Origin of the sequence: Henriciella sp. (assembly GCF_029937755.1) — a bacterium.
Taxonomy (GTDB): Bacteria; Pseudomonadota; Alphaproteobacteria; order Caulobacterales; family Hyphomonadaceae; genus Henriciella.
In genome coordinates this window covers 165,779-271,184 of sequence record NZ_JAPYPG010000006.1, presented here as the reverse complement: position 1 = coordinate 271,184, position 105,406 = coordinate 165,779, and the positions used below count along the sequence as shown (strand labels likewise).

General features: G+C 58.5%; 97 protein-coding genes, 1 tRNA gene and 4 pseudogenes (1 of these 102 only partly in view). 35 read left to right on the top strand and 67 right to left on the bottom strand.

Going from position 1 to position 105,406, the window contains the following annotated elements:
- Positions 1 to 92: 92 nt before the first annotated feature.
- The 3 genes and pseudogenes from Q1K29_RS14365 to Q1K29_RS14355 form a co-directional block, all read right to left on the bottom strand.
- Entirely contained in the window at positions 93 to 797 is a 705-nt protein-coding gene (locus Q1K29_RS14365; RefSeq protein WP_300395781.1) for an IS6 family transposase, read from the bottom strand.
- Between the two features lie 51 nt (positions 798 to 848).
- Positions 849 to 1,022: pseudogene (locus Q1K29_RS14360) on the bottom strand (IS6 family transposase); the annotation flags it as partial.
- 90 nt (positions 1,023 to 1,112) lie between these two features.
- Entirely contained in the window at positions 1,113 to 1,580 is a 468-nt protein-coding gene (locus Q1K29_RS14355) for a MarR family transcriptional regulator (RefSeq protein ID WP_300395780.1), read from the bottom strand.
- Positions 1,581 to 1,657: 77 nt separating this feature from the next.
- Between Q1K29_RS14355 and Q1K29_RS14350 the strand changes: the two genes are divergently transcribed.
- From Q1K29_RS14350 to Q1K29_RS14335, 4 genes are read left to right on the top strand one after another with little or no spacing between them, the layout of a single operon-like run.
- The gene (locus tag Q1K29_RS14350) at positions 1,658 to 2,536 is read left to right on the top strand and encodes an alpha/beta hydrolase (RefSeq protein WP_300395779.1); all 879 of its coding nucleotides are present in this window, start codon (positions 1,658 to 1,660) and stop codon (positions 2,534 to 2,536) included.
- Entirely contained in the window at positions 2,533 to 2,955 is a 423-nt protein-coding gene (locus Q1K29_RS14345; RefSeq protein ID WP_018147826.1) for a PaaI family thioesterase, read from the top strand. Before Q1K29_RS14350 ends, Q1K29_RS14345 begins: the two co-directional genes overlap by 4 nt.
- Positions 2,952 to 4,064 carry an efflux RND transporter periplasmic adaptor subunit gene (locus Q1K29_RS14340; RefSeq protein ID WP_300395778.1) on the top strand — a complete coding sequence of 371 codons (1,113 nt, stop codon included), beginning with the start codon at positions 2,952 to 2,954 and terminating at the stop codon, positions 4,062 to 4,064. The genes Q1K29_RS14345 and Q1K29_RS14340 overlap by 4 nt, the downstream gene beginning before the upstream one ends.
- Complete coding sequence (locus tag Q1K29_RS14335) at positions 4,061 to 7,204, top strand: efflux RND transporter permease subunit (RefSeq protein ID WP_300395777.1); 3,144 nt, start codon at positions 4,061 to 4,063, stop codon at positions 7,202 to 7,204. Before Q1K29_RS14340 ends, Q1K29_RS14335 begins: the two co-directional genes overlap by 4 nt.
- Positions 7,205 to 7,361: 157 nt before the next feature.
- Here Q1K29_RS14335 and Q1K29_RS14330 read toward each other — a convergent pair whose 3' ends face one another.
- From Q1K29_RS14330 to Q1K29_RS14320, 3 genes and pseudogenes are all read right to left on the bottom strand, one after another.
- Entirely contained in the window at positions 7,362 to 8,045 is a 684-nt protein-coding gene (locus tag Q1K29_RS14330; protein WP_300395776.1) for an IS6 family transposase, read from the bottom strand.
- A 127-nt stretch (positions 8,046 to 8,172) separates the two neighbouring features.
- Positions 8,173 to 8,322 (bottom strand): annotated as a pseudogene (locus tag Q1K29_RS14325) (IS6 family transposase); the annotation flags it as partial.
- 149 nt (positions 8,323 to 8,471) lie between these two features.
- Positions 8,472 to 11,393 (bottom strand): TonB-dependent receptor, encoded by a 2,922-nt coding sequence (locus tag Q1K29_RS14320; RefSeq protein ID WP_300395775.1) that lies wholly within the window; start codon positions 11,391 to 11,393, stop codon positions 8,472 to 8,474.
- Between the two features lie 419 nt (positions 11,394 to 11,812).
- Between Q1K29_RS14320 and Q1K29_RS14315 the strand changes: the two genes are divergently transcribed.
- Positions 11,813 to 12,334, top strand: a complete 522-nt coding sequence (locus Q1K29_RS14315) for a MarR family transcriptional regulator (protein WP_018147832.1) — start codon at positions 11,813 to 11,815, stop codon at positions 12,332 to 12,334.
- 193 nt (positions 12,335 to 12,527) lie between these two features.
- On the opposite strand, the gene Q1K29_RS14310 is transcribed toward Q1K29_RS14315, so the two are convergent.
- The 15 genes from Q1K29_RS14310 to Q1K29_RS14245 form a co-directional block, all read right to left on the bottom strand.
- Positions 12,528 to 14,987, bottom strand: coding sequence for a TonB-dependent receptor (locus tag Q1K29_RS14310; RefSeq protein ID WP_026180628.1), 2,460 nt, complete (start codon positions 14,985 to 14,987; stop codon positions 12,528 to 12,530).
- A gap of 319 nt (positions 14,988 to 15,306) precedes the next feature.
- Positions 15,307 to 15,747, bottom strand: coding sequence for a hypothetical protein (locus Q1K29_RS14305; RefSeq protein WP_018147834.1), 441 nt, complete (start codon positions 15,745 to 15,747; stop codon positions 15,307 to 15,309).
- A gap of 246 nt (positions 15,748 to 15,993) precedes the next feature.
- The gene (locus Q1K29_RS14300) at positions 15,994 to 16,416 is read right to left on the bottom strand and encodes a hotdog fold thioesterase (protein ID WP_119378439.1); all 423 of its coding nucleotides are present in this window, start codon (positions 16,414 to 16,416) and stop codon (positions 15,994 to 15,996) included.
- Positions 16,413 to 17,087 carry an alpha/beta hydrolase gene (locus Q1K29_RS14295; RefSeq protein ID WP_300395774.1) on the bottom strand — a complete coding sequence of 225 codons (675 nt, stop codon included), beginning with the start codon at positions 17,085 to 17,087 and terminating at the stop codon, positions 16,413 to 16,415. The genes Q1K29_RS14300 and Q1K29_RS14295 overlap by 4 nt, the downstream gene beginning before the upstream one ends.
- Positions 17,039 to 17,296, bottom strand: coding sequence for an alpha/beta fold hydrolase (locus Q1K29_RS18510; RefSeq protein ID WP_366524214.1), 258 nt, complete (start codon positions 17,294 to 17,296; stop codon positions 17,039 to 17,041). Before Q1K29_RS18510 ends, Q1K29_RS14295 begins: the two co-directional genes overlap by 49 nt.
- Positions 17,297 to 17,788: 492 nt before the next feature.
- Complete coding sequence (locus Q1K29_RS14290) at positions 17,789 to 18,760, bottom strand: alpha/beta hydrolase (RefSeq protein ID WP_018147836.1); 972 nt, start codon at positions 18,758 to 18,760, stop codon at positions 17,789 to 17,791.
- Positions 18,757 to 20,394, bottom strand: coding sequence for an NAD(P)/FAD-dependent oxidoreductase (locus tag Q1K29_RS14285; RefSeq protein WP_300395773.1), 1,638 nt, complete (start codon positions 20,392 to 20,394; stop codon positions 18,757 to 18,759). The genes Q1K29_RS14290 and Q1K29_RS14285 overlap by 4 nt, the downstream gene beginning before the upstream one ends.
- Positions 20,391 to 22,001 carry an acyl-CoA synthetase gene (locus Q1K29_RS14280; protein ID WP_018147838.1) on the bottom strand — a complete coding sequence of 537 codons (1,611 nt, stop codon included), beginning with the start codon at positions 21,999 to 22,001 and terminating at the stop codon, positions 20,391 to 20,393. The genes Q1K29_RS14285 and Q1K29_RS14280 overlap by 4 nt, the downstream gene beginning before the upstream one ends.
- A 59-nt stretch (positions 22,002 to 22,060) precedes the next feature.
- The gene (locus Q1K29_RS14275) at positions 22,061 to 23,152 is read right to left on the bottom strand and encodes an acyl-CoA dehydrogenase family protein (RefSeq protein ID WP_300395772.1); all 1,092 of its coding nucleotides are present in this window, start codon (positions 23,150 to 23,152) and stop codon (positions 22,061 to 22,063) included.
- Entirely contained in the window at positions 23,152 to 24,402 is a 1,251-nt protein-coding gene (locus Q1K29_RS14270; RefSeq protein WP_300395771.1) for an acyl-CoA dehydrogenase family protein, read from the bottom strand. The genes Q1K29_RS14275 and Q1K29_RS14270 overlap by 1 nt, the downstream gene beginning before the upstream one ends.
- A gap of 7 nt (positions 24,403 to 24,409) precedes the next feature.
- Positions 24,410 to 24,886, bottom strand: coding sequence for an OB-fold domain-containing protein (locus tag Q1K29_RS14265; RefSeq protein WP_018147841.1), 477 nt, complete (start codon positions 24,884 to 24,886; stop codon positions 24,410 to 24,412).
- On the bottom strand, positions 24,883 to 26,073 hold the full coding sequence (locus tag Q1K29_RS14260) for a transporter (RefSeq protein ID WP_300395770.1): 1,191 nt from the start codon (positions 26,071 to 26,073) through the stop codon (positions 24,883 to 24,885). Before Q1K29_RS14260 ends, Q1K29_RS14265 begins: the two co-directional genes overlap by 4 nt.
- Complete coding sequence (locus Q1K29_RS14255; RefSeq protein ID WP_300395769.1) at positions 26,070 to 26,849, bottom strand: Coq4 family protein; 780 nt, start codon at positions 26,847 to 26,849, stop codon at positions 26,070 to 26,072. The genes Q1K29_RS14260 and Q1K29_RS14255 overlap by 4 nt, the downstream gene beginning before the upstream one ends.
- Before the next feature lie 23 nt (positions 26,850 to 26,872).
- Positions 26,873 to 28,015 (bottom strand): nitronate monooxygenase, encoded by a 1,143-nt coding sequence (locus tag Q1K29_RS14250; protein ID WP_300395768.1) that lies wholly within the window; start codon positions 28,013 to 28,015, stop codon positions 26,873 to 26,875.
- Positions 28,016 to 28,060: 45 nt separating this feature from the next.
- Positions 28,061 to 28,801: an FCD domain-containing protein gene (locus tag Q1K29_RS14245; protein ID WP_018147845.1), complete on the bottom strand. Its 741-nt coding sequence runs from the start codon at positions 28,799 to 28,801 to the stop codon at positions 28,061 to 28,063.
- A gap of 178 nt (positions 28,802 to 28,979) precedes the next feature.
- On the opposite strand from Q1K29_RS14245, the gene Q1K29_RS14240 reads away from it, so the two are divergent.
- Positions 28,980 to 30,242 carry a cytochrome P450 gene (locus tag Q1K29_RS14240; protein ID WP_300395767.1) on the top strand — a complete coding sequence of 421 codons (1,263 nt, stop codon included), beginning with the start codon at positions 28,980 to 28,982 and terminating at the stop codon, positions 30,240 to 30,242.
- A gap of 57 nt (positions 30,243 to 30,299) precedes the next feature.
- Here the strand turns inward: Q1K29_RS14240 and Q1K29_RS18505 are convergent.
- Positions 30,300 to 30,416, bottom strand: a pseudogene (locus tag Q1K29_RS18505) (IS6 family transposase); the annotation flags it as partial.
- A gap of 124 nt (positions 30,417 to 30,540) precedes the next feature.
- Between Q1K29_RS18505 and Q1K29_RS14235 the strand changes: the two are divergent.
- Positions 30,541 to 31,155, top strand: a complete 615-nt coding sequence (locus Q1K29_RS14235) for a class I SAM-dependent methyltransferase (RefSeq protein WP_026180629.1) — start codon at positions 30,541 to 30,543, stop codon at positions 31,153 to 31,155.
- On the opposite strand, the gene Q1K29_RS14230 is transcribed toward Q1K29_RS14235, so the two are convergent.
- The 6 genes and pseudogenes from Q1K29_RS14230 to Q1K29_RS14205 all read right to left on the bottom strand — a co-directional run bounded on the left by Q1K29_RS14230 (position 31,147) and on the right by Q1K29_RS14205 (position 36,821).
- The gene (locus Q1K29_RS14230) at positions 31,147 to 32,010 is read right to left on the bottom strand and encodes a hypothetical protein (RefSeq protein ID WP_300395766.1); all 864 of its coding nucleotides are present in this window, start codon (positions 32,008 to 32,010) and stop codon (positions 31,147 to 31,149) included. The two genes, Q1K29_RS14235 and Q1K29_RS14230, sit on opposite strands and share 9 nt — an antisense overlap.
- A gap of 194 nt (positions 32,011 to 32,204) precedes the next feature.
- Positions 32,205 to 32,933: a class I SAM-dependent methyltransferase gene (locus tag Q1K29_RS14225; protein WP_018147850.1), complete on the bottom strand. Its 729-nt coding sequence runs from the start codon at positions 32,931 to 32,933 to the stop codon at positions 32,205 to 32,207.
- Positions 32,927 to 34,165: a glycosyltransferase family 4 protein gene (locus Q1K29_RS14220; RefSeq protein ID WP_300395765.1), complete on the bottom strand. Its 1,239-nt coding sequence runs from the start codon at positions 34,163 to 34,165 to the stop codon at positions 32,927 to 32,929. The genes Q1K29_RS14225 and Q1K29_RS14220 overlap by 7 nt, the downstream gene beginning before the upstream one ends.
- A 244-nt stretch (positions 34,166 to 34,409) precedes the next feature.
- A pseudogene (locus Q1K29_RS14215) lies at positions 34,410 to 35,042 on the bottom strand (IS3 family transposase); the annotation flags it as partial.
- Between the two features lie 35 nt (positions 35,043 to 35,077).
- A protein-coding gene (locus tag Q1K29_RS14210) for an IS3 family transposase (protein WP_300395764.1) occupies positions 35,078 to 36,180 on the bottom strand; the annotation gives its coding sequence in 2 pieces (ribosomal slippage) (positions 35,078 to 35,919 and positions 35,919 to 36,180; 1,104 coding nt in all).
- Between the two features lie 197 nt (positions 36,181 to 36,377).
- Positions 36,378 to 36,821, bottom strand: a complete 444-nt coding sequence (locus Q1K29_RS14205; protein ID WP_300395763.1) for a very short patch repair endonuclease — start codon at positions 36,819 to 36,821, stop codon at positions 36,378 to 36,380.
- A gap of 64 nt (positions 36,822 to 36,885) precedes the next feature.
- On the opposite strand from Q1K29_RS14205, the gene Q1K29_RS14200 reads away from it, so the two are divergent.
- Complete coding sequence (locus tag Q1K29_RS14200) at positions 36,886 to 38,400, top strand: DNA cytosine methyltransferase (protein ID WP_300395762.1); 1,515 nt, start codon at positions 36,886 to 36,888, stop codon at positions 38,398 to 38,400.
- Here the strand turns inward: Q1K29_RS14200 and Q1K29_RS14195 are convergent.
- The 6 genes from Q1K29_RS14195 to Q1K29_RS14170 form a co-directional block, all read right to left on the bottom strand.
- The gene (locus tag Q1K29_RS14195; RefSeq protein WP_300395761.1) at positions 38,372 to 39,370 is read right to left on the bottom strand and encodes an ATP-binding protein; all 999 of its coding nucleotides are present in this window, start codon (positions 39,368 to 39,370) and stop codon (positions 38,372 to 38,374) included. The genes Q1K29_RS14200 and Q1K29_RS14195 overlap by 29 nt on opposite strands.
- A 98-nt stretch (positions 39,371 to 39,468) precedes the next feature.
- On the bottom strand, positions 39,469 to 40,932 hold the full coding sequence (gene terL, locus Q1K29_RS14190) for a phage terminase large subunit (protein ID WP_300395760.1): 1,464 nt from the start codon (positions 40,930 to 40,932) through the stop codon (positions 39,469 to 39,471).
- Positions 40,929 to 41,318: a DUF5681 domain-containing protein gene (locus Q1K29_RS14185; RefSeq protein WP_300395759.1), complete on the bottom strand. Its 390-nt coding sequence runs from the start codon at positions 41,316 to 41,318 to the stop codon at positions 40,929 to 40,931. The genes terL and Q1K29_RS14185 overlap by 4 nt, the downstream gene beginning before the upstream one ends.
- Positions 41,319 to 41,320: 2 nt before the next feature.
- Positions 41,321 to 42,622: a DNA methyltransferase gene (locus Q1K29_RS14180; RefSeq protein ID WP_300395758.1), complete on the bottom strand. Its 1,302-nt coding sequence runs from the start codon at positions 42,620 to 42,622 to the stop codon at positions 41,321 to 41,323.
- 78 nt (positions 42,623 to 42,700) lie between these two features.
- Positions 42,701 to 43,156 (bottom strand): hypothetical protein, encoded by a 456-nt coding sequence (locus tag Q1K29_RS14175; RefSeq protein WP_300395757.1) that lies wholly within the window; start codon positions 43,154 to 43,156, stop codon positions 42,701 to 42,703.
- Positions 43,140 to 43,355, bottom strand: coding sequence for a helix-turn-helix transcriptional regulator (locus Q1K29_RS14170; protein WP_300395756.1), 216 nt, complete (start codon positions 43,353 to 43,355; stop codon positions 43,140 to 43,142). The genes Q1K29_RS14175 and Q1K29_RS14170 overlap by 17 nt, the downstream gene beginning before the upstream one ends.
- 114 nt (positions 43,356 to 43,469) lie before the next feature.
- Between Q1K29_RS14170 and Q1K29_RS14165 the strand changes: the two genes are divergently transcribed.
- Positions 43,470 to 43,964 carry a hypothetical protein gene (locus Q1K29_RS14165; protein ID WP_300395755.1) on the top strand — a complete coding sequence of 165 codons (495 nt, stop codon included), beginning with the start codon at positions 43,470 to 43,472 and terminating at the stop codon, positions 43,962 to 43,964.
- A 215-nt stretch (positions 43,965 to 44,179) separates the two neighbouring features.
- On the opposite strand, the gene Q1K29_RS14160 is transcribed toward Q1K29_RS14165, so the two are convergent.
- The 3 genes from Q1K29_RS14160 to Q1K29_RS14150 form a co-directional block, all read right to left on the bottom strand.
- Positions 44,180 to 44,941 (bottom strand): hypothetical protein, encoded by a 762-nt coding sequence (locus tag Q1K29_RS14160; RefSeq protein WP_300395754.1) that lies wholly within the window; start codon positions 44,939 to 44,941, stop codon positions 44,180 to 44,182.
- Between the two features lie 80 nt (positions 44,942 to 45,021).
- The gene (locus tag Q1K29_RS14155; RefSeq protein WP_300395753.1) at positions 45,022 to 45,738 is read right to left on the bottom strand and encodes a DUF4145 domain-containing protein; all 717 of its coding nucleotides are present in this window, start codon (positions 45,736 to 45,738) and stop codon (positions 45,022 to 45,024) included.
- A gap of 548 nt (positions 45,739 to 46,286) precedes the next feature.
- Positions 46,287 to 47,120, bottom strand: coding sequence for a hypothetical protein (locus Q1K29_RS14150; protein WP_300395752.1), 834 nt, complete (start codon positions 47,118 to 47,120; stop codon positions 46,287 to 46,289).
- 149 nt (positions 47,121 to 47,269) lie between these two features.
- Here Q1K29_RS14150 and Q1K29_RS14145 point away from each other — a divergent pair, with 149 nt between their 5' ends.
- Genes Q1K29_RS14145 through Q1K29_RS14135 form a run of 3 tightly spaced genes read left to right on the top strand, consistent with a single transcriptional unit; the run spans position 47,270 to position 50,630 of the window.
- Positions 47,270 to 48,373, top strand: coding sequence for a cyclic GMP-AMP synthase DncV-like nucleotidyltransferase (locus Q1K29_RS14145; protein ID WP_300395751.1), 1,104 nt, complete (start codon positions 47,270 to 47,272; stop codon positions 48,371 to 48,373).
- Positions 48,370 to 50,145, top strand: a complete 1,776-nt coding sequence (locus Q1K29_RS14140; RefSeq protein ID WP_300395750.1) for an E2/UBC family protein — start codon at positions 48,370 to 48,372, stop codon at positions 50,143 to 50,145. The genes Q1K29_RS14145 and Q1K29_RS14140 overlap by 4 nt, the downstream gene beginning before the upstream one ends.
- Positions 50,142 to 50,630, top strand: coding sequence for a Mov34/MPN/PAD-1 family protein (locus Q1K29_RS14135; protein WP_300395749.1), 489 nt, complete (start codon positions 50,142 to 50,144; stop codon positions 50,628 to 50,630). The genes Q1K29_RS14140 and Q1K29_RS14135 overlap by 4 nt, the downstream gene beginning before the upstream one ends.
- A 258-nt stretch (positions 50,631 to 50,888) precedes the next feature.
- Here Q1K29_RS14135 and Q1K29_RS14130 read toward each other — a convergent pair whose 3' ends face one another.
- The gene (locus Q1K29_RS14130) at positions 50,889 to 51,092 is read right to left on the bottom strand and encodes a hypothetical protein (protein WP_300395784.1); all 204 of its coding nucleotides are present in this window, start codon (positions 51,090 to 51,092) and stop codon (positions 50,889 to 50,891) included.
- A 179-nt stretch (positions 51,093 to 51,271) separates the two neighbouring features.
- On the opposite strand from Q1K29_RS14130, the gene Q1K29_RS14125 reads away from it, so the two are divergent.
- The 3 genes from Q1K29_RS14125 to Q1K29_RS14115 are packed head-to-tail and all read left to right on the top strand — an operon-like array spanning position 51,272 to position 53,396.
- On the top strand, positions 51,272 to 51,508 hold the full coding sequence (locus tag Q1K29_RS14125) for a DUF3489 domain-containing protein (RefSeq protein WP_300395748.1): 237 nt from the start codon (positions 51,272 to 51,274) through the stop codon (positions 51,506 to 51,508).
- Positions 51,505 to 51,894 carry a DUF2924 domain-containing protein gene (locus Q1K29_RS14120; RefSeq protein WP_300395747.1) on the top strand — a complete coding sequence of 130 codons (390 nt, stop codon included), beginning with the start codon at positions 51,505 to 51,507 and terminating at the stop codon, positions 51,892 to 51,894. The genes Q1K29_RS14125 and Q1K29_RS14120 overlap by 4 nt, the downstream gene beginning before the upstream one ends.
- A complete protein-coding gene (locus Q1K29_RS14115; RefSeq protein WP_300395746.1) occupies positions 51,891 to 53,396 on the top strand; it encodes a recombinase family protein in 1,506 nt (501 codons plus the stop codon). Before Q1K29_RS14120 ends, Q1K29_RS14115 begins: the two co-directional genes overlap by 4 nt.
- A 704-nt stretch (positions 53,397 to 54,100) precedes the next feature.
- Here Q1K29_RS14115 and Q1K29_RS14110 read toward each other — a convergent pair.
- Both Q1K29_RS14110 and Q1K29_RS14105 read right to left on the bottom strand, forming a co-directional pair.
- Positions 54,101 to 54,190, bottom strand: a tRNA-Ser gene (locus Q1K29_RS14110).
- Positions 54,191 to 54,261: 71 nt separating this feature from the next.
- Positions 54,262 to 56,250, bottom strand: coding sequence for an alkyl sulfatase dimerization domain-containing protein (locus Q1K29_RS14105; RefSeq protein WP_300395745.1), 1,989 nt, complete (start codon positions 56,248 to 56,250; stop codon positions 54,262 to 54,264).
- Positions 56,251 to 56,363: 113 nt separating this feature from the next.
- On the opposite strand from Q1K29_RS14105, the gene Q1K29_RS14100 reads away from it, so the two are divergent.
- Together Q1K29_RS14100 and Q1K29_RS14095 are read left to right on the top strand one after the other, a co-directional pair.
- Entirely contained in the window at positions 56,364 to 56,768 is a 405-nt protein-coding gene (locus tag Q1K29_RS14100) for a hypothetical protein (protein WP_300395744.1), read from the top strand.
- 14 nt (positions 56,769 to 56,782) lie between these two features.
- Complete coding sequence (locus Q1K29_RS14095; RefSeq protein ID WP_300395743.1) at positions 56,783 to 57,631, top strand: trypsin-like peptidase domain-containing protein; 849 nt, start codon at positions 56,783 to 56,785, stop codon at positions 57,629 to 57,631.
- Between the two features lie 182 nt (positions 57,632 to 57,813).
- On the opposite strand, the gene Q1K29_RS14090 is transcribed toward Q1K29_RS14095, so the two are convergent.
- The 9 genes from Q1K29_RS14090 to Q1K29_RS14050 all read right to left on the bottom strand — a co-directional run bounded on the left by Q1K29_RS14090 (position 57,814) and on the right by Q1K29_RS14050 (position 64,613).
- Positions 57,814 to 59,346 carry an acyl-CoA carboxylase subunit beta gene (locus tag Q1K29_RS14090; protein WP_300395742.1) on the bottom strand — a complete coding sequence of 511 codons (1,533 nt, stop codon included), beginning with the start codon at positions 59,344 to 59,346 and terminating at the stop codon, positions 57,814 to 57,816.
- A gap of 136 nt (positions 59,347 to 59,482) precedes the next feature.
- Positions 59,483 to 60,157, bottom strand: coding sequence for a hypothetical protein (locus Q1K29_RS14085; RefSeq protein WP_300395741.1), 675 nt, complete (start codon positions 60,155 to 60,157; stop codon positions 59,483 to 59,485).
- A 112-nt stretch (positions 60,158 to 60,269) separates the two neighbouring features.
- The gene (locus Q1K29_RS14080; protein ID WP_300395740.1) at positions 60,270 to 60,905 is read right to left on the bottom strand and encodes a hypothetical protein; all 636 of its coding nucleotides are present in this window, start codon (positions 60,903 to 60,905) and stop codon (positions 60,270 to 60,272) included.
- A gap of 33 nt (positions 60,906 to 60,938) precedes the next feature.
- The gene (locus Q1K29_RS14075) at positions 60,939 to 61,667 is read right to left on the bottom strand and encodes an ATP12 family protein (protein ID WP_300395739.1); all 729 of its coding nucleotides are present in this window, start codon (positions 61,665 to 61,667) and stop codon (positions 60,939 to 60,941) included.
- A 49-nt stretch (positions 61,668 to 61,716) separates the two neighbouring features.
- Positions 61,717 to 62,172, bottom strand: a complete 456-nt coding sequence (locus Q1K29_RS14070) for a hypothetical protein (RefSeq protein ID WP_300395738.1) — start codon at positions 62,170 to 62,172, stop codon at positions 61,717 to 61,719.
- A gap of 164 nt (positions 62,173 to 62,336) precedes the next feature.
- The gene (locus tag Q1K29_RS14065) at positions 62,337 to 62,486 is read right to left on the bottom strand and encodes a hypothetical protein (protein ID WP_300395737.1); all 150 of its coding nucleotides are present in this window, start codon (positions 62,484 to 62,486) and stop codon (positions 62,337 to 62,339) included.
- Between the two features lie 40 nt (positions 62,487 to 62,526).
- The gene (locus Q1K29_RS14060) at positions 62,527 to 63,222 is read right to left on the bottom strand and encodes an HAD-IA family hydrolase (RefSeq protein WP_300395736.1); all 696 of its coding nucleotides are present in this window, start codon (positions 63,220 to 63,222) and stop codon (positions 62,527 to 62,529) included.
- A gap of 9 nt (positions 63,223 to 63,231) precedes the next feature.
- Entirely contained in the window at positions 63,232 to 64,227 is a 996-nt protein-coding gene (locus Q1K29_RS14055) for an RluA family pseudouridine synthase (protein WP_300395735.1), read from the bottom strand.
- Complete coding sequence (locus Q1K29_RS14050) at positions 64,224 to 64,613, bottom strand: CrcB family protein (RefSeq protein ID WP_300395734.1); 390 nt, start codon at positions 64,611 to 64,613, stop codon at positions 64,224 to 64,226. The genes Q1K29_RS14055 and Q1K29_RS14050 overlap by 4 nt, the downstream gene beginning before the upstream one ends.
- 144 nt (positions 64,614 to 64,757) lie before the next feature.
- On the opposite strand from Q1K29_RS14050, the gene Q1K29_RS14045 reads away from it, so the two are divergent.
- The 4 genes from Q1K29_RS14045 (at position 64,758) to Q1K29_RS14030 (ending at position 68,728) form a co-directional block, all read left to right on the top strand.
- On the top strand, positions 64,758 to 65,987 hold the full coding sequence (locus tag Q1K29_RS14045) for an FAD-dependent monooxygenase (RefSeq protein ID WP_300395733.1): 1,230 nt from the start codon (positions 64,758 to 64,760) through the stop codon (positions 65,985 to 65,987).
- Positions 65,984 to 66,352 (top strand): nuclear transport factor 2 family protein, encoded by a 369-nt coding sequence (locus Q1K29_RS14040; protein WP_300395732.1) that lies wholly within the window; start codon positions 65,984 to 65,986, stop codon positions 66,350 to 66,352. The genes Q1K29_RS14045 and Q1K29_RS14040 overlap by 4 nt, the downstream gene beginning before the upstream one ends.
- Positions 66,352 to 67,422: a phosphotransferase gene (locus Q1K29_RS14035; protein WP_300395731.1), complete on the top strand. Its 1,071-nt coding sequence runs from the start codon at positions 66,352 to 66,354 to the stop codon at positions 67,420 to 67,422. The genes Q1K29_RS14040 and Q1K29_RS14035 overlap by 1 nt, the downstream gene beginning before the upstream one ends.
- 85 nt (positions 67,423 to 67,507) lie before the next feature.
- Positions 67,508 to 68,728, top strand: a complete 1,221-nt coding sequence (locus Q1K29_RS14030; RefSeq protein ID WP_300395730.1) for a PQQ-dependent sugar dehydrogenase — start codon at positions 67,508 to 67,510, stop codon at positions 68,726 to 68,728.
- On the opposite strand, the gene Q1K29_RS14025 is transcribed toward Q1K29_RS14030, so the two are convergent.
- The 4 genes from Q1K29_RS14025 to Q1K29_RS14010 form a co-directional block, all read right to left on the bottom strand.
- On the bottom strand, positions 68,725 to 69,456 hold the full coding sequence (locus tag Q1K29_RS14025; protein ID WP_300395729.1) for an RluA family pseudouridine synthase: 732 nt from the start codon (positions 69,454 to 69,456) through the stop codon (positions 68,725 to 68,727). The genes Q1K29_RS14030 and Q1K29_RS14025 overlap by 4 nt on opposite strands.
- Positions 69,457 to 69,569: 113 nt before the next feature.
- Positions 69,570 to 72,599 carry a TonB-dependent receptor gene (locus Q1K29_RS14020; protein ID WP_300395728.1) on the bottom strand — a complete coding sequence of 1,010 codons (3,030 nt, stop codon included), beginning with the start codon at positions 72,597 to 72,599 and terminating at the stop codon, positions 69,570 to 69,572.
- A 314-nt stretch (positions 72,600 to 72,913) separates the two neighbouring features.
- Positions 72,914 to 74,017: a DUF3667 domain-containing protein gene (locus tag Q1K29_RS14015; protein WP_300395727.1), complete on the bottom strand. Its 1,104-nt coding sequence runs from the start codon at positions 74,015 to 74,017 to the stop codon at positions 72,914 to 72,916.
- 28 nt (positions 74,018 to 74,045) lie between these two features.
- Complete coding sequence (locus tag Q1K29_RS14010) at positions 74,046 to 75,737, bottom strand: peptide ABC transporter substrate-binding protein (RefSeq protein WP_300395726.1); 1,692 nt, start codon at positions 75,735 to 75,737, stop codon at positions 74,046 to 74,048.
- Between the two features lie 65 nt (positions 75,738 to 75,802).
- On the opposite strand from Q1K29_RS14010, the gene Q1K29_RS14005 reads away from it, so the two are divergent.
- Positions 75,803 to 76,327, top strand: a complete 525-nt coding sequence (locus Q1K29_RS14005; protein ID WP_300395725.1) for a hypothetical protein — start codon at positions 75,803 to 75,805, stop codon at positions 76,325 to 76,327.
- Between the two features lie 64 nt (positions 76,328 to 76,391).
- Here Q1K29_RS14005 and Q1K29_RS14000 read toward each other — a convergent pair whose 3' ends face one another.
- The 3 genes from Q1K29_RS14000 to Q1K29_RS13990 all read right to left on the bottom strand — a co-directional run bounded on the left by Q1K29_RS14000 (position 76,392) and on the right by Q1K29_RS13990 (position 80,517).
- Positions 76,392 to 77,045 (bottom strand): redoxin family protein, encoded by a 654-nt coding sequence (locus tag Q1K29_RS14000; protein ID WP_300395724.1) that lies wholly within the window; start codon positions 77,043 to 77,045, stop codon positions 76,392 to 76,394.
- Between the two features lie 26 nt (positions 77,046 to 77,071).
- The gene (locus tag Q1K29_RS13995) at positions 77,072 to 79,198 is read right to left on the bottom strand and encodes a protein-disulfide reductase DsbD domain-containing protein (protein ID WP_300395723.1); all 2,127 of its coding nucleotides are present in this window, start codon (positions 79,196 to 79,198) and stop codon (positions 77,072 to 77,074) included.
- Positions 79,199 to 79,689: 491 nt separating this feature from the next.
- A complete protein-coding gene (locus Q1K29_RS13990; protein WP_300395722.1) occupies positions 79,690 to 80,517 on the bottom strand; it encodes a SapC family protein in 828 nt (275 codons plus the stop codon).
- Between the two features lie 130 nt (positions 80,518 to 80,647).
- Here Q1K29_RS13990 and Q1K29_RS13985 point away from each other — a divergent pair, with 130 nt between their 5' ends.
- The gene (locus Q1K29_RS13985) at positions 80,648 to 82,507 is read left to right on the top strand and encodes a DUF885 family protein (RefSeq protein ID WP_300395721.1); all 1,860 of its coding nucleotides are present in this window, start codon (positions 80,648 to 80,650) and stop codon (positions 82,505 to 82,507) included.
- Between the two features lie 17 nt (positions 82,508 to 82,524).
- Here the strand turns inward: Q1K29_RS13985 and Q1K29_RS13980 are convergent, their stop codons facing one another.
- Entirely contained in the window at positions 82,525 to 82,872 is a 348-nt protein-coding gene (locus Q1K29_RS13980) for a hypothetical protein (RefSeq protein ID WP_300395720.1), read from the bottom strand.
- 350 nt (positions 82,873 to 83,222) lie between these two features.
- On the opposite strand from Q1K29_RS13980, the gene nadA reads away from it, so the two are divergent.
- The 6 genes from nadA to Q1K29_RS13950 all read left to right on the top strand — a co-directional run bounded on the left by nadA (position 83,223) and on the right by Q1K29_RS13950 (position 88,643).
- Positions 83,223 to 84,371, top strand: a complete 1,149-nt coding sequence (gene nadA / locus Q1K29_RS13975) for a quinolinate synthase NadA (protein ID WP_300395719.1) — start codon at positions 83,223 to 83,225, stop codon at positions 84,369 to 84,371.
- A gap of 73 nt (positions 84,372 to 84,444) precedes the next feature.
- Positions 84,445 to 84,903 (top strand): hypothetical protein, encoded by a 459-nt coding sequence (locus Q1K29_RS13970; protein ID WP_300395718.1) that lies wholly within the window; start codon positions 84,445 to 84,447, stop codon positions 84,901 to 84,903.
- Positions 84,900 to 85,352 carry a hypothetical protein gene (locus Q1K29_RS13965; RefSeq protein ID WP_300395717.1) on the top strand — a complete coding sequence of 151 codons (453 nt, stop codon included), beginning with the start codon at positions 84,900 to 84,902 and terminating at the stop codon, positions 85,350 to 85,352. The genes Q1K29_RS13970 and Q1K29_RS13965 overlap by 4 nt, the downstream gene beginning before the upstream one ends.
- Positions 85,353 to 85,373: 21 nt before the next feature.
- Positions 85,374 to 86,921, top strand: coding sequence for an L-aspartate oxidase (locus tag Q1K29_RS13960; RefSeq protein ID WP_300395716.1), 1,548 nt, complete (start codon positions 85,374 to 85,376; stop codon positions 86,919 to 86,921).
- The gene (gene nadC / locus Q1K29_RS13955) at positions 86,918 to 87,769 is read left to right on the top strand and encodes a carboxylating nicotinate-nucleotide diphosphorylase (protein WP_300395715.1); all 852 of its coding nucleotides are present in this window, start codon (positions 86,918 to 86,920) and stop codon (positions 87,767 to 87,769) included. The genes Q1K29_RS13960 and nadC overlap by 4 nt, the downstream gene beginning before the upstream one ends.
- A 64-nt stretch (positions 87,770 to 87,833) precedes the next feature.
- The gene (locus Q1K29_RS13950) at positions 87,834 to 88,643 is read left to right on the top strand and encodes an SDR family oxidoreductase (protein ID WP_300395714.1); all 810 of its coding nucleotides are present in this window, start codon (positions 87,834 to 87,836) and stop codon (positions 88,641 to 88,643) included.
- A gap of 4 nt (positions 88,644 to 88,647) precedes the next feature.
- Here Q1K29_RS13950 and Q1K29_RS13945 read toward each other — a convergent pair whose 3' ends face one another.
- From Q1K29_RS13945 to Q1K29_RS13915, 7 genes are all read right to left on the bottom strand, one after another.
- Positions 88,648 to 89,310: an O-methyltransferase gene (locus tag Q1K29_RS13945; protein ID WP_300395713.1), complete on the bottom strand. Its 663-nt coding sequence runs from the start codon at positions 89,308 to 89,310 to the stop codon at positions 88,648 to 88,650.
- A gap of 8 nt (positions 89,311 to 89,318) precedes the next feature.
- Positions 89,319 to 90,317, bottom strand: coding sequence for a cell wall hydrolase (locus Q1K29_RS13940; RefSeq protein ID WP_300395712.1), 999 nt, complete (start codon positions 90,315 to 90,317; stop codon positions 89,319 to 89,321).
- A 366-nt stretch (positions 90,318 to 90,683) separates the two neighbouring features.
- Positions 90,684 to 93,377 carry a pyruvate, phosphate dikinase gene (gene ppdK / locus Q1K29_RS13935; RefSeq protein ID WP_300395711.1) on the bottom strand — a complete coding sequence of 898 codons (2,694 nt, stop codon included), beginning with the start codon at positions 93,375 to 93,377 and terminating at the stop codon, positions 90,684 to 90,686.
- Complete coding sequence (locus Q1K29_RS13930; protein ID WP_300395710.1) at positions 93,370 to 93,777, bottom strand: hypothetical protein; 408 nt, start codon at positions 93,775 to 93,777, stop codon at positions 93,370 to 93,372. Before Q1K29_RS13930 ends, ppdK begins: the two co-directional genes overlap by 8 nt.
- An 18-nt stretch (positions 93,778 to 93,795) precedes the next feature.
- Positions 93,796 to 96,018 (bottom strand): glycine--tRNA ligase subunit beta, encoded by a 2,223-nt coding sequence (gene glyS, locus Q1K29_RS13925; RefSeq protein ID WP_300395709.1) that lies wholly within the window; start codon positions 96,016 to 96,018, stop codon positions 93,796 to 93,798.
- A gap of 38 nt (positions 96,019 to 96,056) precedes the next feature.
- A complete protein-coding gene (locus Q1K29_RS13920) occupies positions 96,057 to 96,536 on the bottom strand; it encodes a hypothetical protein (RefSeq protein ID WP_300395708.1) in 480 nt (159 codons plus the stop codon).
- Positions 96,533 to 97,432 (bottom strand): glycine--tRNA ligase subunit alpha, encoded by a 900-nt coding sequence (locus tag Q1K29_RS13915; protein ID WP_300395707.1) that lies wholly within the window; start codon positions 97,430 to 97,432, stop codon positions 96,533 to 96,535. Before Q1K29_RS13915 ends, Q1K29_RS13920 begins: the two co-directional genes overlap by 4 nt.
- A gap of 216 nt (positions 97,433 to 97,648) precedes the next feature.
- Between Q1K29_RS13915 and Q1K29_RS13910 the strand changes: the two genes are divergently transcribed.
- The 3 genes from Q1K29_RS13910 to Q1K29_RS13900 all read left to right on the top strand — a co-directional run bounded on the left by Q1K29_RS13910 (position 97,649) and on the right by Q1K29_RS13900 (position 99,761).
- Positions 97,649 to 97,858, top strand: a complete 210-nt coding sequence (locus Q1K29_RS13910; protein WP_300395706.1) for a hypothetical protein — start codon at positions 97,649 to 97,651, stop codon at positions 97,856 to 97,858.
- A 619-nt stretch (positions 97,859 to 98,477) separates the two neighbouring features.
- Positions 98,478 to 99,008, top strand: a complete 531-nt coding sequence (locus Q1K29_RS13905; RefSeq protein ID WP_300395705.1) for a hypothetical protein — start codon at positions 98,478 to 98,480, stop codon at positions 99,006 to 99,008.
- A gap of 177 nt (positions 99,009 to 99,185) precedes the next feature.
- The gene (locus tag Q1K29_RS13900; RefSeq protein WP_300395704.1) at positions 99,186 to 99,761 is read left to right on the top strand and encodes a hypothetical protein; all 576 of its coding nucleotides are present in this window, start codon (positions 99,186 to 99,188) and stop codon (positions 99,759 to 99,761) included.
- A gap of 81 nt (positions 99,762 to 99,842) precedes the next feature.
- Here Q1K29_RS13900 and Q1K29_RS13895 read toward each other — a convergent pair whose 3' ends face one another.
- The 3 genes from Q1K29_RS13895 to Q1K29_RS13885 all read right to left on the bottom strand — a co-directional run bounded on the left by Q1K29_RS13895 (position 99,843) and on the right by Q1K29_RS13885 (position 101,057).
- Entirely contained in the window at positions 99,843 to 99,986 is a 144-nt protein-coding gene (locus tag Q1K29_RS13895; protein ID WP_300395703.1) for a hypothetical protein, read from the bottom strand.
- 125 nt (positions 99,987 to 100,111) lie between these two features.
- Positions 100,112 to 100,855, bottom strand: a complete 744-nt coding sequence (locus tag Q1K29_RS13890) for a methyltransferase domain-containing protein (RefSeq protein WP_300395702.1) — start codon at positions 100,853 to 100,855, stop codon at positions 100,112 to 100,114.
- Positions 100,848 to 101,057, bottom strand: a complete 210-nt coding sequence (locus tag Q1K29_RS13885) for a DUF2007 domain-containing protein (protein WP_300395701.1) — start codon at positions 101,055 to 101,057, stop codon at positions 100,848 to 100,850. Before Q1K29_RS13885 ends, Q1K29_RS13890 begins: the two co-directional genes overlap by 8 nt.
- 99 nt (positions 101,058 to 101,156) lie before the next feature.
- Here Q1K29_RS13885 and Q1K29_RS13880 point away from each other — a divergent pair, with 99 nt between their 5' ends.
- From Q1K29_RS13880 to Q1K29_RS13870, 3 genes are all read left to right on the top strand, one after another.
- Complete coding sequence (locus tag Q1K29_RS13880) at positions 101,157 to 102,170, top strand: polyprenyl synthetase family protein (protein WP_300395700.1); 1,014 nt, start codon at positions 101,157 to 101,159, stop codon at positions 102,168 to 102,170.
- Between the two features lie 130 nt (positions 102,171 to 102,300).
- Complete coding sequence (locus Q1K29_RS13875) at positions 102,301 to 104,250, top strand: tetratricopeptide repeat protein (RefSeq protein WP_300395699.1); 1,950 nt, start codon at positions 102,301 to 102,303, stop codon at positions 104,248 to 104,250.
- Positions 104,251 to 104,398: 148 nt separating this feature from the next.
- Positions 104,399 to 105,406, top strand: the 5' portion of a protein-coding gene (locus Q1K29_RS13870) for a tetratricopeptide repeat protein (protein WP_300395698.1). Its footprint extends 735 nt past the window's final position; only the first 1,008 of its 1,743 coding nucleotides appear in the window; it begins with the start codon at positions 104,399 to 104,401; the stop codon falls past the right edge of the window.

The following is a 105,406-nucleotide window of genomic DNA, read 5'->3' as shown; positions in this document are numbered from 1 at the left end:
CCAGCATGGCACATCACGATGCCGGTGGGAGGGGCCGTCCACCCCATCAGTCTAATGCGAACCCGTCTCCAGCAGCTTTAGGCGCGCCGTCCCTATCCAGCTAAAAGCTGACGCCATTCGAGGAGAGCGGCATCACGCTGGGATTTGAAAGTCTGGCGGCGGTTGATGTGGCGGTCTAGGTTGAAATGATTATAGAAAGAGGCGTGGGTCGAAGCGAATTTCTGCAGGTTCGACATTCGCCTGAACCTCAGCATCGCCCGCTCTCTTCGCCGGAACGGTAGATGCGAGTTTTCGGCCCGATTGTTCAGATGGCGACCGACCTCCTGGCGGTCGATATTACCGATGTCTTTCATGGCAGCGCCATAGGACCTGAGTCGGTCGGTGACGACAGTCCGCGGTGCGCCGTAGCGCTTCATCGCTTTTCTCAGGAACCGCAAGGCCGCTGTTTTATCACGGGTTTTTGTAACATAGCTTTCGAGAACCTCGCCCTCATGATCGACAGCGCGCCAGAGGTAATGGGTCTCGCCGTTGATCTTCACAAAGACCTCGTCCAGGTGCCACTGCCATTGCGGGATCTGGCGCATGTAGCTGGCTCGCTTCACTCTGATCTTGCCAGCGAACATCGGACCGAACCGGTCGACCCACTTCCTGACACTCTCGTGGCAGATATCGATTCCACGCTCGTGCAGGAGGTCTTCGACGTTCCGAAGCGAGAGCGGGAAACGGACGTACATCATCACCGCTAGCTGGATGATCTCAGGCGACGTCTTAAAGTAGCGAAAAGGCGAGTTGGTCATTCAACCCAGCTATCTAACTCCGGTTAAGGGCCGGTTCCCCTGACAATGCCTCGGACCGAACCGGTCGACCCAGAGCCGCACGCTCTCATGGCAGACGTCGATGCCGCGCTCATGCAGGAGGTCTTCGACATTCCGCAAAGAAAGCGGAAAGCGCACATACATCATCACCGCAAGCTGGATGATCTCGGGCGATGTTTTGAAATATCGGAACGGATCTCGGGACATCCCGAAACGCTAACCGACCTGCCCTACCCGCTCAATCGCTCGGTTGCGCTGACAATGCCGTCCGAATCACGGGCTGGGTCAGATCGAATGTCAGCTAGCCAGGTTTTGTCTAATGACCTGGATCACTGATGACGCTGCCTCTATTTGCTCTTGAGACAGACCGCCAAAGGCATTGTTAGCAACACTTTCGGCGAGGCGCGCGATCTCTTCTGATCTCGCCAACGCAAACTCTGTCGGCACCACTCGCCAAATACGACGATCCTGCGTGTCAGCCTCACGCGTTACGTAGCCGGATTTCTCCAACTGATCGATCAGTGTGCCAACAGATGGACGGGCAACTTCTAATGCCTCGGCAAGTTGGGTTTGAGACGCTGCCTTCAGCCTGAGTACGTAAATCAAGGCGTGCCACTGTGACCGCGTTAAGTCCAGCCGCTCCATTTCCTGATCAAAGGCCGCTCGCAACAAGCGAGTAACTTCTGCCAGCAAAAAGCTGAGATTCACTCGCTCATCATCCCCCATGCGTCCGACAAAGCTATTTTCGGCAATTGGAATTTTCAAAATATCATTCCGGTTTACTTTATTTGTGAGTTACCTTCCATTTAGGATTATAACAATAATATTTTAGGGAATTTATTATGGCTATGAATGACGGTTGCGAGCGAGAAATCCAAGCAAGTGGTCTGACACTGACCTATTCCGCTTACGGTCAGAACTCTGCGCCAACTGTAATATTTGCTCACGGAGGTGGTCAGACTCGCCATGCGTGGAAAGGCGCAGCCAGATCGCTTGGTCAGCAAGGATTTTATTCTATTGCCCTAGATCTTCGAGGGCACGGAGATAGCGAATGGGCTGAGGATGGCGACTATTCTCTGGAGGCCTTCGGGCGTGATCTGGTCGCTGTCGCGGAGCAGCTAAGCGACGAAGGGCGTGCACCTCACATTGTCGGCGCCTCGCTCGGCGGGCTCGGTGCCATGGTCGGTGCTGGCATGCTGCAACCAAAAGCTTTTGCTTCAATCACTTTGGTGGACATTACGCCAAACATGGAAGCTAGCGGCGTCGCAAAGATAATCGGCTTTATGGCCGAGCATAGCGTGGATGGATTTGCGACGCTGGAGGAGGCCGCAGATGTTATCGCGCAATATTTACCTCACAGGCCCCGACCGACAGATCTTGACGGCTTGCGCAAAAACCTTCGGCAAGGTCAGGACAAACGCTGGCGTTGGCATTGGGACCCGGCCTTCATTCAAGGGGTTATGAAGCGATCAGCCGTCGAGAGAGCTGGGGACCTTGAGCAATCGGTACGCAACATCACTGTTCCTGTTCATTTGGTGCGTGGACGCATGAGTGAGCTTGTCTCGGAGGCCTCAGTGCAAAAATTCCAGGCTTTATTGCCTCAAGCCCACTTCACAGATGTTGCTGGTGCGCGACACATGGTGGCTGGCGACAACAACGATGTATTCACCACGGCTGTCAGTAATTTTCTGCGCCAGCATTCGGAAGTTGTTGAAGCATGAGTGCAACTCTGCCTGATCTCGCTTTCGTTCAGCAGGCATTAGAAGCGGCTCCGTTTCATCGCTGGCTCGGACTCACCGTGACCGAAACAGGCGCGGATGAAATCAAACTGTCTATGCCTTGGCGCGACGAACTCGTATCAAACCCGAAGGTAGAGTCCGCGCATGGCGGTGTGCTCGCCGCGCTGATCGACCTGACGGGGTTTTACGCTTTGATTGCGACTGGAAATATGCCTCTAGCAACGGCAGATTTACGTGTTGACTATCATCAACTTGCAACGCCTGGCCCGCTTACAATTGTCGGAAAGGTGGTTCGCCTCGGAGCTACCCTATCCGTGGCGGAGGCCAGTGTTTACAGCAGTGACGGCGATTTGCTTTCGAGTGGCAGAGGGGCCTATCGGATGCTTAGGCCGTCAGCATGAGCCGGTATTTGTCTTTCCGCGCGCTTATCTTGGTTTTTCTTTTTGCGTCTTGCTCAAATGAGCCACCTCTGGAGCAAACGGCTGTTGCGGTAGATGAGAGGCCAAAAACTATTGCGCCGATTAAAGTGAGCACAACTAACGCTGAACGCATTGACCTTGCTCAGCCTCTAGTCGCGTCAGGAACAATTGCGGCAAAGCAAACGAGCAACATTGGCGTGCTATCGCAAGGCGTAGTCGAAAAAATTCATGTCGGAGTTGGTGACCGTGTGAAAAAAGGCCAGGCATTGTTTCAGACGCGACGTATCGACTATCAACAACGACTTTCTGAAGCTGAAGCCCAACTTGATATTGCAATTGCGGGGTCGGCAAATGCCGAAAGTGCGTTTAAAAGATATTCTGTTCTCGTCAATGATGGCTCAGTCTCGCGAGCTGCTTACGAAGATGTTCAAACAGCATTTCAGGTTGCGGCATCGCAGGTCACGCTTCGCCGCACTCAAGTAGCTACCGCGCGGCAGGCGCTAGATGATACGATTGTTCGCGCGCCCTTCAATGGTGCGGTGACAGCCCGCTACGTCGACGAAGGCGTTTTCATGGCAAATAGTTTCTCTGGAATGGGCAATTCGGCGGTCCTTCAAATACAAGAGTGCGAGATCGCAGCCGGGATCCTATTTGCGCCGGAATCTGAAGTTGGTCGGTTGCGTCTTGGCTTGAAGGGCAACCTCTACGTCGATGGCCGGAGTGCACCTATCCCATCAGACATCATTATTCTAAATGATCGAGTAGATCCGCAAGCAAGAACCGTCGAATTCAGAATGGCATTTTTGAATGAGGGATGCGCCGTGCGAGCGGGGCAATCAGTGCGGGCGGAAGTGAACGTTGACCCGCGTCCAGCACTTGTTTTGCCTAGGGCAGTGCTTCAGGGTTCGAGCACTTCTCCCTATGTTTTTAAAGTTGATGGTGATCGAGCCCGACGAGCATCGATTACGTTTCGAGATATTGATCCAGTTCGAATTGAAATTCTATCGGGCGTGAGTGAATCCGACTTAATTGTTGTCGACCCTCTAGATGCGATGCGTGACGGCACGGTAGTGGAGACCGACGTTTCATGATGGGGATCGTCAAGACCTCTATTCGACGTCCGGTTTTCGCTGTCATGATCATTGCCGCGCTCGTTGGGCTCGGGTGGATTTCCATTGGTCGACTGGGTGTCGATCTGTTTCCAAATGTCGAATTCCCGTATGTTTCTGTCACGACAACACTTGAGGGTGCTTCGCCTGAAACGATAGAATCTGAAGTGACGGATATTATCGAAGAAAACGTCAACACGATTGATGGGATCGAAAGCCTGCAATCGTTCAGTACCGAAGGCGTTTCGAGTATCTTAGTCGAGTTTGCGTTGACAACCGATATCAACGTAAAAGTACAAGACGTTCGCGATAAGGTTCAACTCGCATTGGCTGACCTGCCAAGCGACGTTGACCCACCGGTTGTCGATAAAGTTGACCCCGATGCCGCACCCATAATATCGGTTATGATTGCTGGTGATATCCCGATCCGGGAGATTACTGCTTTCGCCGATGATATCGCCAAAGACGAGATTCAACGCATCAAGGGTGTGGGGTCGGTGTCGATTGTTGGTGGACGAGACCGAGCTATCCGCGTTTGGCTTGACAACAACCGGATGCGATCATTCGGAGTGACTGCGGATGATGTTCGCATGGCTGTCCAGAGTGAGCATGCTGAGCTTCCAGGCGGGAGGCTAGAAGTTGCTGGTGGCACTCGCGAGTTCGGCGTCAAAACATTGGCTGAAGCAACGACGCCAGCAGATTTCGCAGATCTACCCGTGGCGTATCGAGAAAACGGCGTTGTAATTCATGTTGGCGATGTCGCAAGAGTGGAAGATGGTTTGGAAGACGAACGCTCTGCGGCCTTCCTCAACGGTCGGCGCGGTGTTTCGCTTGATGTCCGCAAGCAAGCCGGACGAAACACAGTTGAGGTTTCGCGTGCTGTAAAGTCTGTAGCTGAGCGTTTGCGGACACTCGCCCCGGACGGTGTGGAGATTGTCGTCACACGCGATATTTCGAAATTTGTAGAAAGTTCGATCAAGGACGTCGGACATGACTTGCAGATCGCCATGGGGCTGGTGGTCGGCGTAACATTTATCTTCCTTTTGAATGTTCGCGCGACCCTTATCGTTGCTATTGCGATCCCGACCTCTCTGGTGGCAACCTTTTTCGGCTTCTATCTGATGGGCTTCACGATCAACGTGCTGACCTTACTAGCGCTGACCGTTGCGATTGGGCTTCTGGTTGATGATGCCATAGTCGTTATTGAATCCGTCACCACGGAGATTGAGAACGGCAAGCCACCTATGCAGGCGGCTTATGACGGTACGAAAAAGGTAGGATTAGCGGTCTTGGCCGGGACGGCGGCCACGCTCGCAGTTTTCGTTCCCATCGCTTTTATGGGTGGTATCGTTGGACGATTTTTCTTCCAGTACGGCTTGGCCATCGTCTTCTCTGTAACCGTTTCCCTAATTGTAGCTTTGACTTTGACACCCATGCTGGCGTCGCGAATGCTTAAGCATCGAAAAACTACATTCTGGCTCCGCCCGATAGAATTGCTATGGGACCGTGTTGACGGTGTTTATGGGCACATCGTGTCATGGGCGGTGACCTTTCGATATCCTGTGCTGCTTTTGGCCGCCGGGTCGGTAATTGTCGGCGGATGGTATGCCGCGCGCGTGCCGTCTGGCTTCACCTCAAAAGCAGATAGAAGCGAGTTTCAAGGTACAATAGAGCTTCCATTAGGAATTGGAATTACTGCTTCTAGTGAAGTGGCAAGCAATGTTGCGAGAGCACTGCTAGACGTTGAGCATATTGAAAGTATCTTCATCACGATTGGCGCGGGCGCACAAAGCGATACGAATGTGTTGTCCCTTTATGCCTCTCTCACACCAAAGTCTGACCGCGCGAAATCTCAATTTTTGATTATGGACGAAGCTCGCGCTGTTATTGCATCGGTCGCGCCCGACGCAGTCAAAACATCGGTGCTTGAAGTGCCTTGGGTGAGTGGAACAGGTTCCGGTGGAACGGACATCGATCTAATTCTAAAAGGCCAAAATCTTGAAGAAATATCAGATTACGCAGACGAACTGGTACAGCGAATGCGGGCGCACGGTGCGTTTTCCGACCCACGAACCAGTTATCAATCGGGACGACCCGAAGCACAGATCCTATTCAACCGACAGCGCGCCGGAGATCAAGGTGTTTCAGCCCGCACGCTTGCGTCTACATCCCGCATTGCTCTGGGTGGTCTCAACGTCGCGAGCTTTGAAGATGGCGGGAAGCGTTATGATGTGCGCTTGAGATTGGACGACCTTCAGCGCGAAACCATTAGCGATCTATCGCGTATTCAAGTGCGCGGAGTCGACGGTCGTCTTGTAGATGTTGCATCAGTTGCAAAGATACAGTTTGCGTCCGGACCTGCGCAGATCGACAGAAAAGATCGCTCTCGGAAAGTGTCCGTATTGGCGATCACGGCAACAGGATCATCCTTGGGTGAAGCTTCTGGAGCACTGCTCCAGATGATTGACGATGTGCCTCCACCGCCGGGCATAACATTCGAAATGGGGGGCATGGCTAAGAACATGGCTGAGACTGCAGATGCAATCGGATTTGCGCTGTTATTTGCCTGTATTGTTCTCTACATGGTTCTGGCAAGCCAATTCAATTCTTTCGTACAGCCTTTAATCATTATGCTGACAGCACCGCTTAGTTTTTCCGGCGCGTTCGCAGGTCTTTACTACTTTGGATTGGAATCGTCTCTGTTTGCCCAGATCGGCCTAATTGGGCTGATGGGTATCGTGATGAAAAATGGCATTCTTCTTGTCGACCGCGCCAATCAGCTCATGGAAGAGGGCGTGCCTAGCGGCGATGCAATCAGACGAGCCTGTCCTGAACGCCTTCGCCCAGTATTAATGACAGCTCTTTCAGCGATCTTCGGGATGGTTCCTGTCGCCTTGGCGACATCGGATGGTGCCGAATGGAGAAACGCCTTGGGAGCATTGCTGATTGGCGGCTTGTCCACTTCAACGATATTGACGTTACTCGTTGTTCCGGCAGCGTACGTGATACCAAGAGATATCGCTAATGTTGCAAAGTGGATTTGGCGACTGTTTTCCCGGATCGTGCCCGGCAAGCGGGGAGCGGGTGTTTCTCCAACTCAGGCGCAGCGCATCGATCAGTGACATGGAGCGATCTGGATTGTGTGTCAGACAAATGTAAACTCGTCTCTGCTAGTCGACGAAAATGCCGGTTTAGGCAGCGAGAGGTGCTGTCAGTCTAATGCAATCCCGTCTCCAGCAACTCTAGCCGCACTCTGCCCTATCCAGCCAGAAGCTGACGCTATTCAAGGAGAGCGGCATCTCGTTTCGTTTTGAAGGTCTGGCGGTGGTTGATGTGGCGATCAAGGTTGAAATGATTGTGAAACGAAGCGTGGGTTGAGGCGAATTTCTGCAGGTTGGACATTCGCCTGAACCTCAGCATCGCTCGCTCTCGTCGGCGGAATGGTAAGTGCGAATTTTCCGCTCGATTATTGAGGTGACGACCGACCTCCTGGCGATCGATGTTCCCGATGTCTTTCATTGCCGCACCATACGATCTCAGCCTATCGGTCACGACGGTCCTTGGCGCGCCGTATCGCTTCATTGCTTTCTTCAGGAACCGCAAAGCCGCTGATTTATCGCGTGTTTTCGTAACGTAGCTCTCGAGGACTTCGCCCTCATGGTCGACAGCTCGCCAGAGATAGTGGGTCTCGCCATTGATCTTCACGAAGACCTCGTCGAGATGCCACTGCCATTGCGTGATCTGGCGCATGTAACTCGCTCGACGCACCCGGATCTTGCCCGCAAACATCGGTCCGAAACGATCGACCCACAGCCTCACACTTTCATGGCAAACATCGACTCCGCGCTCATGCAGAAGATCTTCGACATTCCGAAGCGAGAGCGGGAAACGCACATACATCATCACCGCAAGCTGGATGATCTCGGGCGATGTTTTGAAATATCGGAACGGATCTCGGGACATCCCGAAACGCTAACCGACCTGCCCTACCCGCTCAATCGCTCGGTTGCGCTGACAATGCCTCGGAATGGATTGCGGGGTATCCGGCGATGCTAGCCAAGACAGCCGACGGGCTCAATCGGCCAGTTCCCCTGACACTCTCATGGCAGACGTCAATTCCACGCTCGTGAAGGAGGTCTTCGACGTTGCGAAGGGACAGCGGAAAACGAACGTACAGCATGACCGCGAGCTGGATAATTTCGCGAGATGTCTTGAAGTAAAGAAACGGGTTTTGGGACATGCAGGCAACGCTAGTCGGGTCGGCTTGCCTGTTCAATTGGCCTGTTCTCCTGACAACACCAGCCGAGGGGCTCAGGTCACTGACAATGCCGGGCCAAGCCGAAATAACACCGGCTTGGCCCCACTTGGTATGCCTGAATGTAATCTACACTACCACGACTTTGAAATCGTCACCCCGTAAAGGGCTGGCTCAGTCAAGAATGCATTGCTGTAGAGTCCGGGACTGTCATCTTGCAGATAGGCCCCTGTAATGACCTCCTCATCAAACAGGTTCTTCGCAAATGCCTCAATTTGCAGACCAGATTCTGTATTCGCTAACACAAGAGAAAGGTTGAAGTTTTCCCAGCTATCGATCTGATCGCGTCCAACGTTCCAGATGCGTGAAAAGCTGTCTGCCTGATAGTAGTAATCTCCTCGCACCGTCAATTTCCAGTCGCTGTTTCCTAGTGCGGACCAAGTATATTCTGCGGCCAAGTTTAATGTGGTATCAGGTGCGCCAGGAAGGTTGTTACCACGCAAATCTTTATTGACGCCGTCAAAGGGCGTGAGAGCACCGACCGCACGGGTCGCCCCATCCCCGTCCATGTAGGATACATTACCTAGACCAAACGCGGCTTCCTGGCCTGCAAAGTTCCCAAGACAAAGACCTGCAGTACTGCCGGGTGCGAGTTGACCGGCCGCGATCGCGCCTAGCACGGTCGCATAACCTTGGGCTGATACAACACAGTTTGAGTAGTTGGCTGCGTTTTTGATAACAACGAAGTCTGGGTTGCTCGCTGTGCGGTCCAGAACGTCAATCGCGAATACATCTACAAGCTCTGTCTCCAGCAAGCCTAAGTTGGCGGTCAGAAGCCAGTTGTCTGCAGGGCTCCAGAGATATTCAACCTCCAAGCCATACAGTTCAGCATCCACGTTAAAGTTGACGGACGCCCGGTTGATTACCTGAGTAATCTGATAGTCGGTATAGTCATAGTAAAAGCCGGTTAGATTGAGTTGCTGCGTGCCTTCGGCGAACAGATTCTTGGTTCCCACCTCGTAAGCATTGATAAATTCAGGTTCGAAGGTGTTCGGAAACGCATTGGCGTTTTCCGCGGGCTGTGGCGGATTAATCCCACCGCCCTTATACCCCCTGGAATAAAACCCATAAAGCAGAGTATCATCTGTAAATGAGAAATTTGGCGACCAATCAACGCCGGCGCGACCAGTCACTTCCTCAAATTCTACTTCGAAGATTCCATCGACGGTTCCATCGAGTTCCGCTTCTGTTGCCGGGCTCGGAACGGGTGCCGTCGGATCCGGCCGCACCGCATCTGGTGTAAACAGATAAGTCGGAATGTTCTTTTGTGATTTCTCGTCTTTGGTATAACGCAATCCCAGTGTGAACGTTAGATCATCGGTGAGGTCGTAATACGTTTCGCCAAACAGAGCCGTAGACTGCAACTCATACGGAGAGACTGTTCTGAAATAATTCCGGCCTAGCCCGTTAAGCGAGTTCAGAATGTTCGTATCACCATCCACGTTCGACGTATCCAAACTTGCTGGAAAGGGTACGCCAGGGATCGCAGGAGGACCACCTTGGGCCAAGGATGCGTTGTGCAGTTGCAAAAGTCCGGTCAGCGCGTTGCTTACGAAGTAGTAACCGTCGATTACATCGCTGTTTCCTGCTTCGTAATCCATATAAATTGCCCCAACATTAAAGTTGAAGGGGCCGTCGAAATCAGATTGCAAGCGCAGTTCTTGCGTAAACGCTTCGCTTGTCGCGCCGGACGGGTCAGCCACAGTATATAGATTGCTTGGACCAATTTGTGGATCATTGACTACGCCGCCAGGGAAAAGTGCATTGTAAAGATCGATAGAGGGGTTGATGCCTGGTGGGATGCTGGAAAAGTCATTGAATGTAATTGTGGGCTCGACTTTGGAAACATCTTCGACGGAAATCACAGATGTTTCGTTCCGACTCGTTAGCGATGTAAACTCAAGTGTGTCGGTGACGTCCCAGCTGAGATTGAGTGTCCAGAGATCCTGTTCGGCCTGGTAGAATGGATCGAACCCAGCCGCGATGGTCCTAAGGTCCTGGATAGCAGGTGCGGTGAACGCATCACCATTTAGCAGTCCAGCCCTTACAGCCAAGCCACCTGCAAGTGTTGCTACCGAATTCACTGTATCGCGAGACTCCGAGAAAGGAGCGCTGAGGCAGCCCTGGGAGGTATATATCTGATCCTCAAATGCGATTGGTATGCCCGCAAAATTAGTGTCTAGCGGGTCTTTCTTGCACAGTTGCTTACCGGACCGCAGGCGAGCATCTTCCTCTTCAAAATGCTCGTAAAGGAGCCAACCCCTAAATGATTCGGTCGGTTCGAATCCTAGTGTCGCGCGCACTGACCAAAGATCCCGGTCATCCACATCATTCCCCGTGACCAAATTTTCAACATATCCATCACGCTGTGTGAGCGATCCGGCAACACGTAGCGCAACCCGGTCGCCAAATGGGATGTTTGCCATGCCTTTGGCTTTGATGGTGTTGTAATTGCCGTAGGTAAGGGCGGCGTCCGCCTGGTATTCGCCAAAGACTGGTTTTGCAGTTATGAGGTTGAAAACCCCACCGGTTGCGTTGCGGCCATACAATGTACCCTGCGGCCCACGCAGAACTTCCACACGTTCTGTGTCAAAGAACTCTGACTCAAAGAGCCGATTGGACTGAAGCGGCACGTCGTTCTGGTGAATACCGACACCAGCGTCGCCAGACGTGGCTACCACATCTACGCCAATGCCTCGAATTTTTAAGTTGAAACCGGTGAATTGACCCTTGGTGAAGGATACGTTGGGGACCGCTTTAGTTAAATCGGGGCCTCCAGTGAGCTGAAGTCTCTCGATCGCCTCGTCATCGAACGCTGAAACTGCAATTGGAACGTCCTGAACGGATTCCTGAGCCTTCTGTGTGGTCACAACCACCGATTGCAGCGTTCTGACGCTGTCGCTGTCTTGGGCTTGGGCAGAAAGTCCAGCCCCCAAGCTTGAAATTGAGACGCTACCAAGCAGGCAAACTGTCAACGCTTTTCTGGATAAATTCAAAATGTCCTCCCTCGTTTCGTCCGTCTTACGCGGACTTTATCAGACAAGAACACTTTCCTATTTTATGCAAGCATAACATTATTATTAGGTAGAGAATGGGCTAATAGCCCCGTCTTCTCTGAACCAAAGCGGACACTTTTTGTATTGACACCGATTGTCTGCTGCCATACTGTATCTAGATCAATGATTGAGTGCGTTGCTTGATCCTTGATTTGTAAAGAGCGATAGTTAGCCTTGTCCGCTAGACGTTAATTGAAACGGCAAATGGACAGACAGGCCTCTTCTGCACTTTGCGTTTCCCAATACACCTGCTGGCTAAAGTCATTTAGCCAGCCCTTTTTGGTGCGCATGCGATTTAGCGATTGAACCGGAACAACCACTCAGCCATTCTCTGAAAACAAGAAAATGAAGTGGTTGGAATGAATATAAAAAAATCATCGACGATAATGGATATACGTTTTGCTGCTAATGAGCGTGTGGAACTGACCTTTCTTATCGGTCGCGTTTCGCGCGAGCTTCGACGCCGGTTCGACATCGACATGGCTTCTCTCAAGCTTACGCGCGCCCAGTGGAGGGCGATGCTTTATGTATTTAGGCTAAAACAGCCCACTCAAACCGAACTGGCTGAGGTTCTAGAATTAGGACGAGCCTCAGTCGGAAGCTTAATCGATCAACTAGAGCGGCGCGGCTATGTCGCGAGAATTGTTGATGAAAAGGATCGACGCGTCTGGCGAGTCGTACCGACAAGTTTAGCATCCGTCAAATGGGCGGAAATCGATGAGGCGGGCTCCCATGTGGCCACAGAAGTGTTTGCAGGATTTACCGAGGAAGATTTGCTGAATGTCAAAAGCTATATGGAAAAAGTCATTTTGAATCTCAATCGCGCAAACGAAATGAGCGCTCACGCTTCAAATAAGGGCATTGCGAACGACACCGACTGACGGATTGATCGGACGGCATGGCGACTGAACAAGGCTCACCCCTAAATTATCTTGGCATCAGAAACCCAAATTCACCGATAGTCACGGCGGATACCGCCATGACTATCGCGAATATTTCCAATATCAGTGACCTGAGCCCCTCGGCTCCCTCAGTTATTTGAAGAGCAGAGCATTAATGTCTAAGATACTGAGATTAGAACCGCAGACGGGCGGTTGCACCGAAGGTAAGGGGCGGTGCCAGGAAAGCACCAACAGCGGTACCCGGTGACGTTTGGGTAGCCGCGGTACCCTGGAGGGGCGTATCAAAGGCTAGCTCATAATAGTCTTCATCGAACAGGTTCTGCGCCCAAATCTCCAGCTCAAACGGTGAGTTGTCGCTATAAAACCCCATTCTCGCGTTGACCACGACCAAGTCGTCAACTTCCTTGAGCGGATCGAGGTTCGAGCCTGTATTATACCGTGAAGTGTACCGGCTCGAGACATTGAATCTCGTATCCCAGTCGCGGACAAAAGAGGTCTCATATGTAACTGCCAACGTACCTGACCAGCGGGGCGCAAATGAAATCGTGCTTCCTGGCAAACGCGGCGGCGCAAAAAAGTCCACTGCTTCAAAATCGTCGTACTGCGTTTCAGCATAAACGAGCCCCCCCTGAAGTGTCAGCCCTTCAAGCTTTTCAGGCAGATATCGGAAATCGAACTCTGCACCCTTTGAAATCACGGCGGGAACGGATGTCACGATAAAGCTCGTTCCGGTGAAGGTGTTTAACTGAAAATCATTATATTCCTGATAGAAAATGGCACCGTTGAAGAACAAACTATTTGCAGCGTTATTGCTCTTGAAGCCGACCTCGTAGGCATCCACGGTTTCAGGATCAAAGCCGGTGTCAAGGTTAGGCTGGAAGGGCGCGGGATCTGCGGGTCCGAACTGACTGCGATCCAAATTGAAGCCCCCGGCCTTGTAACCACGGGAGTAAGATGCGTAGGACATCAGATTTTCACTGAAGCGGTATGAGCCCTTTACTGTACCGGAAAGATCCTCGTCTGAACGATCTTGAGTGGAACTAACACCGACGAAGTTGTCGTTTACCCAAGGCAGACAAAGAGTTGGGGTTAAACCATTTGCCGCTCCAAAAACAGCCAGGGCGGTGGAGCAACTGCCTTCATTTCCATCGAAATCAGAGTTCAACGTCTTCTCATCGATCGTATAACGAAGACCAACGGTAAGATCGAACTGGTCAGTGAAGCTAAACGTATTGTTGGTAAAAATGGCATACGTATCAGCTTCCTGCTTAAAAATATCCTCTGTCGCTTTGGTCTCACCTGTGTAGATGGAGCCGGGTAGCGCAGCGAGGTTAAACGCCCCACCGCTCGCACCGAGCAGCAATTGCTGAAAGTAGAAGAAATAATCATTGCCGAAATTGATGAAATCGGTGCGGTCAAGCGTTTCGTTAGCGTAGTAGGCCCCAACTAGCCAGTCCAGTTTGTCCGTCGCGCCTGCGAGACGGATTTCCTGGCTGAACGTAGCAAAAGCATCAGTGGTTTCGTCAGAATCGCGGAACCAGATGTCAGCGGCGCTGAAGTCCATGTCTTGTCCGGAACCATTGTCCCAGTCGCGATATGATGTGATCGAGGTTAGTTCACCGACATCGCTTTGCCACGAAATGTCGGCCGACACGCCCCAATCTTCGGTCGTCTGCGTGGCGTCACGATTTGCAAAGGCAACTCGATCATACGGATCGACAGGGAAGGCGGATGCACCGTCGCCGCCTGCCAGCAGGGTGATTAGCGGACCACGCGCTGGGTCCACCGCTATATAGTCCCCCATGCAACAGTCCTCTTCCCGGTCGGTATAGTCGGCCGAAAGAAGGATTTCGAGGTCACTGGAAGGTTCGAAAAGAAGCTGCCCCCTGAAGGAGTAGAAGTCATATTGACTTGTTTCATCTGCGGTGCGCGGACCATTGCCCGTTTTCACATCAAGAAGCCCGTCGCGCTCCTCGTAGACCCCGTAAAGACGACCGCTCACTGCATCAGACAAAGGACCCGTAACTTCTCCGGACGTGCGGAGAAAGCCTTCATTGCCGATTCCAACTTCCCAGATGGATCCAAACTCATTGGAGGGCTTCTTTGTAACAACGTTGATAACGCCCGCAGAGGTCGATTTACCAAACAAGGTTCCTTGCGGTCCTTTAAGGACTTCGATGCGCTCGATTTCTCCAAGATCCCCAAAGGAAACACCATTCCTGGCACGTGGAACACCGTCGACAACAACGCCCACAGAGCTCTCTAGACCTGGATTGTCACCAACCGTACCAATGCCACGGATCCGAGCGGTGGTATTGGCCTGCTTCGACGAAGACGTCACGAGAAGACCAGGGGTCACTACCGTCAAATCCTTAATGTCCTGAACACCGGCATCATTCAGTAGTTCACCGGACAAAGCCGTCACGACGATCGGCACATCTTGTAGGCTTTGCTCGCGCTTTTGCGCTGTGACAGTTACAGCACCAAGGCGACGAATGGTCGGTTCGCTGTTTGCTGAGACCGCAACGTTCTGCTCGTTCACTTCCGCTTGGGCATGCGCACCTGCGGCCAGCAGCAATACTGCCCCGGATACAGACGCGGTGACCTTCGACAGTCGATTAAGATATGGCAATTATCTCTCTCCCTTTTGTTTGCGCCATACTATATGCCTCCTTACTTATTTAGAAGAGAACTTTTGTATTTTCGTTGGGCCCAATGGTCGCAGGTCAAAAAATTGGGCGCGCGACCAGTAGTTGTGCCGGTGACCCCGACTCCGATTGGTGCCGCATTTGATTTAGAAGTCTGTCGATATGGAGCGAGACAGTGCGCAAGAGCAGAATCGCGGAATAACAAATGACGGCGAACTTAGCCGAACACGAGTGTGGCATGGCAGCTTGTGCGCGCCCCTTAGACGCCGCATTCGACATTTGACAACTCAGAACTGAACACAGTCATAGCTCGGCGATAAGTTCCGATAAAAGATGTTCGAGTGGAACCGGCATAACACCTGCCCGCAATAGTCTTTGTAAAATCAATGAATTTAATTGGCTCTCATCGAATTCAGTCGGGCAGAAAAATGCTTCAAACCCTAAACTCAGAGTACGAAGACAAAGATGAGACACTCCCAAGCTTGAGACGTTGCCCTTTATCAGAATTTGCCTACGGCTCGTCTCCCAAACAGTCTGCTTATCATTCAGAATGCTATCAAGGGTCGGCGCGATGGCGAATTCGCCAGCCTCGTCATGGACTTCAAGATAAGGAATTCCATATGCCGAAAGAGCCGACATAATCAGTCCGTCTTCATATACAGCGTCAACAAATATTACTTGAATGTCCCTACGCCGCATTACGCCTGGCACGGCAGCTTTCTCAAACTCGGTCAGTTTAGACATTCGAGAGCCTCTACAATATTGTATGCCTCCATACAATATGTAAGCGGTTGTCGGCAACACCAAAAGGGGCTCTCGGAAAGCGTCCTCTAGAGGGCCACTTTAATGCGGTGGTCTTGAGTGGTTTGAACCCATAAGCACCAGCGCAGATTTCGGACATCTCATCGGTCGATAGAGGCGTCTATTCTCTCAAGGGGATTGGCGCCGGACGCTAAAAGAAAAATAAGGGCGCGGATGGCGCATCCTTACTCACGATGGCGCCCTAAGCATGCGATAAGCACCCCTGCCGCTCGACAGCAAACCACCTGTGCTGTTAAAAACACTGGCCTCCGCCACGGACAAAGTGGTGCCAAGTCGAATCACTTTCCCGACAATTGTAAGCGCGCCGGGCGTTGCAATTTTATGATAATCAACACGCAGGTCTGCCGTTGCCACAGGCATGTTTCCAGTCGCAAGCAACGCATAAAATCCCGTCAGGTCGATCAGCGCGGCGAGCACGCCGCCATGTGCGGACTGCACCTTCGGGTTCGACACAAGTTCGTCTCGCCAGGGCATTAACAGTTTAATTTCATCTGCGCCCGTTTCGGTCACACTGAGTCCGAGCCAGCGGTGAAACGGTGCCGCTTCTAATGCCTCCTGAACAAAGGCGCGATCAGGCAAGGTCGCGTTCATGCGTCAATCCCTTCTGAATGCTTCCGTAGAAAATCACTGACAGCCGCGGTGAACACATCATTCTTGTCGCCAGCTACCATGTGCCGCGCATCAGCGACGTCCGTAAAGTGGGCGTCGGGTGCCAAGGCTTTAAAAGCTTCGACCGAGGCATCGGAGACGAGTTCACTCATGCGGCCTCGCACCAAATGAATTGGGGCTTTTATGTTTCGAACCGATTGCTCGAGGTCGCCGACCCGCTCAACCGCAGATCGCCTCACAACGTCTTGAATGAAAGCTGGATCCCAGTGCCAACGCCAACGCCAGCGGCCGTCCTGGCCTAGCCGAAGGTTTTTCCGCAAGCCTTCAAGGTCTTTAGGCCGGCGTCGATGTGGCAAGTATTTAGCGATGACATCTGCAGCCTCATTGAGCGATGAAAAACCATCTTTGCTGTGCTCGCCCATAAAGCCGACAATCTTTGTGACACCGCTTTCTTCCAAATTAGGGGTGATATCGACTAGAGTCACCGAGGAAAAAACTCCGGGTTTCAAGGTTCCAGCCGCAATGACCGCGCCGAGCCCACCGAGCGACGCACCGACAATGTGCGGCGCACAGCGCTCACATTCGAATTCTGCGGCCACTGCAATCAGGTCGCTACCGAAAGCCTTAAGGAATAGTCGCCATCCAAAGCCCAATCGCCATCGCCATGTCCGCGGAGGTCTAGAGCGACAGAATGATAGCCTTGCTCACCGAGCGACTTGGCTGCATCTTTCCAAGCATGTCGAGTCTGGCCACCCCCGTGAGCGAAGTTTACGACCGGCGCTACTTCTTGACCATACACCGAGCAAGCTAATGTCAGACCGTTTCCTGAGATTCTTCGATCAGAAGCATCATAGTTTTTCATGCCGTACTCTTACTTATATATTATAAGATAGCCGATTATATGCATTCTTACGATCAAGTAAACCGTGATGGACCTTTGAAGTATCACTCGCAGGCTAAATCAACCTTTAGCGAAGAGTGGCAAGCGCAAGCACATCATCACCGCAAGCTAGATGATTTCTGGTGATATCTCGCAGTAGCGAAAAGACGAGTTGGTCATTCAACCTAGAAATCAAACACCGGTAAAGCGCCGGTTCCTCTAACAATGCCCTGCAGCATGCTCGTTCAGGTTACCGATTATTCGTTGTTCTGTGAATCAGCAATGCCTCATTCGTCCACTTTTCATCATCAACAGATAAACCTCAAAGCATTGGCTTTTCAGTTGATCCGGTCAAAATGCAAGAGAAAATGGGGCACAGGTCGATAGCCCAAAGGAATAGGATCGGCTCTTCAAACTATTAAGTTTCATTGTTCGCCTGGGACGCATGACTGAAAACCCATAAACGTAGTACGTTTATTTCCCCCAAACGGAAAGAATACTCCTGAGTGCCGTTAGAAAAGCTAATGGCTGGTCGAGCATCAAATGGTGGCGAGCTTCGGGTACGGCAATTATCGGAATATCGTCCCCACCTAACTCGCGGATGTATTCGCCCGAGTCCTGGGTAAATAGTTGGCTTTTAGCACCGTGTACAATGGCTTTGCGGCCCGGCGCTTTCACCAGTCTCTCGCCCATTTTCAGCCACTCATCTGGCTTATTGCTCTGCCGGAATACCTCGGGTGAAAACTTCCATGTCCAGTCTTCCCCGTCGCGCCGCAGGGAATGATACGCCATGTAGTCCGCGAGGAAGGGCTCGCCAACCGGCTGGGGCGGGGAAAGGATGTATCTTTTGCGCGCGGCTTCATAACTGGGATAGCGTTTGTTGGGCTTGTCTGGATTACCCGATCCAGGGCTTGCGCGTCGACGATTCCAGTATTGCTCCATCAGCTCAGGCCGCATGATCATCAGATCGCAAATTACAGCGCCGGAGAATGCATCGGGCGACTGGGTGACGGCCGTCAGTGCCGCGCCGGAACCAAAACTGTGCGCGATCAGGGTGGGTTTGTGCCCATCCACGAACATATCGAGCGCCTCCGCGATTTCACTGAACTCACGTCCTCTGGCCGTCGGATCGACCTCCCCGCGCATCTCGCTGTCGCCCATTCCTGCAAGATCGAACGCCACCACATCGTGGTCCTCCGCAAGAAACGGAGCTATGAAGGCAAAGCAGCGGGCGTGTGCGAGGAAACCATGCGTCATAAGCAGTTTCGGTTTGCGCCTGTCGCCCCAACGGAAGTAATGCGCTCTGGCACCGTTGATCTCAACATAGCCCTCTTCGCGTGGCACCTTCAGGGCCGACACAAACCATTTCGGCAGATGAGATCCGTCGCCTGCCCAGACGGGATCGATGTCCCCGGAAAGATCTTCGATGTTGGTCAGTACGTTCATTCAGTTGTCGTCTCCTTGGTTGAGATATTTTCAACAGCGAGACCGTGATAGCCTTTCTCTGCGACATCGTCGCAAAGCGCGGCGTAAATCGACAGGCTCGGAAAGTTAATAAGTTGACGCTTGTTGTCTGGAATGTTCGCACTCATGTACCAAGAGTCCGCTTCGGGAAACAATGTCATCTCGCCGGCCTGAGCAACTATTTCTGTCCATCCTGCTTCAGCGGCCGGATCGGCTTCGAAAAGGTCCTGTTCGTTGTTCCGCATCCAGACCAGGAAGTCGCAGATCCAATCGCCCTGGACCTCTGCGCTTGAAGGGCCATTTGAAAAACCCGACGGGCTAAGGGGGCCATAAGAAAACAGCATGTTGGGAAATCCCGACACGGCCATGCCCAAATACGCGCGCAACCCGTCTTTCCATGCTTGCGAAAGGGATAATCCGTTCGCTCCGGTGATATTCATGTCGCTCAGCCCTCCACGCCCGGCATCGAAGCCGGTAGCGAAGACTATGAGGTCGCATTCCATCTCGCCGTCCACAGTCTCGATCGCATGCGGCTTGACCCGGAGGATCGGCGTTGATCTCAGATCGATCAACGCAACGTTATCCTGCGCGAAAATTTCATAGTATCCCTGCTCAAGCGAAGGTCTCTTCGTGCCGAACGGATGGGGCGGATCGGCGGGCGCGAGCCGCTCGGCAAGGTCGGGATCCGCGATTCTCGCACGAACCTTGTCGCGCCAGAAATTGTAGGCGTGGCGGTTTGCTTCACGGTTGGAAAGCAGGTCGGCAAAATTGTGATACCAGAACCTCAGGCCGCCCCGCTGCCATAAATATTCGAAGTGCGCATCGCGCTCTTTTTTGTATACTTCAAGGGCTGAAACCTCTAGCGATTGGCATTCAAACCCACCGCTCGTCTGCCGACGTTTTTCGAAGATCGCGGAATAGCCCTGTTTTTCCCGTTCCTGATTTATCTCGGACAGCTTTTCTTGCCTCATCGGCAGGGCCAGAATTGGGGTTCTTTGATACAGAGTCAGTTTTTTCGCTGATTTGGCCGCTTCTTGCGCGACCTGTACGCCACTTGCACCGGTGCCGATCAAGGCAACCCTACGGTCGGCGAGGTCGATTCCCTCTTGCGGCCAGCGTGCTGTGTGAAACCACTGGCCTTTGAAATCTTCGAGGCCCGGGAAATCAGGAAGATACGGCTTTGAGGCGAAACCAAGGGCTGGCAGCAGAAACTGTGTCGAAATGATTACATCATCGTCGAGATGCAAACGCCACCGCTTCGCTTCCTTCTCAAAATGCGCGCTTTTGACTCTCGTCCCCATGCGCATCATTGGCCAAAGGTCTAGCGTATCGCAAACATGCCGGAAGTACGCTCTGAGCTCTTCCCAGCCTGGAAATCGCTCGCTCCAGGTCCATGACTTCCACACTTCATCTATCGAAAACTCGTAGAGCGGGACCTGCGAATCAACACGTGCACCGGGATAACAATTCCAGTACCAGATGCCCCCTGGCTGCGACGCAGCATCCACAAGAAGCACGTTGAATCCAGCGTCACGCAACTTGTGGAGCAGATAGATTCCACTGAAACCCGCGCCGACAATTATAGCGTCGTAATGGCGAGAAGCCTGATTAATCACGTTGCAACCGTCAGACGTTCCGCGATTGCTTTCGCGGTTGCATAATCGGCCTTGCCGTTGGATGCACGCAGGGGTGTTTTCGTCGGATGAACGGCCTTCGGCGTTTTGTATCCTGCCAGCTGCCCGCGTACATGATCCTTGATGGCTTGCTCTTCGAACGGAACATCGTGGTTGAGGTGGACGACGGCGGTGACGGCTTGACCCCATTTATCATTCGGAACACCTACCACCAGCGCATCACCAATGGCAGGATGGGTCTTGAGCACTTCCTCGACTTCTTCTGGGTATACCTTCTCGCCAGCAGTGTTGATGCATACGCTACCGCGGCCTAGCAGGATCAGGCTTCCGTCGGCCTCTACCTGGCACCAATCGCCCGGTATTGAATAGCGCACGCCATCAATTGTGCGAAATGTCTTGGCTGATTTTTCGGGATCTTTGTAATATCCCTTGGGGATGGCTCCCTTGCGCGCGATAAAACCGGGTACGCCGCTTCCCGGTTCAACTTTCTGATCGTTCTCATCAAAGACATCGCAAAACTCGCCAATCCCGAATTTCGCAGTGTTCGTGCCGCCCTGTGCGGTCGTGATGGACAGCCCGTAGCCGAGGCCTTCAGAAGCCCCAAAACTGTCCATCAGGACGACCTGGGTTATGTGCCTGCAAAGACCGGCTTTAACCTCCTTGCTCCACATCACGCCGGACGAGATGATGGACACGAGACTCTTGGTATCCCAGCGCCCGGGATGTTCATCGAGGGTGCGAAGCATCGGCTTGGCAAACGCGTCCCCCACAATTGCTATACTCTCGACCTTGTGCTTATCGACGGTCTGCCACAGTTCTTCGGCATCAAAGGACGGGTCCGAGAGAGTAACAATTGCACCGCCGGACATCAGCGCACCGATCGCGGTAATAAAACCAGTCCCATGCATCAGCGGGCAGGAGGAAAGAGTACGCCTGCCAGGTCCCTCATTTTTGATCAGGGCAACATTTTCTTCCAGTGTCTGCGGTACGGTGCCAAGTAGCTTCTGCGCGTCAAGCTGGGCTTTACGCATGTCGTCGTGCCGCCACATCACGCCTTTCGGCATTCCAGTTGTGCCGCCGGTATAGATGAAGAGCAGATCGTCAGGTGAGCGTTCGATACCGAGCGCCGATCCGTCTCCCTCACCCGCCAATGTTTCATAAGAACGTGCAAAAGGCGCTATTTCGGAAGGATCGCCAATTTCGACGAAGGTATGAACCTTCTTCAGCCTGTCCTTGAGCTCAAGAATACAGTCGCGAAATTCAGAGCTGTAGACGATCACCTCGCTATCGGAATCGTCGAAGATGTAAAATACTTCTTCGGGCCGATAGCGATAATTGATGTTCACATGCGTCAATCGACCCTTGAAGCATGCCGCCATCAACTCGCCATATTCAGGTCGGTTGCGCATGTAGAAGGCCACCTTGGCACCATTTTTTGCGCGTTGACGCAGTGCGCGTGCGATATTGTTCGAGCGCGATGACATTTCGGGCCAGGTAATAATCCGGTCGCCGTGTATTAGCGCCGGAGCGTTGCGAGGCATGGCTGGCTCGATCGCGTCGAGGATGTCACCGAGATTCCAGTCTATCATGTCGATCTTCCTTTCGGACAAGGCAGCAAGTCCCGAGGGAACCACCGTTAATGAGTATCTTATGCGGCCTTGATCCAACCTTGCAGTACTGCCGCCTCGGCCCGCGCCGATTCGGGACCTCCCAGAACCTGCCGGTCGAATCCTATGCGTTTGAACCAGTAATGCAGACCAACCAGGTCGGTGAATCCCATACCACCATGCACCTCGGTAGACGTGCGGGCGACAAAGCGATGGACGTCTCCGGTATGTGATTTTGCCTGGCAGGCGGCGAGCGATACATCCTCCGGCATCGCCTCATAAGCATACGCGGCGTACCAGATAAGCGAGCGGCATGGTTCATGATGTGCGGCCATCTCTGCGCACATGTGCTTCACGGCCTGAAAGCTACCGATAAGACGACCGAATTGCTCGCGCTGTCCAGAATAATCGACCGCCTTTTCGATCATGGCCTGGCCTGCGCCCAGGCTGTCGGCGGCCAGGAGGATGCGTCCCGCATCGCGCAGGCGCCCGGCAGTGAAACCGCTATCGTCGGCCAGTGGCTCGGCGGTGACCTGTGCGAAGCGCAGTTCCCCGACACTGCGGGTCCGGTCGATCGTCGTCAGGGGGATTTTCTCGAGACCCGATGCGTTGGCCGGAACAAGGTGCAACCGCCCCGTGGTATCAGCCACCAGGAAGGCATCAGCCCCCGCAAAATCCAGCGCAAACAGCGCCGTGCCGTCGAGTTTGCCACCCCTGCAGGTTACGCCAGCACCATCGCGCGCCTCGACTGTTTCGGAAATTGCCACACTTATATGCGCCTCGCCACTCGCGATCTTCGGCAGCCATCTGACCTTTTGATCCTCGCTGCCTGCCTCGCTGAGTGCGAGGGGTGCCAAAACATGACTGGCAAGGAAAGAAACTGGTGCGACCGCATAGGCGAGCTGCTCTGCAACTAATGCAGCGTCGAGAAGGGTCATGCCTAGGCCGCCATGCTCTTCCGGGATCATCATCCCGGGAATACCCAGGCCTTGCAGAGCGTCCAGCACCTTGTCGCTAACTGGATTGTCCCGCTCGGAGCATTCGCGGACATGCTCCAGCGGACAGGTATCGGCTAGACACCGCGCAACTGCATCGCGCAGCATCTGCTGCTCTTGAGAAAGTCCAAAATCCATCAGGCTGACCCCTGTTTCTGACGTAACATGTCTGCCGTTCCCTTCGCCGCACCCGAGATCTTCGGCAGCTTCGGTTCGCGCGGCATGTCGAGGCCACGCTCAGCGATGATATTCTTCTGGATCTGCGCGGTGCCGCCACCGATGATGAGCCCCAGCTGAAACATGTAATTCCATTGCCATGTCCCCCTCATCCGCTCGCGCGCGCTACCGCTATAAAGGATGCCCATCTCGCCCATTGCGTCGATGGCGAGCGCCGAAATCTGGTGTGCCAGCTCGCAGCTTTGCAGCTTCACGATCAGCTTCGCCATGCCGCCTGGCTCGCCTTTGAGGCTGTTCGAAAGTATACGCATTCCGTTGCATTTCATCGCAGCCACTTCGGCCTGAAGCGCGCCCAGCCGATCGCGCAGCACGGAATTGTCGATCGCGCGGCCCATGCCGATGCGTTCTTCCTTCATCAGCCTCACAAGAGCCTGGAAGCGATTTTCCAGGGCGTCAGGATCGCCCAGCATGCCCCGCTCGTGGCCCAGCGTTGCATTGGCAACGAACCAGCCCTGGCCCCGCTCGCCGACAATTTGTCCTACAGGCACCCGTACCTCAGAAAAGAAGGTCTCATTGAATTCCGCATGACCAGTCATCGTCTTTAATGGCCGCACCTCGATCCCCGGTGTATCCATCGAAAAAATCAGATAGGAAATGCCGCCATGCTTGGGCGCGTCGTGTTCGGTCCTGACCAGGCAGAAGATCATGTCCGCCTGCTTCGCAGTACTGGTCCAGATTTTCTGGCCGTTGATGACAAACTCACCGCTTTCGATTCGTGCGCTGGTCTTCAGACTGGCAAGGTCCGATCCCGCGCCGGGCTCCGAATAGCCCTGACACCAGACGACCTCGCCTTTCAGCGTCGGCTCTACCCACTGGCGCTTCTGTTCCTCGGTGCCGAGTTCCAACAGGGTGGGGACCAACATGGATATTCCCTGATTGGCGAGTCCGCCGGGAATGCCCGCGCGCGAGAATTCCTCGGCGATGATGCGCGATTTGAGGATGTCTGGCTCAGACCCGTAGCCGCCATAGTCTCTGGGGATCGTGCGCGCGGTATAGCCATGTTCGATCAACAGCTTCTGCCATTCGACCGCTTCGGCAGAGGGACGAGCGGCGCGGGCCTGCCCAGTCGGCGCGCGATGGCCGTGCAACTTCAAGAATAGCCGCATCTCCTGACGGAAAGCATCATATTCGGGTCCGTAGTCGAGATCCATGTCGTACCTATCTTTTCTCGCGCCGGTTCATATCAGGGCGGAAAACGGGCAGGCGAAACTCGGGGCTGATCGGTTCAAAGTCGAGCTCCACCGGCAGATCCAGCTCCAGCGTATCGCGGTCGCAATCAATCAGGCGCGTGGCCATGCGCACGCCTTCTTCCAGTTCTACGACTGCAGCAATGAACGGAAGATCTTCGGCAAAGGCCGGGTGCAGAGCCTGGTGCGTGACGGTCCAGGAAAAAAGCGTGCCCTTGCCGGTGCTGCGCTCCCACGAAAATTCTGGTGATCCACACTTGGCGCACATATAACGCGGCAGGTGCCGGAAAGTGCTGCAACTGCCGCAGCGCTGGAAGTAGAGATAGCCATCCTGACACCGATTCCAGAACTCCTGTTCGATTGGGTCCTGCGGGCGCGGCAGCGGCTTGGGCGGTACCTTCTGCGCTGCGGCACGGGTGTTCGGCAGCCGTTCGTTATCGTCGTTCACGCATACCTCCTGAGGATAGCGATACTTCCGTCACCGAGGTCGCCCCAGCCAGTTACGAGGCCGGTCTGCGCACCGATTACCTGTCGCTCGCCGCAATCATGCCGCAGCTGTCGCACAGCTTCCACGACATGGTTGAGGCCCCAAACGTGTGCTTCGCTGAGCAAGCCGCCATGGGTGTTGATCGGAAAGCGTCCACCTAACTCAATCTGGCCATTGGCCACGAATTCGGTCTGACCGCCAGGCTCACAGTATCCGAGGGCCTCAAGTTGCAGCAACACAACATAAGTGAAACAGTCATAGATCTGGAGAAAGTCCATCTCCTCACGTGTAACGCCTCCCATCTCGAATGCACGTGGGGCGGCATATTTGAGGCCAATCTTGAAAGGATCCGGACGCGAGGGAATGTCGTCGGCGGGATACGGGTGCCCTTCGGCGGCGCCAGCAATGCTCACTGGAACATGCGGCATATCCTTGGCCTGCTCCATCCGCGAGACAACGACCGCGCAGGCGCCATCGGTTTCCAGACAGCAATCATAGAGCCGGAAAGGCTCGGATATCCAACGCGCCGAATGATATGTCTCCGCGTCAAGCTTTCGGCCGAAGCTGAAGGCTTTCGGATTCAACTGCGCGTGTTGGCGACAGGCAAGTGCGACGGCGGCCGTCGCATCCGGTCCGACCCCGTAGAGCTTGGAATGGCGCATGGCGAGCCAAGCATACATCTGCACTGGCAGGAACACTCCATAGGGCATGTAATAGCCCTTTATGGTGTTGGTCAGCGTGTTCATATTCATCGGTCGGGTCGGTGGCGCGCCCGGCTTCGGCCTCAGAGCAGAATATCCGTTCCATCCAAGGGTTATCAGAACATGGTCGCACAGGCCGTTGGAAATCGCCATCGCTGCGTTCTGCAAAGCCGTGATTGGGCTCGCCCCGCCCATATGTACTGTCGACGCAAAACGCAGGACATCGATACCAAGATTGGCGGCCATTTCCTCTGATGTCGTATAGATCGGGGGAGGCACCATACCGTCTATGTCAGACGGTTTCAGTCCGGCATCGGCAATAGCCCGGCGCGAGGCATCAAGCATCATGTCGACCGCTGTCCGTTCGGTCCCCTTGACGAATTCTGTCTCGGCGACACCGGTGATCGCGGATTTGTCGCTGAAATTGAAGGTGGAGGAGACACTCATGCGTGATGCTCGCTCTGACGGCTGGCTTGGAAATCTCGCTCAAGTGAGCGGGACAGATCCTGCACCCGAAGATAGCGAATCGGTGGCTTCAGATTCAAAAGCCGTCGCACCTCCTCTAATGGTGTATCGAGATGTTTTTCCCAATAGAAGGTTGTGAAATCGGCGGCAGTCCTGCCCCGCTTCCACGCTTCGAACGCAGTACGGGCCACCGGCAATCCCGAGGCCTCAGCAAGAGTTTTTGCAATTCCGGTTGCCACGATGAAGGCGATTCCGTGATTGTAGAACTGAGCGTTGCCGAGCGATAGCACACACAATTCACCCAGCGCATCTCGTCCATACCCGGTCACAACGTGAAACAGATCGTGCGAATCTCGCAGCCGCTTCCGATATAGTGAGACTTCCGGATCGCTGAAATCGTCGGCTCCGACCACTTCACTTGCATCCACTAACCCCTCAGCGGTCAACCCCTCTCCATAAACGAAATCAAGATAAGCACGCCCCAGCGTTCCCGGTTCGCATCCGCTCAAGCGATCACGGTCACATAAGGTGCCGAGTAGGTCCGCATGGTCCAGAAGGATACGCTTCCCCTCAGGCGAGGCAGCGAAGCGCCGGAAACTGCGATAATAGGAATTGCCCGACAATGCCCTGACAATATGGAAGACCTGCGCTGTGTCTTCCTTGTCCCGGATAAGTCGGCGCATGGCCGCAATTGCTTCACCCGGGCGAATTGGCGAGCGCAGCTCATGTCCCTTCAGCGGCTGGTCGGCGTTTCTCATCACATGTCTGCCTTTATCCCGTGTCATTCGTAAGATTTGGTGCGGGCGAGTGCGGTTTCCGCCCCTTCGACGAGTTCGCGCATCACTTCGGCTGCGGGCCGGATCGAATGAATGAGACCAATTCCCTGGCCTGCAAAACCCGGAATTACATCCTTGCGCTGGGCCTTGATACCGGACGCCATGACAGGCCCCGAGATCATCGACTGATAGGGCATGGGCAATGGTTCCTTGCCTGCTTCTATCCAGGCATCAGCCCATTTGTTGCGGATCATTCGCGCAGGTTTGCCGGTGAGAGAGCGACTTACCACGGTGTCGGCATCACCGCTTTCTATGATCGCTTCTTTCTGGAATCGTTCGATGCCCGCTTCTTCGGTTGCAAGAAACGCTGTCCCAATCCACGCGCCCTCGGCTCCCAGCATCAGCGCTGCAGCAATACCTCGGCCGTCGGAAATGCCCCCCGCACCAATCACAGGAACGCGGCTGCCCACCGCATCAACCACTTGGGGAATCAGCGAAATGGTGCCGACTGGTGAGTTGTGGCCACCTCCGTCGTGCCCCTGCGCAACGATCATGTCGACGCCGGTTTCGACGACCTGCTGAGCATGCTTTACCTTACCAATGACGGCCATAACCTTGGTGCCATTAGCGTGCAGCCGGTCCATCCAGGGGCCGGGATTACCAAGCCCAGCAGCATAGACGGGCACTTTCTCCTCGATCACCACCTCCATTTGCGCTTCAAAGAATTTCTTCGAGAACAGCTGGGGCGTTCCCTTACCTGCTTCCGGCGCGCCAGCAGCGCGCATTTCAGATGCGAGGTCCGTTTCCGGCAGATGTTCGCGCCGTATGAAGTCGCAGGTGAACTCTTGGTATTCGCCAAGAAGCGCCGCGGGATTTCTGGTCGAATCTTCACTCTGCGGGGCCGGGTCTCGCCTGACAGATGCAGGAAGAAGAGTATCAACACCAAACGGCTTGTCTGTCATCTCGCGGGTCTCGCGAATCCAGCTGCGCAACTGGTCTGGCGAGCATGCCGCCGCCCCGAGAACGCCCAGCCCGCCGGCATTCGATACCGCGGCAGCGAGAGCAGGAACGCTCGCCCCACCCATTCCAGCCAGAAAGATGGGGTGTTCTATACCGAGAATTTCACAAATGCGGCTTTTGAGCGCCATAGTCTTGTATCCTTTATTCCGCGACCTTTGATGGACGCAATTTTTTTAAATCTGTCCCCACCGGATCCTTTGGGAAACAAGCTCCGGACTTCTTTCAGCCAAATAAGATGCAGATCCCGACACGAGCCGGGTCATAGCCTGTCGCGCCGCTTGAGCATCCCCTGTGCGGACGGCCTCCAGAACGCGGCGCAGGAAGCGCAACTGGACCGCCCGCTCCTGCGCCGAATAGCCGAGCGAGCTCGAGAATTCGCGAGTAAGCAAATGCATGGAGGAGGTCAGAAGACCGAAGAGCGGATTGCCGCTGGCCCACCCGAGAAGATCGTGAAAGCGGCGGTTTAATTCCTCGAACTGACTTCCAGCCTCATTGCGCTCCAGCTCTTTGAGGCAATCGACCAAGGCACTGAGGTCACCCGTGGTCGCTCGTTGGGCAGCATAGGCTGCAACGTCCGGCGCGATGGCTTCGCGCAGCTCGAGCAGCCCCCTTAAATCGGCTTCCATGAAATGCAGGATGAGTGAAAGACTGCTGGCAAAATCGCCAGTCTGGGGACGCGCCACCACAGGCCCGCCAGATCGGCCAAGCTGAAGATAGATAACACCCTGAAGCTCGAGAAAGCGAAGCGCTTCACGCAAGGTCGCCCTGGCAACTTCGTATCGGGCAAGCATCTCTTCTTCACGCGGCAACCTGTCTCCCGGAACATGAGCCCCTGCCTCGATATCGCGAACGATGTCTTGCGCGAGCGAGAGCGCACGCTTGGCTTTCTTCGCGTTATCGACCATCGGCTGCATTTCCGAAACTCTCTCCTGTGGCAAAACTCTTATAAGATTTAATCATATTCACCGCTTCCGCTACACATAAAATTTCCACGGTCACTAGGAGGTGTCAAGAAAACATTATAAGCTTTATTGACTGCGCTCTTTGGAAAATTTATCTCTTCCAGAATAACGAGTCTTTTTGAGGTGATTTATGAACGTCGAGACAGTGGAGCTGGATACAGTCGAGAAAATCGCGGCCATTCCGATTGAGCAAATTGATGTTTCGCGGCCGAACCTATTTCAGAAGGACACAATTGGTCTGTTCTTCGACCGGTTGCGCAAGGAGGATCCGGTCCATTACTGCCGGGAAAGCAATGTCGGACCCTACTGGTCTGTCACCAAGTTCAACGACATCATGGCCGTGGACACCAACCATAAAGTCTTCTCGTCAGAGGCGAAACTTGGCGGCATCGCCATTCAGGACATGCATTCGGTGGAAGGTGCCCTGGAGCTTGAAATGTTCATCGCCATGGATCCGCCCAAGCACGACCAGCAACGAAAGGCTGTTACCTCCTCAGTTGCGCCATCCAATTTGCGGCTGCTTGAGCCAACAATCCGCGAACGCGCATGCGAGATTCTCGATGACCTGCCGATAGGGGAGGATTTCGACTGGGTCGACAAGGTCTCGATTGAGTTGACCACAATGACACTTGCGACCCTGTTTGACTTTCCATGGGAAGAGCGGCGCAAGCTCACGCGCTGGTCAGACATCGCAACGGCCGCCCCCGAAACCGGCATTGTCGAATCCTATCAGGCAAGGCGCGAAGAGCTCATCGAATGCGCAATGTACTTCAAAGAGCTGTGGGAACAGCGCATCAAGCAAGAACCGAAAAACGATCTCATTTCCATGATGGCACACTCTCCGGCGACACGGGAAATGCCCTTCATGGAATTTCTCGGAAATCTCCTGTTACTTATTGTGGGCGGCAACGACACCACACGCAACTCGATTAGCGGCGGTGTACTCGCCCTCAATCAAAACCCCGACGAATATCGCAAGCTGAATGATGATACATCGCTAATCACAAGCATGGTGCCGGAGATCATCCGATGGCAGACGCCACTTACCCATATGCGCCGTACCGCCCTTCAGGACTGGGATATCGGCGGCAAGCAGATAAAAGAAGGGGATAAGGTCGTTATGTGGTATTTGTCAGGCAACCGCGATGATACGGTCATCGACAAGGCTGACCAGTTCATTATAGACCGCAGTAATCCACGTCATCACCTGTCCTTCGGCTTTGGCATACACCGCTGCATGGGCAATAGGCTTGCAGAACTGCAGCTGCGGATCATCTGGGAAGAGATCCACAAACGTTTCGTAAAGGTCGAAGTGGTTGACCAACCCGAGCGCCTCTTTTCAAACCTTGTGCGAGGGATCACGAAACTGCCTGTGCGACTGCATGCTCGCTAATTGACTGCGCCCAATGCCGACAAGGGGTTATGGCGATGTGTACAGCGTGACCGTGCTTTTCCGCAATAGATCTTCGACGTTGCGCAGCAAGAATGGGAATCGCACATACACCATCACTGAGAGCTGGACGATCTCAAGCGACATTTTGAAACAACGAAATGGGTTCAGAGGCATGAGACGCGACTAACCAAACTGCCCTATCCGACCAGTTTCGCTGACAATGCTATTCGAACTTCAACCTTCTCGGTCCTCACTTTAAGAAATCGACTATGGATAGCTGACCGGTTACCTCGGCAAGATGAAACTACCGTTGAACCCCTCGAGCGTAAAAGGCTTCCTTGATGATGAGGAAGGGCTTGCGCTGCATAACGCGGCCCTTGAACGCGCAGATTACGGGCCTTGCCTCGAAGTGGGTGGATATTGCGGAAAATCGACCATCTACATTGGATCGGCTTGTGCACGCGCTAACGAACTTCTGTTCTCCATCGATCACCATCGCGGATCTGAAGAGAACCAGCCTGGCTGGGAGTACTTCGATGCGGAGCTATGGGATGAGACCGCAGGTGCTGTCGATACACTCCCGTTTTTCCGGGATACAATACGCAAGGCTGGCCTAGAAGCGACTGTGATTGCAATTGTCGGTCAATCAAAGGACGTCGCCGCGCGGTGGGGAACGCCTCTAAGTCTGCTCTTTATCGACGGCGGACACACGACGGAACACGCACTCAATGACTATGAAGGATGGGTTCCCCATCTCATGGTCGGCGGGCTGTTAGCGATCCATGATGTATTTCCTGACCCGAAAGATGGCGGGCGACCTCCTTTTGATATCTACCAGAAAGCACTGAGGTCTCATGCCTTCGCTGAAGAAGGCGCGATCAAAAGCCTGAGGTTGCTGCGGCGCCTAAAGTAGCGGGGCCAGAAAAATCCGGTTGGCGCCGCTGAACCCTTTCAGCGCGTCCGCGGCTAGTATTGCGGCCGCCTGCGTCCAGCTTGGCCTCTCCTTCGGCCAGATGACACTCTCGGCGGTTTGCCAGCCCATCCAGAGCACGCCTGCCGGATCGCGGATGGTCATTGCCTGACGAAAAAGCCTCTCAGCCAAAGTCTGGTCGCCAACGGAAGCAAGAGCGATCACCAGTTCGCAAGTCTCAGCGACTGTAACCCATGGCTCATCGCTCACGCAGCGGCAGCCGTGCCCTGCAATGACGAAGCGGCTCCAGTTGTGATCGAGACGCTGACGCGCTGAGGCTTTGCTCAGGGCTCCAGAGAGCACCGGATAGTACCAATCCATGGCGAAGCGCTGCCCTGTGGCCCGTCTGTCGAAAGCGCTTGGCTTATCTCTGAGAGCCATAATAATTTTTGCATGTGCCTCGCGCCATAACGCTGCGGGTTCATTGAATTTATCAGCCAGAAATAACGCACATTCGAGACTTTTGGCGATCGAGGCATTCCCCGCCACCAGAGCGTCATCATCGCTCGAATTGATCGCATCGAGCGCCCATGGGACCGCCCCGTCTTCGCGCTGAAGGGACACCACGAAATCAATGGAAGCTTTGATCATCGGCCACCACCTACGAACGCCCCGCCAGTCGCCGGTCGCCAATGCGTAATGCGCGACACCCACAGCCGGGTAAGCGCAGAAATTCGTATCGACCAACTGCGGCGCAGGCTCACGACTAATAAAATCGCGGTCGACCATCGGAAGCGCATTGCCATAGCCCCCGAGCCAGGCGCCGTCAGCGCGCTGTGTGGCGCGCAGATAGTCCAAAGCCGCGCCTGCCGCCTTGGTTCTGCCCATTACCGTCAGGGCCATCGCGCTTTCGACATGATTCCAAGGGTCCCAGGGACCATCCTCGAACCAGGGGATTGCCCCCTGCGGTGTCTGGAGATCAAGGATACGCTGAAGCGGCGCCTCAAGGTCGATTGCTCCAAGGGACAGCGCTTTCTTGAAAGAGCCATCCATCAGAGTTTGCCTTCCTTCTCGAAGTACATGACGAGGCTCTTACCCATAACCGGCGTAAGCAGGGCATCCAGAACCCGCGTCAGAGGGGGGCGCTTCATGATGTCCCAGACCAGAAACCGGTGATAGGTTTTTACCCAGGGATGATCATCTCGCCTCGCCCAGAACGCACATTTCAACCACCAGAGCGGCGCATGCAGCCCATGCGCATAATGGCGGCGCACCATTCGAAAACCCTTCCGCTCAATGGAGATTTTGAGGTCGACCTTGTCGAAAATCCGGATATGGCCACCGGGTTGAAAAGGATATCCGTCCGGTGGCGGTGCGAGGTGCCAGCATATCCTCTCCGGCCAGGCACGTGGGACGGATATGCAAAGGCCGCCGCCTGGTTTGAGCACGCGGCGAATTTCGGCAATCGCCGCATGATAGTCTGGCAGATGCTCTAGAACTTCTGAACAGATGACGGCGTCAAAGGTGTTGTCTTCAAACATCAGAGCCGTTGCATCTCCCTGCGCAAAACGGGCCACTCCATCATCGCTGCCTCGAGGCGGCGGAAGTGAGCTGAGCCCCACCTCTGCCTTTTCGAGGGCCTCCGCGTCGAGATCAATACCATCGATTTCGAGGCCGCCGATCATATAAAGTCCATGAACGTGGCGACCTTCACCACAGCCGAGATCCAGTACGCGGTCCCCGGCAGAGAGCCCAAGGTGCTGTAAGCGCGCTGTCAGCATGGGTTCGCTCTCGCCTCTTCCATAAGCGAGAGGTAGCGCGGCGCGATCTGACGCCAGTCGAACTCGGTCCTCGCACGCATGAGACACGCTTCGCCGACGGACAGACGGTTGTCAGCATGATCCAGCAAGCGCGCAATCGAGGCCGCGAGCGCGTCCGCATCGCCGCGCGGCACCACGATGCCAGCATCTCCTGCAACTTCCGGTAAAGCCCCGCCATCCGTAACGATGACCGGGGTGCCACAACTCATGGCTTCTGCTGCCGGAAGACCGAAACCTTCGTAAAGTGACGGCGTGACGGCAATTGTGGCCCTGCAAAACTCCCTGGTCAGTCCGCTCTTGAATTGCACGCAGTGCTCCAGCCCCAGCTCACCAAGCATCCGCCGGGCCAGCCCATCCCTAAGCTTTCCAATGACAACAAGCTCCAGATCAGGATGATTATCAAGCAGCTGACGATAGGCCTTCAGAAGGACCGGCAATCCCTTGAGCGGTGTGTCCGCACTGGCTGTCGAAATGATCCGGTTTTTCGCGCGTGGAATCTGGGGTTTGGGACGAAACGCGCTCTGATCGACACCAAGTGGGATTGGATGGAGACGATCCGGGTCGACACCGAACGCCTCTACGATGTCTCTTTTCGCCGCTTCGGAGGGGCAAGTCATCACCTTCAGCCTGCGTGCGACACGGATTTGCATATGATGAAAGGCGTACCAGCGCTTGATCAACCAGCGTTGACGCCAGGTTTCCGCGGCTTCGAGAGCGAGCCTTCGATCCTGCGTGACGGGATGGTGTATCATCGTCACCAGCGGCAATCCCAAACCTGACTGAATCCTGAGCATTCCGCTGGCAAGGGTCTGATTGTCCAGAACGACGTCGTAATGATGTGCTCTCTGCTTGAGGAACCGATATACGCGTTCGCCGAAAACATAAGGTTCGACAAACTTGCCAGAGAGATGACCGAAATACTCGTAGGTATCCGTCTTGCTCAGCAGGTGCCGGGGACGCAAAGAATAGTGCCCATTGTGGGGCTGCGCATAGAGGTCAAGCGAGGGGATTTTCAAAAGACGTACATCGCCAGAGAGTTCGGGGTAAGGCGGCCCCGAAATCACGTCGACATGCGCCCCCGCCTCGCTCAGCGCTTGAGACAGATAATCAATGTATACGCCCTGCCCTCCCACTTTCGAATCCGAGCGATATCCAAGGATCGCAATACGAAGAGGCGCCAGCTTAGAGGGCAAGGCGACTCTGCTATGCCGAAGCCGGGGGCGTGCGGTGACCATTACGCGGTGCTTAAAGCCGGACTGGACGAAAGCAAGTGGTCATGCGGCACATCGTCGAAACCCGTAAAGGTGCCTGCTGAGGATAACGAAGGTTAGGAACAGTCAGGGGCAATACAAGCAATACTTCGCATCTGACTTCCCTTCGAAAATCTCCCTGGAAACCTTTGATAACTGGCCTGCTGCCGGTTTGATGGACGGCAACTTAAGCTTCCATCGCTAGCTCCTCGTATTGCATAGGGCTGAGATATCCGAGGGTCGAGTGCCGGCGGGTGGGCTTGTAGAACCGCTCGATATAATCGAACACATCGGAGCGCGCCTGATCACGGGTGCGATAGACCTGGCCCCTGATCCGCTCGGTCTTGAGCGATGAGAAGAAGCTCTCCATCGCTGCATTGTCCCAGCAGTTTCCCGAGCGGCTCATCGAGCATGTGATGCCGTTGTCTGTCATCAGGCGCTGGAAGGCCTCGCTGGTATACTGGCTGCCCTGATCAGAGTGATGCATCAGCGTCCGGGGACGCCCCCTTCTCCAGATGGCCATCATCAGGGCGTCGGTGACCATCTGCGTGGTCATCGCTTCCTTCATCGACCAGCCGACAATGCGCCGGGAGAACAGGTCGAGGACTACGGCAAGATAAAGCCAGCCTTCCGCAGTCCAGATATAGGTGAAGTCCGCGACCCATTTGAGGTTCGGGCCGGCAGCCTCGAAGTTCCGCTCCAGCGTATTCGGAGCAACGATGGAGCGTGTCCCTGTATCCTTTGGAAGCTGGCGTCTGCGCGGACGCGCCCGCAGTGCCTGGATGCGCATCAGCCGCTCAATGTGCTCTGAGCCCAAGGATTGGACCATTCCGGGTTGGAGTTTCCCGGCTTTCATCACTCGGCCGGACTGGTGACGGCCGGGTGATTTATCAGCGCTTGCGGGGCTTTGTTCCCGATCGCGCTATGAGGTCGTAGCTGATTGTAGTCTACACGCCAAGCCTCCAGCTTTTCCCTTGCGTCTGGCAGGCTCATGAACCAGTGCGCATCCAGGCACTCCGACCTGAGCCGGCCGTTGAACGCCTCGATAAAGGCATTGTCCGTCGGCTTGCCGGGGCGGGAGAAGTCGAGAACGAGGCCCTTCGAAAATGCCCACAGATCGAGATCGCGCGAGATAAACTCGGATCCCTGATCCACGCGGATCATCTTCGGATACCCCGTCTGGGCGCAGATCCGCTCCATGGTCTGAACGACATCCTCGCCGCGATAACTGTAGCGTGCATCGATTGCGGGAACGTACCTCGACCAGGTGTCGACCACCGTCAGAATCCTGAGCTTCCGTACCGTGGCAAGCTGATCATGAACGAAGTCCATCGCCCAGACTTCCAACGGAGACACAGCTTCCCGGCGATCACGGCTGAGCTTCGCCTTCACCCTTCGTTTCGGTGACTTGTTGCGCAGCTGCAGGCCTAACTCATTGTATATCCTGCGGACTTTCTTCACATTCACAACCCAGCCCTCACGGCAAAGCAAGACGTGCACACGGCGACATCCGTAGCGTACGCGTGTCTCGCAGATTTCCCTGATTCGTCGTTCCAGGACGGCCTGATAGCGCTGCTGAGGCTTGTAGTGATAGGTGGACGTGTCCAGCATCAGGGTCCGGCAGGCATGACGGATCGACACGCCCCACTCCCGAACAGCCTCTTTGACCAGCTCTCTTTTGCGACCAGGCCTTACAGCTTTCGCTTGATGATATCCTGCAGCATTTCCCGATCCAGCGTCAGGTCGGCGACGATCCGCTTCAACCGGGTATTCTCGTCCTCCAGCTGCTTCAGGCGCTTCATTTCCGAAGGCATCAAGCCAGCGTATTTTTTCTTCCAGTTGAAATAGGTCGCCTGGCTGATCCAGGCCTTGCGGCAGATTTCTGCCACCGGGATGCCTTGCTCACCCTGCTTCAGTATGAACGCCTTTTGCGCGTCCGTGAATTTCGATGCCTTCATCCATCCTGCTCCTGCCAGCCCGGGTCAGAGACTGCCAGAAACTCCAGTTCAGAACGATCCAGTTTTTGGGGAGCAGAGCAATTGCGACCCCCCACCATTGGTGCGTGCGCGTTCACAATCTGGCAGACCGAGCCGCGTCAATCAGGGCACAAAAACTGACAAAAACGCCTCGCGAAGATCTGTCCGAGCGTGCTCCGTCAGGCTCCGACGTCGAGATCAGGCGTATCACCCACGAGCCATGCTGAAACGGTCTGTACGGTTCCCGGCACCTGGTCGCCGCGCAGCGCACACTCCCAGACCACTGCGGTCCGCCAGCCTGCCTCCCGCAGAGCACCGAGATTGCGCTGGTCGCGATCGACATTGGACCGGAATTTTTCCTTCCAGAAATCGGGCCGGGTACCTGGCGTTGTCGTGAGGCGGCACCCCGGATGACGATGCCAGAAGCAGCCGTGCACGAAGACCGCGGCCTCATGTTTCGGAAAGACCAGATCAGGGCGGCCCGGGAGTTCCTTCGCGTGAAGGCGATAGCGAAACCCGAGCGCATGAAGCCCCTTACGGAGAAGCAGCTCGGGCTTCGTATTACTGCCTCGAATTCCAGCCATCATGCGGGATCGTGTGGCGCGATCTACGACATCGGTCATGTTCTTTCCCTTCGCTTCCGGAGCGACTGTCGCTAGACCTCGGGTCGAGACGAGTCGGAACAGAATGACCAGACAGAACACCCCATACAAGGTCGTGGACCTGTTCGCCGGGCCGGGCGGACTGGCGGAAGGTTTCTCATCGATCCTGGACGACACGGGCCAGCGCGCGTTCGATATTGTCATGTCCGTGGAAAAGGAAGCCTCGGCCCACAGGACTCTACGGCTGCGAGCATTCACGCGGCAATTCAACCATGGCGAACTGCCGGAAGCCTATTACGATCTCCTTCGCGGTCGAATCGACCTTGCCGAACTTGCAGAGATGTACGCTGATGAATGGCAGGCGGCCGAGCGGGAGGCCATTCTTGCGACACTCGGGTCTGAAGAGGGCGATCAGCTCGTATACGACCGTCTCGACGAACTGCTTGAAACGGGTGCCGGCGATACCGGGCGCCAGTTCATCGTCATCGGCGGCCCTCCCTGCCAGGCGTATTCGCTGATCGGGCGTGCAAGGAATGCCGGCCGGAAGGATTACGACCCCGAAACCGACGATCGCCACTTTCTCTACCGCGAGTACATTTCCATTCTCTCGAAGCTCCAGCCGGCAGCTTTCGTGATGGAAAACGTGAAAGGCATGTTGTCATCCTCCGTTGGCAAGCAGCGGATCTTCGAGAAAATCATGGTCGATCTCGAAAGACCGGGCAGGATCGGCCATGAGTACCTGTTGCTCGCGCTCGCACCAGCTGAGTCAGACCTGCTGAATGCTGAGCCCAACCTGAAACCCCGTGACTTCATAGTCAGAGCCGAAGAGTTCGGAATCCCGCAAGCAAGGCATCGCGTCTTCATCGTTGGCGTGCGCAAGGACCTGATCGAGGAGACCACGGAAAGGCTCACGCAGACCTTTCTTCGCCATCAGGGAGAGCGAAGAACAACGCAGGATGTGATTGCCAACCTGCCAGCCCTTCGCAGCGGCCTGAGCCGAGGTGACGCGCCCGAGGCGTGGAGCGAAGCCGTCCGAGCCGGGGCGAGGAAGATCATTGCTGCCCTCCAGTCATCCGACTGCAGACTTCACCAGAACATAACCGAAGCCGCGCGAAACCTCTGCGAGGATGCCGCAAAACTGGAAGTCCGGCAGCGAAAATCCACTCTCTCGGAGCTTCCGCCTTCGAATGACGAGCTGGAGCGGTTTCTTCGGGATCCGCGTCTGTCGTTCACGATCAACCATGAAAGCCGTGGACATATGGCGGATGATCTCACCCGGTATCTGTTCTGCGCGATCTTTGCTCGCGTTACGGATGGCCAGTCGCCGAGAGCCCGCGACTTTCCTGCCGAGCTTGCGCCGGCTCATTCGAACTGGACATCGGGAAAGTTTGCAGACCGGTTCAAGGTTCAGGTTGAAGGTCGACCGTCCACGACGGTGACCAGTCATATTTCAAAGGATGGCCACTACTACATTCATCCGGATCCTGAGCAGTGTCGCAGCCTCACGGTGAGAGAAGCTGCTCGCCTCCAGACCTTCCCGGACAACGATCTGTTTCAGCTGCTCGCGCACTTCAGGGGGGATGCGCGCGAGACTTCTTGATATCGATCGTCCATTCCTCATCAAGTTCTGCTGGAAAATCGATCTCTACCCTTGCCAATTTCGTAGCTTCGCCCTTCGGGATCATCCTGAACCAGTCGCCCCAGGCCATGAGACGGTCGTTTCGGTAGATGTAGGCGCCCTGGTTCGAGATGAAATCGCTGCGCGAGCGATAGAAGTCATACTCGGAGCGGCTCAGCATGCTGTGATGCGGTAGAACATACGCCTGTATCGGGATGCGATGTCCCCTGATGCGGACATGCTGCGGCGGAAGTGCTGTGGTCGCGGGGTTTGACCGGCAGAATGGATCAAATCCGGTGACAGGATGACCATTGATATGGATCACGAGTTTGCCCGAAGCACTTTTACTCGCTGGCAGAAAGCGGTGGAAGACAAGAGAGAGGTGGTTTTCGAGGAGTGCGAGCTTCTCGGTCAGAAGCGCTGCGCCGGCTGCTCCGGTCTTCTGCTCGCTCATCCGGTCCAGCTTTTTCCAGAGCACCATGGTGCCTGTCTCCGGAAGCTCATCCAGCCAGGACAGCTTTTTGACCTCCCCGTCATCAAGCAGGCCGATCTTCCATGCATCCTGCGCCAGACGATCAAGATCCCACTGAGCGGCGGTTTGTTGATTACCTCTTCTGGACACGACTGTAAGTTCGCGACACTGGGAAAAGGACGCAGTCTTCATACCGAGACCAAAGCGTCCAAGATCGGTGGACTTTCGCGCCTGACCGGGATCGCGGGAGCCATAGCGCATTGCCTCGATAAGCGTCTCTTCGTCCATGCCAGAGCCGTCATCGACTATTGCGAGCGAGGGGTCGTTGTCGGATGGGTCGCACCAGATATCCACGGCAGAAGCCCCGGCGGCGATGCTGTTATCGATTATATCGGCAATCGCGGTCTCTAGAGAGTAGCCAAGATCGCGCATTGACTGTGACAGCGCCGATGCCCTTGGCGGCAGTTCGAGTTCCTTCATCCTCTGCAAACCCCTGAATATTGCGCGTTGAGGGTTCGCATATCAGAATTTATCAAAGATGAAGAACTCGACCAGTGGTTGTTGCCTCAGAACCGCATCTAAAGCCAGTCGTCGCGTGCCTCGCCCCGAATGATCTCTCCGGCCGGGACTATGCCAAAACGGCCGATCCCGATGGTAGGAAAGCCTGATCTCAGCCTGTACCAGTTGATCATCTGCGAGAGCGCATCGACCTGGTCGTCATGGCGCGCATTCGGAAAAGCCAGAATTTCACCAAGGAATACCGACACCCATGGGGCTTCACGCGGGAGCAGGACATCGCCGGCCTCGATCATGGCGGAGGCCGCTTCCATGCGCTGCTCCTTTGCGCCTTCCGGCTTGCGCCCGATGAAGGTTGGCAGATCGACGTCGGATGAGCGCTTCAGCTCAGCGAGCAGATGTTTGCCGGAGCCCGCATCCTCAAGCAGCACGGTGGCCGCACCGAAGCGCAACGCGCGGTCAATGATCTCGCGTTTCAGATCCGGATAGGCCAGGCGTTCGCGGAAAACATCAACGATGCAGAGGCGGCCATCACTGGCGACAGCGGTCACACAGGCGGAGTAATCTGCGCTGTTCTGGACAGACGATGCCGTATCCCAGCTCTGAAGCACCTGGCCGTCCTCGGGCTTTGCCGAATACTCCGGAAACCACCGCTTCTTTATCAGGTTGCCTTCGGCAGGGACCGGGCGCTGAAGGTACTGCGCCGAAAATACCAGACTTCCCATTGTCCTACGCATTTCATCCAGAACGGCTTTATCTTCGCGGAGAGGCTGAAGCAGGTCTCCTTGGCTGAACGCATGCGTCTCAGATGGTCCGGTGGGTACCTGCAGATCTTCCTGGGCTATTGCCGGAAGATCGAGATGGCGGAATGTGGCGGATTCAAGCAGGTGACCGGCAAGGTCTTCCTCGTGAAGCCGCTGCATCACAAGTATGGTAACCGCCGTTCTGGCATTGTTGCGCCGACTGGAAAGCGTGCCTCCATACCATTCGATTGCCTGGCGGCGCGCTGATTCAGAACGAGCATCTTCTGGCTTGATTGGATCGTCGATGATGAGGACATCCCCGCCGCGCCCCGTAAGCGTGCCTCCGACGGAGGTTGCAAGCCGGCCGCCCCCCCGCGTCGTCTGAATGTCATGCTCTGCCCGCTTTGCCAGCCGCATGGACGGGAAAAGCCTGGCGTACCAGTCGCTTTCGATCACCTGCCGGAACTTTCGCGCAAGCTCGAGGGATAGCTCCTGACTATAGCTGACACAGACAATGCGCTTCTTCGGATCCTGACCAAGCAGCCATGCCGGAAACGCGATTGATGCGCAGATCGATTTAAGTGAGCGCGGCGGTTGAGTGATGATCAGGTTTCTGACTGAGCCCTCCGCGCACTGGCGCAGGTGCCAGGTGATTGCATCCAGGTGCCAGTTGTCGACGAACTCATCGCCCGGCGATACCTCATGGAAAACCTTTTCCAGGAATATCCGGAAATCAGCTTTCATAAGCTCCTGCAGGAGCAGTTCTTTATTCTGAATCTTCATTTTGAGCCACCGCGTGGTGGTGCATCTGTCTGCCGCCTCAATGCGCGATCGAGAATAGCCCGGTCTTCGGCGCCTAGCTCAGGCTTTTCAGCCTGAATATCTTCAGCCGGAGCATGAGCGACCGCAAGAGTGAGCAGCTTTTCAAGCGCCCGATGATCGCCTTTAAGTGCACGCTCGCGAAGACGCATCAGCGCAGCTTTCTGCGTCGATATACTAGTCTTATGGCCTGCACTGGTGATCTCGACCCTCATTCCGAGCACTTCCTTCAGATCAGTCGCGAAATTCCGCGAACCTTTAGGGCGTCCCTTCGGGTTGCCTGACTTGCCGGGCTCGAACCGCGTATCTTCAGGCGGCTTGCCATATCCAACCTTGTAACCGTCAGACATCTTCAAATTCCCTTTTTTTTCTCGGCTTCGATTTCACCGAACGACTGCCCCCACACCGCGTGCTCGGCCTCTTTGCCTGTCGTTTCCTGGTAGCGCCGGATCGCGACGTCGACATAGCGGGGGTCAAGCTCGAGGCAGCGCGCCTCGCGCCCGGTCTGTTCGGCCGCGAGAATTGTCGAGCCGGAGCCGGCAAAAGGATCAAGGACAATCTCGCCGCGAGCGGTCACATCCTGTATTGCATCCGCGATCATCTGAACTGGCTTGACGGTCGGGTGCAGCTTCAGCTCCTCGCGGCGCGCCTGGATGCCCTTGTAATCCCAGACATTGGTCCGATTGCGACCATGCCGGCCGAGCTCGACGTTGTTGCGATGCTTGTCGCCAGGCGTGCGAAAAACCGGGATCAGTTCATGCTGTGAGCGGTAGAGCGACCCCATGCCGCCCTGCATCTTGTTCCAGACGCAGAAATTGATGAGCTCGCCCAGATCGGCTTCGCCTGTTCCGAGCAGGTCGCCAACGTGGCGCCAGTCCATGCAGACGAAGGCGACCGCACCGGGCTTCAAAGCGGCCTTTGCCTGCTGGCAAAAGGTCGTCAGAAAGGCGCGGAACTCCTCGTCGCTCATTTCGCCCGAAGCCATGACGAACTCATCGTGCTTCACCTTGCCGAGGCCGCAGACATGTCCATGTACGGGCACGTTATAGGGTGGGTCGGTAAACATCGCGGCAGCCACCTCGCCCTGGAGAAGCTGCTGATAACTAGCCGCCTCCAGCGCGTTGCCGCAGAACAGCCTGTGTTTGCCGAGAAGCCAGAGATCGCCTGGCGCAGAGATTGCCGGTCCCTTTTCTGGCTCGGGCGGGGGCGGCTCGGGCGCCGCGTCATCGGCGCCGAGCATGAAATCAATTTCACCAGTCTCGAAACCGATAACTTCGAGATCAAAGCCAAGGTCCATCTTCGCAAGCTCCCCAAGCTCACTGACGAGGATGGCGTCATCCCAGCCGGCATTTTCAGCCAGCTTGTTATCGGCAATAATATAGGCACGCTTCTGCGCTTCGGTCATGTTCGTCAGCGGGATGACGGGCACCTGCGCCAGGCCGAGCAGCTTCGCCGCTTCGACGCGTCCATGACCGGCGAGAATATTGTCGTCGCCATCGGTAAGAACGGGGTTGGTCCAGCCGAATGTCTTGATGCTCTCGGCGATCTGCTCGACCTGCTTCTTGCTATGCGTGCGCGCGTTGCGCGGGCTGGGCTTTAGCGCGCCGATATCTTTCAGCGTAGTGTTGAGGTCGCGGATAGGGATCGTGTTCATGTGCCGGCTTTCGATTTGCTTGCCGGCTTTTTAATTCGCGCGCGTGGGGCGCGCATTCACAACAAATAGAGCCTATTATTATGGAGGTGGAATGTTTTGTATGTCCTTCCACGATTCCGGACCGTGACCCCAGATGGAGGCGACCAGCCGGGCTGCACGCTGTGCCGGAGGGGCGTTGGCGGGCACTTTGGTCGCAGCCTCGCCGTAAAGCTCTTGATCCGGTTCAGACAGAGTTTGCCCAGTCTGGAACAACGCGAGAAGGCGTTTGTATTCGAAGCGCATGATCATACGCTGTCGGGCGACTGTTTCCTCGTGGCGCTTCCTGCGCCCGCTAGGTTTCCGAATTTCTCCTGCAAGATGCTTGGCAATGTACTCGATAACCAGGCCTGGGGGCGGCACCTTGCCACGCTTTCTCAGAAGGTCTGCCAGCTCTTCTGCGGAAACATACTGCCCCTGTTCGATCCGGCGCTCGGCATTGCGGAAATGGATGGCGCGCACATTGGCGAACTTTGATTGATCACTCTTGTCCGTCATCGAGTAGCTTCCACGTCGGGATGTTCAGTGGCTTAGCGAGCTTGTCCAGCACCTCGACTGTCGGGTTCCGAACACCCCGCTCCACGCCGCTTACATAGGTTCTGTGAAGGCCAGCGGCGTGCGCGAGCTCTTCCTGGGAGTATCCTGCCCCCTTGCGATAGTCGCGCAGGTTCTTCCTGAGAATATCGCGGATGCCCATTCATCGACAAGGCGTCGATGCATCATTCCGGTCTACAGACTATGAGTCTATTTACGGCTGGACTTCGTCCAGCTTCGAAGCAATGCATGGTTCCGAAAGGAGCCAGTGCAGATCATGTCGCCTGCCGACCATACCGAACATTCCAGCCTTCGGGAGAAGCTCATCGAGCACCTCTTCCTTGGCGAAGTGCTCAAGGAACTCTGGCGACGCGGCCAGCGCGACGTGGAAGTGCTCCAGACACAGGTGGATAACAATGGCTATGATCTGGTCATCGAAGTGGCCGGCATCATGCGGCACGTCCAGCTCAAGGCGTCTCACAGAACGGCGAAGACGAGGGAGGTTGGCGTCCAGACGGCTCTCGCCCGCAAACCATCCGGCTGCATCATCTGGATCTGGTTCGATCCCGAAACGCTCACATTCGATCGCTTTCTCTGGAAAGGTGCGTCGCCCGGACAGTCACTTCCGGATTTAGGGGAAAGAGCGGTTCGACATACGCGCGCCAACAGCGCGGGCGTGAAAGCCGAGCGGCCGGGTCTTCGCCGGCTGAGCCGGTCGGATTTCCGCCAGCTGGACGATGTCGGTGAGTTAGTGGATGCGATGTTCGGCTAACGATTATCGAACGCCAATCAGCGGGCTTGAGCCGATGCCAGTCCCCGACGGTCCATCGAAGCGCGGGAGCCTCGACTTCGTGTCTGACGTCTACGGTCCGGCACGGCGCTTCCGGATGCTGAACGTGATCGACGACTACCCCCCCCCCCGAGATGCCTTTAGAGAGCCTCAGGCCCTGGTCGAAGCGGTATAAGGCCTTTGCACTCGAAGCGGCTTCACAGTGACTCAGCGAACGCATCGACCCATTCTTTAAGAAGAACTCTGATGCACGCCAGTATCCGCTTCTGGGCTTCTGGTTGCGACATCTCATTCTTTGGGGGTTGCTGGCCCTTAGGGCCGTGACGGGATAGCGGTCCGATGGCTTCGAACGAATTGGCGGTGTGCGTGAACCGGTTCAGCCAAGAAGAGTCGCCGTCTATTGCTCCTTTCTGTTGCAACCTGACTTTGCTCCAACCGCAGTGTGTGCAAAACTCCATCAGGGCGTAGAGCGTCACCCAATTTAGGCCTGCCATGCCAACGAAGTTTAGCACCGATAGAACTATTGGGTCATAACGAGAGACAAAAAGCCAGCAGGCGCTAGCCTCTCCGCTGGCTTGTCTCAGAATAAAACCGTTGCGCTGTGCTCTGCACAGTCTCTCGTCAAAAGGAAAGAGCAGGCCAGAGTCATTTGCGTTTACGTTTTCGACGCTAGGAGATCCGGTCTTGTGAACATCGGCGAGGCTAAACTCGAAGGCTTTCCCACGAATAGCGTAGGCACTTCGGCAAAGCCGAACGAGCGCAGTCATCCGATCCCAAGCCTCCTGCGGCTCTGATACTCGTTCAAGGTGACGTGAAGAGGCGGTAAACCAGTCCGGCTTGGCATCCTCGGTGTCTACGAGGACATCAACGTCTTGGTGAGCTAGGTCGCCGTTTATGACCGCCAGGAAAGGATCTTGGTATTTTACATTGAACTCCCAAACGAATGGGCCGGTCAGCATGGTGGCTTCCTCCTTTCTGATTGTCGGACGTCGTAACTTGCGAATGAAGCCACAGAGCTCATCAAACCAAACCCTCAAGATTACCCTTGATTTCCGACCGCCGGTCGTCGGTTTGGCCTCGGTGGTACCGAGCCTCTGAGAGCTCCAGCCTGGGGTGCCAGAACAAATGAGCGGTGCAGGAAGCCCTCCAGAATTGTGACCATCGTGTCCAGTTCCTCGGCAGACGGTTCCCAGCCCCTATGCGCAGCAGCACTGCCTGCGTCGACAAGAGCGCTTAGGTGCTCGCGCTCAACGTCGCCGATCTTTCCGGTTGCTCTGAGTTCGTTCAGCTTCTCGGCGAAAGTTCTCGCCGGTTCCACTCCGAGAAGCTCCGAGGCCCTGTCGAACACGGTCCGGGTTCCGATCGCGGCCAGCACGGCAAGGTCGGCATCGAGAGCATCATAGGTATTGTTGAGGAGACGCTGAAGGTCCCGGTCCGTGGCCCTGATCCTCTCGGACCAATCAGGACGGTCACGCCGGATAGGCGATGGATGATATGTATGCTTTACTGGACAGAATTGCTCGGTTTCCTGGGTGATGTGATTGTAACGAGTATCGACGTCCTCTGAGAACCAAGAGTCTGTGCGGAAGTACGCCGTATCGCAGCCGAGGCAACGAAGGATTGCGTGGGTGTCATCGACGAAGATATCTTCATCTCCGTCGGCGAACTGTCTGTGCTTAAATACCTTCTCAGCTCGGGCGTTTCTCTCGCCGCCACAGCTTGGACATTCGCCTCGAACCGTCACGCCCTCTTCCATGAAGCCTCCCGTGCATGACCTGCCATGCTTTCTGAAGCAATGAACAGTCAACTGTTTGGGCCGTCAACTTTGAAGTAACAAGCTTTTAGCGGTTCAGGCTCCCACGCCCACGATCCCGCAACGCTCGCCGGCCGACCCTCGTAAGAGTTACTACGGTCAATTGCTAGCTTTCGGAGCGCCACCTTTTTGTCCCATTTGGCTACAATAGCTATTCGTTCGATAGTCATTTTAGCCGGCTTTCGGCGCGATCAGCGCGCCGCGAAGCCCATAGGTCGGGTCATTCTCTGCCCGTGCCGTCGCGATCGCGTAACGGAAAACCTGACCGATCGTGGATCGAGCTGAGGCGCCACACCGTCGCTGCGAACGTCCACAGTTGGCCAAGTCCGGCCTGAGGATCAGCGGGCCTCATTCGGCTCAAATGAGCGCAAAAGGAGACAAAACAAAAATAGCTATAACACCTGATGAGGGCTCGCGCTTGTGCCCATACCAACGACCGAGCTTAAGCGATTTGATGAAAAATGGGGATCAGGTGCTGGGTGGCGCTGAGCTTAGCTTGCTTTATGTGCATCCCACGCTTTGGTGATCGAGGCGCGCCGCGCTTCGTAAACACCCGACTGCGGCATCGGGGCAGATTGAACTGACGCATTGTAGTCGCCGAGAATCAACATGAGGTCAGCGGTTTTATCCGCTTTGTCTTTCAGCGTTTCCAAACGTTCCAAGATGAGCTCTACTTCATGCTGGGCGGCTGCATAATCCATCGCATCCCCAAATATTTCACGCGACACCAAAAGCGTCATGATCACCAACACGACGCGCGACAGCACAATTTCCATATCACCGTCTAGAAACGGCATGGTCATGATCACAATGATGATCACGGCGACCATCATCGCTCCAAACCTGATCCAGGCGCGCTTTGAGCTATGGCGATAAAGATCTTCAGACCAGAACGCACTCTCATAAAGATTTTCGATCAGTCGGCCTTCGCCAGGCGGTACTGCGCTCGCATAGTATTTCCCATCAGCCTTCTCAGCCAAACTCTCCGCATCGCCCTCAAATCCGGTTTCTATGCGGCGATATTCATGGGCGGATAATTCATGTCCCAGACCTTTTGCAAGCAGAGTTGCCCGGCGCACCCGCTCGCCATACCGTCGGAATTTACGCTGACGCAGACCAAGTCCGGTAATGACGAGCGCGCCCATGAAGGAAAGTCCCGCCATAATCATGGCCCAGGTTTCGCCGGGTAAGAAAACTGCGATAGCTACGATAGCTGCCAAGAACCATTGCAGTTTTGAGGCCCAGGCTTGAGACGCCTGAGCTGTGTCGAAAGCCACGCGCGAGTAACCAATCAAGCGGGTCAGCTTTTCATCGATACCTAGCATCAGAATCACCTTACTGTCTCTTGGCGCGATTTGGTTCCGCCATGGCTCTTGCGCTATATGTGCCGAGAACGTATATAGAACGAGCACCATATCGTGTGTTCTGCGGGTCGTGAATGTCGGCCATAGCTTTTCAGACGCTGAGAATCCTTATGATCGATTGCCATAAACATATTGTCGCCTATCACAATGACGAGATTACCTTGCCGCAAGTCGAGCGCAATGAAATGCGCGACCGCCGCGACGCCAACCGCTCCCGGATCAAAAACAGACTGAAAGCCGAAGACAAACCAGCGCCTGCCTTTTTTGCAAGCCAGGGCTCGTATGCTGACAAGACAATGGTGAAGTATCCCAACAAAGACTACGATATTGATGACGGGGTATATTTTCGCAAGGCGGCTTTGATTGGACCAAATGGCGGCGATATGAGCCCTCTGCAGGCGCGAAAAATGGTCTATGACGCCCTCAATGATGGATCGTTTGCGACACCGCCTGAACTGCATACCAATTGTATTCGGGTGCGTTACGCAGCGGGCTATAATGTTGACGTGCCGATTTATCGGATTGTTACACAGACCGATGCATTCGGAGACGAGAAAGAATATGTCGAACTTGCCGGCGCGGAATGGGCTCGCTCTGATGCGCGCGACGTCTCAATCTGGTTTGACGCGACCAACCAAAACCTCAGTCCGGACACCGAAAACGGCCGACAGTTTCGCCGGATCGTTCGCGACATTAAAAAACTGACCAATAGCCGCAAAAGCTGGCGCAAACGCATCCTGTCTGGATATGGCACCACCATTCTTGCCGCAGACTGTTTCGTGGCGAGTGAGGGACGCGATGATTACGCCCTTTATGCTACCCTACTCGCCATGCGAAATCGCCTGCAGTGGAATTTGGTCATTGAGAGCCCTGTGCCGCCTTATGATGAGGTTGCTGGCAGCGAGGATGCACGGGCAAACTATCTGCTTCAGCGGCTTAATGAATTGACGCCGCACATCAATGCCATTGCTTCAGCAAAAAGCGAAGATAATGCGCTTGACGCGTGGTCCGGACTCTATGGAGACACATACTTCAAAGATCGAAAATCAACAGAGAGAGGAAGTGCTGTCAAATCTAGTGATGCGCTCGCGGCCGGCCTTGCCGTCGCCGCCAGAATAGCAGAGGGCGTCGCCGCACTTTCAACCGCGCGCGAAAAATCAAGTTGGGAACCGAAAGAAGCGGTCTCTAAGGGCGGTGGCCGCACAAATGCATGACCGCACAAGACGGATTTTCTGAGACCAGGAGCGATCTCGCCAATGCCCTTGGCACTTTTCTCATCGCTGACTATGGGGCCAAATCACTCAGCGAGGGCGATCTAAAACCATATCACCGCCACGGCGTCGACTATGGTTGGCGCCTTCCCGGCGACCCGCCATTGCGCTTGCTGCTAGACCGCGCCTTTCCCTATCGCCCACCGCGCATTGCACTGGAAGACGAAGCTTTTCTTCTCGTCTGGCCGCACGTTGAACGCCTTGGCCTTCTCTGCGTCTATCCAGCAGAGACGAATATTGACGCCCTCAGTCCGGATCAAGTCGCTGTGCATCTCATCGACGAGGCGCGTGCTCTGGTTGCGCGCAGCAAATCAGAAAACCATGACGCAGCGTTTAGACAAGAGTTTCAGTCTTATTGGAGCCTCGCCACTGACCAGGGCGCGCCGATCTATCGAAGCCTTGTTCGCCCGCACGGGCCGACCCGCCGCATTCGCGCCTGGCGCGGTCAAAACAAGACATCGCTTATTCGGGTCTTGGGCGAGACTGATGACGCGCTTTGTAATTGGCTCGATCATGCAAACGGGCCGGCACCCAGAGAAGGCTGGAAACTCTATGATGCGGTCTTAGTCTGGCTTGATACGCCGCTCATCCCGGACGCTTATCCCGTTCATGCAAGCGATGTTGAGGCCTTGATCCGCGAGAGCGCTGGTCGAGATCGCGACTATGCCCCCTTACTCGATGTCTCTCAAACCACTGACGTGCTCATCGGCGCACCAGTTGAAACCGGGGTGTGTTTTGGCGCGGTCTATATCGAACGACCCGATCAGAAAAAACTACAAAAGGGTTTCAGGCCGGGCCACGTTCCAGCTGCTCATGCGAAGCGATATGCCACATCACCAGCACGCCAAGCCAAAAAAGCGATTGTTGATCGCATCGACCCCGCCTGGGTGCATGGCCGCGACCACGACGGAGATATCGGGCAACTAGAAAGCTCGTCTGTGCTCGTTATCGGATGTGGGGCATTGGGCGCGAGCGTGGCCGTTCTATTGGCTCAAGCCGGTCTTGGCCACTTCACGCTATATGATGGGCAGTACTTGGACCGAACCAATACTTCTCGGCACCCACTTGGCGCCGATTATGTCGATCAAAACAAGGCCAAAGCGCTTGCCAAGCATTTGACCAAGCGCTTTCCACACTTACGCGGTGTCGACGACCATGACGCGCATGTTGATATCCGCGTAATTGATAAATTGCCCAGTCTGGATTCAGCCGATCTTGTCATCTCGGCGACCGGCGAATGGGCCTCTATGAGTTTGATTGCGGATGCGGCCAGAAGTTGGGACGTCCCCCTGCAGACCATCTGGCACGAACCCCAAGCGCTCGCGGCCCACAGCGTTCTGACACTCCCGAACGGTGCCTGCCTGCGCTGCGGGTTTGATCGTCTTGGAAAGCCTTTGCTCGAAGCGACGCTACAGGACGAAACTGCAGTCTGGCGTCGAATACCAGCTTGCGGGGGCGCCTTCACGCCGTATGGTGCGGCCCAACTTGCATTTACGAGCGGCTTTTGCGCATCTGAAGCTTTAAAGCACCTTACAGCAACACCTGCTGGCGCGCGGCACAGCATCTGGGTTGCCAGCGATGAAGTCCTAGCTGCGGGTAACGCAGAGCGCACCGCCGCGTTCAAATCAGAGTTCGACTCTGGCCCTCATGGAGCCCGTGTATCCCGGCCGTGGGCGCTTGGCGCAGAATGCCCGCTTTGCGGTCCGCACGTATGACGTCACTCATATATCCATTACCTGCATGCGCGCTTGGCCGGACATTTAAGCGCCTAGTCTTTGACGCAAGGGCGCTCGATACGCTCTATTCAGAGCGCCAACTCAAACCATCTCAACCTGAATCCGGTGGACAGTTACTTGGAACCTTCTCCGACGATGCTGTTCAAATCGTCACCGTCACTATTCCTAGCCGAGACGATGTTCGCTCACGATTCGGATTTGCCAGGCTTCAAGCCACCGAACAGGCGGAAATCGACGAAGCCTTTTCTGCCGGCCTTCACTATCTCGGCGACTGGCATAGCCACCCAGAATACAAGCCCAGCCCCTCAAGCATCGATGTAATCACTGCCAAGAAACTGTTTCGCACGTCAAAATCGGAATTGCGCAATTTCCTGATGGTGATTGTCGGTACGAGCGAAAATGCAAGCGATCTCTACGTCGCTCTGGTCAATGGCCGTCGGGTTCGTCGGCTGACACAGATATAGTGCCATTAGACATTGCGGTCGCGAAACCACTTCTACCGTAACCGTCCAATGATTCAGCCCTGTCGCGGAAGCAAGTCGCCAGCTACGAAGCTCATGAAGCGTAGTGCCAGAGCGTGAGGGGCAATCGACCGTCTTAATTTGTTCGCTTTAGGACGTGGTCTGACGGGCCGGTGATGCCTACTAATGGAATCAATTCGCGGTTTCTTTATGTCCGCTAATAGGAAGTTTTTCCGTGCGGCTAATGCCCGCTTACGGGATCTAGCTGACGTCCGAAAGACGGCGCTCAGCCTCTTCAACTTTGCGAGAAGCGACTTCAATCCGCCGCTTCAGAGCCGCCAATCCAAGCTTGATGTCCTGCTTCCCGGACCGCGGCGCCTGCGCCGATAGCCCGTCAACCAGCGCTTGTTCCAACTCGGCCATCGCCTCAACAACCAGTTCACGGATTGGGTCTAGCTCGTCCATGTCGGCCACATGGCGCACCTTCGCCGAAACTGTCCACGCAGCTTTTTCGCGGGTCGCTGGACTCGCGGCGCATTCGGAGCATTGCTGTCTTCGACAATAGAAAGCGCGGCCCGGTATCGGCCCGGGCTTGTCTCAGTGGGAGCGAATAATCGCGCCCACGGATCCAAAGGAGACAAGCCATGACCGACCAACAAACAATCGACGTCCCCAAAGACGGCACCAAGGAAGCCCGCCTGGTCGAGGCCCTGACCGGCAAGGGCCAGACACTGAAGCAGCTTTCCAACCTGCTAACCTGGCAGCCGCACACAGTCCGCGCCGCGATGACCCGGCTCCGCAAGCGCGGCTATGTCATTGATCGGATCGAAAAGACCGAGAAGTCCCCTGCCCGGTTCAAACTTCGCGGAGAGAAGGCGTGAGGCAGGCCTACTTCGAGAGCCTTTCGCGAGTCGAGCTCATCGAGTGCTGGACCGAGATGATCGGTTCAGCGCCACCAACCAAACTTCGCTCGCCCATGATGGTGAAGGTCCTGACATGCGAGCAGCAATGGCAGGCCTCGGGCCAACCTCGCGCGGCTCTGGTGAGAAAGCTTAGGCGCCTCGCAGGCATTGCGACCACCGGCGTTGTACCAGCGAGCAACGGCCAGCGCCTGGTGCGGGAGTGGAACGGCGTCGAACACACGGTCGATATCACCGAGGCCGGCTATCTCTGGAACGGCAGGATTTGGCGATCCCTTAGCGCCATCGCCAAGGAGATCACAGGTACCAAGTGGTCCGGCCCTCGCTTCTTCGGTGTGCAGACATGAAGAAGATCCGCTGTGCCATCTATACGCGAAAGTCCTCCGACGAAGGCCTCGACCAGGCCTTCAACTCGCTCGATGCGCAGCGGGAGGCCTGCGAGGCCTATGTCCGATCTCAACGGCATGAAGGCTGGAAGCTCCTCTCACAGCGCTACGATGATGGCGGGATCTCCGGTGGGACCATGGACCGTCCTGCCCTTCAAGCCCTACTCGCTGAAATCGAAGCCGGCCGCATCGACATGGTCGTGGTCTACAAGATCGACCGACTTACGCGCTCGCTCGCAGACTTCGCCCGGCTGGTCGAGCGGTTCGAGGCAACGGGCGCGTCCTTCGTCTCGGTGACACAGCAGTTCAACACTGCATCCAGCATGGGCCGACTGACGCTGAACGTCCTGCTCTCCTTCGCCCAGTTCGAGCGGGAGGTCACAGCCGAGCGGATCCGCGACAAGATCGCAGCCTCCAAGAAGAAGGGAATGTGGATGGGCGGCGTTCTGCCGCTTGGCTACGACAAGACCGACGCAGGCCTCGTGATCAACACCGCCGAAGCCGAAATAGTCAGGACCTTGTTCCAGGCATATGTGGACCTCGGCTCGGTCCGGAAACTGAAGGACTATGCCGATACTGCGGGTCTTCAAACCAAGCAGCATGAGTTTGCCTCAGGTCGGGTGACAGGCGGTCAGCCGTTCAGAACTGGCCATCTTTATCAGCTGCTCTCCAACCCGCTGTATCGCGGCAAGATCAAGCATCGCGACCAGGTCTATGACGGCCTGCATGAGGCGATCATTTCAGAGGCGCTCTGGATAAGGGTTCAAGAAACGCTGGCGCACAATCGCGTCGCAAGAAAGACCCGGAAGAACGCCGCCAACCCGTCGCCGCTTGCTGGCAAAGTGTTCGATCATCAGGGTCACGCCTTCTATGCGCATCATGCCCGGAAGGGGCAGCAACGCTATCGCTACTACGTCTCCGCAGATGATCAGGTCCGTCTGCCAGCGAGCGAGCTGGAGCAGGTTGTCTTCAACGCGCTGGTCCATCGCCTGGTAGTCCAACATCAGCCGAGCACCGGCGAGCCATCGCAGCGCGAAACGCTGAACCAGGTTGAACGTCTGGTCGTCGGCTCGGGCGAGCTGGCAATCCATCTGGCTGGAAAAAAGGAGACGCCGCCCATCTGCATACCACTTTCGCAACGCCGGCGCGGTGTCGAACGCAAGCTCGTTCTGGACAGACAGAACATTCGCCGAAAACTGGATCGAGCGCTGATCCGCCGTATCGTCCAGGCCATGGACTGGCTGGATTCCATCAAAGCTGGACGTTCCATTGGCGACATTGCCAATGATCAAAACGTCTCGCCGTCTTACATCACGCACAATCTGGATCTCGCTTTCCTGTCACCTCGAATTCTCGAAGCTATCAGCGAAGGACGCCAGGCCCCGCACATCTCGGCCTACCAGCTTTCCAAGATTTCGATCCCCGTGAAATGGAACGAGCAGGACGCGATTTTCCTCTCCTAGCTTCCTGCGCGAGCGCTCGCTTCATTCCCTGCAGGACCTTCAACACGCTTCTCTCAGGACCTGGGATATCCCTATCCGTCATACCCTTAGTCATATGACTTAGCCTATGACTAAGGGTATGACTTGGCCTATGACTAACCCATGACTTAAGTCCGCTGCGATAAAGAACGAACGCCGGTTGACCACCTCGAGCGGGCCCGTACTAGCGCGACTTTCGAACAACACGCGAGCCCCATGGCCGGGTTCACGATCCCGATTTTCTATCGGCTATTTCCAACGCTCGCAGAACCCAGCCATGCACGCGCAATCGCGAAAAGGCCCGTCACTATTGGGCTTCCCTGATCCGTCGGCGGAAATTCCCTGTTATGCTCGCAAAATTCCCTGTTCTTGAATGTAAATTCCCTGTTCCTGCGCTTAGGGAATTTGTCGCCTAAGACACTGTATTTACGACACTTATCCGAGGTCGAAATCGATGGAATCCCTGTTAATTCGACGAAATTCCCTGTAAATCGCCCATTATCAGGGAACTTGCCCCCAAACTTGACTGAAAAATTGGGCGACGGAGACTTTTGCCTAAAAGGCCTCGATTGCAGTAGAATAGAGACGGGAAATGCAGATTTCAGTCGCTGATAGCGCCCGCAAGTCCCGGAAATGTCGGGACTATTCCGAGACGTCTCGAATTCGGTGATTTTCGGGAGACTGGCTGGCGGAGAGGAAGGGATTCGAACCCTCGATACGCGTTAACGTATACTCCCTTAGCAGGGGAGCGCCTTCAGCCACTCGGCCACCTCTCCAGCCAGTTTGCCTGACTAACCGCATGCTTTGCCTCGGGCAAGAGGGCAAACGGCCCTGATCGCAGCAAGCCTCATGGTGTCACGACAGGAAACCAGAAATCCGGCTGATCGAGGGCCCCGAGGAACGCCGCCGGGGCCGCCATATTGCCGTCCAGCCTCATCGCTTCGGACTCCATCAATGCCTGCGCACTGGTCTCCCTCAGGATGAGGCGGTTGAAGTCGGCCCGCGTCAGCGTCAGCCGCGCCGCCCCTTCTCCGTCCGTCAGGCGTGGCACAATGACGTCGCGCCCGATATCGACCGTGACTGTCTCACCGGTATCGGTGAAGTCGAACACGACGGTGAACGGATCCATGGCGAGCTTGTCGGGATTGTAGCGGCTGGCCAGCGCATCGAAGAGATCGATTGTCGGCACCGCCTTGAGGAAGTCGGCATTGCCGAGATTGGGCGCCCCCGCATCCGGCATGCCGTTGCGCAGTTCGGAGGCGGCTGTGAGATAATAGCTCCGCCAGGCCCCGCTCTCGGCCTGGAAGCCGAGCTGTTCATAGGCCGCCGCCAGCCAGTCCTTCGCCGCCTGACTGCCCGGCTCGGCAAAGACGGCGTGGTTCAGCAATTCCGCGGCCCAACGATAATCGCCGGACTCGAAGGCCTGCACGCCACGGTCGATAATGGCATCCAGCCCGCCCACCGCCTCGACATAGCGGCTCGCTGTCTCGGCGCGTGGCAGGGCGTGATAGTCGGCCGGCACCCCGCTCCACCAACCATAATAGAACTGGTAGACCGCTTTGGAATTGTGGTTCAGCGTGCCGTAATAGTCGCGCGTCGAGAAATCCTCCTGGGAAAAGCCCGGCTCGGGGATCGTCTCGGCGGCCTCCGTCATGGTCGCCCCGGCATTGGCGCGGCGCAGCGTCTGGTCGTGGACATAGCGATAGATGTCGCGCTGATGGGTCAGAAATTGCTGCACATTTTCCTGTCCCCAGGTCGGCCAGTGGTGGGAGGCGAAGACGAGGTCCGCCTTCCCGCCATAGTCGGCCAGTGCCCGGTCGATGACGCGGCTCCATTTGAGCGCATCGCGGACCTTCGCCCCCCTTGGCGTCAACACGTTGTGGAAGGTCGCGGTCGCCACTTCAGCGGTACAGAGCGCATTCTTGCCCGGCAGGTAGAACATGAATTCTGCCGGCGCCTCGGTGCCGCCGGCATCCATGAAGACGAAGTCTACGCCGTCGATCTCCCGCTTCGTTCCCCAGCCGCCGATCTCCTCGGTCGGCAGGACCAGGCCCGTCGTGCCCTGCGGGAGGCCCGGGCCGAGACCGGTGCCGACATTGGCAGTGTCCGAGCGCGGAATGGTGTTGCCGAACATCAGCACCGCGCGGCGCTGCATCAGATTGCCGGCGATCAGGTTTTCCGCCACCGCGCTCTCGGTGAAGCCTTCGGGCGCGAGCACGGGGACATCGCGCTCTTCAATCTCTTCTTCCGAGATCACGCCCCGCGCGCCGCCGAAATGGTCGGCATGCGAATGGGTGTAGAGGACGCCCGTGACAGGCCGCTCGCCCAGCGTGTCATTGACGAGCTTCAGCGCGGCCGCAGACGTCTCCTTCACGGTCAGCGGGTCGACGATGATCCAGCCGGTCTCGCCCTCGATCACGCTCATCACGGAGAGGTCGTAGCCGCGCACCTGCCAGATGCCGTCGGCGACCTCGAACAGGCCGTGCTTCGCCGCAAGGCCCGACTGGCGCCAGAGCGAGGGGTTCACCGTGGCAGGCGCCTCGCCCTCAATGAAGTCGAATTGCGGGATCGACCAGACCGTATTGCCCTCTTCATCGAGGATGGCGTCTTCCTCGATCGCCGCGAGGAAGCCGCGCGCGGCATCCTCGACGTCGCCCTGGTCATCGAGCGGGAGGCGATCGGCGACGGCCTGGTTTGCTCCGGCTGTCGCTTCGGTGGCTTCACCGGCTGGCGGGGCTGGCGGGATCGCGCCCGCGTCTCCCTCCGGCTCAGCTGCCTGCGGCGGGGAGCATGCCGCGACAGCCAGGATCGATGTCGCCAGCAACCAGTGTCTCATGACGTTTCCTTCCCATCGGTTTGGAAAGGACACTAATTGGCATTGCCAATGTCAGGAAGTGGTTCCTCTAAGGAAAGTAGCGGTGACCTTCGCCGCTCATTCCGGCGAATACCTTGGCTCTTCCCCCTTTCCGGCCCATCTCATCAGACATGCACTGGATCGCCATTCTCATCATTGCCGCCTGGATGCTCATCGGCGGCACGCTCCATCTGGCGATGCCGGCGCCCTTCTATGCCGTGGTGCCGGACTGGATGCCACAGCTCGCGGTCGTCTGGGTTTCAGGTCTGATCGAGCTCGCCATCGGCATTGGCGTCCTCATCCCCCGCACCCGCGCAGTGGCCGGCCTCGCCTTTGCAGGTCTCTGCCTCGGCTATCTGCCGCTTCATGTCTGGGACTTTTTCCGCGCTGACCCTGTGTTTCCCGTGCCCTGGGGCGCGAGTGCGCGGATCGCGGCGCAGATGGTGTTGATCTGGATGGGAGTGTGGGTTTGGCGGCGGGACCGGCAGGAGGCGGTGTAAATGAGGAATCCACAATGAATTCGCTAAAGTCTATGATTTCGCTCACGACGACGAAACTTCAGCTTGCTTTTGATGGCGCAATTCTGGCCACGGGTTCTGCATTCTTCTACGAAGCGCACGGCAGGCCGTTTCTTGTAACGAACCGCCACAACCTCACCGGTAGAGATCAAAATACCGGGAAGCCGCTCGATACGAAGAACGGTGGCATTCCCAACACACTAAAATTTTCGATGCCGAAGTATGAAAGGCGGGGAAACAATATCGAGTTCACTGGTCAACAGGAATGGAATTTCGAATTGCGGTGGCAGTTGACCAATCCGCCTTGGCTCGAACACCCTGCTCTAGGCGACAAAGCGGACATCGTCGCTCTAGACCTTTTGAAGCATTGGAAAGATAGCCAACAACCAGTTGCGTGCGTTAATACGCTTCCGCACAGTCATTTTCTATCTATTTTGCCGGCTGGGAGTGTTTCCGTTGTGGGCTATCCTTTCGGAGTGAGCGTGAACAATCACTACCCAATCTGGATTACGGGCTCGATAGCGTCCGAGCCCAACTTTGATGCGGACGGCAAGCCGGCAATGTACATAGATTGTAGGACCAATAAAGGCGCCTCCGGTTCGCCAGTATTTTCAGTGCTCAATGGCGGGACCGCGCCCGTTGATGAAGTTCCGACAACCAACGACATGTCTATGCACATGAATTTTGGAAACTTCCATTCGGCCGCGTTCTACGTTCCGGTTCAACGCTTTTTGGGTATCTACAGCGGCCGTATAAACGCGAATTCAGACATCGGACTGCTATGGCGCGAAAAGGCAGTCGGTGAGGTTTGTCAGTCCGGTGTGCCGGGCAGGCCTGTAAGCTAGGTTCTGTGTGCTCGTTCGAATTCAACCGTCTACTCCGCTGAAAGGACTGTTCAACTTCGTATTTGGGAATCAGCCTCTGATATAGAAGCAAAGCTTCCGGTTGAATCCACTGCCGTGGCCTTCTATGCCTTCAATCGATTCACTGGATCGATTGATTTGCTCAGGCAAACCGTCTTCGAAGCCTAAAGCGGAATATTATCGTGCTTCTTCCACGGGTTCTCGAGCGACTTGTTCCGCAGTGTGCGTAGCGCCTTGCAGACGCGGCGGCGGGTGGAGTGGGGCATGATGATGTCGTCGATATAGCCCTTGCGCGCCGCGACGTAGGGGTTGGCGAAATTGTCCTCATACATCTTCGTGTGCTCGGCGATCTTTTTCTCGTCGCCCAGATCCTTCCGGAAGATGATTTCCACCGCGCCCTTCGCGCCCATCACGGCGATCTCGGCGGTGGGCCAGGCATAGTTCATGTCGCCGCGCAGATGCTTGGAGCTCATCACGTCATAGGCACCGCCATAGGCCTTGCGCGTGATCACGGTGACCTTCGGCACGGTGGCCTCGGCATAGGCGAAGAGCAGCTTGGCGCCATGCTTGATGAGGCCGCCATATTCCTGCTTGGTGCCCGGCATGAAGCCCGGCACGTCGACAAAGGTGACGATCGGGATGTTGAAGCAGTCGCAGAAGCGCACAAAGCGTGACGCCTTGCGCGAGCTGTCGATGTCGAGCACCCCGGCGAGCGTCATCGGCTGGTTGGCGACGATCCCCACGGTCGAGCCTTCCATACGCCCGAAGCCGCACAGGATGTTGGCACCGAAGTCCGGGCTGATCTCGAAGAAGTCACCCTCATCCACCGTCTTCTCGACCAGTTCCTTCATGTCGTAAGGCGTGTTCGGATTGTCCGGGATGAGCGTGTCCAGCGATGGCTCGACGCGTTCGGGGTCATCGAAGCTCGGCCGCGTCGGCGGGGATTCGAGGTTGGACAGCGGCAGGTAGTCGATCAGGCGGCGCATCTGCACCAGCGCCTCGATATCGTTCTCGAACGCGCCATCGGCCACGCCCGACTTCTTGGCATGGACCGACGCCCCGCCCAGGGATTCGTGGGTGACTTCCTCGTTCGTGACGGTCTTCACCACGTCCGGACCGGTCACATACATGTAGGAGGTGTCCTTCACCATGAAGATGAAGTCGGTCATCGCCGGGGAATAGACATCGCCACCGGCACACGGGCCCATGATGACGGAAATCTGCGGGATGACGCCTGAGGAGAGAACGTTCTCCATGAAGATGTCGGCATAGCCAGCCAGCGAATCGACGCCTTCCTGGATACGCGCGCCGCCCGCATCGAAAATGCCGACCACGGGCGCGCCATTCTTCACGGCGGCCTTCTGCACCTTCACGATCTTTTCCGACTGCGCCTTCGACAGCGAGCCACCGAAGACGGTGAAGTCCTTGGAGAAGACATAGACCAGACGGCCATTTACCGTGCCGAAGCCGGTGACCACGCCGTCACCCGGAATGCGCTGTTTTTCCATGCCGAAATCGTGGGAGCGGTGCTCCACGAACATGTCGGTTTCCTCGAAGCTGCCCTCGTCGAGCAGCATGGTGATGCGTTCGCGCGCGGTGAGCTTGCCCTTGGCGTGCTGTTTCTCGATCCGGTCCTGCCCACCGCCAAGGCGGGCTTCCTCGCGTTTCGCCTCAAGCGCGTCGATCACATCCTTCATGGGGCACACTCCGTCAGAACTTTCAAATCTGCTGCCCTTGATACGCAGACGGAGCGATGACGCAAGAAAAAGGACAGGCTGCCGCTGAGACAACCTGCCCTTTCCTCCATGCTTTTCGACGTATCAACGAGCCGGATCAGCTGCCGGGGCGGCCCCCTTTCAGCTCGCCATAGGCCCGCACACCCCCCGGGCCGGTGCGCCGGCCGCGATCCTTGTTGTCGCTCCAGTCCCGGCCGCGATGCCCCCGGTCATGGTGGTCATAGCGGTCACGGTCGCGATAGTGGTCGCGGTCCCGGCCATGCTTCCAGTCATGGTCATAGCGGCGATTGTTCCAGCCGCGGCGGCCCGGCTGCGGCAGGCCGATCAGCTTGACGACATTGCCACGGCGCACAGTGCAGCGCACATCGCGCTCGAACTCACGGCGGCGGCCTTCGAACTCGACATCGTCGAAGCGGACCCGAAAGCCGCGCGGCCCAAGCTGGCGGACCCGGTAGTCGTCATCAATGTCGACATCACGGAAGCCGGCACGGTAGCCTTGGCGCTGGATCGCGCCGGCGCAGCGTTGCAGGGCATCGCGGCGAAGATGTCGAACCTCGCGCGGGCTCTGGCCCCACTGATTGGTCCGGTATGTGCGTCCATTGCGGCCGCGCCAGCGGTCATGGCCGACCGAGACATAAAAGGACGCGTCGGCGACATTGAGTGACAGACCACTGAGCGCGGTCTGCGTCGTCGTGGCCGGGGCATCCGCGAAGGCCGGGGCCGCGGTGAGTGGGATTGCCGCCAAAGCCAGCGCCGCCACTCGATTGCTCATGATGCGTTTCATCATGGGTGCAGGAAAACACACCCTTCCGGAACCCCGCATGACCGGCCCGTTGGGCTGGCGTTCACGAAGAAAACCAATGTTTTTCAGAGGGTTGAAAGCCTTATCCGCAGCCTTCGACAAAGTCGACCGCCGGTTCGAGGCCGACACGGAAGGCACGAACCTTGCCGTCGCTGCCCTCCTCGAAGACGGCGTAGACGCCCTCGCCGAGATCGGCCTTCAGGTCGTCATTGGCCGGGGCATACTTGTTCGGCGTGCGCTGTGTGTCTTCATACATCGCCTCGACCTCGTCGAGCGGCGTGCCGACGCCGGCACCGAGCAGCGTCTTCGCACTGCCATCGCGGACATCCACGCGCTGCACCGTGCCGCCCTCGACCATGAAGGCGCGGCCATAGGAGGTGGCGCTCGGACGAAGGTAATAGCAGGATGGGTTTTCCTGCACGCCGCCATAGAGCTCCGTCGGGAAGGCCTCGCGAGCCTCTTCCTCGGTCATGCCGAACGCAACATTGCACATGCCCTCGACAGAGACCGTCGAGCAGGCCCGGTCCATCTCGGCCTTTTCCTCTTCGTTGAGCGTCGGCGGCGCATTTGTCGGGCGCTCGGCCTCGGCATCATCGTCTTCGGCGCCTGGCAAGGCCGGCAGTTCGGCGCTGGTTTCCGGTTCGGACGGCTCGGGCTGGCCACAAGCCGTGACGGCAAGCAGGCTAGCCGCAAAAAGAAAGGCAATGGATTTTGTCATGGTAAAGCTCCAGAGAAACTGGCGGGAGCTTACCTAACGCGCGAACGCGGAAAAGAGTTTTCCGAGTGCACGCGCATCGGCCCGGCGTGCTTCGGTCGCCTGACGGGCCTCGGCGTCCTCGCCCCATTGCTCGATCTGCCAGGCCTCATCGATCCGCGAGCGCTCGAAAGCATCGTCGGCATCGATCTCCCCCTGCTCGACGGCCAGCGCCAGCACCGCGGAGCCATAAAGCCCCGTCGCCCAGACCAGCGCCGTCAGGCGGAAATCGTCGAGGCTCAGCGCATGCAGGCGGGCCGCTTCAGTAGAAGCATCCGGTTGCGGTGACGCAATCACGCCTTCCACGGGGAGCAACACGATCCCCAGAGAGCGACCAGCCCAGTCGCGAAGCGGGCGCCACTTTTCTTCCTGGCGTTCGCGCAGCTCCGTCGGCCCCTCGGCGAGGTGGCAGACGAGATCGGTTGTCGTGTATTTCGCGACCTCTTGCGCCAGCTCTTCCCGGGTGTGCGGTGTGCGGTCGATCGCGACATTAGCCAGCCGCGTGATCGGCATCGCGGTGGGATCAATATGCTCGCCCTGGGCCTCCCACTCATCGGCGGTATGGCGGGCAAGGGTTTCATTCGGCAGGCTCAGCTCGGCCTTGGCCGGTGTCTTGACCGGGCGGCCATCCAGCTCGATGCGCCAGCCGCCATCGCTCTCAACGACTGACACCGTCTTGTAGAAGCGGCGCGGCAGATCCTGTCTGTTCGGTGATGTGTTCGACATGGGCAGCCAGATGCCACGTCATCTGCGGGAAGGAAACGGGCAAGCTGTCTCAGCCAGCCGCACGCTCGGTCTGCACCATCTCGGTTTGCGGCTGCTCGCCAAGATACATCGTGTCAGCAACCATGCCGGTCTCGCGATTGACCAGGGCAATCGTGCGGCCAATGCGGACCGTCTTCAGCTCGGTCGCCTTGCGCGTCATCGCTAGCTTGGCACGCCACTCAAGCGAAAGCGGATACATGTGCTGCGGGAAGGGCTCACCTTTCACGATGCGGGTCTCGAGCGGGGAGCGGTCGAAACATATGTCACGTTCTGCAAGCCCCACATCACAGACTCCACTTGCCGTCCGGAATTCATGTGAAAACACTGCTTCATCGGCAGCGGTAAAATTCTGGGGGAGCGACGGCGTCTTCTGGGGCGAAATACTATTGGCAGCGAGAGCCACGGCACCACCGGCAAAAGCGGCGCCCGTAAGTCCTGCAAGAAGATAGTGAAAACTCAGGCGCATTCTGCTTGTCCTGTTTACTGTGGGGTACGAAAAACAAACGTCGAGCCGCGCGAACCGATCCATGCTTTCTGAAGAAAATGTCATGATCCGAATGCAAGAAAGCCAGCCCGAAGGCTGGCTTTCCACTTCTGGCCCGAGGGCCAGGAAACTGTCGGTATGAAGACTTAATCGACTTCTTCTTCGACTTCGTCTGCGGCCTCATCGACCTCTTCACCGGCTTCTTCGACCGGACCGTCATTGGTGTCGCAGGCAGCGAGTGTACCGGTACCAGCGGCGCCGATAGCAAAGAGAAGTGCGAGCATGGATTTCTTCATAAGGATCCCCTTGGGTTGTTAGACATCCGAGCGACCAACGTTAGACCGAAACGCCGGTTCCATCTAGGTTAAATCTTTTTGCGGCAAATTTCTGCAATCCGTCGCCCAGACTGCGGAAGTCGTGGTGAACTTCGTGGGCGCCTGCGGCGTCCAGCTCCTCGGTACGCCCGAAGCCCCAGCTGACCCCCATCGTATGGATCCCCGCATTGCGCCCCATGGCGATGTCATGGATGGCGTCGCCGATAATCAGGCTCTGATTCGGCTCGCAGCCGAGCGTGCCCATGCATTGCTCGACCATGAAGGGATGTGGCTTGCCGGGGCCGTCATCGGCGCACCAGATCGTGTCGAAATATTGCTCCAGCGGATGCATCTCGAAAATCGCGCGGATGCCGCGATGGGACTTGCCTGTCGCCATGGCGATCAGCCAGTTGTCGTTGGCGAGGCGCTCCAGCGTCTCGATAGCGCCCTCATAGAGGGGTTCACGAAACCCCTTCTCCGTGCGCCGCGCAATAAAGGCCTGACGATAGGCCTCGACCAGACCTGGCAGGTCATCATAGTCCGGCGCGAGCGTACGGCAGGCTTCGTCCAGGCCGAGCCCGACGATCTTGCGCGTCTCCTCATAGGCCGGTTCCGGCAGGCCGCACATGCCGAAGGCCCGGCACATGGCCGTCTGTATGACCTCGCGGGAATCCACAATGGTACCGTCCATATCCCAGATGGCGAGCTTCAGCGTCATCGGCGCCTCCTAGATAAAGAGCTCCAGCGGGTCCTTGCCCGCCTCTTCCTCGAGGAAGCCGAGCGTCTTGAACGTCTGTTTCATATGGCCCGACAGTGGCGCCTGGAGCAGTAGCGGCTTCTTGTTCTTGCGCGGGATCAGCAGTGCGCGGGCATGCAGGTGCAGGCCATCGGCGACACCCTGCGGCACTTCCCGGCGGGTGACATACTTGTCGTCGCCGAGGATGGAGGTGCCGAGCTCGTGCATATGGAAGCGCAGCTGGTGCATCCGGCCCGTCTGCGGACGAAGCGCCACCCAGGCGGCTTTCTGGGCCGCCTGCGAAACCGTCACATAATCCGTGATGGCATGGCGCGCGCCTTCATCGTTCTGCGCGCACTGGACCATGCGTTCGCGGCCTTCCGGCCCCTGCCCCTTCGTCATCCAGCAGCGCACCTGGCCAGCGGGCGGCTTTGGCGCACCGACGGTGACGGCCCAGTAGACCTTTTCCATTTCGCGGGAGCGGAAGAGGTCGCCGAGCCGGGCTGCGGCTGCCGGGTGGCGCGCAATGATCAGCAGGCCGGAGGTTTCCTTGTCGAGGCGGTGGACCAGTTTCGGTCGGTACTCATCGTCCGACAGGATATCGAGCATGCCGTCAATGTGACGGTCGCCCTGCTTGGTGCCGCCCTGCACCGCGATACCGGCGGGCTTGTTGAGCGCGAACATCTCGTCATCCTGATAGATGACCATTTCGCGCATGAACTGCTCATCGCGTGACGAGGCCGTATTGGCCTTGCGGGCCTTCTTTTCCTCTGCCGTCGGCTGGTGGACGGGCGGCAGGCGCACGACCATACCGGCATCAAGGCGGGTATTCGCCTTGGCGCGTGAGCCGTCGACGCGGATCTGTCCGGAGCGCAGCAGCTTCTCCAGCTGGCCCTGCGTGACAGGCAAGCGGCGCTTCACCCAGCGGTCGAGGCGAACGCCCTCTTCCTTCGGGCTAACGGTTTCATTGATCACCTGCTGGCTCATGCGAGCACCCTTTTCATGATCATCATGCCGATGAAAACAAGGACAAGACCGGCAAGCACCGAAAGCCCCGCATAGGCTATGGCGCGCAGCCAGTCATCCTTCTGGATATATTGCGCGATCTCGAGCGAAAAAGCCGAGAAAGTCGTAAAGCCGCCGAGCAGGCCGGTGGCCAGGAAGAGGCGCATATTCTGTCCGCCGCCCAGCGCTTCGCCGCGGAAAGCGAGAAAGCCGATCAGCAGACCCATGGCGAGGCTGCCCACGAGGTTCACGAAGAAGGTCGCCCATGGCCAGCCAGACAGGCCCATGCGGATGGCCGCCAGCCCTGCGCCGTGACGCAGGCTCGCGCCGATGGCGCCGCCCAGAGCTACATAGAGAAAACCGTTCATGCTGCGGCTTTTAAGGCGATTGCGGACGAATTGACAGGCCCGGCTTCAGGCTACCTGACGCAGCGTCCCGTCTTGCCAGAAACAGTCGCGCAGCTACCCTTTCAGCAACATCAGCGCCCCGGAAGAGGCGCATGGGAGGATCATGTGACCTACGACCTGATCATTGTCGGCGGCGGTATTGGCGGTTCAGCCCTTGCCGCAACGATGGCGAAGGCCGGACGCTCTGTCCTGCTGCTGGAAAAATCCACCCAGTATAAAGACCGCGTGCGCGGGGAATGGATTGCACCCTGGGGCGTGGCAGAGGTCAGGCGGCTCGGGCTGTACGACCTGCTAAGGCAGGCGGGTGGCCATCACATCACCTCGCACGTCACCTATGATGAAAGCCGCGAACCGGCGACAGCCGAGCAGACCGCCCTTCCGCTGGAAATCTTTGCCGAAGGCGTGCCCGGCCCGCTTGCTATCGGCCATCCGCATCATTGCCAGACCCTGTTCGACGAAGCGGTGCGCTCAGGCGCGACGGCGCTTCGTGGGGTCAATGTCACCAGTGTCACATTAGGCGCGAAGCCTTCGGTCACGTACAAGAGCGATGGCAAAGAGATAACGGCGACGGCCCCACTCATTGTCGGTGCCGAGGGCCGCCAGTCGCTGGTGCGCAAGGAAGCCGGGGTGACGCTCCATCAGGACAAGCCGCATCACTGGTTTGCCGGCCTGCTTGTGGAGAATGTCCACGGCTGGGACGAGACCCGCCAGGCTATCGGCACGGAAGACAATTTCGGCTTCCTCGCCTTCCCGCAGGGCGGGGATCGGGTCCGCGTCTATGGCGGCTATGCGCTGGATGAAAAAGGCCGCTTCAAGGGCGAGGATGGCGCACGGAAGTTCCTCGACGCGTTCCGCATGCGCTCAGCCCCGGACAATGAAGCGCTGGCTGCCGGAACGCCCGCCGGTCCCCTCTTCTCCTACTTCAACAATGATAGCTGGACCGATGAGCCGTATGCGGATGGTTGCGTGCTGATCGGAGACGCAGCGGGCTGGAACGACCCGATCAACGGGCTGGGCCTGTCCATCACCTATCGCGATGTCCGTATCGTTTCCGATATTCTGAAATCGACGCCGGAGGCCCAGGAGCCCGACTTCCGTTCGTATGCGGAGGAACGACGCGAACGAATGCGTCGCCTTCGCTTTGCCGGTATGCTTCAGGCCACCCTGGACATGGAATTTGGCGAGGACGCCCGCGCCCGCCGCAAGAGCTATCACGAACGCAGCGCGGCTGATCCATCGCTTGGCATGCACGGCTTCGCCATCATGGGCGGGCCGGAAAGCGTCCCCGACGAGGTCTTCACCGACGCGCACAAGATGAGGGTCCTGCAGTCATGAGCCCGATGGATATGGAACGCTTCAACGCAGACTGGCTGAAAGCCTGGACGGACAAGGATGTCGCACGGCTGGTCTCCTTCTACAGCGCCGACACCGTCTACAAGGATCCGCAAGTCCCCAACGGCGTGGAAAGCCGTGAGGCGCTGGGAGCCTATCTGGAGACGCTTTTCGGCTCGACGCCGCCCATGACCTACACGCCGGAAACCGTGTGGGGCATCGAAGGCGGCTTTTGCGGGCGCTGGTATTGCGACATCGGCGAGGGCGGCAAGGAAGGCAAGCTTCGCGGCTTCGATCTTGTCCTGCTCGAAAACAGCCTGATCAAGCATAACGAAGTCTACGTCCATCCACTTACGGGAGACGCCTGATGCCGGATATTCGCAACTGGCAGGACATCGACGCGAAGTGGCTGAGCGACGCGCTCGCTGCCGGCGGCATCGACGCGAAAGTCTCCGCCTTCGAGGCCGGCAAGGTCGGCACCGGCCAGATCGGTGACTGCGTCCGCTTCAAGCTGGATTATGAGCGCGACGTGCCGGGCGCTCCCCAGACGATCGTCGGCAAGTTTCCCGCCGAGGGTGCCGAAAGCCGCGCGACCGGTATCCAGCTCGGCAACTACCACCGCGAAGTGAAATTCTATCAGCTCCTCCAGCCCGACGCCCGCATCACCACGCCGCCCTGTTACTTCACGGACGTGAACGAAGAGACCCATGATTTCGTCCTGATGATGGGCGATCTTGCCCCTGCAGAACAGGGCGACCAGCTGGCCGGGGTCACGCTGGATCAGGCACAGCTTGTCCTGAAAGAGGCCGCAAAGCTCCACTCGGCCTTCTGGAATGATGAGCGTCTCGACGAATATGCCTGGGTGATGAACACGAAGAACGCCCCCGATCCGCTCGACCCGGGTCTTGTCACCGGTCTGTGGGACGGGTTCAAGGCGCGCTATGGCGACCGCGTCACACCCGAAGCGACCGTGATCGGCGATGCGATGAGCCGGAATATGGAGGCGTATAACGGCTCGCGCGATGGCTCCCGGTCGCTCATCCATTCCGACTTCCGGCCCGACAACATGCTGTTCAATCCGGCCAGCGCAGATCGTCCGGTCACGGTCGTGGACTGGCAAAGCTTCGGTTACGGCCCGGCCGGCGCTGATGTCGGCTACTTCATTTCCGGGGCGATCGCACCGGAAACGCGGCGCGCCAATGAGGCAGCCCTGATCGACCTCTATCTGTCGGAAATGGACCGGCTTGGCGTGTCTGATTATGCCCGCGACGAATTTGTCCGCCATTATATCGCTGGCGCCTACCAGCACTTTTTCACCGCCTTTTTCGCGGCCATGCTTGTCACCCAGACCCCGCGCGGCGACGACATGTTCTTCCGCATGCTCAACGGTGCCGTCGACCTGATCTCCGATCACGACGCGCTCGACTGGTACACCTAGTTTCCGGGAAACCCGCGCTTTCCTTCACGCGTTGGTGACATAGCTGAAAGGCTCAGGTCCCCTCCAACGCCTGAAAGGTTTCTTCATGTCGGATCGCATTTTCCGTACCGCCCTTCTCTCAACTTCCATTGTTGCCGCGGCTGCCTGCGCAACCGCGCAGACCGATGGCAGCGAGACCATGTCGGTCACCGGGACCGAAGGCACCGAATTGATGGCTGAAGCGCTGGCAACCTTTGACGGCGCCTGGGCGATGACCTTCCTGCCGGATGGCCGCGCCCTCGTCACCGAACAGGATGGCGATCTCTGGCTGCTCGACACCGACGGCGCGAAGCTTGGCGAGATTTCCAATGTGCCTGAGGTCGAAATGCGCGGTCAGGGCGGCCTCGGCGACATCATCATCCATCCTGACTTCGCCTCGAACAACACCGTCTTCGTTTCCTATGTCGAACGCGACCCAGAAGATGACAGCCTGAGTGGCGCAGTCGTCGAGAAGGCGACACTGGCCCTTACCGAAAATGGCGGCAGCCTCTCCGACCGCACCCGCATCTGGGAACAGTCGCAGAAGGTGCCGGGCAATGGCCACTATAGTCATCGTCTCGCTGTTGCGCCGGATGGCAATCTGATCATCACCTCCGGCGAGCGCCAGAAGTTCAGCCCGGCCCAGAACATGGAGCTGAATCTCGGCAAGATCATCCGTGTGACCACCGATGGCGAAGCGCTCGAAGACAATCCGTTCTATGGCAATGGCGCGGTGGCCGACACCGTCTGGTCACTTGGGCACCGCAACATGCTGGGCGTTGCTTTCGATGCCGATGGCCAGCTCTGGGCGCACGAAATGGGCCCGAAGGGTGGCGATGAGCTCAACCGGATCGTGAAGGGTGAGAATTACGGCTATCCGCAGGTGTCGAATGGCGAGCACTATAACGGCAAGCCATTCTTCGGAGACCATGAGTCCTACCCGATCTACGAGAATCCGGCCGTTTCATGGACGCCGGTGATCTCCCCGGCCGGACTAATCATCTATGATGGTGACATGTTCGCCGACTGGCAGGGCGACGCCTTCATCGGCGGTCTGTCTTCGCAAGCACTGATCCGGGTCGAATTCCAGCAGACCCCGCTCGACAATCAGGGCTCCGGCGGCACCTCCAGCACAATGGAGACGACGGCAGACGAGGTTGAACGCTATGAATGGGGCAAGCGCATCCGCGAAGTCGAGCAAGGTCCTGACGGCGCGATCTATGTGCTTGAAGACGATCCGGGTGGCCGGCTGATCAAGCTGACCCCGGCTGGCGAAACCGACAGCTAGGCTTCAAGACCCAACGCTTCTGCCTGCTGGACAAAGTCCGCGGGCGGAGGCGCTTCCAATGCCATTTCCTGCCCATCGGGATGGGCGATGACGAGCCGGGCGGCATGCAGCATCAGCCGCGGGGCCGAAAGCTTTCCTGATCCATAGATGCGGTCTCCCAGAATCGGGCAGCCGAGCGCCGCGAGATGGGCCCGGATCTGGTGCATGCGGCCGGTTACGGGGCTTGCCTCGACAAGCGCGTGGACGCCCGACCGCGCGACGATACGCCAGTCGGTCCCGGCTTCGAGCGCGCCTTTCTGTCCGGCTTCAGCCGGAACCATTTTCTCCCGTCCACCACGATCCGACGGCACCTTGCGGAGCGGTGTATCGATGACGCCCTCGTCGCTTTCAGGCAGCTGTCCGGAGACCAGCGCCAGATAGGTCTTCTTCGCGCGGCGTTTCGCGAACTGCTCCGACAGGTGTGCTGCGGCCGGCTGTGTCCTCGCGACGATCAGAACGCCCGATGTGCCGGAATCGATGCGATGAACGAGACGCGGTCGCTTGCCATTCGACTTCGCGAACGCCCAGAGCAAGAAATCGACCGACTGCCCCCGCCCGCCAGCGGTCTGCACGGCGAGGCCTGGCGGCTTGTTGAAGACAAGCACCTTGTCGTCCTCATGCATCAGCAGCGACCGGATGAAGGCGGCATCCTCGGGTTTCACATTGGGAACGGGGCGGTTTCGGGCCATGGCTCGCGCTCATAGCTGCTTGCCCAGCCGCCCGCAATGCCAGCGGCGGCGCAAAGAAAAAGGGCGGCCCGAAAGCCGCCCTTCCCCAATTTCATTCCGGTTACCCGAAAGACCTAGAAGTCGATCGAGGCACCCATGAAGATGTAACGACCCATCGCGTCATAGACTTGCGGATAGGTGTTGCCGTTACCCGGAGCCGTACCGACTTCGGAGGACAGCGGCGGATCTTCGTCGGTGATGTTGTTCACACCGAGACGAACCGACATGTTGTCGAGGAGCTGGTACGAGCCAGAGAGGTCCAGATAGTTCTGAGTGTCCATGGTCTCGTTGATCGCACCTTCGTCACCGTCGAGTTCAACCTCGGAGAAGTAACGCCACGTACCCGTCAGCGACAGCTTGCCGTCGATCGGAGCCCAGGTCACGCTGGTCTTGTGGCGGTATTCCGGGTTCGCACCGTTGCCGAAGTTGGTCTGGCAGCGGCCTGCATAGAGACCGACGCAGTCAACCGGCGGGGTGACAGACGCATCCGGAAGCGCCTGGAATTCCAGGCTTTCCAGGAACGTCCCGGTATAGTCGAACGAGAAGATACCAGCGGTACCAGCATCGTAAGCATAGCTTGCCTGCAGGTCATAACCGCTCGTTGCGAGGCTACCGGTGTTCACATTGGTTGCAGTGATGAAGCCGGTCTGGCTGGCCCAGAGAGTGCCACCCGCGCCGCGGTTGACGAGCGAGCAGAAGAAGGCATCGCCAGTGAGGCCACACTGTTGAAGTGAAGTCTCTTCCGGAACCGTGTTGATGTAGCCTTCCACTTCGATGTCGAAGTAGTCGAGCGACACGGTCAGACCGTCCAGCATGGTCGGCGTCGCAACGAAGCCAACCGTGAAGGTATCGGATTCTTCCGGTTGGAGATCCGGGTTACCACCACCGAAGGTGTTGTACTGACCAGCCGGGTTCTCGAGGGCGGTTGAGCCGTAGTTCGCCGGGTCAAGGCCGGTGTTCGCACACTGGTCGACCGTAAAGGTCGGATTCGGCCCTGCGCACGGATCGTCGCCGGTCAGGTCGAAGAGACCAATCGACTGCGGGTCGAACAGTTCGAAGATGTTCGCAGCACGCACAGCACGCTGGAACGAACCGCGGAAGCGGACGTCCGGCGTCGGAGCGTAGCCCACACCCACCTTGTATGCATCGGAGTCGACATCGTCATAGAACGATTTCCGATAGGCGAGATCGAGGTTCAGGTCATAGATACCCGGACGTTCCTGGACGAGCGGGATATCGAGCTCTGCGAAGATATCGACCACGTTCTGCGCACCCGAGATGGCCGTCGTCGGACCACCCTGGCCTGCACCGTCACCGGACTGGAAGTTTGCGTCCGGGTTGGAGTCGATCGTGTCACGACGATACTCGGCACCAAAAGCCCAGCCCGGCGCGTCGACGGCCATTGGCGAAGAAATGCCTACATCAGCCAGCGAGCCGAACAGCTTGCCGGAGAGCACGGTCTGCGTGACATCGCCGTTCCGGTTGAGCGGGCTGACAATGTAGTTCACAGCCGCCGGATCCGGCGCATTGCCGGACCAGATGTCGTACGGCACACAGGCCGGATCGTCATTGGTCGGGTCAGCGTCAACGTTGACACTACAGGCCACACCGCCATTGCCGTCCGGCACCGCATAGAGCGCCTTGGTCAGCTTCGCGATGGACAGGTCGTTATTGTAGGTTTCGCTACGGACGACTTTCGAGAACGACCCATACATGTCGTAACCGATTGACGTGTCGCCGAGATCGCCACGAATGCCGATCACGTTGCGGAAGGTCTGGTGACGGATGTCATTGTTCCGCGGACCACCTTCGACGTTCCGGCGGAGGGCAAGATAGTCACCAACACCGACAACAGCGTCCGGTGCAAGACCGTCACAGCCGATATAGGACGTCTGCTGGTCGGACAGGTACGGGTTGTCGCAGTTCAGACCGCCATTGCCACCGGTCACACCATAGCCGAACACACCGGACGGTGCGATCTGGGAGTTCGTTTCGTTGGAAACGAACATGAACTCGCCATAGGCTTCGATGTCCTCAGTGATGTCGTAGTTGAGGAACGTACCGAACGTGTACTTCTCGTTTGGACGCTGGAAGTGGTTGAACGGGTTGAAGTTGAACGTATCTGTCGAGAAGTCACGAGCGATAAAGTCGCCGGAACCAGTCGGGTCAACACGCCCCCATGCGCCGTCCGGCAGGTTGCCGCCCAGGCTGAGCAGGTTGGTGAACTGGTTCGTGCCCGAACCGACACAGTCAAACTCGTTGCCGCCGGCGCGCGTACCAAGAGCACACTGCGAATAGTCGCGGTCGCCCTGAAGGACTTCGTTGACGTTCTGATAGCCGGCATAGGCCATGGCGTGACCGCGGCCGTTGTCGAACTTGCCGCCAGCCATGATCGTGATGTCGACAGCTTCGCCATCAACCGTGCTGCCGCTCGGAACGCGGAACTGGCTCGGGTTGATCGCTGCGTATTCCTGCAGCAGGCCCTGAAGCTCACCATCATTGTTATGCTGGAAGAAGCTGTAGTTACTGTCGATGCGGAAACCTTCGAAATCGTCGTTCATGACGAAGTTCACAACGCCGGAAATAGCGTCGGAACCGTAGGTCGCCGAGGCACCGCCGGTCAGGACGTCAACGCGCTCGACCAGCTGGGTCGGGATCGAGTTGATGTCCGGAGCGGAGATGTTGAGCGAGCCGTAAGGCAGGCGGCGGCCGTTCATCAGGACCAGCGTACGCTCGGAACCGAGGCCGCGAAGGTTGATGGAGGCCGTACCGGTGCCGCCGTTGGCAAGATTGGAGCCCTGGGCGCCAAACGCTTGCGGAAGCGTGTTGATCAGGTCTTCAGCCTTAAGCGTACCACGGATGTCGAACTGCTCGGCGCCGATTTCGGTGACCGGGCTGGTTGCTACCAGGTTGCCCGATTGCGGGATGAGCGAGCCGGTAACGACGATCGTTTCCTGGCGAGCGACATCATCTTCCTGAACTGACGCGGGGGGATCGACGCGCTCGACGTCGTCCTGCGCATAAGCCGGCGCCGCCAGCGTGAGCGCAGCCGCCCCCGCAAAGACAGACGACAGCAAGTGCGTCTTCAATTTGTTTCCAATCACGTGGAACCTCCGATATTACCCATTGTGAATAGAGACACCCTGACTTTGCGTTTCTGATGAGGACAATGTCCTCCATCTCCTCAAAACAGAGCAATTCTCCGTCGCACGGACGCCCGAGCCCGCGACAACGTGCCCACGGTTGAGGTTAAGCGTGGGTTGGTCAACTCATTCTTGTCAGAAAGATGACCGCTTTTATCAAAGTGTTGCCAAGTTGCAGCACAGAGGGGCTTTTTCTGCCAAATTCCTTCAATGCTACAGTAGATTATTCACATCCGGCGCCCGTTTCAGAAGCATTGCATGCCATCTGTCGCCGCTCAGACAGACAAAGCACTTGCCACCACGACACCAATACTGAGGACCGATAGCGCGATCACCCAGAAAATGCAGAGCAGCATCATGCGCAGGAAGCTCGTGAAAAACCCTGACTGATAGGCGCCCCGAAGGCTGAACGTGACATAGACTGGAATCGCGATGAAGAAGGCGAGCGTGGCAAGGTCCGACCCGATCACCAGCCCCGCCAGCATTGCGACCGTGGCGGTCATATACATCCACGAATGCAGGTTCAGCGCATGGATCGCATGATCATAGATATAGATGCGCCGGCGCCAGAAATACATTATCGACAGGGCCAGCATGGTTAGCGGCACCATCAGAAGGCTGAGCCGGGGCAGCCAAGTCTCCACCGCTGACACAAAGACACGCGGCTGCTGGATAATCCGCTCGACACGCTCGGACATATCATCGTCAGCTGCGGACGAACCGGGCGATTCGGCCGTTTCCCCGGCCCCTGTATCTGCCGTCCCAGGCGTATCCGACGTAACGTCTTCGGTCCCGCCCGGGGAAGGCGCGCCGTCCTCACCGGAGTCTGACAGGGCCTCATCCGCTGCAGCGCCATCACGTAAACCGCGCAGGAATTCGTCCAGCCGTTCTTCATTCACCTCACCGGTCGGACCGACAAAGGCTTCACGCAGCTCCGTCAGGTCTTCCTCGGAAAGCTCCTGGCCTTCGAGCCTGACATTCTCATTGGCGAAATCGAGCCAGTTGACCTGATTGAGGAACGCAAAGACGACAAAGTAGAAGAGAAGGCTCGACAGCAGGAAGAGCCGGAAAGGCGGCACATAGCGCATCCGCTTGCCTTCACGGCTGTAGCGGCGCGACAGCACGCCCGGCCGAAACAGAAGGAGTGGCAGGGTCCGCGCGATTCTTCCATCAATGGCGAGACTGTCGGAGACGGTCTCGGCTACGAGCGAGTAGAAGGGCTTGTGATAGCTCGCCGCCAGCTGGCCACACCGCGGGCAATGGCGCTGCTCGACCACTTCCCCGCAATTACGGCAAGGCTGTCCGGCAAGATCAGCCTTGCCGCCAACCGATAGCCCGCCCAGCGACGCCAAGCCGGCAACCTCCATTTCGTCAGACATCTCCCCCTCCCCTCAAAGGCGGTCCGGCCTAGCCTTCCTGAGAGGTGTCAGCGACCTCGTCGCCGCCATCCTCAACACCCGGCTTGCAGAGCCAGCGCGACAGGTGGTTGTCCTGCGCATTCTCCTCCCAGCCGGTGATGTCCGGATCGACCAGGTTTTTCGTAACCTGGACCCACATCGGCGTGATCGGGTAATCCTCAAGCATCAGCTTCTCGGCCTCGGCAAAGATTTCCGCGCGCTCGTCGAGATCGCGGATCTGGCTCGCCTTCTCCAGTAGCGCATCATACTCCGGATTGTCATAGCGGCCATAATTCTGCTGGCCGGTCTCGGAATCGAGCAGGTAGAGGAAATTGATCGGGTCATCGAAATCGGCGACCCAGGCGCCATCGGCCACTTCAAAGTCGGACTGGCGCAGGCGCGCATACAGCACCTTGGTGTCCTGGCGCAGGATTTCGGCATTTACCCAGGGAGCGATCTCTTCCCAGTTGGCCTGGGCAACCGGAGCGGCCTTCGGGTTGTCATCGGTCGAGCGGTGGATGAACTCGAAAGTCAGCGGATTATCGGGGCCATAGCCGGCCTCTTCCAGAAGGGACTTCGCCTCGGCCAGCCGCTCCTCGCGCGACAGGTCCTTGAAGCTCACCTGTGGGCGATCGACGTTATAATTGCTCATTTTCGGCGGCACGAAGGCATAGGCTGGCACATAGCCCGGCGTCAGCACCTTGTTGACGATGAATTCGCGGTCGAGTGACAGTGCCAGCGCCTTGCGCACCCGCACATCGTCGAACGGCTCCTGGCTGGAGTTGAAGGTCCAGTAGGTCGTGATCAGGCCCGGCGTGGTGCGGACCCAGCCCGGAAACTTCTTCTCGAGCTCCTTGGTGCGCCCGCCATCGAAGCCATTGTTGATGTCCATGTCACCGGCTTCGATCTTGCGCTCGACGGCAGCGGCATCTTCCAGCTCGAAATAGGCCACGCGGTCGAAGCAGAGATCGTCGGCGGCATAGAAAAGTTCGTTCTTCTCCGAGACGATCTGGTCACCGGTCCGCCAGTAGGCGAGCTTGTAAGCCCCGTTGACCTCAATGTTCTCCGGCTGAATCCAGGCTTCGCCATACTGTTCGACGATGTGCTTGGGCACTGGATAGGTCGTGTAATGGGTGAGCAGGCCGAGCAGGTAGGGCGCGGGCTCTTCCAGCGTGATTTCGAAAGTGTGCTCGTCGACCGCGCGCACGCCAAGCTCTTCCGGCGGCAGGTCGCCAGCATTCACCTGACGGGCATTCTTCACGATGTAGAGAAGCGAGGAGTATTGCGAGGCAAGCTCGGGGTCCTGGATGCGCCGGAAAGCGTAGACGAAATCCTCTGCCGTCAGCGGCTCGCCATCTGACCAGACCGCATCCTCGCGAAGGTCGAAGGTCCAGGTCAGGCCATCATCGCTGACCTGCCAGTCCGTGGCCATGCCGGGGACTGGCTCATTATCGGCCGCCGACTGCATCAGGCCCGTGAACATGTCGGCAATGACGATGTTTTCCCATTTGGCCGAAGAGCGGTGCGGATCGAGCGTATCGACCTTGGCCGAAATGCCGCGCCGCAGGACGGCTGCGTCATCGTCACCGCCACCGCCGCCACCACAGGCAGCAACCGTGAACATCATGGCCGCCGCAGCAGCCCCCCAGAGCGGCATCTTCATGGATTTCATCATGTCTTCCCGTGATTTCCTGACTGTCATAGTGTTTCATGCAACTTGGCGCTTGGAAAGATAGCGCGGCAGAGTTGAGCAGCGGATGAACACGTATGAGACATATTTTCCCTTTCACCGTCCTGATCGTGAGCACGGTCTTGCCTGCCCAGGCTCAGGAAACCGGCTCCGCCTCCACCAGTGAGGTCTATGCCTGCGCCGAGATCGAGACCGATGAAGACCGCCTCGCCTGCTATGATGCCGCCGTCGGACGGCTGAAATCTGCTGAAGAAGCCGGCGAGGTCGTGACCGTGAGTCGCGAAGAGGTCAAGCAGGTGAAGAAGGAGTCCTTCGGCTTCTCGATCCCGAGCCTGCCCAATTTCGCCGCCTCGGTCTTCGGCGGAGACGACGAGGACGATATCGACCAGCTGACCCTGCCCGTCTCGCGTGTAGAACAGGCGCGCAGCGGCTTTATCGTCTATCTGGAGAATGGACAGGTGTGGCGGCAGATCGACAATAAGCGCGTCTACTACTCCAAGAAACGCGGCGTCGAGGAAGCGACCATCAAGTCCGCCGCGCTGGGCAGCTACATGATGAAGTTCGACGACGGCGTCCTCTTCCGGGTCGAGCGCGTACGTTAGCGCCCAGGAAAAAAGCCGCCGGGCCTTGCGCCCGACGGTTTCCTGGCAGTGTTGACTTGCGAGCCTAGTATTTCACCGAGCAGCCATAAGGCTTCGACGACGCGACCTCGACCGGCTCACTGGCTTCGACGGCGGCCAGCGCCTCGCGGACATAATTGTCAGCTTTCGCGATATCCTCGACACGGGCCGAGCGGATGGAGTCGATCGCGCCGGCATAAGCAACCTGTTGGTCACCTCTGATGACGAACATGTGCGGGGTGGTCTTCGCATCGTAGAGACGGCCGATATCGCCTGACGGGTCAAGGATCACATGGTCCGGCGCAGCATCCCGCCCCTCATTGATCGCTTCGGCTTCATCACCGGAAACATGGCCCTGCTTGCCGGGCGCAGACGAGATGATCTGCAGCCAGACGACATCATCGCCAGCGGCGTCATCCACCTGAAGGCTCTGCATGTTCATCGGCGGCTCGGCATAATGCTTCTGCACGAAGGGGCAGCCATCATTGGTCCATTCCAGGACGACGGTCTTGCCGTCAAAGTCCGACAGCGACACCGTCTCGCCATCCGTTGTGGTGCCGCTGAAGTCAGGCGCCAGCGTGCCCGGCTCCGGGGCGGGCGAGGCTTCTGCGGAAAAGGCGATAAGCGCGGCCGCGCTCAGCGCGACGGCGGCGGCCATGCCGGAAGCAAGGCTAAGGTTTCTGCGGGTAAGGGTCGGCATTGGATCAGTCTCCTTGAGGGGACGGGTTACTGGTCAGGCTCGAGCGAAGCGGTCTCGAACGCGCCAAGCCTGCGCTTCAGCATGGCGGGGTTGAGCAGCGTTGGCAGGATGTCCGGCTCACTCGCCCCCGGGGCATAGAGAAGATACATCGGCACGCCCGGGCTTCCACGTTTTTTCAATTCTGCCGCAATCTCGTCATCCGGGCGAGTGAAATCCGCGACAAGGAAGCTCACATTCGCGTCAGCCATGGCATCGAGCACATCCGCCCTTGTCAATGTGGTGCGCTTGTTGACCTGGCAGGTTGCACACCAGCTCGCCGTAAAGTCCACGAAGACGCCCTTCCCCTCGGCCAGCAATTCATCCACCCGTTGCGGCGACCAGGGTTCCGGCGTGACGCTGGCATAGGACTCCGTCTGCCCCGCTTCCGGGCCCTCCTGCAGGCCCGTCAAAATCGGCCAGCCAATCGCGAGCACGGCCAGGGCTGCGCCGGCCGCCAGGACCGGCATACGGAACTTGCCACCTGAGACACTGATCAGCCAGACCCCGAAAGCGAGGATAACGGCGCCGAAAGCGGTCGCGCCGGCTGCCGGATGGTTGCCGAGCACAGTGACAAGCCAGGCCGCCGTCAGGAACATCGGGAAGGCAAAGGCCTGCTTCAGCCGCTCCATCCACGGCCCCGGCTTTGGCAGCGTGCGGTGAAGGCCGGGCACGAAGCTCAGGATGAGGAAAGGCAGCGCCAGACCGAAGCCCAGCATCAGGAAGACCGCCATGACGGTCACCGCCGGCTTGTCGAGCACAGCCCCCAGCGCGCCAACCACGAACGGACCGACACACGGCGCGCCGACAACTGCTGCCAGAACGCCGGTAAAGAAAGCGCCCGCACTGCCCCGCCTGTCGGCAAGGCCGGAGCCGACATTCTGCATAGAGGTGCCGAGATTAAAGAGGCCGAGCAGCCATAGTCCGATCAGCACCATGAGCAGGGCGAGCCCTGCCACCACGGCCGGATACTGCAGCTGGAAGCCAAGGCTCACGAACTGGCCCGCAGACCTTAGTGCCAGAAAGATGATGCCGGTCGCCGCGAAGCAGATGAGCACACCAGCCGTATACCAGAGGCCATGCGCGCGCAGATGCGCCTTCTCGCCCCGGGCCGCGGCCTGCACCATGCCGACCGCCTTGATCGACAGGACCGGCAGGACGCACGGCATCAGGTTGAGGATCAGCCCACCCAGCAGCGCAGCCGACAGCAGCAGGATCAAATTCGGTCCACTCCCGGCGCCTTCGCCTGCCCCGTTGCGGGCAGCCGGCGCGGCAATGCCGGTCGTGCCCTCCAGCGCATCGCCTTGCTCCGCCTCGATGCGCACCGCGATGCGCTCGCTCTCACCCTGGCCGATCGTGACGACGCCGGAGAGCGTCTCCGGTATGGCGTCAGCATCTGGCTTCAATGTCAGGCGCAGCCCCTCATCACCGAACTCTGACGGCTGGTCAGCAGCGTGGACAATGTCATGAGTGTCGGGGAAGAAGCGGGCGTCTCCGACCTGTCCAGCGACCTGCCCCCCCGCAAGCGACAGGATCCAGCTATCGCCCTGACGCGTCAGACGCGCTTCGCCTTCGAATTGCGGCGGCACCTTTTCAAGCGCGCCCGCAATCAGCTCGGCCCCTTCCATGTCCGGGACCTGGCTTTCACCGACATCGAGGAAGAGCTCCAGCTCGACGGATTCCGGGATGCAGATGTCCTTGCAGATCAGATAATCGAGTGTCCCGCCAAAGCGCATCGCATCTTCGGCGCTCTCCGGCAAAGTGACCGGGAATGGCAGGACAATGCGGTCGTCATAGCCATAATCCATGATCTCGCCTTCGACGACCGGGATCATATGCGGCACAGGCCATTCGATCTCACCGATCTGGTCGACAGGCAGCCCGGTTTCCTCGTCCCAGTACATCCGCGGCGGAATTCCCGCGTCGCCAGCATTCTTCCAGTAGATGTGCCAGTTCTCGTCGATCTCGAAGCTGAAGCCGAGCCAGAGGGTCTCCCCGGGTGTGGCCACCGCGCGCTCGCTGATCAGGTCAACACGGGCATGGCCGCCATCAACGGGGTCAGCATTTGCTGACGCCATACCCAGCCAGAGGGCCATCGCGGCCAGGAAAATTTTCAACCCTGTTGTCATCATTTGGTTTGTCGCATTCCCGCCAATTGTTTGCCAAGGCATATGACTGTTCCAAGCGGTTTGTGAACCACCTCGCCAAAACGTGAGCGCATCACCAGCAACCCTGTCTCCAGCCATTGCTCCCCATGGACGGCTGGAACGACGGAATCTCAATCAAGATTAACCGGATTTGTGGTCGCCGCTTATTGTGCGGGGGCAGCCCCTATTATAGCTTGTATACGAAACCGAGCGTCCGGCTCGACGCGCATATAAAGGCGCAATTCATGTCAGAACCGCTTTTTAGCTCTCTTGCCTTCGCTTTGGCCCTTGGCCTGAGTATTGTCGTCCTGCTGGCCATAAGCCGCCGATTTGGCGGCTGGTTCAGCAAACGCTGACGCGGGTCAGGCTCTGTCGTTCCCACAAGGCCAATAAAAAAGCCCCGACCAGATGGCCGGGGCTTTCATTATCTTGAGATACTGAGCAACGGGTTTCCCCGCTGACTAGATCTGCAGGTGCGGACCTTCCGAGCCACCTTGCGGCTGCGGCGGGGTCTGCGGGGCCTGCTTCTGCATGGCGCGGTTCAGCACGCGCGACCAGTTCAGCAGCGAGATGATGTGCGCATAGCAGGCGCCGAGAATGCCTTCACGGTGCAGCTGTGCCAGCTGGTCATCCGGCAGTTCATTGAGCTTCTGCTCGTCGATCGCCCAGTATTCGGCAATGCGCTGCTGGTCACCTGACGGCTGGCCTTGTGCATCGCGCGGCTGGAAGTTGGCCGACTTCTGGGTGAACAGGCCGAGCTCGGTCATGCGCTTCACGAACTGTTCCGTGCTGCGGCGCTGGCGTTCGAACTCCTGGCAGAACTCCATGGCGTTCTGCGTGTACTGGGTCGGCTGGCCGTTCTCGAAGAAGGGCACGTCCGGCTGATTGGAGACCATCGGCGCATCACGGTCGACACAGAGCAGCAGGCGCTCCTGCGACTGGTCGTTCGCGAAGACGAAGGGATAGCGGCGCGCAAAGGCCGGCACATAGAAATCGCTGGCCACGGTGCCGTCTTCGGCCACGAACAGGTTCTCGTCCTGACGGATACCCATCGCACCGATCGGGGTCTTCTCCTCACCGACGAAGATGATCGGATAGGACGTCGATGCCAGACCGAATTCATTGACCGTCAGCGGAACAGCATGCGCCTTGCCAAGGAAGGCAAATGGCTTTTCGATCTGCTTCAGGCCCAGACCGCCATGCTGCTCGGAAGACAGAGGCTGGGGATTGGAATAGAAGAGCACCTGTCCGCTAAGCGGCGATCCCTGTGCAGGCTGTGTATTTTCCACGAGGAAACTCCTGTTAACTGATCGGCACGGCTTACCGGATATGCCAAAAAGCGACAACCGGAGAACAGACATTAAACTGCGACTGTGACGAAGGTGTCATGAAGCACGCTTTTTCCACATGAGAGAATTCATGAAGCTGGACCTGAACAAGATTGTAATTTCAGGCCTTTTTTGCGCCGGCTGGCTGGGCGCCTGTTCGCCGCCGGTGAACGAGGATGGCATTGCCCGCCACACCGTTCGGGAGATCAACCAGGCCTTCCGTGATACTGCCAATACAGAGCTTGCCCTGTCCCCGGAAACCGCAACCCGTCTCGGCATGGAAGAGGCCCGGATCGGCTTTCCCTTCCATGACCGGCTGGACGACCGCTCCCAGGCCCGCTTCGAGCGGGCCCGCCTGCTGAGGCTCGAACTGCTCAGCCGCCTGAACGCAGTGCCCCCCATTCCGGGTGACAGCCAGCTGGCCCGGCATGTCGATATCATCCAGCAGGAATATCGCGACCTGACGGCGCTCGAAGCCTATGGCTATGGGCGTTACAGCCCCGGCATGGCACGGCCCTATGCGGTCGACCCGATGTCGGGCGCCTGGGTCGATGTGCCGGACCTGCTGATCTCCAGCCAGCCTCTCGCCAGCCACAAGGACGCCGAGGCCTATCTCGAACGGCTTGCCGCCCTGCCCGGCGCGATTGCCGACGAACGCCGCCGGCTTGTCTCGGATGCCGCCAATGGCATCATCCCGCCGCGCTTCGTTCTCGACCTGCTGGAAACGCGGCTTCGCGCCTTTGCCGCCCAGCCGGTCGATGCCCATCCGCTGCTGCAAACCTTTGGCAATGTCGTGGCGGGGCTGGAACCGCGTGAGGATCGCAGCGCCAATGATTACCGCCGGGCTGCGGCCGAGATTATGCTCGAAGAGGTGATCCCGGCCTATGTGACCTTCGCCAATGAGATCGCGACCCTGAAAACCGGCGCGCCCGAGGCGCCGGGCGTCTGGACACTGCCGCAAGGCGACCAGTATTACCGTGATGTGCTGGCCTATTATACGGAGCCGGACACCACGCCGGACTTCCTCCACAATGAGGGGCTGGAGGCGGTCGAGACGATCACCGCCGAACTCGACGCCGCCTTTGCCTCGATCGGGCTGACGGCGGGCAGCGTGCCGGATCGCCTGCGCCTGCTCGCGGCCTCTTCAGGACAGGTCTATGAACCGACCCCGGAGGGCCGCGAGGCCATCCTCACCCGGCTGGATGGCATTCTCGCGGATGCCGAGGTGATCATGCCGGATGTGATGAAACTGCCGCCTGAAGCCACCCTGATCATTACCCGTATGCCGGCCTATCGCGAGGCCACCTTTACCGGCGCGAGCTATGTGCCGGCCACGGCCAACGGCTCGAGCCCGGGCCTGGTCCAGATCAATCTTGCCGAAACAGCCGGCTGGCCGGACTTCTCCCTTCCCACCCTTCTCTTCCATGAGGGCGTGCCGGGCCATCATATCGAGAGCAGCCAATCGGCGTCCGAAAGCCGGTTCCCGCTGCTGCGCCAGATGATCTGGGACACCGCCTATGGCGAGGGCTGGGGCGTCTATGCCGAGGATCTGGCCGACGCCGAAGGCCTCTATGCGAGGGATGCGCTGGGCCGGATCGGCTATCTCCAGTCCATCCTGTTTCGTGCCGCGCGCCTTGTCGTGGATACCGGCATTCATTCCGACCAGTGGAGCCGACAGGAAGCCGTCGACTATCTTGTCGAGACGACGGGCCTGCCGCGCCAGGAGATGCAGGAGGAAGTGGCGCGCTATGCCGTGTGGCCGGGTCAGGCAGCATCCTATTTCTACGGCCGCCAGCGCATCCTGGATATTCGCACGCGGGCGGAAGCAGTCCTCGGCGGGCGCTTCGACGCTGCGGCGTTCAATTCGGCGGTCCTGACCGGTGGCCCCCGCCCGCTCGACATGGTCGAAGCGGACGTGGAAGCCTGGTATGGCGAATTGCTGAAACGCTAGGGTTCAGACCCAGGCGCTTACGCGGCCATACGAACGGGTGCGGGCTGAGCGCCGGAAAAAACTGGCAAAACCGGGCTCAGACCCGCTTCGAGATCGGCCAAAACAGCACGGCGCGCCTCGAAATCACTTTCTTCATGCACGAATATCGCCTTCGCGCCATAGCGGGCTGCATCTAGCTGTGCCCAAACCGGCTGGACGTCGTGCATCCGCCCGGTCATCTCGACCATGCGGATGATGCGCCAGCCATAAGTATCCGGAGCGGCAAACAGGGCGATGCCCGGCTGCCGGGCCCAGTCTGTCTCCAGTCCCCTCTCGGTAAAACTCCAGGCGCGTCCCGACCGACCACAAAAACTGACCCTTGCCATGATGTTCTCCTTCCGTTCCGATGGCCCGTATATTCTTGCTTTGTTCTCATGGCGAGTCTTTTTTGGTAAACGGAATCTTAATTTCGAAACAAGGCTCTGACTCTTCTGGGATTCTTTTTCGGGCCTCCGCCCTGCCCCGGTATTGCGCCGCATGCGCGAGCGCGAATCGTCACAATTTCGACACAGCCCTTGCCAAACCCAACCCTGAGGTCTAAATGCGCCTTTTGCTCACCCGGCCTATAAGGGTGAGGCGTGTCCCCGGGTTCTCTCTTTCCAGCCGGAAGGTCTTGAATTCGGAGCTTCGCAGGCCCACATAATGCTCATATTGAGCAAAAGCATGGAGACTGACCATGGCCAGACTGATTGATTCCGGACCGGGTTGCCCGACCCCGACACCGTTGCGCGCGCAGAGCGCTGCAGACGCGCGCGGACTGGCCTATGACGATGCCGTCAAGGCAGAGACCGACGATCTCTATCCCCTCGTCTCCGACTTCATCACCCCGATGGAGTGGCCGTCGATCGCGCCGCTTGTGGCCGAGATCAACCGCCTGAAAAAGGCCAGGAACGCCGTCATCCTCGCGCACAATTACATGACGCCGGACATCTTCCGCCTCGTCGGCGATTTTACCGGTGACTCGCTTCAGCTCGCACGCGAAGCGGCCGAGACCGATGCCGACGTCATCGTCCAGGCCGGGGTGCACTTCATGGCCGAGACCTCCAAGATTCTCGCACCGGAAAAGACCGTGCTGATCCCGAGCCTTGAAGCCGGCTGCTCGCTGGCCGCCTCGATCACCGGCCCCGATGTGCGCCTGATCAAGGAGCGCTATCCGGACTATCCGGTCGTCACCTATGTGAACACGACCGCCGACGTAAAAGCCGAGTGTGACATCACCTGCACGAGCTCCAATGCCGCGCAGGTCGTCGAGGCCATCGCCAAGGAATGGAACACCGACACGGTCATCCTCGTGCCGGACCAGTACCTTGCCAGGAATGTCGCCGCGCAGACCGATATCCGCATCATTACATGGCCGGGCGCCTGCGAAGTGCATGAGCTGTTCAATGCCGATGATGTGAGCCAGCTGCGTGAAGCCCATCCAGGCGTGATGATCCTCGCGCACCCGGAATGCCCCCCGGACGTGCTGGAAGCGGCCGACTTTGCCGGCTCCACCGCCGCGCTCGCGAATTATGTGAAGGACAACAGCCCGAACAAGGTCGTCCTGCTGACCGAGTGCTCGATGAGCGACAATGTCGCCGCCGAAAACCCCGGCGTGAACTTCGTGCGCCCGTGTAATCTCTGCCCGCACATGAAGCAGATCACACTCGAGAATATTCTCGACTGCCTGATCGAGATGAAGCACGAGGTCGAGATCGACGAAGAGGTCCGCGTGAAAGCGAAAGCCGCTATCGATGCGATGCTGAACCTGCCGAAGACCGACAGTCCGCTGGCCTTCAAGACAGGTCTCAAGCCGATGGAAATCGAGGTCATTTCGGCAGGATAACGCCTTGATCTCGCCCCTTTGACGCGGTCTTCTGGCGTCGAGAACAAAACGCCCGCCTCCCGGAGCTGTCCCGATGCGCCTTGCCCTTGCCGCCTGCCTCGCTGCCTGCCTCGCCGTCATGACGCCCGGCGCGCAGGCAACGGAAGGCGACAAGGATCCGGGCGACATCCTCGGCAACTGGACCTTCCAGACCAAGCCTTACCGCGAAGGCCAATGCGTCATGACCGGCACGATGCGCCTCACCCCGGATGCAGAGTCCGGGGTCTATGACTGCGAGCTGACCGCTGTGGAAGTCTGCTCCATGTGGGGCCGCTCGGTCGTGTTGCAGCAATGCACCGCGCGCCGCTTCGACAACCAGCTCTCCATCCGCTCGGAGATCGACCAGTTTCTGGAGTCGAAGCTCGAAGGTCTCGTCTATGTCCCGGACAATTTCGCGCTGACGATCCAGAGCACCAAACGCATGTATGGCTCGCTCGTCTCGGCTGCGACCGCGCCCGCCATCTTCATCCGCGCCGAGGAAGGCATTTCGTGATTTCGAGAGCAGCCCTCGCCCTTTCCGTTCTCATGGCCGTAACGCCGGCGGCACCGGTGCTGGCCCAGACCGATACGCTGCCTCCCAACCTCGCCGGCCTCTGGACCTTCGAGGCCGACCTCAATGATATTTGCCGCTTCAATGGCCAGGCCCGTCTCATCCCGACCGAAGATCCGCTGAACTTCGATTGCGAACTCACCGCTGAGCAGGACTGCCCGGCTGCAGGGGTGCGCTATGTCGTCGAACAGAGCTGCGCGGTCGAGATCGACGAGGACATCGCCACGGTGACCTCCACCATCGATACCTTCCTCGCAGGAGAGCCGACCGAGAATTACCTGCCAGACAATTTCCAGCTGAGAATACAGAGCGAATCCCACCTTCAAGGCGTCCTGCTGGGCAGCGGGGCCTTTCCCGCCGAATGGCGACGCGCCGAGGGCGCCATCTCATGATGAGACTGCGGGGCTGATCACATGGTAGAATTGAAACGCATCCAGTCTGCGACGCCAGCAGATGAGGACGACATACTGATCGTCGGCGCAGGCCTTGCCGGCCTGTTCCTGGCGCTGCGCCTTGCCCCGCGGCCGGTCACCGTGATCGCGCCCGCTCCGCTTGGCGAGGCCGCCTCATCGGCCTGGGCGCAGGGCGGCCTTGCTGCCGCGCTCGACCCGCTCGACAGTCCGGAAACCCATGCCAGTGATACGGTCGCCGCCGGGGCAGGCCTGGTCGATCCGGTCATTGCCCGGCTGATCGCCGAAGAAGGCCCGGCCCGCGTGCTGGACCTCATCGCGCTCGGCGTGCCCTTCGACCGCACGCCGGAAGGCGCACTTGCCCTGTCACTGGAAGCCGCCCACTCCCATCCCCGTGTCGCACGCGTGGCCGGGGATCTTGCCGGCAAGGCGATCATGGGCGCGCTGACGGCCGCGGTGAAGGATGCCGAACACATCACGCTGAAATGGCCGTATCGCGCTGTCAGCCTGTTGCAGGATGATGATGGCCGCATATCCGGCATCGTGACTGAAGACAAAGACGGACACCTCGCCCCGCTTACCGCGCGCCATACCGTGCTCTGCACGGGCGGCTCCGGCGGGCTGTTCAGGGTCACCACCAACCCCCCGCAATCGCGTGGCGACTCCATCGCCATGGCGTGGAAGGCCGGCGCCCTCATTTCCGATCCGGAATTCGTCCAGTTTCACCCCACCGCCATGGATGTCGGCCTTGATCCGGCGCCGCTGGCCACCGAAGCCCTGCGCGGTGAAGGCGCGATCCTGCGCAACCACAAGGGCGTGCCCTTCATGGCGCACTATCATGACAAGGCCGAACTCGCCCCGCGCGACGAGGTCGCCCGCGCGATCCATTCGGAGATTAGCGCCGGCAAGGGCGCCTTTCTCGACGCCACTGTCGCTGTCGGCAAGGAGTTTCCGGCCCACTTCCCCACCGTCTTTGCCGCCTGCATGGCGGCGGGCATCGACCCGCGCATCAAACCGATCCCGGTCGCCCCGGCCGCGCACTATCATATGGGCGGCGTTGTGGCCGATGCCTGGGGCAGCTCCACGCTGGAGGCCCTGTCGGTCTGCGGGGAGTGTTCCTCAACCGGTGCCCACGGGGCCAACCGGCTGGCATCGAACTCACTGCTGGAGGCGGTCGTCTTTGCCGAACGTATTGCCGAACGCCTGAAGAACACCGTTCTGACCAAGCCCGGCGCGGCTTCGGCCGAGGTCGCGCCCGACCTGCCAGCCGATGCGCTCATGACGCTGCGCTATGGCATGGCCGAGCGCTGCGGCGTTGTCCGGACCGCTGAGGGCCTGAGCGCCCTGCGCGAGGAGATCGCCACGCTGGAAGACACCCACGGCCCGGCCCGCGCGCTGGTCACCGCACAGCTCATGGTCGACGCCGCCCTCCAGCGTGAGGAAAGCCGCGGCGGGCATTTCCGTTCGGATTTCCCGGACAGCCGGCAGCTTGCCCGGCGCACCTTCCTGACGCGCGGCAACGGGCTGCATCAATGCGAGAGACCGGAATGATCCTGCCACCACCCCTGCCCGCCCCTATCCTCGATCCCATCGTCCGTCTCGCGCTGGCGGAAGACCTTGGCCGTGCGGGCGACCTGACGACCGACGCCACGATCCTGCCGGGCACCCGCATCACCGCCGAGATCCGGGCCCGCAAGCCGGGCATCCTTGCCGGCATGGACGCCGCCGCGCACTCCCTGAAGCTGATCGATGAGAGTGTAACTCTGGACCAGGCCCTGCAGGATGGCGGCAGGCTTGAGCCCGGCACGCTGATCGGGACGATGTCTGGTGATGCGCGTTCCATCCTGATGGCGGAGCGCACGATGCTGAACTTCATCGGCCGCCTGTCCGGCATTGCCACGCTGACGGCGGCCTTTGCCGAAAAAGTTCAGCATACGGATGCAACGATCGTCTGCACCCGGAAGACGACCCCTGGCCACCGGGCGCTGGAGAAACGCGCCGTGCGCTGTGGCGGCGGCACCTCGCACCGTTATGGCCTCGATGATGCGATCCTGATCAAGGACAATCATATCGCCGCCTGTGGCTCTGTCAGCGGGGCGCTGAAACGCGCGCATGACTATGCCGGACACCTGCGCATGATCGAGGTGGAGGTCGACACGCTCGACCAGCTGGAAGAGGCCCTGCCCCACAAGCCGCATGCGGTGCTGCTCGACAATATGGACAATGCCACACTGAGGAAGGCCGTCGCCATGATTGATGGCGCCTGCAAGGCCGAAGCGTCCGGTGGCGTGACCCTCGACACCGTTGCCGGTATTGCCGAGACCGGCGTCGACTACATCTCGGTGGGCGCGCTCACTCACTCTGCGTCAAACCTTGACGTCGGCCTCGACCTGCCGTGAACCTGTTTCCCGATAAGCCGCGCCATGCAAGACACGGGCGGCAAAACGGGAGGACTGGGAATTCATGGGCACTGCCACAGGCCGAAAGAGCATCTTCATCACCGGCGCCGCATCCGGCATCGGCAAGGCGACCGCCAAACTGTTTGCAGACCGCAGCTGGTTCGTTGGCCTCTATGACGTGAACGAGGACGGCCTTGCCGAAGTCGCAAAGGAGATCGGCGAGGACAATTGCGTCACCGCAAAGCTCGACGTGCGCAGCCGCGACGACTGGAAAGCCGCCATCGAACAGTTCGGCAAGGCAACCGATGGCCGGATGACGGTGCTGTTCAACAATGCCGGTGTCGGCCGGCATGGCTGGTTCGAGGAAATGACCGGCGAGGACAATGACTGGGTCGTCGACGTCAATGTGAAGGGCATCATCAATGGCGTGCAGGCCGCCCTGCCCCTGCTGCGCGCCACACCCGGCTCACGCATCGTGAACACCGCGTCCACCGCCGGCGTGTTCGGCGCGCCGAAGCTGGCTGTCTATTCCGCGACCAAATTCGCCGTGCGCGGCCTGACCGAAGCGCTTGACGTGGAGTTCTCCAATCTCGGCATCCGGGTGACCTCGCTGATGCCCTGGTTCATCGACACGCCCATCCTGGACATGGGCAAGGCCGACGGCGCCAATGAGAAGATGTCCGACATGATCCGGGAGTCCGGCCAGGACGTTTATCCCGTCGAGATCGCCGCGGAGAGGGCGTGGGATGCCGCCCATGGCAAGGACACCCACTACATGGCCGGCAAGATGGCCGAGCGCACGCGCTTCGCCGCCCGTTTCATGCCCAACCGGCTGAAAAAGACCATGATCAAGAATCTCGGGCCGCGGGAGTAGGCGCTCAGTCGTCCTTCACGCGCGCCACGGCGAGGCCATCATGGCCCTTGATGCCGACCTGCTGGAGGACGATAGCTTCAAGCTGCGGGTGGCTGGCGAGGGCCTGGTTGAAGGCGGCGGCACCAATCGCGTTCGGATCGACCTTTGACGGCTCAAGCACGGCCCCTTCACGAACGACATTATCGGCCACGATCAGGCCGCCGGGCCGCACCAGCCGGATAGCCTGTTTGAGATAGGCCGGATAGCCATCCTTGTTGGCATCCAGAAACACCATGTCGAAATGAGGGGTCAGCGTGTTCATCACGTCGAGGCCCCTGCCCTCGATGATCCGGCATGTCTTGTCGAGGCCGGCATCGACGAGTGTCTCACGGGCCACCTTCGCATGGCCGGGATCAAGTTCGATACTGATCAGCTCGCCATCGTCGGGCAAGGCGCGGCCCAGCCAGACGGTCGAATAACCGCCCAGCGTACCGACTTCGAGCATGCGCTTCGCGCCGATCATCTTCGCCAGCAGGTAGATCAGCTTCGCCTGTCCGGGCGATAGCTGGATCTCGGGCAGGCCTGCCGCGGTGGAGCGCTCGACAGCGCGTGTCAGCACCGCGTCCTCAACCGCAAACAGGCTGTTGATATAAGTGTCGACGTCCTCGAACAGGCGTCCTTCGGTCATGGAAATCCTTACGGAGCCGGGTTCAGCACGCTCAGCGAGCGGGCATTGAGGTCGTCGGTGTCCTGCGGGGTATCGACCGTCATGATGGTCGAGCTGGAATTGCTGCCACCACCGGCATTCTCACGCTTGTTACGGGCGCGCTGGGCAGCGCGTGCACTGGCCCACTCGGCGCCCCGCGGAAAGCGGTAGAAGATGTGCGTGCCGATATGCGACGTCTGGATCAGACCGGCATTCCAGACCGGGTTCACATAGGTTGCGTGATAATGGGTCGCCCCGCCGGTGCGCGGCTCTTCCAGTTTCAGCATCACATGGGCGGCGATCGTTTTCGCTTTCTCCCAGCGCGTGCCGCGCGGGCCGCGATCGAGCGCGCCATCGCAGGTGAAGGTAAACTGACACCCGGTCGTGCGGGTTGCCCCCTGATAGACCACATCACAGGCGGTGTTCGGATAACGGTGATCCTTAACGCGGTTCATGATGACTTCGGCAACCGCGATCTGGCCGGACGTCGCTTCGCTGCGGGCCTCGTAGTAAACGGCCTCGGCAAGACACTTCATCTGCCGGCTCATGTCTTCTGCGCGAGCAAGATGGATCGGGTCAAAGCTTTTCATACCGGCAAGGACGGCAGCATCACGTTCCAGACCGGCATAGCGGCTCAGCGCGCCGTCCGGGTCACGTTCAAGGGAATATTCGACGTTGCGGATCCATTCATGCTGCATCAGCCGCGGGGCCTTCGGATCCGCCCGCACAGCGTCACCGGCATCCTGGATCTCGGCAAACCGCTCGGTCTGCGCACGGGCCTCGGCCTCTGCCTGCTTCTGCAGGTTCAGCGAGGAGATCATGGGCAGCGCAACGGTCAGGCCGAGCGCGCATACCGATGCCATGCCGGCTTGCGAAACAAATTTCCGCTGCTCGGCATCCGTTTTTGCTAGCCACCAACGCGCAATTTTGCCGCGAAGGGACCTGTCCGCGAACATTCGCGGGCTCTGCGTGGTCTTCTTCAGTGACATCACCTGCCCCTTATTTCCACCAGCGTTTCCTGACACAGTAAGCATGAACCAGGCCAGTTGGCCTCGTTCATTCACTGTTCAAGCCCCGGCTTGGATTTGACTGGATAGTGAACTTACCCGGCACATAGCAACGAAAAGCGGGCTTTGAAGACTTACATTTCTGTCAGCACGGAACCCAGTCCAGCCGGCGCCGTCGGAGCGCTTCTTGTCTTTCGTACAAAAAATACAGCAGATTCAGGCTTACAGCGGGTTAAGAGCCGTAAACCATCCTCTCGCCTACAAATTACACTGTTGCGCTTGCGCAACGGTTCCAGATTACAAATTGCATAGGTGATCGGACCCTAAAGCCCGTCAACCCTAGGGTGATTATTCCTCGCCCTTTTCCAGTGCAGCATGAGCTGCGGCAAGGCGGGCGATCGGAACGCGGTAGGGCGAACACGAGACATAATCGAGTCCCAACCTGTGACAGAAAGCGACCGAGGCCGGATCTCCGCCATGCTCCCCACAGATACCCAGCTTGATGCCCGGCTTGGTTGCGCGGCCGCGGTCGGTTGCAATCTTTACGAGTTCCCCGACGCCCGTCTGGTCCAGCGTGACAAACGGGTCCTTCTCGTAAATCCCCTGCTCCTCATAGGCCTTGAGGAAGCGGGCTGCGTCATCGCGGGAAATGCCGAGCGTCGTCTGCGTGAGGTCATTCGTCCCGAAGGAGAAGAACTCGGCTGTCTTGGCGATCTCACCGGCCTGCAGCGCGGCGCGCGGCAATTCGATCATCGTGCCGACGAGGTATTCCAGCGTCGTGCCCGTCTCCTTGAAGACGGCCTGCGCGGCGCCGTCGACCTTCTCTTTCAGGATGTCGAGTTCTTTCTTCGTGCCGACGAGCGGGATCATCACTTCCGGGATCGGGCTGTAGCCGGTCTCCTTGGCCACCTGCACGGCGGCTTCGAAGATGGCGCGGGCCTGCATCTCATAGATTTCCGGATAGGTGATACCGAGACGGCAGCCACGGTGGCCGAGCATCGGATTGCTCTCATGCAGGTCGGCTGCCTGGCGCTTCAGCTTCTCGACGCTGACCCCGGCCGAGGCGGCGACTTCCGCCATCTCCTCTTCGGAGTGCGGCAGGAATTCGTGCAGCGGCGGATCGAGCAGGCGGATCGTGCAGGGCCGGTCTTCCATAATGCGAAAGATCTCGGCGAAGTCCCCGCGCTGCATCGGGAGCAGCTTGGCAAGCGCGGCTTCGCGGCCCTTCTTGTCTTCGGCCAGGATCATCGAGCGCACGACCGGGATGCGGTCGCTCTCGAAGAACATGTGCTCGGTGCGGCAGAGGCCGATGCCTTCAGCGCCGAAATTCTTCGCCGTGTCGACATCATGCGGCGTCTCGGCATTGGTGCGGACCTTGAGCTTGCGCACCTTGTCGGCCCACTCCATGAGCTTGCCGAAATCACCCGACAGGTCCGGTTTCACCATGTCGACCGCGCCGAGCAGGACTTCGCCTTCGGCCCCGTCAATGGTGACCACGTCGCCTTTCTTGAACTCGCGGCCGCCGGAGCGGAACGTGCCATTCGCCGGGTCGATCTGCAGGCCACCGGCACCGCAGACACAGGGCCGGCCCATGCCACGGGCGACAACGGCGGCGTGCGAGGTCATCCCCCCGCGTGCTGTCACGATGGCGCGCGCGGCATGCATGCCGTGAATGTCTTCCGGCGAGGTCTCGACACGCATCAGGATGACGTCTTCACCCTTTTCGGCGAGCGTGGCGGCTTCATCGGAATCGAAGACCACCTTGCCGACAGCCGCACCGGGGCTGGCCGGGAGGCCCTTGACGATCAGGTCACGCGCCGCATCCGGCGCGATGGTCGGGTGGAGCAGCTGGTCGAGCTGGCCCGGCATCAGGCGCAGGACCGCCTCTTCTTCATTGATGAGGCCCTCATCGGCCATGTCGACGGCGATCTTGAGGGCGGCAGCCGCGGTGCGTTTCCCGTTCCGGGTCTGCAGCATGTAGAGCTTGTTGTCCTCGACCGTGAACTCGATGTCCTGCATGTCGCGATAGTGGCTCTCGAGCTTGTTGGCGACGGCCACCAGCTCCTCATAGACCCGCGGCATCGCGTCTTCGAGCGGGGCTTCTTCCGAGCCGATGGCTTCGGCGCGCGAATGCGAGATCGGCGCCGGGGTACGGATGCCGGCGACGACGTCCTCACCCTGCGCGTTCACGAGAAACTCGCCATAGAAGACCTTCTCGCCGGTCGATGGGTCGCGCGTGAAGGCGACGCCGGTGGCCGAGGTCTCGCCCATATTGCCGAACACCATGGACTGGACGTTCACCGCCGTGCCCCATTCGGCCGGGATGTCGTTCAGCTTGCGGTACAGGATGGCGCGGTCGTTCATCCACGACCCGAAGACGGCGCCGATGGCACCCCAGAGCTGCTCGCGCGGATCATCCGGGAAGGGATGGCCAAGCTGCTTCTCGATGGCGGCCTTGTACTGGGAGATGATCTCCTTCCAGTCATCAGCCGTGACTTCGGTGTCGAGATTGTAGTCGTAGCGCTCTTTATAGTCGTCGAGGATGTGCTCGAACGTGTCATGCTTCATGCCGAGCACGACGTTGCAATACATCTGGATGAAGCGGCGATAGCTGTCATAGGCGAAGCGTTCGCCGGCCTTCTTGGCGAGGCCCTGCACCGTCACTTCGGAGAGACCGAGGTTGAGGACCGTATCCATCATGCCCGGCATCGAGGCGCGCGCGCCGGAGCGGACCGAGACCAGAAGCGGGTTGTCCGCATCGCCGAACGTCTTGCCGGTCTCCTTCTCGACCGCTTCCAGCGCGGCATCGACCTGCGCTTCCAGCCCGTCGGGATAGGTTTCGCCACGGTCGTAATAGGCCGTGCAGACCGCCGTCGTCAGCGTGAAGCCGGGCGGAACCGGCAGGCCGAGGCGGGCCATCTCGGCGAGGTTCGCGCCCTTGCCGCCGAGCAGGTTCTTCATGCCGGTATTGCCGTCAGCCGTGCCGCCGCCAAAGGAATAGACCCATTGTTCCTTGGTCATCGTTTCAGCGCTGTCAGCCATGATGTGAATTCTCCAGACTCGATTGTTCAGACCCCAGGCGTTCAGCCATGAGGGCGGCTTCCTCGGTGAGGCGATAGCGCCCCGGTTCGAAGGAGACCAGTAATTTCAGTTGCGGCAAACGGACCCCCAACTCTTCGCGGTCGTCCAGGCTTGCAGATTCCACGCCAAAAGCCCCGGCGATTTGCGGATCCAGCGGACGGTCCGCAATGGTCTTGTAGGTAAAGTCGCGCGTGCCAAAGTGGCGATGCAGGTCGAGCACGAAAGCGCGGTCCCGATCCGACACATCAGAGGGCGCCGGTCCATGAGCGTCGAAGATTTCGCGTGCCCGTTTCGAAGGCATCTTCACCAGACTCCAGATCCACAAGGCCAGAAGGCCGACCAGGAGCACGACAATGAGCATTCTCGGGCTCCCGCAAGATTATGCTGCCACTTTCGAAAAATCCGCCACACGATGCAAAGCGTCACGGATGGATCCCAGAATCAAGAGTCGGTTTTGCCTCAATTCCGGGCGCTCCGCGTTGACCGTTACAGCATCGAAGAAGGCATCAACAGGGGGGCGAAGCGATGATAACGCTCCCATGGCTTTTTCGAAGTCCTCCGCCTGCAGAGCAGCTTCAGCCGCGGCCACCGATTCGGTAATCGCCTCGGCGAGCGCGCGCTCTTCCTCCTGCTCGAAAAGCTTCGGATCGGGCGCGCCATCATAGGCCTTGCCGTCCTTCTTCTCTTCCGCCTTGAGGATATTCGCCGCGCGCTTGTAGCCCGCCAGCAGGTTCGCGCCATCATCGGACTCAAGGAACGCGCCCAGCGCCTCGACGCGCTTCACGATCAGGACGAGGTCATCCTCGCCAAGGGCGAAGACAGCGTCGATCAGATCATGACGCGCGCCAGCATCGCGGAGATATTGCTTGAGGCGGTCAGCGAAGAAGGCGAGGAGGTCTTGGATTACGACGCTGGTCTTCGCCCATGCCTCGTCTCCGAGTGCCAGATCACGCTCCTGATTTGCCTGCTCAATGCTTTCGAGAAGAAGCCTATTCGCTTGGTTCTCCGTCAGCACTCCAGCGTCAAAAAGCTCTTGGATCTTATCCTGTCTTTCCACTGCGCGCTGAAGAACGATGCGGACGCCTGCTCGCGCGAATGGACGGATGACTGTTGTTTGCAAACCAACCCGAACCTCATTCTCCAGAATGATCCGCACGACGCCCAGCGCGGCGCGCCGCAGCGCGAACGGGTCTTTCGAGCCGGTGGGTTTCTCGTCGATGGCCCAGAAGCCGACCAGCGTGTCGAGCTTGTCGGCCAGCGCCACAGCGATGCTCACCGGCTCTGAGGGCACGTCATCCGACGCGCCGACAGGCTTGTAGTGCTCGGCGATGGCGGTGGCGACGGCGTCCGCCTCGCCTTGCTCACGCGCATAGTAGCCGCCCATAACGCCCTGGAGTTCGGGGAACTCACCGACCATGCCGGAGACCAGATCGGCCTTGGCGAGGCGCGCGGCGCGCTCCGCCACATCCGGCTCAGCCCCGACCTTCGGCGCCAGTTCGCGCGCCAGCGCAGCGACGCGCTCCACCTTGTCGGCAATCGTGCCCAGCTCTTTCTTGAAGTCGATGGTCGAAAGCTTCTTCGCCATCTCTTCCAGCGGCATCTTGCGGTCATTGTCCCAGAAGAAGCGCGCATCATCGAGCCGCGCCGACAGCACGCGCGAATTGCCCGCCGCAATCGCCTCGCCGCCATCGGCCGCTTCGATATTCGCGACGACGACGAAGTTCGGCGCAAGATCGCCCGTCTTCGGGTCGCGCACGGCGAAATATTTCTGGTGCGTGCGCATGGAAAGCTGGATGACTTCGCTCGGCAGGGTCAGGAAGTCCGGATCCATCTCGCCCAGGATGACGACCGGCCATTCCGCCAGCCCCGTCACCTCGTCGAGCAGGCCCTTGTCCTCGACCAGTTCAAGGCCCTTTTCGAGACAGGTCACATGCGCCTGCTCATCGATCAGCAGGCGGCGATCCTCCCGCGAGAGGACGACACAGCCGTCGCTTTCCAGAACGCGCTTGTAGTCCTCGAAAGAGGTAATCTCGAACGGCCCCCGGCCCATGATGCGGTGGCCTTCGGTCTGGTTGCCAGACTTGAGACTGTCGATCTCGAAGTCGACCACCTTGCCATCGAAGACGCAGAGCACGCGCTGCAGCGGGCGCACCCAGCGCAGCTCGCCACGGCCCCAGCGCATCGATTTCGGCCAGTGAAAACCGCGCACGATCTCGGGCACCAGTTCAGCAACGATGTCTTGAAGCGGACGGCCCGGCACTTCGCGGACGGCGACATAGAAGTCGCCCTTCTTCGGGTCGCTGCGCACCTCGGCCTCGTCGATGGAGGTGAGCCCTGCCCCGCGCAGGAAGCCCTCCACGGCCTTCTCCGGCGCGCCGACTTTCGGGCCCTTCTTCTCTTCCTTCACATCGGCGGACTTCGCCGGCAGCCCCTCAACGCAGACCGCCAGGCGGCGCGGGCCCGACAGCGCCACCGCGCGCTCGAACTCGACGCCCGCCTCAGCGAGGCCTTTCTCGAGGGCGGCCTTGAGATCGGCTTCGGCCTTCGCCTGCATGCGCGCCGGGATCTCTTCGGAAAAGAGTTCGAGTAGTAGGTCTGCCATGGCGGTTCAGCGCGCCCCGTTTGTGGTCATCGGCCGGCTCATTCGCCGGTCTCGTCATAGTCGCACTCGCCATAGAATTTCACGGCGTCCCCCTCAACCGGGTAAATCACGCGGACCGAACCGGAATGCTCGCTTTCGGCCTGCCCGTCGCGCGGATCGAGAAGGATCACTTCAAGCTCGACGCTGTCATCTTCGGTGACATAGCGGCGCGTTTCCATACCCGCGCCGAAACCGGCCTCGACCTCGGTCAGCCGGGTCACTTCGCCGTCGAGCTTGGCATAGCCGTGATAGACCGCGTCGCCCATCGAGGTGACGAAGACGTAGCTGCCGCCCTCGCCGCTCGTATCGGTATTCTCCGCCGTGAAGGCGCAGAACGGGTCCTCGACCGGACTTTCCATGTCGGTGGCGATGGTGGGCGCGGTGGCCTCGGGCTCGGTTTCGCCCTCATCGGGGCCGTTCCCGCCGCAAGCTGCGAGCCCCAGCACCAGAGACGACATCATAATGCCAGCGAGCCTCATGCCGCGCGCTCCTCTTCCTGTTTCGCCCAGAGTTCGGCCGCCCCACGCGCAAGGTCACGCACCCGGCCGATAAAGGCCTGGCGCTCGGTCGGCGAGATCGCGCCGCGCGCATCGATCAGGTTGAAGACGTGGCTGGCTTTCAGCGCGAAGTCATAGGCCGGCAGCGGCTTTCCCGCTTCGCGCAGCGCCTTGGACTGGCTCTCGCAGCCGGTGAACCAGGTCTGCAGCATGTCGACATCGGCCAGTTCGAAATTGAAGGCCGACTGCTCACGCTCATTCTGCAGGAAGACATCGCCATAGGAGAGCGGCACTTCCGAGGCCGGGTCGTTGAACGGCAGATTATAGACATTGTCGACGCCGAACACATACATGGCGAGGCGCTCCAGCCCGTAGGTCAGCTCGCCGGATACCGGGAACACATCCAGCCCGCCGACCTGCTGGAAATAGGTGTACTGGCTGACTTCCATGCCGTCGCACCAGACTTCCCAGCCAAGCCCCCAGGCCCCCACCGTCGGGTTCTCCCAGTCGTCTTCCACAAAGCGGATATCGTGGACCATCGGGTCGATACCGATCTCGTAGAGCGAGTTGAGATAGAGGTCCTGCAGGTTTGCCGGGTTGGGCTTCAGGATGACCTGGAACTGGTAGTAATGGCCAAGCCGGTTCGGGTTCTCGCCATAGCGCGCATCGGCCGGGCGGCGCGAGGGCTGTACGTAAGCCGCGCGCCAGTCCTTCGGCCCCAGCGCGCGCAGCACGGTCGCCGGGTGCAGGGTGCCGGCGCCAACCTCCATGTCATAGGGCTGCAGGATGGCGCAGCCCTGAGCGGCCCAATAGCTCTGCAGCCTGAGGATCAGGTCCTGGAAGGAAGCGGGTTTTTCGCGCGCGGTCGGTGCTGTCATGGGGCGCCTGAATCGGTAGCCAGAATATGAGGGGTCCGGCCTACTCTCAGATCACAAATTTCGCAACTGCGGGGTGTAGGCGCGGGGGCAAGCCTGGTCATCGTGGAGATGAGCAAGCGCTCATGCCTGCATCACAACGAAAAAAATTGAAAGCGCCGTTTAGCCAGAATTTACTTCAGGTTGATCCTATTGCCCCGACCAGACCGGGAGCCCGCCATGAAGTCACCTCTCCGCCGCACCGGGCTTGTGGTGAGCATCATCTTGTCATGCGAGCTTTCCACCCTTTTTCTTTTCCAGAATTCGCCGAACATTCAGATGTTTGCGCAGACTGAGCCTAATACTTACGATAGCATAAGGGCCGCCCGGATCGATGATTTGCCTAGCGCCAACGAGCCGGTTGAGTTGGAATGCAAGCCGGGTTGCTGACTGGTCCGTGATGAACAGATGGGACTTCTGGTACCGGACTGGTGCGTCGAATGGACGGTTGGCAGCAACGAAATGTGTGCGCAGGACAAGTCCGGGAAACGGAAATGTGTTTTCCGGGACGGTGATATTCGCAAGGCCACGTCCCAAACGCCTGCCTATTGTACGCGGATTTCCCTCGGCCTTTTGGCATCACATCTATCCGGCCCCTATCAGGTAAGGGTTTCCGAACTCGCGCCCCTTGATCAAGTGCCGCATAGACCGTCAGACACCGGTATCTTGGTTCGGTGCGAACCGGGTTGTCTCGTCAATCAGGAAGAATTTGCCTGGCAGCCTCCAGATCAATCAAGAAGACCGGAGTGGTGTGCCAAGCTTTGGGACGGCCGCGAAATGCACCGGATGAACAATTACTTTCGAACGATCCTCCACCCCTATCCAGACGATAGCGGGCTGGCTCGATGTACGGCGATAAACGTTCAATACATGTCGGGGGAATAGCGCGTGACAGCGCCACACGGTCCGCAACCTACGAAAGCCCGGTGGCGGCAATTTCGCTGCCGGGCTTAGGGCGGAATTTACTTCAGGTTGATCCTATCTCCCCAGCCGAGACCGGGAGACCGCCATGAAGACACGCCTTCGCCAACGTGCCAGGTTTCTTACCCTTGCCGTCCTGGGCTTTTCAGCCTGTTCGCCATCGGCACCATCGTCCTCCGAGGCAGGGCGTCCTGTCGGGTTTTTCTACAGCCTTAAAGCCGACTTCAAATTGAAGGAAACCGGCGAGACGGTCAGCTTTGATTATGTCGTTGCCTGCAATTACACCGCATTCGAGAATATCCACACAACGGACACGGCGTTTACGGCCCTGGCGCCGGAGATGATGTACCAGCCAGCCGGGGACAGGCATGCGATCGCGATCACAACCATCGACATGTGTGAGGGCGACAGATGGGAGCCCTACACATCCGATCCGCAGAAGGGTCAAGAGCGAATCCCAGAGGATCTTCGCCCGCTCGCAATCTGGTTTGATGATATCGAGGATTTGAGCCAGGGCTGGGGCTACAAGACGGATGATGCCTATGAAAGTCCGTTAGCGAAAATCGAGTTTGTCGGTGCCAGCGTGGAGAAAGCAACGCTTGAGGAATGGAAGGCGTGACGCGAACAGGCGGAAGCGGACTATGAGCAGATCGGCGCGCTCCCCGGCGCCCATGGCTACAATTTAATCGGTCCAAAGCCGCCTCAGGGGCCTGGCACGTACGGTTGGGTTGATGCGCGCTGTCCGGCCATGGGAGCGGCGCAGCTAAAGGATGAATGGGTTGAGGCGGTCTTTAGCATGGATCGCTACGCGAACGCTGATTATGTTCACCTTGAAGACATTATGCGTCAGGATATCGATCTCTATCGCAACCTTTTCGGGTTCCCGAACGAGATATTCGCGAACGGAAACACCTGGCGCAATTACAGACGAGACCGCTCCGCCGGCCACATTTCTGACTATGGCACGCTCACACGCTCCGGCGGTGGCCATGTGGATCGCTATAATGGTCCGGATGGCACAGCCTATCGCGAGGTCTATCCGCTCATTCCAAGGTCGGTGGAGATGGCCGGGACCGAGCCGCCGCAAGACGTTTATTATATGCGCGTCCTGACCGATCCTGAATATAAGGGATTCGGCTTCTGCAACAGCGGCTTCCGCAAGCTCGATAACCTGGCCACCCCATTACCGGCAAGCGTCACGCCCACGGGAGAACCCTGGCCGCCAGGCGACCCCGACCCGCGGTCAAAGCACTATGTCGTGCGGATTGGGGAAACAGAGATTTTCGGTGACCCCGATACTGGAGCGCTCATCGGACAGGTGGGCTTCTATTTTGTCGCCCGTGACGGGCGGCTCTTCTTCCGCGATCTTTGAGTAACTCAAACTGAGCTTCTAGACCTCCGCCTACTGTTCAGTCGCAAGACGGTCGCTTTCGAAAGTGTGGGGTCTGGGTAGCTAGTCGCAAGCGTGATCGTGGTCCGCGCTTTCGACGGTCTTCCTGTTGAAGACGGCCGCGTAGAATTTCGGATGCGCCAGCGCGCCGGCGGCGACGCTGAGGAGCCCGCCGGAAATCATCAGAAGGGTGAACCAGGCCTGCATGCGAGCATCATAGCATGAAAGCGGGCAGTGTCGGAAAGCCGGCCGGAACGCTTTCAAAACTGGGCTGTTTCCGGACTGTCACCGGACTGTTTTCGGACTCCGCATTTGCCGGAATACCCTCCCCCTTATCCCCAGGACAGATCTGCCCCGTCTCGCGTGATGGACTCGATCAGCGGGCTCCGCGGACCACCCTTCGACTCGTAGAGGTCGATGCCGGCGAGCAGCCGCATCGAGCCGGCGCGCAGGCCCTTGCGGGCCTTCACGATAACGCGCTTTGCATCCGCGCCGGGAAAAGATCGAACCGGCATGACGGTGATCTCGCCCGTGCGCCGTTCGATGGCGGCAAGGATGCGCGCAAGTTCGGAGGCGCGGTGGATCATCACGAAACGGCCCTTCGGCTTCAGCGTGTGGAGCATGGCCCCGACCCAATCCTTCAGCGGGACGGATTCCACATAGGCGGCCTGACGGCCTGCGCCCGGCTGGGTGGTTTTCCCCGCCTCGAAGAAGGGCGGATTGGAGAAAGCGAGGTCGAACCGGTTCTCCCAGTCGGCGGGAATGGCGCCAATGTCCTGCTGGCGCACGCTGACACGGTCGCCAAAGCCGTTCTCGGCAATGCCCTTCCGGGCAAGATCGAGCATGAGCGGATCGGCCTCAAGCCCTGTAAAACTTGTATTTTTCAGCCGCCAGGCGGCAGGGAAGAGCGCGCCGCCTGCCCCGCAGCCAAACTCGCAGGCCTCGCCTGTCTGGTTCGCGTCGAGGGCGGCAGCCAGCAGCACGCTGTCAGTGCCCGCGCGAAAGCCCTTTTTCGGTTGAAAAACAGTGACATGACCACCCAGGAAGGCGTCGGTCGTCACCTCCTGCTCAGCCATCCTGGTCGAGCTCGCTCAGCTCGCGGCGGGCCCGGTCGGCATCATCCGGGTGCACCACCACACGGATCGGTACCAGCGGCCCGCGCCCATCGATATAGGCCGTGTGTTCGTCGAGCACATAGGCCTCGATACCGGCCTCCGATAGCAGGTGGCGTATGTAACTCAACTTGACGGGATCGTTCGTTCGGAACACTTCTTCCATAATCACCTTCCGCTATATGCGGCCCTTAACCGCAGCACTAGCTTGCCCTGCTGGTGCTATCTAGTATGACTTCGCCAGAGCGACCGGACAGGACCCCTCGTGACCATAACTGCCACAGCGCGCAATTCCGGCAATGACAAGACTGTTATCGACCGCCTGCAGGCCCTCCTGGAGGAGGATCTGACACAGGTCGAGACGCTTTTGGCCGCCCGGGCCAAGAGCCCGGTCGACATCATTCCCGACCTGTCAGGCTATATTGTCTCGGCTGGCGGCAAGCGGCTGCGCCCGCTGATCACGCTGGCGGCCGCCAAGGCTGTCGGCGGCACAAGACATTCAACGCACGCGCTTGCGGCAGCAGTTGAGTTCATTCACACCGCTACGCTGCTGCATGACGATGTCGTCGATGAGAGCGACCTTCGGCGCGGAAAGCCGGCGGCCAAGTCGGTCTGGGGCAATTCGGCCTCGATCCTGGTCGGTGACTTCCTCTTCGCGCGGGCCTTCACGCTTATGGTGGAGACCGGCTCGCTGGAAATCCTCAATATCCTGTCAAACGCCTCTTCCGTGATTGCCGAAGGCGAGGTCCGCCAGCTGGCCGCACAGGGCAAGCTCGACCTGCCGACAGAGGACTATCTCGCCATCATCGAGGCAAAGACGGCAGCCCTGTTTGAGGCGGCAAGCCGCGCGGGCGCGCTGTCCGGGGGCAGCGAAGAACACGCCGACGCCCTCGCCGCCTATGGCAAGAATCTCGGTCTCGCCTTCCAGATCGTCGATGATGTGCTGGATTATGGCGGGGCAACTTCCGTTATCGGCAAAGTCGTCGGCGACGATTTCCGGGAAGGCAAGATTACCCTCCCCGTCATCATTGCACGGCGCCGTGGCCGCACCGAGGACCATGACTTCTGGGAACGCGCGCTCGACATCGAGAAGCAGACCGATAGCGATCTCGCCCGCGCCATTCATCTGATCCGTACAACGGGCGCGGCCGAAGCAACGATTACCGAAGCCGAAGCCTATGCGAACCTCGCCAAGTCGGCGCTGAAATCGCTTCCCGAGAGCCCGTGGCGAGATGTACTCGGTGACCTTGCCGACTTCACGGTGAAGCGAGCCTACTGATTGCCGGGATTCACCTTTTGAAAATGCAGTTCACGTCAGACTTGTGCCACATCCGTGGTTTCAGATGGGCGGGACTGGACAGGTTCTGCCTGCCCCGGCACAGTTTGTTATCCGGCCTAAAGGACCTTCAATGAGACAGCTTCTGACATCGGCAATTGCGCTTTCTGCCCTCTCGATTGCAGGCTGTGCGAACCAGCCGTCCGGGACTGATCTGTCAGAGTCAGATCAGGCCGCGCTCGATGTCCGCAAGAAAGAAGTTCTTGGCGCCCTGTCGGCCTATGGCGGCGTCTATGATGTTTCCGATGCGGCCATGCAGACCGCCGTACTCTCTGAAGACGGCAAGCCGGTCGGGCTGCTCGCCTATGAATCGCCTGTTGATGCGGTCAAGGCAGGAGACATGGCCGCCTTCATCGCATCGGTGAAAACCAATTCGAGCAAGGACGGTGAGCTTACACCGTTCGGGTCGGTCGTTCTGTCGATCGATGATGCTGCCGGGGGCGACCCTGCCACTGCGCTTGAGACCCTTCAGCCGGCCCTCGACAGCAGTGACATGACCATCATGGCTGGTTTCCTGAAGGCCTGGTATCTCGCCATGGAAGGCGACTTCAATGCCGCTGTCGATGCCCACCGCGAGGTCGGTTCCCGCCTGCCGGGCCTGACGGGTGACCTGTCGCTGGCGGCCCTGCTGGAAGTGGCGGGCCGCGAAGAAGAGGCGCTGGCCGTCTATTCGGCCATCACGCCAACAGAAATCGAGGCGCCGGAACATGAATTCGACCCGCAGACGCTGCTCTACAGCCATGTGAAGCTGGTCATTGCCCGCCAGGCCATCCTGCTGCGCCGGCTCGGACGGCTCGACGAAGCCAAGGCGCTCTACACGCGTCTGGCCGAAGCAGAACCGGAACAGAGAGCTTCATATGCTGCGGCCATCAATCAGCTCGATACCGGCCGGGGGCTGGATGATGATGCGCCTGACGTGAACACGGCCTTTGCCCGCTCACTCAGCGACTACTCGCTCTCGCTTTCCTATCAGCGCCTCATCCGGTCAGCCTTTGTCGGTGAGCGCATACGAGGTTTCGACGACACCAAGTCCGCGTTCGATCAGCTTGCCCTTCTGATCGATCCCGACAATGAGGATCTGCGCCTCGCCGTCATCGGCGAATTCTATGATGAGACCATGTTCGAGGCCGCCGCACATGTGGCCCAGGCCGCCCCTGAGCGGACCGCAGGCCTGCAACTTGCCATCGCCCAGTCACAGGTCCGGCTTGGCCATACCGAGAAGGCACGCACGGCGCTCGACAAGGCGATCGGCCTTGCAGAAGATGACGAGGAACTCGGCACCTATTCGACGGCGATGATGATCTATGCGCTGCTCGACGATCAGAAAAAGGCGACCGAAATTGCCGAACTGATGCCAGATCTTGCAGAGACCGATGCCGAGAAGGCCAGCGCTCACGGGTCAAGCTCTGCCATCTATTCGCAATTCGGCGAGTTCGAACAGGCCCTCTACCATGCCCGCGAGGCCCGGGCTCTCGACGACACGCATGACCGGCGCATGGCGCTCGCGAATGCGCTGGCGGACGCGAACGAAATTGATGAGGCGCTGCGCCTTATCCGTACCGAAGCCCTGGCACGGCCGAACGACCCCTACATGCTGAACACGCTCGGCTATTTCCTGGTCGAGCATACCGACAATTATACTGAGGCCTATCGGGTTCTTGCGCGCGCCAACTCACTTGCTCCGGCCGATCCATATATCAGCGACAGCTTCGGCTGGGCCCGTTTCAAGCTGGGGGACCTCGAAGGTGCCCGGCGCTATATCGAACAGAGCCGGGAAGAGCTGGCGCCCAATATTCATTGGGAAATCGAGGACCATCTAGGCGACATCTACTGGCATCTCGGTGACAAGGACGCTGCCCGCGAAGCCTGGCAAAAGGCCCTCGATGACTATCCGAGCGACGACAAGCGTGCCGCCATCAGGGACAAGCTGGACAATGGAATCCAGGGCCCTCCGCCAGAGAAGAAACCGTTACCGGATGTCTCTCTGGGCGATGAAGGCGAGGTCAGGCGTCAGGATATCTGAGGCCGCCCCCATCTGTGATTGCGTTTTCGTAAGCTTTAGCCCTCAATAGGATCGAGGGTCAGAGCAATATCCGGGCGTCGGGTCAAAGAACGAATCTGGGCGGGTGCTGCTTGATGGAATTGCGCTCGGCAGGAGTTTCGATCATCACATGACTATGCGTTTCGGGTCCGCTGCTGCCATTGCCGTCCTCCTTCTGTCCGCCTGCGCTTCGTCAGGCAACCGGGAAGACGAGCTTGTCGCCCGGCTGGCGGCTGCGCGCGCCGACGCGCAGACCAACGCCTCCGCAGACAATTACAGCCAGTTTCTGATCGCCCGCTATGCTTCGCTGATCAACGATCCGAACGAGGCGGCAGCCAAGTACGCTCTGGTTGCCAGCTCGCGCCCGGATGACCTGTCGATCATAGACCGCGCGGTGTTTTCGGCCCTGCTGGCTGACCAGTTCAAACTGGCCCGCTCCATCTCCGCCAAGACCGGCGCCGATACGCTCGTCAATTCCGACCTTGCACGGATCGTTCTCGCAGCCGATTCCCTTTCCAGGGCGCGATATGACGAGGTGCCCGTGCACCTCGAAGGGCAGCCGCCAGCCCTTTTTAATTCCCTTGTCTTCACTTCGCTACGCGCCTGGGCGCTGTTTGGAAAAGGGCAATGCGGTGAGGCCCAGCTTGCCTTGCTGGAAGCCTCAAGCGGCGATCCGTATCTCGACAGCCTCCTTCTAAACCTGCTCGGCCTGCTCGAAGTCGCGTGCGGCAATGACGAAGATGCTCTGGCCACTTTTTCCCGGATCGATACGAACGGAACGCTGATCGCCATGGCGGCCGAAAACTATGCGCGCCTGCTGTCGGCCACTGGGCAGAACGAAAAGGCGCTCGATACGCTGGAGCGCTTCCGAAGCAGTGCTGGTCATAATCCTGTCGTGACAGATCTGATCACCCGCCTTGAAGCCGGCGAGCGGCTTGAAATTCACCGCGCCGATGCCCGCGAGGGGGCCGCTGTGGCCGTCTATGTACCGGCCGCTGCCCTGGCCTCCCAGTCGCAGACGGACCTGCCGGGCGTCTACTACTCAATCGCCTTGACGCTCGACCCGGAGCTGCATGCCGCGCGCGCGCTCTGGGCCGATGCCCTGGACGTTGCCGGGCGTCGCGAGGAATCGATCGCA

Coding starts and splice junctions, on each gene's coding strand:
- Q1K29_RS14365 (WP_300395781.1), bottom strand. CDS start 797: ATGACCAACTCGCCTTTTCGCTACTTTAAGACGTCGCCTGAGATCATC.
- Q1K29_RS14350 (WP_300395779.1), top strand. CDS start 1,658: ATGGCTATGAATGACGGTTGCGAGCGAGAAATCCAAGCAAGTGGTCTG.
- Q1K29_RS14345 (WP_018147826.1), top strand. CDS start 2,533: ATGAGTGCAACTCTGCCTGATCTCGCTTTCGTTCAGCAGGCATTAGAA.
- Q1K29_RS14340 (WP_300395778.1), top strand. CDS start 2,952: ATGAGCCGGTATTTGTCTTTCCGCGCGCTTATCTTGGTTTTTCTTTTT.
- Q1K29_RS14335 (WP_300395777.1), top strand. CDS start 4,061: ATGATGGGGATCGTCAAGACCTCTATTCGACGTCCGGTTTTCGCTGTC.
- Q1K29_RS14330 (WP_300395776.1), bottom strand. CDS start 8,045: ATGTCCCGAGATCCGTTCCGATATTTCAAAACATCGCCCGAGATCATC.
- Q1K29_RS14315 (WP_018147832.1), top strand. CDS start 11,813: ATGAATATAAAAAAATCATCGACGATAATGGATATACGTTTTGCTGCT.
- Q1K29_RS14305 (WP_018147834.1), bottom strand. CDS start 15,747: ATGTCTAAACTGACCGAGTTTGAGAAAGCTGCCGTGCCAGGCGTAATG.
- Q1K29_RS14300 (WP_119378439.1), bottom strand. CDS start 16,416: ATGAACGCGACCTTGCCTGATCGCGCCTTTGTTCAGGAGGCATTAGAA.
- Q1K29_RS18510 (WP_366524214.1), bottom strand. CDS start 17,296: ATGAAAAACTATGATGCTTCTGATCGAAGAATCTCAGGAAACGGTCTG.
- Q1K29_RS14290 (WP_018147836.1), bottom strand. CDS start 18,760: ATGAACGTACTGACCAACATCGAAGATCTTTCCGGGGACATCGATCCC.
- Q1K29_RS14280 (WP_018147838.1), bottom strand. CDS start 22,001: ATGATAGACTGGAATCTCGGTGACATCCTCGACGCGATCGAGCCAGCC.
- Q1K29_RS14275 (WP_300395772.1), bottom strand. CDS start 23,152: ATGGATTTTGGACTTTCTCAAGAGCAGCAGATGCTGCGCGATGCAGTT.
- Q1K29_RS14270 (WP_300395771.1), bottom strand. CDS start 24,402: ATGGATCTCGACTACGGACCCGAATATGATGCTTTCCGTCAGGAGATG.
- Q1K29_RS14260 (WP_300395770.1), bottom strand. CDS start 26,073: ATGAGTGTCTCCTCCACCTTCAATTTCAGCGACAAATCCGCGATCACC.
- Q1K29_RS14255 (WP_300395769.1), bottom strand. CDS start 26,849: ATGAGAAACGCCGACCAGCCGCTGAAGGGACATGAGCTGCGCTCGCCA.
- Q1K29_RS14250 (WP_300395768.1), bottom strand. CDS start 28,015: ATGGCGCTCAAAAGCCGCATTTGTGAAATTCTCGGTATAGAACACCCC.
- Q1K29_RS14245 (WP_018147845.1), bottom strand. CDS start 28,801: ATGCAGCCGATGGTCGATAACGCGAAGAAAGCCAAGCGTGCGCTCTCG.
- Q1K29_RS14240 (WP_300395767.1), top strand. CDS start 28,980: ATGAACGTCGAGACAGTGGAGCTGGATACAGTCGAGAAAATCGCGGCC.
- Q1K29_RS14235 (WP_026180629.1), top strand. CDS start 30,541: ATGAAACTACCGTTGAACCCCTCGAGCGTAAAAGGCTTCCTTGATGAT.
- Q1K29_RS14225 (WP_018147850.1), bottom strand. CDS start 32,933: ATGCTGACAGCGCGCTTACAGCACCTTGGGCTCTCTGCCGGGGACCGC.
- Q1K29_RS14205 (WP_300395763.1), bottom strand. CDS start 36,821: ATGACCGATGTCGTAGATCGCGCCACACGATCCCGCATGATGGCTGGA.
- Q1K29_RS14200 (WP_300395762.1), top strand. CDS start 36,886: ATGACCAGACAGAACACCCCATACAAGGTCGTGGACCTGTTCGCCGGG.
- Q1K29_RS14195 (WP_300395761.1), bottom strand. CDS start 39,370: ATGAAGGAACTCGAACTGCCGCCAAGGGCATCGGCGCTGTCACAGTCA.
- terL (WP_300395760.1), bottom strand. CDS start 40,932: ATGAAGATTCAGAATAAAGAACTGCTCCTGCAGGAGCTTATGAAAGCT.
- Q1K29_RS14185 (WP_300395759.1), bottom strand. CDS start 41,318: ATGTCTGACGGTTACAAGGTTGGATATGGCAAGCCGCCTGAAGATACG.
- Q1K29_RS14180 (WP_300395758.1), bottom strand. CDS start 42,622: ATGAACACGATCCCTATCCGCGACCTCAACACTACGCTGAAAGATATC.
- Q1K29_RS14175 (WP_300395757.1), bottom strand. CDS start 43,156: ATGACGGACAAGAGTGATCAATCAAAGTTCGCCAATGTGCGCGCCATC.
- Q1K29_RS14170 (WP_300395756.1), bottom strand. CDS start 43,355: ATGGGCATCCGCGATATTCTCAGGAAGAACCTGCGCGACTATCGCAAG.
- Q1K29_RS14165 (WP_300395755.1), top strand. CDS start 43,470: ATGTCGCCTGCCGACCATACCGAACATTCCAGCCTTCGGGAGAAGCTC.
- Q1K29_RS14160 (WP_300395754.1), bottom strand. CDS start 44,941: ATGCTGACCGGCCCATTCGTTTGGGAGTTCAATGTAAAATACCAAGAT.
- Q1K29_RS14155 (WP_300395753.1), bottom strand. CDS start 45,738: ATGGAAGAGGGCGTGACGGTTCGAGGCGAATGTCCAAGCTGTGGCGGC.
- Q1K29_RS14150 (WP_300395752.1), bottom strand. CDS start 47,120: ATGCTAGGTATCGATGAAAAGCTGACCCGCTTGATTGGTTACTCGCGC.
- Q1K29_RS14145 (WP_300395751.1), top strand. CDS start 47,270: ATGATCGATTGCCATAAACATATTGTCGCCTATCACAATGACGAGATT.
- Q1K29_RS14140 (WP_300395750.1), top strand. CDS start 48,370: ATGACCGCACAAGACGGATTTTCTGAGACCAGGAGCGATCTCGCCAAT.
- Q1K29_RS14135 (WP_300395749.1), top strand. CDS start 50,142: ATGACGTCACTCATATATCCATTACCTGCATGCGCGCTTGGCCGGACA.
- Q1K29_RS14130 (WP_300395784.1), bottom strand. CDS start 51,092: ATGGACGAGCTAGACCCAATCCGTGAACTGGTTGTTGAGGCGATGGCC.
- Q1K29_RS14125 (WP_300395748.1), top strand. CDS start 51,272: ATGACCGACCAACAAACAATCGACGTCCCCAAAGACGGCACCAAGGAA.
- Q1K29_RS14115 (WP_300395746.1), top strand. CDS start 51,891: ATGAAGAAGATCCGCTGTGCCATCTATACGCGAAAGTCCTCCGACGAA.
- Q1K29_RS14105 (WP_300395745.1), bottom strand. CDS start 56,250: ATGAGACACTGGTTGCTGGCGACATCGATCCTGGCTGTCGCGGCATGC.
- Q1K29_RS14095 (WP_300395743.1), top strand. CDS start 56,783: ATGAATTCGCTAAAGTCTATGATTTCGCTCACGACGACGAAACTTCAG.
- Q1K29_RS14090 (WP_300395742.1), bottom strand. CDS start 59,346: ATGAAGGATGTGATCGACGCGCTTGAGGCGAAACGCGAGGAAGCCCGC.
- Q1K29_RS14085 (WP_300395741.1), bottom strand. CDS start 60,157: ATGAGCAATCGAGTGGCGGCGCTGGCTTTGGCGGCAATCCCACTCACC.
- Q1K29_RS14080 (WP_300395740.1), bottom strand. CDS start 60,905: ATGACAAAATCCATTGCCTTTCTTTTTGCGGCTAGCCTGCTTGCCGTC.
- Q1K29_RS14075 (WP_300395739.1), bottom strand. CDS start 61,667: ATGTCGAACACATCACCGAACAGACAGGATCTGCCGCGCCGCTTCTAC.
- Q1K29_RS14070 (WP_300395738.1), bottom strand. CDS start 62,172: ATGCGCCTGAGTTTTCACTATCTTCTTGCAGGACTTACGGGCGCCGCT.
- Q1K29_RS14065 (WP_300395737.1), bottom strand. CDS start 62,486: ATGAAGAAATCCATGCTCGCACTTCTCTTTGCTATCGGCGCCGCTGGT.
- Q1K29_RS14060 (WP_300395736.1), bottom strand. CDS start 63,222: ATGACGCTGAAGCTCGCCATCTGGGATATGGACGGTACCATTGTGGAT.
- Q1K29_RS14055 (WP_300395735.1), bottom strand. CDS start 64,227: ATGAGCCAGCAGGTGATCAATGAAACCGTTAGCCCGAAGGAAGAGGGC.
- Q1K29_RS14050 (WP_300395734.1), bottom strand. CDS start 64,613: ATGAACGGTTTTCTCTATGTAGCTCTGGGCGGCGCCATCGGCGCGAGC.
- Q1K29_RS14040 (WP_300395732.1), top strand. CDS start 65,984: ATGAGCCCGATGGATATGGAACGCTTCAACGCAGACTGGCTGAAAGCC.
- Q1K29_RS14035 (WP_300395731.1), top strand. CDS start 66,352: ATGCCGGATATTCGCAACTGGCAGGACATCGACGCGAAGTGGCTGAGC.
- Q1K29_RS14030 (WP_300395730.1), top strand. CDS start 67,508: ATGTCGGATCGCATTTTCCGTACCGCCCTTCTCTCAACTTCCATTGTT.
- Q1K29_RS14025 (WP_300395729.1), bottom strand. CDS start 69,456: ATGGCCCGAAACCGCCCCGTTCCCAATGTGAAACCCGAGGATGCCGCC.
- Q1K29_RS14015 (WP_300395727.1), bottom strand. CDS start 74,017: ATGTCTGACGAAATGGAGGTTGCCGGCTTGGCGTCGCTGGGCGGGCTA.
- Q1K29_RS14010 (WP_300395726.1), bottom strand. CDS start 75,737: ATGACAGTCAGGAAATCACGGGAAGACATGATGAAATCCATGAAGATG.
- Q1K29_RS14005 (WP_300395725.1), top strand. CDS start 75,803: ATGAGACATATTTTCCCTTTCACCGTCCTGATCGTGAGCACGGTCTTG.
- Q1K29_RS14000 (WP_300395724.1), bottom strand. CDS start 77,045: ATGCCGACCCTTACCCGCAGAAACCTTAGCCTTGCTTCCGGCATGGCC.
- Q1K29_RS13985 (WP_300395721.1), top strand. CDS start 80,648: ATGAAGCTGGACCTGAACAAGATTGTAATTTCAGGCCTTTTTTGCGCC.
- Q1K29_RS13980 (WP_300395720.1), bottom strand. CDS start 82,872: ATGGCAAGGGTCAGTTTTTGTGGTCGGTCGGGACGCGCCTGGAGTTTT.
- nadA (WP_300395719.1), top strand. CDS start 83,223: ATGGCCAGACTGATTGATTCCGGACCGGGTTGCCCGACCCCGACACCG.
- Q1K29_RS13970 (WP_300395718.1), top strand. CDS start 84,445: ATGCGCCTTGCCCTTGCCGCCTGCCTCGCTGCCTGCCTCGCCGTCATG.
- Q1K29_RS13960 (WP_300395716.1), top strand. CDS start 85,374: ATGGTAGAATTGAAACGCATCCAGTCTGCGACGCCAGCAGATGAGGAC.
- nadC (WP_300395715.1), top strand. CDS start 86,918: ATGATCCTGCCACCACCCCTGCCCGCCCCTATCCTCGATCCCATCGTC.
- Q1K29_RS13950 (WP_300395714.1), top strand. CDS start 87,834: ATGGGCACTGCCACAGGCCGAAAGAGCATCTTCATCACCGGCGCCGCA.
- Q1K29_RS13945 (WP_300395713.1), bottom strand. CDS start 89,310: ATGACCGAAGGACGCCTGTTCGAGGACGTCGACACTTATATCAACAGC.
- Q1K29_RS13940 (WP_300395712.1), bottom strand. CDS start 90,317: ATGTCACTGAAGAAGACCACGCAGAGCCCGCGAATGTTCGCGGACAGG.
- ppdK (WP_300395711.1), bottom strand. CDS start 93,377: ATGGCTGACAGCGCTGAAACGATGACCAAGGAACAATGGGTCTATTCC.
- Q1K29_RS13930 (WP_300395710.1), bottom strand. CDS start 93,777: ATGCTCATTGTCGTGCTCCTGGTCGGCCTTCTGGCCTTGTGGATCTGG.
- glyS (WP_300395709.1), bottom strand. CDS start 96,018: ATGGCAGACCTACTACTCGAACTCTTTTCCGAAGAGATCCCGGCGCGC.
- Q1K29_RS13920 (WP_300395708.1), bottom strand. CDS start 96,536: ATGAGGCTCGCTGGCATTATGATGTCGTCTCTGGTGCTGGGGCTCGCA.
- Q1K29_RS13915 (WP_300395707.1), bottom strand. CDS start 97,432: ATGACAGCACCGACCGCGCGCGAAAAACCCGCTTCCTTCCAGGACCTG.
- Q1K29_RS13910 (WP_300395706.1), top strand. CDS start 97,649: ATGAAGTCACCTCTCCGCCGCACCGGGCTTGTGGTGAGCATCATCTTG.
- Q1K29_RS13905 (WP_300395705.1), top strand. CDS start 98,478: ATGAAGACACGCCTTCGCCAACGTGCCAGGTTTCTTACCCTTGCCGTC.
- Q1K29_RS13900 (WP_300395704.1), top strand. CDS start 99,186: ATGGATCGCTACGCGAACGCTGATTATGTTCACCTTGAAGACATTATG.
- Q1K29_RS13895 (WP_300395703.1), bottom strand. CDS start 99,986: ATGCAGGCCTGGTTCACCCTTCTGATGATTTCCGGCGGGCTCCTCAGC.
- Q1K29_RS13890 (WP_300395702.1), bottom strand. CDS start 100,855: ATGGCTGAGCAGGAGGTGACGACCGACGCCTTCCTGGGTGGTCATGTC.
- Q1K29_RS13885 (WP_300395701.1), bottom strand. CDS start 101,057: ATGGAAGAAGTGTTCCGAACGAACGATCCCGTCAAGTTGAGTTACATA.
- Q1K29_RS13875 (WP_300395699.1), top strand. CDS start 102,301: ATGAGACAGCTTCTGACATCGGCAATTGCGCTTTCTGCCCTCTCGATT.